We start from the raw sequence: 115343 nt of genomic DNA, 5'->3' as shown, positions 1-115343 counted from the left end.
ATTATAGTCTGAGTAATACGCGGCGATTGCTTGGTGCATATACACAAAATCATGTTGCGCTGCTAAAGGATGGTGAATCTTTAAATATTCTGCATATTGATTCGGCTGGAGTGCTTCTGAGTTGAGTGCATTGTCTGGATCGCTCAACGCAAATTCAATCGGTCTGGAATCAACATGAAAGGGTTTGAGGAAATAAGGCACATCATCTGACTGGACTTGATGACTTAGCCTTTGTTTATGCCACTGCTCGTTTTGTAAACTAGTTACAGGATGCAAATCGAGTGCATCAGGTACTGCACTTTGATACTCGGCTCCATCTTCAGATTTCATGTAGGACAGTTGTGCCATGAAAATGCGTTTGCCATGCTGAATAGCTGTGACTTGTCGTGTTGCAAAACTTTGACCATCACGTAAATATTCAATTTTATATACAAGTGGAGCTAAGGCGTCGCCCCTTGCTAAAAAGTATGCATGTAAGGAATGCAGTGGAAGCTGAGTTGAAGATGCTGCGCTCACAATACTTTGCGCTAGCAGTTGACCACCAAATATGCGTGGGCCAAATATCGGCTCACTTTGTGCAAGAAAAAGCCGCTGATCTTTTTGTTCGAGGCTGAGCAATTGAATTAAATCTTGCGTAAGTGTGGTCATATTTTGTCTATTTTTTGCTTTGTTTAAATGTAGTGAAGAAGTTGCAGCATAACAAGTTCTAAAAATTTTTTAGCGAACAGTGTACCCGCTATTTATAGAAAAGGCATATAATTCAGGTTGCCGTGTTGTCGTATTGGAATGACGGAAAAGCAATGACTCCTGCATGTAAACTCTTAAAATCAAATAAAATCGAATTTTCAATTCATGAATATGAGCATGATCCAGACGCTAAAAGTTTTGGTCTGGAAGCTGCTGAAAAATTAGGACTAAGCGTCGAAGAAGTGTTTAAAACCCTGATGGTGACAGATGAGAAGAATTATTTTGTCGCTGTGCTCCCTGTTGAATATCAGCTTAATCTAAAAAAAGTGGCGGCTGCATTTGGCTGTAAAAAGTTGAAAATGGCAGACCCGAAAGATGCTGAGCGTTTAACTGGATATTTGGTGGGTGGTATTAGTCCTGTTGGACAAAAGAAAAGACTTAAAACCGTGATCTGTGAAAGCGCAAAAACACTAAATAAAATGTATGTTAGTGGCGGAAAAAGAGGGTTAGATATAGGTGTAAATCCAAATGATTTAGCTAAAGTTTTAAGTGCGAATTTTGCAGATATTATTGATAAGTAGTCTATGTTTTATTAAACAAATTTTCATGTTTTTATTAGTGTTACTCACAATGTTACTTACAAAAAGTAAAAAGTATTGCTAAATAAATAAGCCACCTAAAAGGTGGCTTTGTAATTTGAGTCTACATTAACTATTACAGATTGAACATAGGAGTTCAACCAATAGCTTTTTCTACTATTTTTTTATGGTTTGGTATAGAGACCTTCTTTAATTCGTGCATTCAGAGTTACTGGGCTCAATATTCAACAATTTTGCAAACTCAGCACGACCAATAAGGTGTTCATTTTTTGTGAGTAACGCTCTTTTAAGATATTGCATTTCATCAAAAATTGCTTAAAGCAGATCACAGTCACGCTTTTTAATAGCACGCATCAACTTTCCTTCTGTACTTTCAAACAAAATGCTACAACCAGTTTTTCCGCACAAATGCCGCTGTGAATTTTGTTCTGAAGCAAAGTCATTAAGCAATCAGCGTTCAGCTATGAAAGCAAAAATGGAAGCTCAAACTTTGGGCGATACTGCTGAATCTAGCCCTTAAAAACCTTAATGCCGAAAAGGAATCTAGTTTAAAGCCCAAATATGTCGAAACCGAATTGGGTAAAGAAAAGCTTTGCATCCAATGTGATGAGTATTGGCCTTTGAATAATGAATTTTGGTTTACCTATCTCAACAAACCCAACAAGAAAGGTGAAAGAACTATTGGTTATGAAGCAGCATGAAAGTGTTGCTACAACTTTAGATATAGACAGGAGCATATTGAGAATATAAACAAAATTAAATCAGCATATGAGAAAGGTCTTTTAATTTGAATTCCTACTGAGTTGCTGAATACAAAAAGCTTCTACCATATTTTTGGAAGAGGTGAGAGAGAAATTACCTTATAAGTTTAGTAAGTGCTTTAAATGCTTGAAATTCACCCTAAAATCGTTATAACTAAATGTACATGAATAGGAGAAAGAAGAAGCAGAATGAGTAATATTAGTGAAGCCAATAAGGAAGTAAGAACCTTTTTGAATATTGCAGCCGTAGATATCTATCATCCGGAAACGATTCGAGATAATGATTATTATTTGGAAAGATTCAAAGAAAATGAAAAAATGCAGGATATTCTCGAGAAAGTTGGTCGAAATAAGAGATATGTAATCGGCGATGCGAAAGAAAATTCACTAACCATGGCAATTAATGCTGCAGAAAAAGTATTGCAAAGGCATGGGATTGATAATGGTGATGTTGACATTATTATTTTCGCATCCACGACATTGGAATACTTATCTCCAACTAATGCGATGTGGTTGCATTCTTCTTTAAAAATAAAGAAAGAATGTATGTGCTTTGATATTAATGCGAATTGCTTAGGTATGTTTTTAGCATTAGAGCAAGCTTCTGTTTTACTTCAATCTAAGGATTCTTATAAGCGAGCTTTAGTGGTTGGTGCAGATCAATTGAGTAAGATAGGTAGTGAAGATCAGCCAATTCCCTCAAGTATTGTTGGTGATGCCGCTGCTGCAATTATCTTGGAAAAAGTAGCAGATAGTTCTGGATCAGGAATGATAGACCGCATCTATCAAACTGATAGTAGTTTCAATGATACTATTGTTCTGCCTCCGAAGGGTTTTTCCTGTTGTGAAACTCCAAATGAGAAAATCCACTGGTCAACTTTTAGCGGAATTGAAAGCGTTGATTTTGCCGCCGATGCACTTATGGAATTACTGGATAAGCACAATCTTAAAATGGAAGATATTTCCTGCTTTTTACTTTCTCAGTTCACAAAGATCAATATTGATATTCTCCAAGAGAAAATGAATATCCCTTGGGAGAAAATTGAATATATTGGAGATCAGTATGGGTATACAGGTGCAAACAGTTTATTTCTAGCTTATGCAAGCAGGCTTAATAAGGGAATGCTCAAAAAAGGTGATCTTATTGTTTTTTGGACATTGGGAGCAGGGTATCAAACAGGCCTTATGCTCTGGAAGTTATGATTAATATATAAAAAAGTTGGTTTTTTAAAGCATCTTAAGGTGCTTTTATAAATAAAGTTACAGTTATAAGAAAAGTGTTGTCTTCAAATGACAACTCAATATGTGTTTGAAGTCCATCCTAAGAAGAAAGGAATAGTTAAGCCGCTGTAATGGCGGTTTCTTTTTGCCCGCAAAATTAGTATCTTCTTATGAAATATATTTGAGGGTGCCTGGTTTGTTAAAACTGATTGCGGAGGATTTTATTCAGATTGATAAGATTGAGAATGTCTTACCTCTTTACAAAGAATTGGTGGAGAAGACCAGAAATGAATGTGGATGTATTTCTTATGAGCTACACCAAGACATAAAAAGTTTAGGTCATTTTATCTTTGTAGAGGTATGGGCAGACCGTGCGGCATTAGATTTCCATATTGAATCTGAACACTTTCAACGACTAGTACCACAAATTGATAAACATAAAGTTGAAAATGGTCGATTTACTCATATGCAAAAAATAGATTTTTGATTTTCACAAAACAAAATTCAAACCACTCTTTGGAGTGGTTTTTTAATACCTGTATTTTATGAATTGTAAAAACCATTATTACAACTCTACGGAATATAAATTAGAAGTCTAAAGCTTTACTTTAAAACCAAGCTGTTTTAGTTCGGATTTTTACGCCCAAAGAAAATCCCCGACAGCGCTAACAGTCAGGGTTTTGTTTTTCCAGTTCACCGTGCAAGCAAAGAGGAAAAGTATCTATGCCTGAAAGTATAACCGTGATTATTAAATTTGTAGAGGCAATCATGGATAAATATGGTTTCTGGAAAGTAACATTCAAAATTATATTGATGATAATTGCATGGAAAACCGTAATCGATGCTTCTGCTGAAAACTTAGAAAAAATCTATGTGAGCGGGGAAAAGCGTGGTTTAGATATTGGTTTAAAACCGCAAGATCTTGTTAAAGTATTGTGTGCGCAATTTGCAGATGTACTCGATGCTTAATTATTTTTCAATCAATACTCACCCTTAAATAATATTCTCAAAATCTATAAAACCCATTTCGCTGTAAATGGGTTTTTATGTTTAGGCAGTCTTAAAATTTAAAAAAGCTGGATTTTTCAGCACAATTATTCATTTCAACTATGATAAATCAGAAAACTATCAGTTAGTTCTATGTCACTTTTGCACATAAATATCTACAAAAAAAATAATAACAAAAAATTAAATATTAAAAATCATTGAGATAACCATAAATTTGCATTTGCGCTGCAAAAGTTCACAAAAATGCAATTATTAATAATAATGATTATCATTAACGTGGTTTCACGTTGGCCAGCGTACTAAGCATTTATGCAAAGTAAAAGAAACATAAATAAATGACATAGCTTGGAAAAGCTTAAAATTAGAGGATATGGTCAGATGAAAGAGCTTGCTAATCGCTTGGCGATGCAGCATCTTGTCAATGCATACTCGCAAGAAACTGGTAAGGCGACCTTACTGGAAAAGTATCAACAAAATTCATCACAATTGACGTTTAGCCAAGGCTTGACGTTGTTATCCATACCATTGGATAGTATCCAATCACAATTATTTGTACCGCTGTCTTATGTCAGCGTTGTCGGCAGGCACAGGCTTGCAGATCTCCCAAAAATATTTCATAAAGGGCAAAATGAGTCCTTTAGTTGCACAGCTATCGCCAGTTTATTGTTAGAACAACTGGTGCAAGAGTCAGGGCATACGCTTGAAGCATCATCTTTACTTGAGCGCTGGATTGAAAGTCGGGAAGCATTAACGCAATTTTTAAATGTCCGCAAATTCGATTTCGATAACTTGGTTCAAGCAGATCAAAACTTTATTGAGTCGGAACAAGCCTTGCTTCTTGGGCATAGCATGCATCCTGCGCCTAAAAGTCGGGTCGGTTTTGTGCATGAAGACTGGGAAAGTTTTTCACCCGAAGCGAAAGCTAAGACTCAATTGCATTACTGGTTGGTTGCACCTGAATACATTCAAGAAGGTTCGGCATTAGATCAAGACATTTCAACACAGCTCAAAACTGAAATGCAGTGGCATTTGTCAGAGTCAGATTTGGCACTACTCAATGCATATTCACATTATAAAATATTGCCTTTACACCCTTGGCAAGCGCGCTATTTACACAGTAAAAAGTGGTATAAGAATCTAAAAACTAAACAAAAAATTATTGATTTTGGTGAACAAGCTTGGTCATTTTCACCGACGACTTCGGTGCGTACATTGGCAAGTTTTGCAGCACCTTGGATGTTAAAACCTTCACTTTCAGTCATGATCACCAACTCAATTCGGGTGAATTTAGCTAAGGAGTGTCACCGTGGTGAAATGACGCATCGGCTTTGGCATTCAAGTTTAGGTCAGCAGATTTTATCGCAATGTCCGACTTTAAGAGCGGTCAATGATCCTGCTTGGATGGCAATGCATATCGATGGTGAAATCGTGGATGAAACGATTTGTATTTTCCGTGATCAGCCCTTCACCGAGCAGCAGCAAGTAACTTGTATTGCATCCTTATGTCAGGATCATCCCGCCGAACCGAAAAACCGTTTTGATACTTTGTTTGCACAAATTGCGAAAAACACCCAGCAGGATTTGCGCGCGATTGCGCTGGATTGGTTTCAACAATTTTTAAAGGTCAGTTTAGAACCTTTGATGTATGTCTATCATCACTACGGCATGGCCTTTGAGTCACATCAGCAAAATGTGTTGCTAGAGCTTGAAGATGCGATGCCGAAACATGTTTGGCTCCGTGATAATCAAGGCTTTTACTATATCCAAGAGTTGGCAGATGAAGTCTTGAAAGCATTTCCTGAACTGGAGGAAAAAGCCCATGCTGTTGGCTCTAAAGCATTTGTAGATGAGCGTTTTAGCTATTATTTCTTCGGAAATACCTTGTTTGGCATCATCAATGCGATTGGTACTACAGGTCATGCTTCTGAGCAGGCTTTACTTTCGGTGTTACAAGCAAAGCTTTTGCAATTACATCAAACTTATCCTCAAAGCACACTGATTCAATCACTGCTTTATCAACCGACTTTGCCTTATAAGGGAAATTTACTGACACGCTTACATGAACTGGACGAATTGATTGCACCCGTTGAACAGCAATCAGTCTATGTTCAGTTGCCAAATCCTTTATGTGTAGAACATAAGGATGTGCAATATGCTTGATTTTATTGGAATTGGACTAGGTCCATTTAATTTGAGCTTGGCGAGTTTGCTCCATGAACAGCGCCATTTACAGTATCAATTTTTTGAAAAAAAACCGCAGTTTGACTGGCATGCAGGCATGCAATTGCCCAATACAGTGTTACAAGTACCATTCATGGCGGATTTGGTCTCAATGGTTGATCCAACCAGTCCATTTAGTTTTCTAAATTATTTAAAGGCGCAGCAGCGTTTATATAAATTCTATTTTTTAGAACAAGCACAGATTCCTCGTCGTGAATATAACCATTATTGCCAATGGGTTGCCGATCAACTTTCAAATATTCAGTATCAATCCACCGTTAAAGCGATTTATGCCAAAGAGCAAGGTTTTGAAGTGGTGGTGGAGCAGGATGGACGTTTAAGCCAGTATTTATGCCGAAATTTGGTACTCGGTTCAGGCAATGTACCTTATCTGCCAGCATGTTTAAGGAATATTCAACAACAGTATCCTGTGAAATGCCTGCATTCGGCAAGTTACTGTACGGCAGATTTGGAGCACTTAAGCGGAAATGTGGTGGTTTTAGGTTCAGGTCAATCTTCTGCGGAAGTGTTTATGGATCTGTTTGACCGACAATATGCACATGATGCTGTGCAACATACTCAATTTAAGTTGCACTGGCTTACGCGATCAAATGGTTTTTTCCCGATGGAATATGCGCCTTTAGGTTTGGAGCATTTTAGTCCAGATTATACGGCACATTTTTATGCTTTAAGCACAAAAGACAAAGCCGACCAATTGAAGCAACAAGCCCTGTTATATAAAGGCATCAGCGCAAAAACCATTCGTGAGATTTATCAAAAACTCTACCATCGAAGTGTTGCAAATAACGATCAGTCAACGCATTTACATGCCCAAGTGGAGTTGGTCAACGCAAGCTATAAAGATGAGCAGATTCGTTTGACCTTCGAGCATAAAGTTACTCGTGAGCAGTTCTATATGGATGCAGATCGTGTCGTGGCATCTACAGGCTATTACCGTCCTGAATGGGACTATCTGAAATATCTCAAACCATTAATTCAATGCGATAGCCAAGGTCGTTGGATGATCAGCCACGATTATCGCGTTGAGCATTCAGCGATTGGTGAAATCTTTGTCCAAAATCAGGAAATGCATACGCATGGTGTGGGTACGCCAGATTTAGGACTGGGTGCTCATCGTGCTGCAATAATTGCCAACCAATTAGTCGGGTTTCAGTTATATGAGCTCGGTGATCGGGCACAAAGTTTTCAACATTTTAATGCAATGCAAAATCCTGAAATGAGACGAGCAGATCAATCTGTTACGACTCAACAGGGACAAAAAACCATTGCGACATTTGAAAAAAAGCGTTTATCCAATTTTGAGATGAACCGACCCACTGGCGTACAAAAAACACCTGAAAAACAGCATGCCAAATTAGAAAATTTATCTTAGAGAATTCAACATGAACTTTGCAAAATTACAAATAAATCAAAAGCAGTGGCGTCGTGCAGGGCAACGTCTAATCGAAATGGCGATCGCTGAGTTTTTATATGAAGAAATTATTCAAATTGAAGTGGTTGCAGAAAATATATGGCAACTTCAGGTTGATGACAAAACCTATCAATTTGAAGCAACTCAGTTTTTATTGGGTCACTGGAAAATTACGGAAGGCAGTGTACGCGATCTAGCGGAAACAGAGGATGCGCCTGCATGGAATTTGCATGAGTTCATTCGTGCATTCTCAAATCAAGCAGACGTCAAACCTTTTACCAAGGCATATTTGATAAAGGAAATGAACAATACTTGGTTAGCTGAAGCGCATCTTTTTGATGAAATTCGTTTACCGAGTTCGGCTGTGTTATCAGCACCGCATTATCGCATTGAGGGCATGCTACGTGGACATCCTTGGCTGATTATGAGTAAAGGCCGCATGGGCTTTGGCTATGACGATTACTTAACAGCAGCGCCAGAAATATCACCAACAGTGAAAGTTTTATGGTTAGCGGTTCATCAAGATTTGGCTGAATTTAGCTCAACACAAGAATGGCAGGCGTGTGAACTCTATCGCCATGAGTTAGATGCAGTACAGCTTCAACAATTTGAGAAATGCTTGGCTGAAAAAAACTGTGCTGCAAAAGATTATTATCTGATACCTGTACATGCGTGGCAGTGGCATCAATGGATATTGCCAACCTATGCCAATGAAATTGTAGATCTGCGCATTATTGAATTAGATCTTGGTTTCGATGATTACGTACCGATGCAATCCATTCGAACACTGTGCAATACCAGTCATCCGAAGCGGCATTATGTGAAATTACCAGTGAGTATTTTTAATACTGCGGTTTATCGAGGCTTACCGTCTAAACGTAATTTGGCAGCGCCTGCGGTAACGGCATGGCTAAAACACATTCAACATAATGATGCAGATTTGAAGCAAACTCAGGTGGAATTTTTAGGTGAAGTTGCCAGTTTGACTCTTCAACAACCTTGCTTTGATCAAATTGAAGGTGCTCCATACCAGTTTAAAGAGTTATTTGGCTGCTTGTGGCGAGAAAGTGTTGATCCATGTGTAGCTGAAAATCAGTTGGCAATGTCTCAGGCGGCCTTGTTGCACCGTGATATCAATGGGCAATCAATTTTACAGGTACTCATCACTGCCTCAGGTTTAACGCCACTGCAATGGTTAAAACGCTTCGCTGAAGTATGTGTCACGCCACTAATGATTTGTTTATATAAATACGGTTTAGCATTCTCACCGCATGGTGAAAATACCATGCTGATCCATGAACATGGCATTCCACAAAAAATGGTCTTGAAGGACTTTATAGACGATGTGAATTTGGTCGATGAAGATTTTCCAGAACTGAATAACTTACCCGAAGAAGGCAAAATTTTACTGCGCCATAGTGCAGAAGAACTTAGCCATTTTATTTTTACAGGGCTATTTATGGTGCATTACCGCTATATCTGTAATGTATTTTTGCAAGATTTTCCTGAACACCAAGAATTTGAATTTTGGCAAACCATTTCTCAAGTCATTGAAGAGTTTCACCAGCAGCATCCTGAACTGGCAGAACGAATTGAAAAATTCAGTATGTTTAGACCACAGTTTGAAAAAATTTGTCTAAACCGAGTTCGTCTATTTACCACCAGTTATAACGACGAGGCTGAACGACCTGTCCCTGTCTTTTTAGACCCTATTGCAAACCCTGTGAGTCCAGTGACTTTGCAGCAATGGGCAGCGCAGTCGAATATGGCTCAAGCTAATACTGTTTCATGCAAAGAAAGCATTGCTTCTTAACACATGACTTAAGACATGGTTTGGTCACTAAAAAAGATTTTTGACCACACATATTTCGCAAAAAATATTCGTATAACAGCACACATACATAGGACTAAATAAATGACTACTTTATCGCGTCAGCTCCCTGATTTTTATGAATATCATGAGAATGAGACGCAATTCTATTTAAGACAAATGCGCTATCCAGAAGATATGGCTTTGGTGCACAAATGGATGCATGAGCCGCATGTTATTCCTCAGTGGCAGTTAAATAAGTCTGAAATTGAACTCAAAGTGTATTACGAAAAAATGCTGGCAGATGATCATCACCGTATTTTGATTGTTGGTGTGGATGGTGTCGATGTGGGCTATACCGAAATTTATGAAGGAAAGCGTGATCGTTTAGGTATGTTCTACGAGGGCGATGAAAACGACCTCGGTTGGCATTTGTTATTTGGCGAAAAATCGGTGTTTGGAAAGGGTTATCTACGTCCAACCATGCGTTTATTAAGCTTCTATATCTTTGAAAATGCCGCCTCAGCAAAAATTGTGGGTGAGCCTGATCATAGCGTCAAACCTTATGCTGCTGTGGTGGAAGACATGTGTTATGAAGCGCAGCGTTTGATTCCGATGCCTGAAAAAACCGCCATGTTGTATTACTGCTTCCGCGAAACCTTTTATCAAAAATTTGGTCATTTCCTAACAGCATCCAAAAACTATCAGCAGCAACTTAAACAGGCGGCATCATGAGTTTTTGCTGCACACATATGCACATTTTGGACATGCGCTTTGCTGCGCATGTTTCTGTGGCTGAATTTGAACAATGGCTCACACAGGTCGAACGATTTTTTCTCAAAGATCAGTATTTCGTTTTAGTGATGCAGACTGAGGAAGGGACGACATTTCCTGAAGAATACCGTCAGATTCAAGCAGTCTGGTACAAAAAATTTAAACAGCAGTTTTTTCAATATTGTTTGGGGTTGGTCCGTATCGCACAGGATGCAGAAGATTTCAAACGGTTAAATACTCCCGCGCTGCATGCAGCGTGGCGAATGCCTTATTACGTTTCATTAGAACAGTCTGATGCGCTGCAATGGGCAGTGCAGAGGTGGATATGCAACAACACACAACACAATTAACACCAGCCACCGCAGCTAATCAAATCTCGAAGCTGAGTTTGGGTGTGGTGATTATTTTATATTTGGCGCATGCATTGCCACTGTATTTTTATAACGTGGCTTTGCCTGCGATTTTGCGACATCAAGGGGTAGATTTACGCTGGATTGGCATGCTGTCATTACTTTATATCCCATGGGCATTCAAATTTTTTTGGGCGCCATGGATTGATCAGCTCTATGTCAAAAAATTAGGAAAACGTAAAACTTGGCTATTGTTCACACAAATGGCTTTGGTACTGGGTGTCTTGGTTCTGGCATTTACCCAGTTTTCATATGGTTTGGCTGTATTTGTAATCGTCGGACTGTGGATTTCAACATTTGCTGCCACGCAAGATATCGCAATTGATGGTTATACCGTTGAAAAATTTACCGATGGCAATAGTCGACTTGGCAGTATGGCGCAGAGTATTGGGGTGGCACTCGGCAGCATGCTTGGTGGCGCTGCCACTTTATGGCTGTATCAATATTGGGGCTGGCAATGGGCACTGAGTGCTTTGGCATGCATGACTTTTGTCACCATGTTCGCTGTATTTTTTATTCGCGAGGACACTCAAAGCCAAATTGCCAAAGCCAAGCCCAGTTTAAAACGCGCTTTTCAACGCGCTGAAATACGTTGGGCTTTATTACTCATCGTATGTTATCGCGTGGTGGAAGCACCTGCTATGGCCATGCTCAATCCCATGCTGATCGATCAAAAATGGTCACTCTCACAAATTGGGGTATTGATGTCGGTGATTGGCGCTGCTGTTGGTTTACTGGCAGCAGTGAGTGCCGCATTTTTATTGAAAAAAATAGCCGCGACACAGTTATTGTTTTGGGCAGGATGGCTACGTAGTGCGTTGTATGCCGTGATTGGCTTTGCGGTCATTCTGGGTTGGCTTGAACAATGGCATCTACTGCTTGGTTTGTTCGTCGTAATTATGTTGGCAATTCGCTATGTCGCAATGACTTCACTATATGCCTATTTCATGCAGACCAGTTCAAAAGAACAAGCCGGTACAGATTTCACCATTCTAGTCTGCTTTGAATTATTGGTTTATTTCATTGGCGGAGCGCTTTCAGGCTTTCTCGCAAAATCACTAGGTTATGGTCACTTCTATCTGTTACTGGCAATCGGCTCAGTAGTTAGTGTTGTGCTCAGTCGACTCATCATTTCTAAAACTCAAAATCAAACAAAATTTCAGTAACACTGAATAAGGAAAATCCATGAAACATTATATATTGCCGATGCAGTTCACTTGTTTAAGCCTCGCAATTTGTACCCAATTATATGCACAAGATGTTGATGCTAATGTACAGACAAACACAGTGGTACAACGTGAAAATAGCGAAGTGACAAAAATGGCGCCAATTGTGGTCACTGCAACACGCTCAGCCAAAAGTATTGCGGATATTGCTGGAACGGTATACAGCATTCCAAAAGAAGAAATTGAAAAACAAGCCAATGCAGGCAAAACCACAGCAGACATTGTGGGTTTACTTGTACCATCACTTACACCTTCAAGTGGTACGACCTCAAACTATGGCATGACCATGCGTGGACGAGTCGTGCAATACATGATTGATGGCGTACCGCAAACAGGCTATCGCGATGGTTCACGTCAATTGACCAGTATTAGCCCTGCGATGATTGAACGGATTGAAGTGGTATCGGGGGCGAGCAGTATTTATGGTTCAGGCGCGACGGGTGGGATTATCAATATCATCACAAAGCGTGGGGGCTCAGAACCTCTGAGTTTTGAAACCAAGTTAGGCGTGACGGCTGGTGACAATTTTAAGTCAGATGCACTGGCTTATGAAGCCACCCAAACCATGAATTTTAATCAAGGTAATTTACGTGGCACATTGGGTGCGAGCTATACAAAACGTGGTGAAATTCAAGATAGTCATGGCAATCGCATTGCGCCTGAAATTGCTCAGACCGACCGACAAGACACCGATACACTAGATGTTAATGGTCGTGTGAGTTGGAAAATTGCAGACGGTCAAAGCTTAAGCTTTGGTGCGCAATATTATAATGATGAGCAAGACAGCGATTATGGCCCAGATTATGGCCCAAATTTAAATGCACTGCGCTCTCAGCCTGTCGGTGGGAAATTGCCATTATCCCTGACGTCAGTTAAAGGCTTAGAACTGGAAAATCAACCTCAGACTGAACGCTACAGCGTCAATACACAATATGAAAATCAGAATGTTTTAGGACATCGTTTAAACGCTGAAACGTACTATCGCAATGAAAAGGCACGTTGGTTCCCATCTGCACGAGAAATGGGGCAAGACCTATTTTTAGTGTATCAGTCTGAAACAGATATTGATGTTTGGGGTGCACGTCTAGCTTTGCAAAAAGACCTGAATATCAATGGTCGCCCATTGGGATTGACCTACGGTGTGGATTATGAAAATGAAACGGATCAGCAAAATATTCAGATGTATGACAATGCTGAATTTATTGCGAGTAATGGTCTGAGTTATAAGCCATTTAACTATTATGCATTTGGCCCAGATGTTGAAACCGATAAATTAGGCATTTTTGCCCAAGCACAATATGAGCTGACGGATCGACTAGGCTTACAAGCGGGAATTCGTCATGAGCGTGTAGAAAGTGATGTAGATTCTTCTGTTCCGTACATGGAAGCCATTACACAGGATTTAATGCCGGGTTATGAAGCTAAAACCTTAAATGGCGGCACTGTAAAGCATGATGCGACGCTATTTAACTTTGGTGCGGTGTACCATCTAACCGATGCTCAACAAGTGTTTGCCAATTTTTCACAAGGCTCTAACTTACCTGATATTCAGCGCATGCTCCGTGATGTGCCTGCAAACTCTGTGATCAATAGCCAAACCATTGATCCGATTAAAGTCAATAACTATGAGCTCGGCTGGCGTGTACAAAATGCAGCAGGCTTAAATGCAGGGGTGACCGCTTTCTATAATGATTCGGATAAAAGTCTGAAATTTGGTGCGCCCAATTACACCATTGATGTGATTGATACGGATGAAAGAATTTATGGTGTGGAAGCCAATGTTAGTTATGAGCTTCAACCCCAGTGGACTTTAGGCGGGACAGTTGCATATACCACAGGCCAATTTAAAAATACCCAAGGTGATTGGCAAGAACTTGATGCCATACGTGTAGCACCATTGAAAGCAACGGCATTTTCAGAGTGGCAGTTTGATAATGATATGAGCTTGCGTGTTCAAGCACTCGCAATAGGCGGGACAGACAAAGCACAAAAGGATGCCGTGAAATATGGTTCTTCGCCAGCAGCTGCAATTAAAGGATTTGTCACCATGGATGTAATTGCCAATGCAAAAGTTGGGCCTGGTAATCTCGGATTTGGTGTATATAACGTGTGGAATACAGACTACAAATCTGTATATAGTCAATCAGTTGAAACAGTCTATGGTCCAATGTCGAGCCTACCTGCACAGGGTAGAACCTATGGCTTGAGTTATAGCGTTAAATATTAAGCTTTACTGAGCCGGACACAGTCAATTTGTAGATTGATCACTTACAAAATAGGGGTGGCTTAAGTCACCTCTATTGTTTATAACGTAGCCATAAAAAAATGGATAACAAAAATAATGGATCGAAATAATAAATTGTTTATTGCTGCCAGTTTAGCCAATGGCGCAAGTTTTTCGATGATTTTGCCCTTACTTGCCCCTTTGGTTCGTGAGTTACATTTAACCGAAATACAAGGCGGTGCAATGGTGTCTGTGGGTGCTTTACTCATGGCAATTGCTGCAATTTATATTTCCAAAAACCAAAGTAAATTTTCCATCTATCAGCTGTTAAGCATAGGTTTTGTTGGGATGGCCTTCACATGGGGAATCTTCACAGGCGTTTTAATGTATGGCTTAAGCTCCCATGTCGGCATGTTATTACTGTTTAGTTTGTTGATGTTGTCGCGTGCAGCGACCGGTATTTTTATGGCGATGCCACAAATTGCTCTGCAAAGCTATGTCATGACCACATTTAATCAGGAGCAACAGCGCTCGCAAGCCATGTCTAAGTTTGGCGCATTAAACAGTGCAGGGGTGATTATTGGGCCATTTCTTACCACGCTATTGCTTGGTTTTGGTGGCATGATGACTCCGCTTTGGGGCGCGATTATTATCTTGAGCATAATTTCGGCTGTGTTAGTCATCTATTTTGATCGAATGCCTTTAAATCAAAGCACTTCTCGAATTCAGCAAGCTCAGAGTGAAGCGCCTAGCAGTCAATTCAGTTTAAAACATTGCTATTCATGGTTAATGCTTGGCTTTAGCTTGTATTTAGCGATTGTGACCGTCAATTTAACCGCAGGTTTTTATATTCAAGATCGGTTTGAAATGAGTACAGGTCAAGGGGCAGTTCACTTCGCTGAATGTTCACTGATTGTGGGCATTGCGCTAGTAATTATGCAAACGTTGATTTCTAAATACCTCAATTGGTCTGTGTACCGTTTACTTTGGGTTGGATTAGTCAGTATGGCGGTCGCACTTTTCATTTCTGTAATGACCAGTGAACTGCGTATATTTCAATTGACTTATCTGCTGTATGGAATATCTGTGGCTTGTCTAATTCCTGCCTTTACCACGGGCGCTGCACAAACAGCACCGAGTCATTTGCAAACTAAAGTGGCGAGTTGGTGTACTGCGACTCAAGCTTTGAGTTTTGTGGTTGGACCATTAATTAGCACAGGTTTATATCAATGGCAGCGTGAATATCCGTATTATTTTTTATTAACGTTGATGTTATTACTGATGTCGTTCTTTGTTTTACAGACATTAAAAATGAGGCAGATCAATAAAACCTCGTCTTACGATGTGACCGAATAAAGTATTCAAAAGTTACACTGAGGAGAAGTCATCTCAATTATTGACGCGTTTTTGTATGAGGTTAAGCATAAGAAACAGGCGCGGAAGCATATGATCGTGCATTATTTTGCTTACGTGATGTTACTTACGGCTCTCTTGATGTTACAAAATCTTAAGCAAGAATCGTACAATTGATTAAAAAATAATCAAAATTGTTTCATTAGTTATAATTGTCCAGCCTCAGCTTATAAGTGCTTTATGATTTCGTCACGATAAAAAAACGGAATATAAATGCTTAAATTTAATAACGATTTGGTACATGGCGCAATTTTTGATATGGATGGAACAATGTTTGATACTGAGCGTTTACGGTTTCAAACATTGAAACAGGCATCTCTTGAATTAACAGGTATCGAGTTTTCTGATTCATATTTAATGAACTGCTTAGGACTGAGTGCTCAAAGTGCGCATCGTCTTGCTCAAGCTGAATATGATGAAAATATCCCTTATGCTGACATTCGCAAACGTGCCGATGAACTCGAACTTGAGAGCGTACGTCAATATGGTGTACCCATTAAAAAAGGCTTGGTGCAAGTCCTTGAGCGATTAAGAAAATCTGGGCTGCGCATGGCCGTTGCGACTTCTAGCCGTCGTGCAATTGCAGAAGAATATTTAATCAATGCAAATGTCTATAAATTCTTTGATGTATTGGTCTGTGGTGATGAAGTTGAAAATGGCAAACCGCATCCTGAAATTTTTAAAAGAGCAGCAGAGAAAATTAATTTAGAGTCAGCTGAATGCTTGATGTTTGAAGACTCGGAAAATGGTGTCTGTTCTGCGCATGACGCAGGTGGAATAACGGTACTATTTAAGGACATTAAAGCGCCCAATGAAAATATGCTGTCAAATGCCAACTATTATTTTGAATGCATGTATGATTTTTTATTGGAGCTGGATCCATTCACAGCGCATTTAGATATGCCTAATGTACAGGAACCATTTCCACAAACCATCAATCAACTCACAGTTGGCATTCATGGTTTTGGTGCGATAGGTGGAGGCTATCTTGCGCAAGTGCTTTCACATTGGGATGGTTATACACGCCCGAAAAAAATCTATGCCTCGACTCGTAATCCTTTATACCGTTCTGCGGTAAATGCGTTTGGAACGTACAGCATTCGTTATGGGCAGTTATCTTATGATGAACGTATTGAAAATATGGAAATCATTGATGCTGAAAATATTCAGCAAATGCAGGATATGTATATTGAGTCGAGTCTAATCGCCATTTGTTTGCCTGAAAAAGCCATTGCCAATGAGGCAAAAACCATTGCGCAAGGTTTATATGCACGTCATATTGCCCATGATGAAAAATCGATTGAACCCCTAACTTTATTGCTCATTTTGAACAAAGTCGGTGCAAAAGCGTTATTACTTAAGCATTTGACTCAGGCATTAAAAGAATTGGCGGGGGATGAGGTCGCTGCACAAATCATCCAGCATCACTATTTCTGTGATACGGTTGTTAACCGTATGGTGTCTAAATTAAGTGATCAAAATCTCTATCGCCAACTACGCATCAAATACAATATTTTTAAACAATTTCAATCAGATGAAGTAGATAATGTTGATCTCGTGGAAATGGAAGATGCGACCCGTTTAAATGTAGAACAAGAACGTCAAGCCACTTTGTATGTTGAGGATATGCGACGTAATTTTCAGCCGAGTCATATATTACAAAGTATGGATTTGATCTTGTTTAATGCAGAATCTGACATGCCCATCTATGTGGAAAATAACAGTCCATTGCTAGAAAAAATGCGTCAGATGATTCTGGTCGAGCATATTCAAGATATTCAAATTATAAAGAATCGTTTGTGGAATGGTGTGCATGCCATGTTGGCGTGGAAATCGGCTTTACTCAAACATCAAACCGTTGGAGTGGCATTATCCGACTTGGGCGTAGAACAATTCATGCGGAATGTACTGCAGGAAGTTCAGGCGGGTTTAACCCAAACCTACCCAGATCGCGCGAATGATTTAACCCGTCTAAGCCAAAGTTTTATTGATTCTTGTGCCCATGCTTATAAGGATCCATGTACGCGAGTGGCTCGGGATCCACTACGAAAATTGTCTTTTAATGAACGAGTATTAGGCTCAATTGCCACCAATTTAAACTATGGCTTAGATACGCGATATTTACAGCAAGGCGTGATATATGGCTTGGTGTATGCCATTGAAACCCAAGCGATAGAACTATCTAAAGTCCATATGTTTTTAGAAACACAATTTAATATGATGGCCCAATCATTGAATTCTGACTTACATCCAGTACTTCAGCAGATGCGGGAAGATATATTAAATGCTGTTGCCGAGCACTTTGCTGATAATGAGACTAGTCGTGATAAAAACGAGCGTCATTCACAAGCTAAAAGGCCTTTGCAAAAAGCGTCTAACTTTGCCTAAATTTCTAACTTCAGCTTGAAATCGTTATATCGCTCAAAATGTATTTAAAAAAAAGTATGCTGAATTTAGGTTTGGCATATTTTTATTTTTGATCATAAAAAATTTAAGATGAATGAAATTCAGTGTTTAACTGAATAATCCTAAATCAAAATCCACTGTCCACCGAATCATTTCATGTTTTAATAAAGCTTATTGAATTTGAAGCGATTTATCCGTGTTCTTAAAACCATCTACCACTGTCGTCCCGACACTTGATCAGGATTATCCTGACTGGCATCAAGGTCGTCAGCACTATGCTTTGTGGTATTTGGAAATTCTAGAGCCAGAGCTTTTAGCCTACTTAACTGCACTCCGAGAACATTTTTCAGATATTTTATATACGCCGAATACACGCCAATTTCATATCACCTTATTTATATGTGGATTTTTTGAATCGGTTAATGCACAAGGTATGGCTAAACGACAAGGGCTCAAATTAGATGATGATTACGGCATCGAACAATTAAAACAGCATCAACAACAATTAAAGCAATGCTCACACGGCAATCTTCGGTTGTGTACAGGTAAAATCAATAGTTTTCAAAGTGCGCTATTTATTGAAGTACAAGATCCAGAGCAAAAATTAAAACAAATTCGGAACGCATTAAACCTACATCATGAAGAAATTGCGGCATTGGAATATTGTCCACATATTACGATTGGGCTGTATAAAAATGCGATAAATAGTGATGATGTGTTTGCACGAATTAAAGAAATACAGCAACAGACATTTAATATCGAAACTCAACACATCACTTTTGGGACGTATCAAGCGCAAATCTTACAAGGTCCATTAAGTGCTTATTATCACCATCAGTTACAGCAAAAATCAGGAATGGCGACAACATGATTCAATTGATATTGGGTGGAGCTCGGTCTGGTAAAAGTCGTTTAGCCGAACAGAATGCTAAAGATAGCGGACGTCCTGTCGTGTATGTAGCAACGGCTCAAGCCTATGATGATGAAATGCAGGAACGCATTAAACATCACCAAGCTGACCGCCCTGAACATTGGGGGCTGGTGGAAGAACCTGAGTATTTGGCAGATCGTTTACTAAAGATCGACCAAATCAATCAAGTCATTTTGGTCGATTGCCTGACCTTGTGGATGAGCAATTTGCTGTTAAATGAAGATGCTGAATTTCAGGTACAGCAATGCCAAAAGTTATTAGGTATTTTGCCGAAATTAAAGTCTGAAATCATTTTAGTCAGTAATGAAACTGGACTCGGTGTAGTCCCTATGGGGCAACTGAGTCGTAAATTTGTCGATGAATCTGGACGCTTACACCAACAGTTGGGGCAGTTGGCTGACCAAGTGGTGTTTTGTGTGGCAGGTTTTCCAATGGTGTTAAAAGGAGTAAAGCAATGAGCTGGTGGCTTGATGCATGTAAACAACCGAGTAATGAAGCAAAACAAACTGCCGAAGCCCATCAACTCCAATTAACCAAGCCAACAGGTTCGCTGTCTGAATTAGAAAGTACCGCAGTCCTATTGGCAGCTTTGCAAAATACGGCCAAACCCAATGTTGATTTTCCGTGGATCACGATTTTTGCAGGCGATCATGGGGTGATGGAAGAAAATATTTCCGCTTACCCGCAAGCAGTTACCCGTCAAATGCTGCAAAATTTTGCTACAGGCGGTGCGTGTATCAGCGTAATTGCCAAAGAATACCAAGCTAAATTGCAAGTGATTGATTGTGGTTCTGTAGGCGAAGCTTATAACTATGCAGGTGTAGAGCGTTACTGCATTGCAGCTGGTACAGCCAACTTCGCTAAAACAGTGGCAATGACCGAAGCACAATGCGTAGAAGCTATGAACTTGGGGCGCAAAAGTGTTGAAGATGCGATAGCAGCAGGTGCTTCAATTTATGTGGCTGGGGAGATGGGTATCGGGAATACCTGTGCTGCGTCTACAGTAGCGTGCTTTTTACTGAATGAGCCTGCTGAAAAGTTAACTGGAGTCGGTACAGGCATTCGAGCAGAGCAATTGGCACATAAAAAACATGTAATCGATCAAGCTTTAGCTTTGCATCAAGATTATGTTGGAAATGATGTATTTAAAGCCTTGTGTGCTGTGGGGGGACTAGAAATTGCTGCAATGACGGGCGCTTATATACGCTGTGCACAGTTAGGTTTAGCCATGATTGTAGATGGCTTTATTAGTACCGTTTCTGCATTGCTTGCTGTGCATTTAAACCCAGAAGTACGTGAATGGATGCTGTTTGGGCATCAGTCTGCAGAATATGGCCATGTCCGTTTATTGGCTGAATTAAACGCCAATCCTTTACTCAAATTAAACCTGCGCTTGGGGGAAGGCAGTGGAGCAGGTGCTTCACTGGGATTGATCCGTTTAGCTTGTAACTTACATAACAATATGGCAACTTTTGCTCAAGCCGCTGTCATTGGTGAAAAAGTTTAAATGGAAAGTTTCCGTTTAGATATTTTGCGTCATGGCGAAACGACGTTGAGTCACACCTTACGTGGCTCAACCGATGATGCTTTGACACAAAAGGGGTGGCAGCAAATGCAGCAGACCATAGACAACGAGCTTAGTATGCATGGTGTAAGTCAGCATCCCTTATGGGATGTGATCGTGAGTTCTGATCTTCAGCGTTGTCGTGAGTTTGCCTCTGAACTTTCGCAAAAATATAATTTGCCATTACAGATTAATCCTCAATTTCAAGAAATCCATTTTGGTGATTGGGAAGCGCTATCGACTCAACATATTTATGAGCAAAGCCCTGAGTTATTGGCTAAATTTTGGGAACAACCAACGCAATTTACGCCACCAAATGCAGAGAGCATGCAGCAGTTCCAACAACGTATTGTTCTAGGTCTGGAAAATGTGATTCAGCAAGCTCAAGTAGAGCAGTGGCAAAGGGTTTTATTGGTCTCACATGGTGGCGTGGTCAAACTTTTAAAATGCTTGGCACTAGATAAATCTTTAGATGAAATTTTGACGATGAGTGCAGAATTAGGTCAGCTCAATTCATTTAATATTCAAAGTTTAAAGAACATAAGCTTGATGGAGCCTAAAAAATGACACCATTTTTAATAGCGCTCCAATTTTTGACTACATTTCCAATTCAACTCAAAGCCATGCCATCAAAACAGCAGAATGGGCAATCGCTTTTGTTCTATCCAGTCGTGGGGCTGTTGATCGGTTGCATACTGGCACTTATGGCCTTTGTGTTGCAGAGTTTGCCACTCATTTTGCTCAGTAGCATGGTCTTGGTATTGTGGGTTTGGCTAACTGGTGGTTTACATCTTGATGGTTTGGCGGATACTGCTGATGCTTGGGTTGGTGGATTTGGAGATAAAGAACGTACACTTCAAATAATGAAAGACCCAGCTTGTGGTCCGATTGGTGTGCTCAGTTTGGTGATTATCTGCCTATTAAAATGGTCAGCAATTTATGTGTTGCTACAACAGCAAAGCTATATTGCGCTAATAATGTTTCCTGTATTGGGGCGATTAGCGCCATTATTTTTATTTTTAACGACATTGTATGTACGTGAAAAAGGCTTAGGTTCTTCAATTGCCGAATATATACCCCGTACAGGAGCCATCCTAATTTTTTTATCCTGTATATGTGGATGTTTATATTTTGGCTGGGTCGGTGCGATCAGTTTGATGGTATTTTTGATGACTCTGGTTTATTTGCGCTATAAGTTTATACAGCGAATTGATGGGGTAACGGGTGACACCATTGGTGCTGCAATTGAAATTTCTGAAGTATCAAGCTTGATGGCGTTTGTGATTGCAATGCATTATTTATTAAATTAGAAAAAACTTCAATTTCTTCAAGTTTAGCTGCATGAAAATACACAGATCGAGTTTCTGTAATGATTGATTATTAAAGTGTAGATTAGGGAAGCGTATATAAACGAATAATAAGCCCAGTATTTTGTCTGAGCTTATTTATGATTTGCATTTAACCTAATAAATATACCACCAGATGAATAACAGACGGTCCTAGCAGCACCATAAATACCCCTGCAAGAACCATACTTAAACAAGCAGCGACACCTTCCTCTTTGTCACGCATGAAAGCTTTACTCGTACCAAAACCATGTGCAGCATTACCCAGTGCTGAACCTTGGGCAAAATTTGAATGAAGTTTAAGTCCTGCGAGTACTAAATCTGCTATTGCCACACCAGCAATCCCCGTAATCATGGTAAATAAAATCACCAATTCAACGGACCCACCTATATGTGAAGTCAATTCCATGGCAAAAGGCGTTGAAATAGAACGAGCCATTAAACTAAAAGTCGTTTCTTGGTCAAAGCTGAACAGTTTTGCAAGATAAAATGCACTGACGATGCCCGCCAACATACCAATGACAATCCCTAAACTAATACTCATCGCATGTTTACGAATTACTTGATGGTATTCATAAATTGGAATTGCAAATGCTACCGTTGCAGGGCCAAGCATCCAAATAATCCACTGGCTCTCTTGCATATAGGTATCATAAGAAATATGAAAGATTGACATGAATATAATAATTACAAAGGGAACAAACAGTGCGGGAGCAAGTAACATATAAGGAAACTTACGATACAACTTTTTCGCTAAAACATAACCCACCAATGTGAAGACGAAAAATAAGATCGAGATTTCATTTAAACTCAGTGCATTCATAAGGTTTTACCCACCGTATTTATGTCTGAATGCTCTGCACTTGGTGTTTTTTTATTGCTTAACTTGCGTTCTAATTTAAATCCAAAATAGACGGTCAAAGCTGTAAATACCATCACGCAAATGGTGCCTACGACCACAGCAATCACTAACTGCCATCCTGAACTTAGCAATAAATTTTTATATTTAACGATACCCACGACACAAGGAATGAAAAACAGCACCAATTCAGCGAGGATTAAATCAGAGCCTTGTTTAATCCAAGACATTTTAAATAAACCGCTGAATAATGCCGCAAGTAATAAAAGTAAACCAATTACACCACCTGAAATTGGTAAATGAAACCAAGTCTGAATCTTTGAACCTAACCACCAAATTAGGACTAGTAAGAGAATTTGCGAGAGGGTCTTTGCAAAATTTAAAAGACGTGGAGAAGTCGACTGAGTGTCCATGAATGAAGGCTTATTGGGAGATGTGTCTATTGTAAATTTAGCGCTATACTACAATTATGAATAATTAAATATTAATTATGCTGAATTGGAATAATAGTTGTGGATATTAAAAGCCTGAAGATTTTTGTGACCATTGTACAAAAGCAAAGTTTTAGCCACGCAGCAGAAGCTTTATTTGTCACACAACCAACTATCAGTAAAGTGATTCGGCAGCTTGAAGACGAAATTGGCGTACCGTTATTTCATAAAGGAGATGCTGGTCGCAAACGCGAAGCACAGCTCACCTATATGGGTGAACAAATCTATCAGCATGCTTTGGTGATATTAAATGAGCAGCAAAGAATGCTTGATACGGTGACACAAGTGCGTGCATTGAAGCAGGGCAAACTCACACTCGGGTTACCACCCTTAGCGTCGGTTTTATTTAGTAGCTTGATTGCAATGTTTCATAAAAAATATCCAAATATTGAACTCAGTTTTTTTGAAGTGGGTGCAACAGGAATTGAAAATGCAATTTTAAAAAAACAAGTCGATGTCGGCATTATTCTTGGGCATTTAAAACCTGTACTGAGCGGCATACCAGTCATGGACTCACCATTATGTTTACTTTCAAAAAAAGAGTCACAATGGCGAAACCGCAAAAAAGTCTCTTTGGTTGAGCTGAAAGAAGAATCTTTTTTACTTTATGCCGATAGCTTTACGTTGAATAACATCATTATTCAAGCGGCTAATTTTGTCGGCTTTGAACCAAATGTGGTGTGTAAAAGTAGTCAGTGGGACTTTATTGCGAAAATGGTCGATACAGATGTCGGAATTGCTATTTTACCGAAGATATATTGTGAGCAACTTGAAACTGAAAAATACAATATTAGTATTTTAGAAAATCCAAATCTGAATTGGACTTTAAATATGGCGTGGAATACTACTGTAGCGATGAGTCCAGCAACACGAGCATGGCTAGAAATAATTGAAGAAAATAAAGATCAGATTCATTTTTAAGCTTAAATGAAAGCTAGTGCTCAGTTGGTTACACATAAATGCTTTGAATTAATGAGCGTTAAAACTCCGCCATGTATAAATGTTTTTGCAAAAATACATTGAATGAATTAATTTGTGTTTACGTTAGATTTGAAAATTGGATCAAAGAGATGAAATGGGATGAAATTGGACAACAACCATGTTCAATTGCTCGCGCACTGTCAGTGCTCGGCGATCGCTGGACCATGCTCATTATCCGCAATGCTTTTATGGGGATTCGTCGCTTCGATGATTTTCAAGAAAACCTTGGTGTAACACGACATGTACTTTCTGACCGTTTAAAACGCTTGGTCGAGCAGGAGATTTTAGTAAAAGTCCCATATGTTGAACGTCAGGAGCGTTTTGAATATCGACTTACACCCAAAGGTTTAGATTTATACCCAATACTGTTGGCAATGACCCATTGGGCAGACCAATATATGGATAATGGTGAAGGTTCACCCGTGGAATATGTCCATAAACAATGTGGTCAGACCTTTACTCCACTGATGGTATGTTCATGCTGTCATGAGCCGATTAATGCGAAACAGGTCAAACCCGTATTTACTCAAGCTTATTTCAATGCAATACAGCCCGTAAAACAAGCTTGAAAGGGTTATCAATATAGTAAAAATAGCCTAAGCTATTTTGATCAATATTGAATTAAAGACAATTTGCAGGTTTTGGAATCCCTGCAAGACGGCTCAAATGTCGTGCAACCAGTCCTGTGTTAAATTTCTCTTGTAGTACAGCATTATTAATCTCAGCGCTTACTGTTTTCATTAAATATTTAATTAATGGGCGTGTTGCAGGAGAGTGACCAAACTGTTGGTAGAACTGGCGAACGGCTTGTAAGATTTCAAAGTGCCAAGGGCTGAGTTCTAGTTCCAAACTTTTCGCTAATTCTTGTGCGACAGTTTCATTCCAAATGGTGTAATCCACCAAATGTCCATCTTGGTCAAGTTCAAGATTCATCGTAGTTCCAATATTTTGATTCTGTAAAATCTATCAATAATTTCAACTGTGAAAAGCTGCCGAAAATGTATCGAAAACTCAACTTAGTTTCAGTGCCACCGTATTATTTTAAAGTGACGCAGCGATTATATTGCAAACATAGGTCGGCAAATTCAGCATAGCTAATCACCTGCATGTGATTATAGTTGGCATTCTTCGCTAAAATTTGCACATCTTGCTCAAGTACATAGCATGTACCTAATTGCTGAATTTGTTCATCGGCAATGAAGAGAACTGCTTCACCCATTAAAACAATAGCATCAGCTTCAGCGACTAAATTTCGTAATTGGTGAATACATTGTAAGGTGTTTGCATAACTTGACTGTATGAGGTAAAGGGTTGAGTTAGACATGTATATTTCCTAAATTACCAATACAGCACATGGTCAAAACTTTGAATTAAGTTTGCATTTAATTCAACAAATTTAAGCTCTTGCTCAGCATTGACCACAAAGGGATGTTTCGAATTTTTTTGTTCAATCAAGATTGGGCTTAAATCATAAAACTCAAAACTATCTACCAAATTCGATGCCAATTTAAATGCATGCTTAAATTGATCAAATTCCTGATCAGCATTTAACAAACTCAATGCAGCATCTTTAAAGAGTACTTTCACTTTACAGCCAAAGGTGGCCAAAACCATTGTGGCAGATAAGCTTTCATGTACCTGTAAACTTGCAAGATTTGCATGGGTTAATATAACGAGTACAGTTTTCACAGGGTATTCCTTTTCAATACAGCAAATTAGCGAAAATAAATAACTTAGAACTGAATCAAGCGTTCAGTTGTCTGTACGGCATCGGCTAGTTCACCTAAACCAACAAGTTCAAACTGAGTTGCTAAGTTGTGCTGTTGAATTTGATGACGCTGTGCATTTTCCTGATCGGTAATTCCGCGCGCTAAAGCTGCACTCACGCAAACAGGTAGACGAATTCCAAGTTTTTGCCATTCTTGACTTAGTCTGCGTTGATCATCTGGCACCCATTGCAGGGCATTTGCCACATTTACACCATCTTGATAGAAAAAAACCCGAAAGCTTTCATTTTTATCTTTAAGTGCTTGTGCCAAACCTAATGCATGCCAAGCATGAATTGAAGCGGGTGAGGAGGTAATTAGTAATAAGGTACTCATCGAAATTCACTAAATGAATAGGCAGCCCATGGGACTGGTTATTCTGACTTCAGAAGAAAAAGCTATTATATAATGTTTTTGTAAGTCATCTAAATAAATCAACAGTCTAACCCTTAAAATTTATTAAATATTAATTTAAAACAGTAGGTTGTGGGTTTTAAGTGTGTATATAAGCAACAATATTCTGTCTTGAGCATGATGTATGTAATTCCGATGGCTGCGCATCAAGAATATGACCAAAGTCAGTAGGAAAAATTTAATTGTGAATGCGATGATTGATTAGAAAGTAAATTAGTGACACTAAGTTTGATTATGACTTAGTGACCTTGAAAATAAAGATGATTTTAAGGTATTTATAAAGCCAAGATTTGAGATACGCGTTATATTTGCTCATTGGGAAAAGACGATTTTACCCAATATTTTTTTGCTCATTAATAGACTAATAAAATCAATAACTTATATTTTAGCTTGAAAATTTGGGTAAAATTTAAATTTTAATAGCAAATTATTGTTATTTATTTAATTTTTAGTGCTAAATTACTGTTCACTGCCGTGTAGGCAGCTTAGAAAATTAAAAAATATCCTTTTAGTTGTCATCGTACGTTCACTGCCGTGTAGGCAGCTTAGAAATTCCCCCGCATGGTAAGCCCGTATTGCCTTTTGTTCACTGCCGTGTAGGCAGCTTAGAAATGCGAGTTTCGTTAAAATTGCGAATGCATCTTGTTCACTGCCGTGTAGGCAGCTTAGAAATGACTTCTTGGCAGGTGCTACATCTTCATTATGTTCACTGCCGTGTAGGCAGCTTAGAAAATCAGATGAAAAATTCATATATTTGCCCTTCAGTTCACTGCCGTGTAGGCAGCTTAGAAATGTTGCTTCGTGCAAATGAGCAAATGGAAAAAGTTCACTGCCGTGTAGGCAGCTTAGAAAAATTACACAGCAAGCAATTGATGCTTATAATTGTTCACTGCCGTGTAGGCAGCTTAGAAAGCAGAAATGTATATTTTCTTATCAGATGAGAAGTTCACTGCCGTGTAGGCAGCTTAGAAAATTCTACCAGTAGCGTTAGGCACGGGCGGCGAGTTCACTGCCGTGTAGGCAGCTTAGAAAAGTATTAAGCTTAATGTTGGTGGAATGACCTTGTTCACTGCCGCATAGGCAGCTTAGAAATGCAAACCACGAATAGCAGCAGGTCGGCTTGAGTTCACTGCCGCATAGGCAGCTTAGAAATTCTAAAGCCAAAAAACGCATTGGTGATTTCTGTTCACTGCCGCATAGGCAGCTTAGAAAACCAGCGCCTGTGAAAAGAGCCAACTCATTTAGTTCACTGCCGTATAGGCAGCTTAGAAAAAAAGCGAGTAAGCTCAAAAAATTTATATGCGCAAATTAATTCAATATAGTCGTAAAGCCAATACAGTTCGCACCTACAACTGCAACACACGCAATATTTCAAGCTTGTAAAATAAGATCAGATAACTTCAGCGAATTTTTGAGTTGGTTTTTTACGTTGCGCTATTGTGAACAACTTCGGAGAAATACCCAAATTACACTTATAAATTTTAAGACATTGATAAATATAAGGAGTATCGAAAATGATTTTAGTGACTGGTGGTTTAGGCTTTATCGGCTCACATATCGCTTTGAGTTTAATGGCTCAGGGACAAGAAGTCATTATTGTCGATAACCTCTCTAATGCGAACTTACAAACCTTGGAACGTATAGAATATATTTCAGGTATGTACGTACCTTTTGTCAAACTTGATATTCGAAATACTCCCGCATTAAATAAAGTTTTTGAACAATATACTGTCGATGCTGTGGTCCATGCGGCTGGTTTTAAGTCATTAGAAGAGTCGGTACTAAAACCACTTGAATATTATAATGATAATGTCAGCTGTATTATGAGTTTGTTACGCGCAATGCAACGAACAGGCGTACGTACATTCATACATTTATCTAGTCTTGCTGTTTACGGACAGTCATCCGCAGAGCTATCTGAAGATACGGTATTTAACTACGCCTATCCAAATCCTTATGTTAAATCTCAGCAAATGGTTGAAGAAATCATTCGTGATACGGCACGAACAGACAATGAGTGGAAAATTGCTATTTTACGCTTAGGTAATATTGCAGGCGCATTTGAACACGGTGTACTGGGTGAATTTGTAACACCTTTACCGAAAAACATTGTGCCATTGGCAATGCAAGTAGGTGCCATGCAACGAGATTATATTGAACTGCGTAAACAGGCTAAAACCGCTGATGGAACCGTTGAACGTAGCTTTTTACATGTCTTGGACTGCTGTAAAGCGGTCTGGCTATGTTTGCAATGGCTTCCAACGCAGCAGTATGCTTGTGAAGCCTTTAATATTGCAGGCGAATTGGTTTCTATTCAAAAATTGCTCGATGTAATTGCAGAAGTTACAGAATCTGAAATTAAAACAGTCGATGCGACTTATTACCCAAATCAAGAGTTTGACCAATTGGGTGCCAATATTGATAAGGCAGAAAACACCTTTCATTGGCAACCTGAACAAAGTTTGAAGAAAATGCTTGAAGATGAGTGGCGTTTTTATCAACAAACTTTACGTGGTCAATAAGCAAATTAAGCTTAAAAGCCATTTTCATCAATGAATAAGCCATTTAAATTCAATCATAATGATTTCAAAATTTAAGCGATAAGGCTTATCAAATAATCCACTTATTATTGATAATAATTATCATTTACTTATTTGGGTTATTTAAATAAACTGTTTATGAATAATCACGGAAGTATCTGAACTTTCGTAAAAAGTTTGATAAGGAAATGAGGTTAAGTATGCAAACACGTATTGAACATGACACGATGGGCGAAGTAGAAGTACCAAGCGAAGCAATGTGGGGTGCACAGACCCAGCGTAGTTTGCAGAATTTTAAAATTGGTGGTGAACGTCTACCACGCCCAATGATCCGTGCAATGGGACTTGTTAAAAAATCTGCTGCAATTACCAATGCTGCTTTAGGTCAAATTCCACAAGAATTATCAGGCTATATTGTCAATGCCGCTGAAGAAGTAATTTCTGGTCAATGGGATGCACAATTTCCGCTCGTGGTTTGGCAAACAGGCTCAGGTACGCAAAGTAACATGAACTGTAATGAGGTGATTGCAAATATTGCCAACCAAAAATTAGGCAATCCTTTGGGTTCACAAAAACCAGTTCATCCCAATGATCATGTAAACCGTGCACAATCAACCAACGACTCATTTCCAACCGCAATTCATGTGGCTGCAAGTTTACAGATTAATGAGCTTTTGATCCCTGCAGTGACCAAATTACGTGACACCTTGGATGCAAAATCAAATGATTTTAAAGACATTGTCAAAATAGGTCGTACGCATTTACAAGACGCGACGCCATTAACCTTAGGTCAAGAGTTTAGCGGTTATGTCTCGCAACTTGATCACGGGCTAAAGCGTTTAAATCAAGCTTTAGAAGGGTTGTATGAGCTACCTTTAGGCGGAACAGCCGTAGGTACAGGATTGAATGCCCATCCTGACTATGCAGTAAAAGCTGCTGCTGAGCTTGCGACTCAAACGGGTTTACCTTTTGTCACTGCTCCAAATAAATTTGAAGCCCTTGCAGGTCGTGATGCAGCTGTGTTTGCTTCAGGTGCATTAAAAACGCTTGCTGTGAGTTTAAATAAAATTGCAAATGACGTGCGCTGGCTAGCCAGTGGTCCACGTTGTGGATTTGGTGAACTTCGAATTCCTGAAAATGAGCCTGGTTCAAGTATTATGCCAGGTAAAGTTAACCCGACTCAAAGTGAAGCAATGACTATGGTTGTTGCACAAGTATTGGGTAATGATACGACTATTAATGTCGCGGGTGCTTCGGGTAATTTTGAATTAAACGTGTTCATGCCTGTGATCGCATTTAATTTAATGCAATCTATACAACTGCTAGGCGATGCTTGTAATAGCTTTAATGACCATTGTGCTATTGGCATTGAGCCAAATCGTGAAAAAATTGATCATTTCTTACATGATTCATTAATGTTAGTGACAGCGCTCAATCCAGTCATTGGTTATGAAAATGCGGCGAAAGTTGCAAAAACGGCTTATAAAGAAGGTAAGACATTAAAACAGGTTGCTGTAGAACTCGGACTCGTTACTGCTGAGCAGTTTGATGAAGTAGTGCGCCCTGAACAAATGGTTTCGCCAAATACGAAGTAATGTTTTAGCAAGAGCATGAAATCTTAGAGGTCGGATATTTATATTCGATCTCTAACTTTTTAAGAATTAAAAAAATTAGCATCACTAAAAAATAAAATAGATTTTTTTCAAAATGATTGGCATTGAATAAACTCACATACTTGTTAAAATGCCTGACGTTTCAGTATTTTTTAATCCATTTTTTGATTTTAAACATCAAGTTTGAAATCATAATGATTAAAATTATGTTTTTCTTAAGGATTTTCTCCCCATGCTCAAAATATTTTTAACCGATGCCCAAAAGCAAGTTCAATTTAAAGACTATCCGGGTGAGCATCCTGTTAAATTTGTTTTGAACTTTAAAAAGATTTTCCCAAGTGTGATGGAATTGTTATTGCCAGTTCTACCTGAAGATGAAAACTTGGATGACATGAGTTGGGAGTCAACCACGACAGATTTTGAAAAATTCAAATTATTGCTCAGTGGTTGGGGTGTGATTGAATTACGTTTAAACGCGATTGCTCAATATAAAGATCGTGCTTATGCAGACAACTTAGTAAAAAAAGCACAGCAAAAACGTAAAGAGTTTAAAAAGTCTCAGCCTAAATTGCAGACTGTGGAACTCGATTACTTATTTATGCACGAAGTTCATGCTTTGATTGATTCTGAGTTGGTTGAATTGGGGGAAAAATTCTATCTTCCAACCTTGCGCGAGTTATGGAAAAACCAAGTATCAATGAAAGTCCTTGAAGCAAAATTCTAAATGCTTAAAAAATCCTCCACTTTAGGAGGATTTTTTATATCTACATCAGAACATCAGATTTACAAGTGCAAATGCCTCACGCATAGTAAGCGTCGTTTAGATTATTTTTGAATAAATGGTCAAAACTGGAATATAAATTGCTTCACTGTTAAATGTATTGCCTGTTGTTGGGCAGTAAAATTCATTCACATAAGGACTTTAGAAATATGTCAAATCAGTTTATTGATCTCATTAGCAAACGCCGTACTATTTACGCTATTGGTAAAAATATCAGTCAAACACCTGAATACTTAACTGATTTGATTCAACATGCAATTAAACAAAGTCCGTCATCTTTTAACTCTCAGTCTTCGCGTGCGGTAATTTTATTTAATGGTGAAAATGAAAAATTTTGGGGCTTAGTGGCTGAAAAATTAAAGTCATATGCAAAAGACGAGGAAAGTGCTGCAAAAACCACAGCAAAAATGGCAAGTTTTGCCGCAGGTGTAGGTACAGTATTATTTTTTGAAGATTTAGATGTTGTGAAAGGCCTGCAAGATCAGTTCCCATCATATGCCGAAAATTTTCCAATTTGGGCAGAACATTCAACGGCAATTGCCCAATTTGCGACATGGACAGCGCTTAATACAGAAGGTCTAGGGGCATCATTGCAGCACTACAACCCTATTGTAGATGAGCAAGTACATGCTGAATGGAACATTCCTACGAACTGGAAACTTCGTGCACAATTGGTTTTTGGTTCAGTAGAAGGTGGAGCAAAAGAAAAACCATATATGGATGATGCAGCACGCTTCAAAGTTTTTCAATAATTCATAAATTTCAAAAAAAGAACCACTTCTGTGGTTCTTTTTTTGTGTGTAAAGGGTAGGCAAAGTCTTCATCCCTGAAAACTTTGCCTTTTTTTTAGCCCATTGAGGGTAGGGCTAAAAACTGGGTGTTAGAACCAATCTTGTTGCATGTCCAGACACGTCTCATCGAAATTAACCAATAATTTGGCTTGATGTTCAATTTCAGGGAGTTCCCAACGTATAAAGTATTGAGCTGCTTGCAATTTTCCTGCCATAAAGTTTTGATCCTCTACATGATTTGATGCAGAAAATTTATTCACAGCTTTATTTGCCATATCTAACCAAAGCCAAGCGATAATTAGGCGGCCCATCATGTCTAAATACAGTGCAGAATTTGCCAGTGCTTCATCGACTTGTCCCTGCATTAAGGCTTTACCAAGTATATTTGTGGTGTTTTGCACAGTTTGTAGATGTTGTTGGAAACGTTGAGCAAGCGGTTGAATACGATCATCTCTTGAAACATCCAGAGTATTTTGGATACGCTGCATCAATAGATTTAGACCTTTACGGTTATGCTGCCAAAGTTTCCGCCCTAATAAATCTAAAGATTGGATGCCAAAAGTACCTTCGTGAATCGGGTTAAGGCGATTATCTCGGTAGCATTGCTCAAGTGGGTACTCGCGTGTATATCCTGCACCACCTAAAACTTGAATTGCCAAGTCATTGGCTTTAGGCCCATACGCTGAAGGAAAAGATTTCACTACAGGTGTAATTAGATCGAGTAAGATCGCACTGTCTTCATTGCCACCAGCTTGATGTTCATCAATTAAACGTGCAGCAAATAAACATAACGCTAGTGATCCTTCGACATAAGATTTTTGTGCCAAGAGCATACGTTTGACATCTGTATGCTGGATAATATTGACAGGTTTTGCAGCAGGGTCTTTATCCGATACGATACGGCCTTGTGGGCGGTTTTTTGCGTAATCGAGTGATTCTAAATAACCACGATAGCCAATCATTGCTGCGCCTAAGCCCACACCAACACGTGCTTCGTTCATCATTTTGAACATGTATTTTAAACCAGAGCCTGCTTCACCAATTAAATAGCCTGTGCATTGATCGTGTTCACCAAAGCTGAGTACGGTAGATGTGGTTCCGCGATAGCCCATTTTATGCAATAGACCAGCTAAGTGAACGTCATTATGTTCAGCTAAAGTGCCATCCGCATGGGTTTTAAATTTTGGCACGATAAAAAGTGAGATGCCTTTTACACCTTGAGGTGCATCTTGTATACGCGCTAAAACCAAATGCACGATATTTTCTGTGATGTCTTGATCACCACCAGAAATAAACATTTTTTGGCCCTTAATGAAGTAAGTTCCATCTGTTTGGGGAATAGCTTTAGTAGTGATATCGCCGAGGGATGAACCAACATTAGGTTCAGTCAGTGCCATCGTGCCAGAAAAACGACCATTAAACATGGGTGCCAAAAATGTATTTTTTTGCTCAGTAGAACCGAAAGCTTGAATCACATTGGCAGCGGCAGCAGTCAAAAATGAATAGGCCACGGTTGATGGGTTTGCAGACATGAAATACGCATTCGCTGCCATATTGATCAGTGTCGGTAATTGCATTCCACCTAGATCATAGTCATGTTGGGCACAGAGAAATCCTGCATTGGCAAATTGTTGCCATGCTGTTTTAACTTCGGGAATGGTTGAAACTTGCGTGCCATCAAAAGTAGGTTCCTGATGATCGGCTTTGGCATTATGTGGCGCAAAAAAGTCGGTGGCTATGCCTTCAGCTGTCTCTAAAATGCTGTTAAAAGTCTCAACATCGTGTTCGCTATAGCGTGGCATTTGATTAAGTTCATTGGCTTTGAACACATCAAAAAGCATAAAACTTAAATCTTTATTATTCATTAGCTGTGCCATTGCTCAAACCTATGTGAGTACTTTGAATAAGTCTAGATTAGCAGTTGCTTTTTGATTATTGGATTGTCAATAATGACACTAAATGAGTCAAAAATGACATTATCATCAAGGCTATAGATATGATTAAAATCGTGGTTGTGGCGTTCAATGGTGCACTAGCCTCAGCCATTACTGGAATATTTGATATTTTTGCAATGGCAGGTGCAAGTTGGAACCGCATCCAAAATAAAGATGTACAGCGTTTATTTGAAGTCCGAATTGCCACAGAAGATGGTGAGTCTATTCAATGTATTAATGGCATACGTTTACAAGCAGATTGTTCTTTTGATGAAATTGATCAGGCCGATATTTTAATCGTTCCAACCATTGGCGCACCGATCCTTGATGTATTAAGCAGTAATGCCAAACTCATTCAATTTCTAAAAAATCAGTATGAAAAGCAATGCTTAATTGCAGGGAACTGCACAGGTAATTTTTTCTTGGCAGAAGCGGGCTTGCTTGACCACAAACAAGCTACGACGCATTGGGGTTTTCAGCATATATTTCGTGAGCGATATCCGCAGGTTAAACTCAATGTAGATCAACTCATCACATATGATTTACAGATTTATTGTGCAGGTGGTGGTTTAGCTTGGTTTGATTTAGGGATGCATTTAATAGAGCGTTTTTATGGCTTTGAAATTGCCATTCAAACCGCAAAGTCTTTTGTGATTGATTATCGACGTGATAGCCAATTGTCTTATTCGTTGATGAAAATAGGTCAACCTCATCACGATGAATTGGTGCAAAAAGTACAAGATTGGCTAGAGCAGAATTTTGAAAAAGAAATTGTATTGGATGATTTAGCAGAATTATTTAATGTGACTAAGCGAACGCTCATTCGACGCTTCAATAGTGCTTTAGATGTGCCTCCCAATCAATATCTACAAGCCATTCGTATAGAGGCGGCGCGCAAACGATTGGAAGAAACTGACCATGCATTAGACTTAATTATGCAGGATGTTGGCTATAGTGATCCAAGTTCATTTCGACGTTTATTTCATAAAAAAACGGGGCTAACCCCGTTGGAATATCGCCGACGTTTTAGTCGACGATTTTAGCTATAAATGAAGGAATCACTTAAGCCAATTTCTTGGTGTATCGGCCATGTAAGAGGTAATAAAGCACGATACATGCAAAGGCAGCAAAAGCACTGTAAAGATACAATTGCGAATAACCGATATAATCCAACATCATGCCAATAAAATATGGACCGAATCCTAATCCAGCATCTAAAAATATAAAGAAGGTTGAGGTCGCAAAACCCATGCGCTCAAGTGGTGCACTTTTAACAGCAACGGTTTGGCAAACTGATTGAATATTGCCATAACCTAAACCCAATAAGCCTGCACACAATAAAAGCATCCATGAGCTGTGAGTTAAACTCAGTAAGATCAGTGCAATTCCCATGATAATAAATGCAGGATAAATCACCACATTTTCACCTTTACGATCCATGAGCGGACCAGTAAATGGACGGGATATCAAAATCGCAATAGCGTACATGAGAAAGAAGAACGAAGCTGTTTCCACCAAATCAATTTCTTTGGCATAGAAATTAATAAATGAAAGCACGCCTGAGTAGCAAATAGATGCAAACAGCATAATTAAGGAAATGGGTAATGCTTTGGGTTCTACAAATTTTGAAATCCAACTTGGTTTTTTCGCAGCGACCTCAGTCTCAATCATTTTATTCACAGTTGGAAGGTCAGGAACTTGTATGAGTAAAGCTACTAATAAACAACTGATCGAGATGACAGTGGAAACAATAAAGATCGACTGATAACCGACATGTAGCATCATCCAAATCGCTAAAAATGGCCCAATTGCTGTGCCTAAGGTACTACTCATGCTGTAATAGCCAATACCTTCACCGCGTCGTGTTGCAGGTAAGATTTGGGCAATAATAGTACCTAATACGGTTGATGCCATGCCCATCATAAAACCATGCATAAAGCGCACGACGAGCAACATGCCAACGCCAAAATGGATGAAGTAAAAACCTGAAAATATAAGGAATCCAGCTAGACCGACGATAAGCGTTGTTTTACGTCCGAAGCGTTCAAGGAAGTTGCCGACCAATAAGCGGCCAACCAAAGTCCCAACAATAAACAGACCTGAAACTAAGCCTGCTTGTGCAGTCGTTGCACCTAATTCAGCAACGGCATAACCGACAATGACCACAACCAATAAATAGAAGATTAAAACCAATTGGAAGTTAATGGCACTCACTAAAATAAAATTGCGAGTCCATAAAGGTGCTTTAGTTTGCATGCTGATCCCCTGAATGTTGGGCTTCTAGCGCACGGACAATGTTATGAAACATCTCTACCACATGTTGAATGTCATGCGGTTCAAATTGAGCGATTAAGCTATTTTCGAAACGGTCAATTTCTTGAGCACATTGCTTAAATAATGATTCACCACTTTCACTTAAGATTAACTTTTTCTGACGTTTATCTTCAGTTTCAACATGGGTCAATATTTGTAATTCAGACAATGCATGTACACGTTTCGCAATAGACGGCTTAGATACATTTAAATATTCAGCCATTTCAATAGAAGTACATCCGTTTTTTTCACGGATCACAAACATGACTTGCCATAGGGAATAGTTGAGCTGATATGGAACCAATAAGGTGTTGATTTCGTCACTCATCATACGGGCGCAGCGTAGTAAAGATGAGCGAAATCCGAGTACAGAATTCAAAATGGTTAACTAGGGTAACTAAATTAATTGCAACTTTACGCTTATTAATGACCCAGTTCAAGTCTAGTACATATTTTTTAATGCAAGGTTTAGAGCTATAAAAAACCAGTGCGAGCACTGGTTTACTTTAAAATTTTGAATAAATGAAATATTAATTTTCAATAGATGCTTCAGCAGCAGCGATTGCAGCGTCATCTTCTTCTGCAGAAGATTCAACAACTGCTAATTCGGCATCTTCGGCCAATTCAGAATCTTCCTCGGAACCAATTTGCTCTAAGTATGCGGCAAGTTGTTCATCTGTCATTTCAGGTTCGCCTTCACTCATCATCATCTGTTCTTCAGTTGGCATTTGGCTCATCTGGCTGATTATTTGTTGATAGCTAATCATTGCAGGGATCATCACCAATAGGTATAGCACGATCAAAACTAGATTGAGTGAACCAATCACTTTTTCAGTTTGTTCAGTTGGACGTTTGAGACCAAACTTATTTTCACCATCCGTACCTTTCGCTGCCATGATATATAGACCAAAAATCGCACCGATTAAAGGAATAAAGAAGATCAGACACAACCAGCCGCTCTTATCTAGATCATGTAAACGACGAATGGTGATACAAATGCTAGCAACAATCGTAGCAATGACTGAAAACACAGCAAGTACAACAGCTGAAATACCCATTGCTGAGCTAAATAAAGCGCTAAAACTACGTTCTGGCGACATATATACAGCAAGTAAACCAAGAACTACGGCTATCCCTAATACACAGGTATAGATCATGCCGATGATAAACATCCATGCTAAATACGATAGGCGTCCAAAACGACCTTTAGGAGATAGGGGATGATTGGATATTTCTGTAGTTGCTTGTATATTTTGATTTTCTGGAAACGGATTGAGCTCCGTAGAAGTCATTTCGGTCATTGTTATTCCAAAGTTTTAATATTTTGTATTATTTTTCGCCCAGTAGGGCATGGCTATTGTATTGAAAACTAAAAAAAGGTCAAACTTTAAACTAAAAAAATAGACTATTTGAGCAAATAATCTATTCGATTTTAATGAGTTATTTTTAAATTAAAACTAGTCATTACTTCGTTAATTTACGATATTCTTTCGGTCGCATTGGACGGCTGGCTTTCCACAAGCCTTTCTTTTGTTTGCGGGCCTTGTTTTGTAATGACATCATATATTGCAGATGTTTTTTGTCGCGAATATATTCCTCATACACCCACGCCGCACCACGTTTGACCATTTCTTCATTCATACTTTTGCGGTAGCGATAGATCACGCCAACACAGCGGCCATAACGGTCTACATCAGTAATTTCGACGCGAATGAATTTTTTATACACCATTGATTTAATCAGTCTAGCCGATTCTTTGCCATAGGCTTGGCTGGACTCAGGTGCATCGACATAGGCAAAACGCAGTTTGGTTTCAGAGCGGCGTAAATTCATACGGTAGCAGGTGAGGGTATCGCCATCACTAATTGCAGATACACGACAAAGATAAGACTTTCCTTTTTTAAAGGGTCTAAAAAAATTATTTAAAAAGCGTGAAATTTTAACAATGAGATAAAGTGCGACGAGGCAAAGCAGTGCGCCAAGCCCAATCAGCCAACTGGCAGGTAAATTTGAAAGCATAAGAAGGCGAGCTGTAAAAATATAGATCGAAAAACAAAATAAGATTTATATATTTTATAAGAGTGTTTGAAAAATGGCTGTTGAATAAAGCAACGATTAAGCCTGAAAGCCGTGTATTGCTTGCATTTGCATTAAAAGTGATCGACTTGATAAAAGCGATATTTTTCTTCAAAGCGATCAAAATAAATAGCCTAAGCAAATAGAGGAATCTATCCTATCTGGAAATAGCCTAAGCAAAAATTTTGGAAATTTCGCTTCGCAAAAAAACATGTCGTGAATTATCTTCCAAATCATTATGCCAATACATCCCCAAATTTATATGAGGTAATTCAACAGGCACATCAAAAATATTCAAACCTTTAGAAACTTGTAAATGCGCTAAAATATTTTTAGGAATTGTTAAAATAGCATCAGTTTGCTGATTCAAAATTTGCAAAGCTGTTGAGTAATGCTGACAACGCAAGAAAACCTGACGAGATAATTTTTTACGGTTTAAATATATATCCTCTACTAAAACCCCAGTCCGGCGAGAGGAAACACCAATATGAGGGGAAGCGAAATAGGTTTCTTGATCCATATGATGATGTTGACTACAGACCACAAACTGATCTTGAACGAGTGATTTATATGTAATCTTATCCCCAAAGTTTTGTTCTAAATCAATCACAAAATCAATTTGCTGTGCCGCTAGATCAGCCACAATTGTTTTACGGTCAAGTTTTATACTAAAAAACTGAATGTCTAAATGACTTTTCTGAAAATGCTCAACTAGTTTTGGAAAAATAAGAGGTTCAATTTCGTCATGCACCGCAATTTTTAATGTCTGTACCATTGCAGGTTCAAATTGCTGTTTTTGAACGGAAATACTTTGAATCGCGATCAGCGCATTTTTAATAACAGGATAGATTTGTTCTGCAAAAGGGGTCGGTAACATTTTTGCCCCAGCGCGAACGAATAGATCATCCTGTAAATGTTGTCTTAAACGCTGTAATGCATGGCTTGCCGCAGACTGCGTAATACACAAAATCTGCGCAGCTTTTGAAATACTTTTCTGTTCATAGACCGATATAAATAAGGGATATAGATTGATATCGATACGATGAAAAATACCCATATCGAGCACAGTACTTTTATGCATAATATTCATTTTTAAATATTGAATTAAATCATTTTGTTCATAATAGTTTTCAGGGTATGTTGTTGTAAAGCGTAAAACACAATATTGAAAAGGATCATGCCATGTTTGAGTTATCAGCACGTGCACAGGACTATGTAGAAAGAACAAAACAATTCATTAAAAACGAAATTGAACCTGTAGAAACTGAGTTTTGGCATGATGTACATGAATTAAACCAAGGCGGCGATTGGACGAAATGGCAATGGCCAGCTCAGCTTGAGGTACTGAAAGACAAAGCTAAAGCTGCAGGGCTTTGGAATATGTTTTTGCCTTGCGACAAATTAGGTCAAGGTTTGTCGGTACAGGAATATGCACATATTGCTGAACTTTCGGGTCGAAGCTTAATTGCACCAATTGTATTTAACTGTAATGCGCCAGACAGCGGCAATATGGAATTGATTTGGCGCTATGGTACAGAAGCACAAAAAGAACAATGGTTAATGCCTCTTTTGGATGGAAAAATCCGTTCTGTTTTCTGTATGACTGAGCCTGCCGTAGCATCATCAGATGCGACCAATATGCAAGCGACTGCCGTCATTGAGGGTGATGAAATTATCCTCAATGGCCGTAAATGGTGGTCGTCAGGTCTTGGTGATCCGAATGCCAAAATCATTATTTTTATGGCACATACGCCAGATGAAAGCAAAGATCGTCATCATCAGCATTCCATGGTTTTGGTGCCCATTGAAACTGCAGGCGTGAAAATTGAACGTATGCTGCCAGTTTTAGGTGATTATGATGCACCGCACGGACACGGCGAAATCAGCTTTAATAATGTCCGCGTTCCATTAGCCAACTTTATTGGTGGTGCTGGGCAAGGTTTTGAAATTGCGCAAGGGCGACTTGGCCCAGGCCGTATCCATCACTGCATGCGCTGTATAGGTGCAGCTGAAAAATCATTAGAATTGATGATCGACCGTGGTATGAGCCGTACCGCATTTGGTAAAGAAATTTTAAAACTCGGTGGTAATTTAGAACGCGTTGCCGAAGCGCGAGTTGCAATCGACCAGGCCCGTTTATTGACGCTTTATGCTGCTTATAAAATGGATACCATGGGGAATATGGCAGCTTTAACCGAAATCTCTGCCATTAAAGTGGTTGCACCGAGCGTACTTGAAAAAGTCGTTGATATGGCGATGCAAATTCATGGCGGCGCTGGCGTTTCTCGTGATACACCGCTCACTGGTTTCTTTGCTCAGGCACGTTCATTACGTTTGGCAGATGGTCCAGATGAAGTGCATAAAGGCATGATTGCGAAGCTGGAATTGGCCAAACGTGGCTACAGTTCACGCCGTAAAAAGTAAGCATTTTCTACAAAATATATAGCATGGCAACTCTGAGTTGACCGTGCTATAAACATATGAAGATAACAATTTAATTTACTTAAGCATGACTTATAGAATTTAGGCAGTCACCTTTGGTGTAACGGCTTAAAAGGCTGAGTTATAAAGATTTGCATAAAAGATTTAGGAAGAAAATGATGTCAGTAATTGATGTAGGCGGCACAGTTCGTGAGGGTGAAGAATTAGATGTCCGTGCGGTAACTAACTGGCTAATTGAAAATGGCTCAGAAATTTCTGGTCTTGTTGAAGTGACTCAATATTCAGGCGGTGCATCGAATTGGACCTATCGTTTAAAGTATGACAATGCCGATTTAATCCTACGTCGTCCACCTAAAGGCACCAAAGCCAAATCTGCACATGACATGGCGCGTGAGTATAACGTGCAAAAAGCTTTGTCAGAGTTTTATCCTGTATTACCAGAAATGGTTGCGCTTTGTCAGGATGAGTCAGTGATTGGTTGCGACTTTTACGTGATGAAACGGGTTGAAGGTATTATTCCACGTGCCAATTTACCTAAAGAATTAAATTTCAATGAAACTCAGGTGCGAGAACTTTGCATCAATGTCATTGATAAACTGATTGATCTGCACCAAGTACCTTATGAAGGAACAAGTCTTGAGAAAATTGGCAAAGGCGAAGGGTATTGCCGCCGCCAAGTTGAAGGTTGGGATGCACGCTATGAAAAAGCCAAAACCATCAATGTGCCTTCATTTAAATACGTGCGTAAGTGGTTAAAAGACAATATCCCTGAAGATAACAAAACCTGTGTCATTCATAATGACTGGCGTTTCGACAACGTTATTTTAAATCCAGAGAATCCAACTGAAGTGATAGGCGTGCTGGATTGGGAAATGGCGACACTTGGCGATCCACTGATGGATTTAGGTTCTGCTTTGGCCTATTGGGTAGAAGACAGCGACAATGCAATTTTTAAAGCAACGCGTCGTCAGCCGACCAATTTAAAAGGCATGTTTAGCCGTAAAGAAGTAGTTCAGTATTATTTAGAAAAAACGGGTATGCATACGGACAATTGGACCTTTTATGAAGTCTTCGGTATTTTCCGTTTAGCCGTGATTGCACAGCAGATTTATTATCGTTTTTATCATAAGCAAACCAATAATCCAGCCTTTAAAGATTTTTGGATCGTGATTCATGCTTTACACATCCGTGCACTCAAACTCATCGGGCTACAAAAAATTGAAGCCAATGACGTTGCTCAAAAGTACATCGAGAAAATGAAGGGAATTTTAGGAAAATGACCACGATTTATTTGATTCGTCACGGTCAAGCTTCGTTTGGTGCAGCAAGCTATGACCAGCTTTCACCTAATGGTGAACAGCAGGCGAAAGTTCTTGGGCACTATTTTAATGATATTTTGAAAGAAACGCCTTATGTGGTTGCGGGGTCTATGCAGCGGCATCAACAAACGGCTCAATTATGTTTGGATGAATCTTTTTCTGAAAGTGAGATTGTTACAGATTCTGCATGGAATGAGTTCAATCATCAGCAAGTATTTGCCCAGTATGAACCTCGTTTTAATGAGCCGCATTTGCTGAAAGAAGATGTTTCTAAAGAAGCCAATCCACGTGCTTATTTAGCCAAAATTTTTGAAGGTGCAATTGGCCGCTGGACAGGCGGAGAATATCACCACGAATATGAAGAATCTTGGCCAACATTTAAGAATCGTGTAGAAACTGCATTGCAAAAGCTCTGTGATGAGTTAGCCAAAACCAAGCCTCGCTATGCAGTAGTGTTTACCTCTGGCGGCGTGATCTCTGTTGCAGCAGGCAAAATTTTAGGTCTTAGCCCTGAAAAAACGTTTGCGCTGAATTGGGCCATTGCCAATACAAGTATGACCACATTACGTTTGGTTGGTAATGAGCCGCAGCTGCTGAGCTTAAACGAACATCATTTTATAAAAGCCGCAGATCCAAGCTTATTAACTTGGATTTGATTTAAAAAACACAAAGGATTCAATCATGGCTAAAACAATTTTAATTACTGGCGCAAGTTCAGGTATCGGTGCAGGAATGGCACGTGAATTTGCGCAAAAAGGCTATAATTTAGCGATTTGCGCACGCCGTTTAGAGCGTTTAGAAACCCTCAAGCAAGAACTTGAAGGCCAATACGGTATTAAAGTGATTGCCAAAACTTTAGACGTGACCAATTACGATCAAGTTTTTGAAGTGTTCCGTGCTTTTAAAGCAGATTTTGGCTCTATAGACCGTGTGATTGTGAATGCGGGTGTAGGTGAAGGCCGTCGCATTGGTAAAGGCAACTTTGAAATTAACCGTACCACAGTAGAAACTAATTTTATTTCTGCTTTGGCGCAGTGTGAAGCTGCGGTTGAAATTTTCCGTGCGCAAAATTCGGGTCACTTGGTGGTGATTTCATCGATGAGTGCAATGCGTGGCATGCCTAAACACCTAACTGCTTATGGCGCAAGTAAAGCAGGTGTTGCTGCACTCGCTGAAGGTATTCGTGCAGAATTGATTGATACCCCAATTAAAGTGACCACAATTTTCCCTGGTTATATTCGTACAGAAATTAATGAAGGTGCGAAAAAACTACCTTTTGAAGTCGATGAAAAAACAGGTTCGCGTTTATTAGCAGCTGAAATTGAAAAAGCACCTGTGAAAGCTTATGTACCAAAATGGCCTTGGTTACCACTTGGCTTAGCAATGAAAGTGTTACCGCTTAGAATTGTGAATAAACTAGGCTAATTTTAAGTTTTAAATTTTGTTATAAAAAAGCTCCTATAGGGGCTTTTTTCATTTGTAGAATCAATATCAACTGAGATATCTGTTCTTTTTAGCAGAATAGCATTTATAGTAGTTGTTCAATTTTCATGATTCCTTTCTAACTATCACACATAACTTCTTGCTTAACATTTATATGTTGATCTTCTATCCAAGAGTTTTTTCGTCCAATATAATTTTTTATTTTAAACTGATCGTTATCAAGTAGCGTTATTTCATAAAACTTTAAGCGCCAATTTTCAATGGGATATCTATCAATACTTAAAGGGACACATTTCTTTATGTTAACAAGTTGTTGAAATGAGCACACTATTGATTTAGATGATATTTCAGTGCAACTATTCCAAAATCCTATTTCGTTCTTTGGATAAATACGATGTAAATTAATCCAATTTAATTTTTTATCTTCTGTCAAAGCTTCATTATTTCTATATAGCGATTTTTCAGTAGAATGAGAATATTCGAAACTTGACATACAAATGCCATTTTTTAAAAAGCACTCAGGATTATCATTAAAAATAGCAATAATTCCAATAATTCCAATAATTCCAATAATTCCAATAATTCCAATAATAGCAATGATTCCGATAATTTTACTTTTTTTCATTTTGGTGCTTGCTTATACAATAGGCAATTAGGTTTATTTGCATTAATATTAATTTATTTCGCAACCCTAAAGCTAATCTGCGCCACAATGCATGAGATAAATAATACACATGCTGCTGCAAGCGCAGGATTATCGTCAATGCCGCTGAGCGAAGCACAAATTGCACCAATCACCATTTGGCAGCAACCATAAATACCCGATGCTGAACCTGCGATTTTAGGATTCACATTTAAGGCTTTGGTTAAAGACGCTGGAGAGGTGAGACCAGCGCCTACACAAAAACAAACGATAACGATAGGGATCATCACCGTATAAACATTAATAATATCGAAAAAGCTAAATAATAGAAAAATACTAGCAAAGACAAAGCTGATGCTGCTGCCAATTGTAATCATCAGATCAATAGACAATCGACCTGCTAAAAGACTGGTTGCAAATGTGCCTATCCAAACACCGACCATAATTAGCGCTAAATAAATACCCACTTCATGCAAAGTGCCGCCAAACTGCTGTATCACAATGTAGGAAGCCACACTTAAAAATGCATATATGGAGGTAGTCGCCAAGCCACCGCCTAAAGTTAAACCTAAAAACTTAGGAGAACTGATCAGCTGCTTGTAATTGCTGACCACTATTTTCACAGAAGTTTCACGCTTTAGGGCGCTGTCTTGAATAAAGATATATACCAAGACCAAATTGATCAGACCTAAAATACTGAGCGCAATAAATATACTGCGCCAGCCTGAGATGGAGGCCAACAAACCGCCTAACAGGGGGGCAAGCCCTGGGCCAAACATCACCATCATATTCATTAAAGATAAGCGCTTGGTGGTGTCTGCGCCCGTTGACGTATCTCGGACAATTGCACGACCAAGAAGCAAACCCGTACATCCACCTAATGCTTGTATAAAACGCATGCCAATCAGCATTTCAATATTGGTTGCAAATAAAGCGCCGATACTGGCTGCGGAGTATAAAAGCATCCCAAATATAAGAATCGGTCTACGGCCAAAACTATCTGCCAAAGGTCCATAAAATAATTGGCCAATGGCCAGACCTAAAATATAAATACTCAGTGTGAGCTGAACCTCATGCAGATCCGCATGAAAATCTTGACCGACCAAGGGTAAAACTGGCACAAAAATATGCATGGCCAGTGTACCGCTGAGCGTTAATACAGCCAGAAACCACAGTGGAATGTTGCCTTTTGAAGACATAATTAATCTTCCTCGCTGCTATTGGTTTTAGGCTTTACGATTGGGCTATGATCGAATTCAAGTTGTTGCTCAAATGTTTGGTCTTGAGGTAAATCCTCTAGAATGAGCACGAGGCTTTTTAGTACTTTTCTCGCAATTTGAAACTCTTCTGGATCTAACTGGGCTTTAATTTCATCTTCCAAGCTTTGTGACATTTGTTCCAAATGCTCAACAATTTCGCGACCTTTAGCCGTGATGCTGGTCGCTTTGGCACGGCGGTCATGCTCTTCAGGGATGCGCTCAATCATACCTGCGTGTTCTAAATTATTGAGGACACGAACCACAGAAGAGCTATCGAGTGACAACATAGCCGCCAAATCTTTTTGACGAATGGGTTTGTCTATACGAGATAAATAAACCAAAGGAAGCCAAGTTGCTTCAGTAAGATCATATTTTTCTAGCCGTGCATCGATAGTTTTGCGCCAAGTCCGCGCAACTAAAGAGGCCAAGCCCGCAAATCGCAATTGATCCAGTTCAGAATGTGTACTCATAATTAAATAGATTGCATGTCATCTATTTTTAAAATATGCCTCTAGAGCTGATATGTCAATTTGCATTAGTGATTTGCATAAAATTTGGAGAATCCCCATTTCAAATCTAGAAAGGGCTTGGCTGTAAATACATTTATTTTTACTGTGTAAGGTGTATGTTTTTGTTTTAATTTTGAGTATTTACTCAGATTTAATCCAATTAAATATTTGAAATTGAATGATTTGTTGAATTAATAGTCAGATGGGATATAAAAGTTAAATTATGGATTTTCTTTTTTATGTTTTGCTTTAATGTACAAGTGTTCATGAATTATAGGTTTATCTTATGTCCATTTCTTCAGAAATGACAGATCAGCAAAAAATTGCCAAAGTTAGAGCTGTCGTCACGCAGGCGGGTGAAGATTTGCGCCAGCAATTTCCCATTTTAAAGCATCAAAACTTTATAGGTGCCAGTATTTTGGTATTTGCACTTCTGGGAATGGTTATATCTGCTTGGGCTTATGCTGTAGGTATTTTACCTACGTGGGCTTGTATAGTGTTAATTGCAATATTTGCCTCACTGACTCATGAACTTGAACATGATTTAATTCATTATATGTATTTTAAAAAAACGCCGTGGGCGCATCATTTGATGTTAGCTTTGGTGTGGTTAGCACGTCCAAATACTATTAATCCGTGGGCACGTCGACGTTTACATTTGAATCATCATAAATATTCAGGCTCTGAGTATGATCTTGAAGAACGCGGAATCAGTAATGGAATGCCTTGGGGGCTACGCCGTCTCTTGGTGATCAGTGATCAACTCATGTCCGTATATATTCGGCCTATTCAAATGTTGAAAATGATTCGGCTATTTCGGAAAATGCAACCTGAGAAAGAACGTAACACTGCACTACGTGAGCAATTAACAGGCTTTTTTCCACTCAGTATTATTTACTATGGTCTATGGTATGTTTTTGTGGTTTATCACGTGGTGAATGGTATTGCTCCCATGTTAGGACAAACAATTAACTGGTCAGTGACTTTGGTAAAAGCTATACCGACAATTAACTTTTTAGCGGTCATCTGGATTATTCCTAACTTTATTCGTTCATTTTGCTTGCAATTTATTAGTTCAAATATGCACTACTATGGCGATATCGATCCACGAAATGTGATTAAACAAACTCAAGTGTTGAACCCTTGGTGGTTATACCCAATGCAATTATTTTGTTTTAATTTTGGTACAACCCATGCTATTCATCATTTTGTGGTGAAGGAACCATTTTATATACGACATTTAACGACCAAAAGTGCACATCAAGTGATGCGTGAAATAGGTGTTCGGTTTAATGATTTTGGAACGTTTAAAAGAAAAAATCGTTGGCATTAAATAATTACATGATATAAAGCCCTCAGATGAGGGCTTTATTTTGAAAATAACTATCTAATAAAAAATTAGATGAGTCGTACATCTAGATCAGTTATTTTGTGAGAAAAAATGTATCAAGGCATCTTGTAAAGTCACTTGCCAAATCGCATAGGAGTGACCACCTACATAACTTTTATAGGTCACGTCATGTCCTTTCGCTTTTAAGTCTGCGGCAACAATTGGCGAAGTTTCTAAAATGCTCAGACCATTGTTATTACGTGAACTTTCATAACTATTGGCAGATATATACCAATGCTGCTTGGGTTGTTTTTTCTGTTCACGAATGATTTTACTCATACTATTTGGTTCATCCGTAGGCTCAGCTTGCCACCAAAATGAGCCAGATAAAGGTACAGCATGACTGATTTCTTTAGGATATTTCAGTGCTAGATACGCAGAACTGAGACCGCCTAAACTTGAACCCAATAGCACCGTTTTATTTTTATTGCGTCTATTAGGCACGTACTGATCTATCCACGGCAGTAATTCTTCGCCAAAAAATGAGGTAAATTCAGCATTTGGTGTGAGTTCTTTAGGGCGTACTGCGTCATTAGGTGGAGAAACAAAGACCGCTTGAATGGGTGGGAGTTTGCCTTGCTCAACTAAAATATCCAATGCCTTCGGCACATTCAGCAAGTCTGCATATTGCTGGCCATCAAAGAAAATCGCGGTAATGTAGTCTTGTTTTGAGTTTTTTCGAGCAGATTGATAAATCTGAATGGTGCGCTGATTATTTAAAATCTGACTCTGCATTTGATAGCTTTTAACTTCAGGGTTTACCCGATCTGCATAATCCTGTGGATTGATAAAAGCAGGTGCGTTTTCTAGAGCTACATAGTTTTCATTGCGCATACCTGAAGTATCATCCAACGGTAGATAGTGCTTTGGATTGTATGGATCTAATTTTTGTACCTGTAAAATGGCACGGCGCTGAGTGCGTGATTCTTTGAGTTTAGGGTTTAAATGTGCACAATAATTAGATAAATAGCCTTCTAAATTAGGGACATCTACGGCAAAACTATAGCTGCCCATAAATTGATTATTTACAATCGCTTCTTTAAACCAAACATCAGTTTGCGGAATACGCGTTAGCCATTCATGGTCATTACTTGGTCCGCCAATCAGGCGTACATTATGCTGCGCACCACGCCATAAAAAGATAATACGGCTATTTTGCGAATCAATTTTTTCAACTAAGGGCGTACCTTTGCTTTCAACGTCTTGCCAAAACTGATGAATAAGATTGTTCGATTGGGCTGGATTTGATTTGATGTCAGCCTGTAATTGGCGCAGTCGAATACTTTCGGGCTGAACTGCTTCGCATGGTGCAGCCATTTTTAAATCTGTACTTTGATTCTTTGGCGTTTGTGATTGTATTTTTTCATTGGCAAAAATTGCTGTTGTGCTTAAAGAAGCAGTTAAAACGAATAGAGATAAACTCATTTTTTGACTAAACATGATTCTAAAGTGATTGCGTAAATTTTAGAAATGATAATCATTATTAATCTATAGTGCCAGTTTAAATGTGAAAACGACTGTTATATTTAAATCTTCTCGATCAGCCACACAGAGTGCGCTATATTCCTTAAAAATTTTCCATACATTTAAGTTTGCTCATTATGTTGCTAAAAGCTGCCACGATTGCATTAATTCCTGCATTGGTTATTCAAGGGCGCCGCGTAAAAAAGAATACGCTGCGTTTGCCTGAGCCTGAAGGTTTACGTGAAGGGCAAACTGGCACAGGGAAGCCTTTATCAATTTTGATTGTTGGAGATTCTGCCGCTGCAGGGGTCGGTGTTGATACGCAGCAAGATGCATTGCTTGGTGCAGTGATTGATGCATTGAAAATGGATTATGCAATCGATTGGAAACTGCATGCGAAATCTGGCGATGGTACAGGGCAAATTATAAAAAATATTAAGACATTACAAAATCGTCATTATGATGTGGTACTAACTTCAGTTGGGGTAAATGACGTCACAAAACTCATGCCAGCCAAGGTTTGGATGAAGAAACAGCATGATTTATACCGTCTAATTCAACAAAAATTTAGCCCTAAATTGGTCATTGCCGCAGGTGTACCACCGATGCAAATGTTTCCAGCATTACCTAATCCCTTAAGCTGGCTGTTTGGACAATATGCCAAGCAAATGAATGCTGAACTTGCGAAGTTGGTGAAGGCGCGCGCGAATATGCAATGGATTGAATACGATATGCCAAAGTATCAAGCCTTGAATTTAGAGATGGCGGCTGATGGTTTTCATCCTAGTAAAGAAATCTATCAAATTTGGGGTCAAACAGCCGCAGAGATGATTCGTCAACACAATTGATGATGTAAAAAAGGCCATTTTCAAGCAAGATACAATCATAAGTAAGATAAAATTATGAAAGAAAATGAATTAAAGCCTGCTCATAGCACTGAGAAAATAAGTGTTGATGTTGAACAAGGCAATCAAATTGAAACACATCCCTTAGCGCCATTTTTACCTAAAAATGGCAAGTTGCTGATGCTCGGCAGTTTTCCGCCACCCAAAACACGCTGGAAAATGGACTTTTATTATCCAAATTTTCAAAATGACATGTGGAAAATCTTTGGTGTTTGCTTTTTTCAGGATAAAAACCACTTTTTAAATGTGGATTCGAAGACTTTCAAAGAGCAATTGATCCGTGATTTTTTAAATGAAAAAGGGATTGGTATTTTTGATACGGCCTATCAAGTGATTCGGCTCAAAGGGAATGCCTCAGATAAACATCTTCAAATCTATCAACCTACCGATATTGCACAACTACTTACGCAAATGCCGAATTGTCACAGCATAATGACCACGGGGGATAAAGCGACGGATACCTTAATGCTGTCTATGTCTGAAAATACCGAAAAGCCGCAAATTGGGCAGAGTGTACAGGCTGAGTTTGCTGGCCGAGAATTGACTTTGTATCGGATGCCATCGTCATCGCGGGCGTATCCACTGGCATTAGAAAAAAAGGCCGAAGCGTATGCGCAATTGTTTAAAGATGTGGGTTTGATGTAGTAAGTTACAAATATCGGAAAATTGCAATTTTAGGCATATTTTTCTGTCTAATCTAAGGAGGGTTTAGTTATCTAAAATTAATTCTTTAATAGAACTTCGAGCTCTAGTGAGCTTTAGGCATCATCTCCGGATACTCAACCCAGCGAAAATCATGAACTTTAAAATCACGTACTTGATGGAAATCACCCCAAATCAAAGTACTGCCTTTGGTCCATTTTAAGGCTTGGATTCTGCGCTGTGCCTGTGTCAATTCAGCTTCATTCGCTAGTCTTAAATCACCAATTTCGACATATAAACGTACACCAGGATAGTCCCTAAATTGCCCTTGAATAAGTGATTTAAGCCAAAACAGCTTACTGCTATTAATAGCTTGTATACAGGCTTTTGGATTCTGGACTAAATTTTCTCGTAATGCCTCTGAATAGCGATCAAAAAAGAAACCAGAAAACTGATCGTCATGCAGAAATACAGTACCAATTGGTGTGATGGTTGGCTGTAATTGTTGATCTACCGTTGCAATAGAGCAATGCATCGCTGCACGTTGTGCATCTGCAACTACTTTTCGAATATTCGTCCAATCTTGTAAGTTCATGGTTTTGTCTATTTTATTGTTATCATTAATTTTAACTATAGCAGGACTTTACTTGGATGATTTGCTCTACAGCGACAATGAACGAGTCATTCATGCCACTGTAATTTAAAATGTAATAATATTTTCATTTTGCAGACACTTAGGCATATTTTTTTGCCATCACCACGCAGCTCACTACAGCAAGAGATATGGCAATCATCAAAAAGCTAATATGCTCATTCAATAAAACAGCGCAAAATACCAGTCCAATAAAAGGCTGTACCAATTGAATTTGCCCAATTTTAGCAATACCGCCTAAAGCTAAACCTTTGTACCAAAAAAAGAATCCAATGAGCATGCTGAAAAGAGAAACATAAGCCAGACCAATATAGGCAGAAGTTGGAACATGCTGAAAACTGCTTGGGAAATAGAGCCAGCAAAGTGGAAGCATCAATGGCAGCGCAATAATTAGCGCCCAGCAAATCACTTGCCATCCACCTAAAGTCTTTGAAAGCACGCCTCCTTCTGCGTAGCCCAATCCGCAAAGCAAAATAGCAATGATCATATATAGATCACCCAGCGAAATGCCGTTTAAACCTGATTGATGCAGCATAAAGAAAATCACCAAGGCGCTGCCAATACTTGCATACAGCCAAAATGCAGCATGGGGTACTTCCTTAGCACGCAACACTGCAAAAAATGCAGTTGCTAAAGGTAATAAGGCGACAAAAATGAGTGAGTGAGCCGCAGTTTCAGTTTGCAATGCCAATGCGGTAAATAAAGGAAAACCAATCACTACGCCAGCCGAAGTAATACATAAAGATTTAATCTGTTGCCCAGATGGTCGGGGCTGCTTTAAAACAATTAAGAGCAATAAAGCCAAGGCTGCGGCAATGCAAGCACGTGCACCGGTTAAAAACTCAGGGCTAAAACCTTGTACCGCTACACGGGTTGCAGGCATAGATCCTGCAAAAATCACTACGCCAATCAAGCCATTCAGCCAACCTTGCTGCGTTTTATTAAGATTAAATTGCATTTGAATTCCATCGATATGAAACTAAAGATCATTCAACAAATCTAAACCTTGAAATAGAAGAACAATAGATACAGTCCAATACAATTCAAAAGAACTGTTATGTATAAAAGTCCAATACAATTTGCATTAAAAATTGTATTTTCATAAGCTTTATAAAGTGAACACGCTGCGTCTAACAGATCATTGTGATGCCTTGAATATATAGTCAGCTAAGTATTTTTTTCAATCAACATTTTGATGACAAAAACTTTAGGGTTCATAACTTATAAGTCTTAGGAAAAATGGAAGCGACAATGACAAAAATTGAATGGGTCATGCAGCAAGTCAAAAGCCTCATTGAGCAGAAACAACTTGCTGAAGGTGGACGGGTTCCATCGGTGCGTCAATTTTCTCAGCAACTAGGCTGTTCAGTTTCCACCGTGGTTGAAGCCTATGCACGTCTTGTGAGCACAGGTATTTTGGAATCTAGAATTGGCGCGGGTTATTATGTCTGTAAAGCTTCTACGGCAGGCGCTCTATTGGCAGAGCATCCTATTAAATATAGCCGTGAAGTCGATCCGTTATGGATTTCGCGTCAATCTTTGGATGCGCATGAGGATATGCTGAAGCCCGGCTGCGGCTGGCTGCCTAAAGAATGGATGCCTGAGCAAAGCTTGCGGAAAGCCTTAAAAATGGCTGCAAAGTCCGACAGTTGTTTCTTGCTAGATTATTCGATACCGTATGGACATGCAGATTTAAGGCGCTATATTGCACGGAAACGTGAAATTTACGATGTCACACTAAACCTAAAACAAATATTAATCAGCGATTCCGCAACCCATTCTATTGATCTAATTTTTCGTCATTTATTAAAAGCGGGCGATACCGTAATTATTGACGATCCTTGTTATTTCAATTTCAGAGCTTTGATTAAGGAGCATGGCCTAAATTATATTGCCGTGCCATATGGAAAACATGGGCCAGATGTAGACGCTTTTAAACTGGCTTTGCAATTAAAACCCAAATTGTATTTGACCAATTCAGGCATTCACAACCCAACGGGTGCAGCGCTATCCATGCAAACCGCATTTGAAATCGCTAAATTGGCTGAACAAAGTGGTTTAACGATTATTGAAGATGATATTTTTGCAGATTTTGAATATTTGCATGCGCCGCGTTATTTAACTTTGCTTGGTCTAAAGCAAGTGATTCAAATCGGCAGTTTTACCAAAACGCTGTCAGCGGCAGTACGCTGTGGTTATATCATTGCGCAAGAAACACTGATTGATCAGCTCATTGATTTAAACATTGCGACCCACTTTAATACAAGCCATCTTAATGCTGAAATTATCTATCAAGCGTTGATGGATAGCAGTTATGTACGGCATATTGAATGGGTCAAAAAACAATTGCAAAAGCATATGACTGATACTGTTAAAAAGCTTGCGCTGCTTGGGATACATCCCGTCGTTATGCCTAAAGCGGGCATCTTCTTATGGTGTGAATTGCCTGCACATATAGATGCTGCCGAACTGTCCAAAATCTGTTTAGCCAAAGACGTCATTCTTGCACCGGGCAACTCATTCAGCCAAGCGAAAAATGCAGGACAGTTCATGCGTTTTAATGTGGCGCAGTGTATCGACAAAAAAGTCTTTGATATGTTGCAACAAAGTTTGAATGAGCTGCAATTGCAGGATGCTGTTTAAGGTTAAAAATATTGGTAGTCTTGACCTAAATTGATGACTGATACAAGTGGATGATTAGCCATCATATTCGACATAATCCCAAAGGTTTAATCGCGCTTTAATTTCTTTACGAATATTCGGCATTAGCGGCAATAATGTGCCATCAATCCATAAGCTGAGCGCTTGGGAAGACAATAGTTGTTGATCGACATCAATCAGCTGAGCACCTTTCACGACAACCAATGTTTCAGATACGGCGGCAGTTTCAATGCCTTTGAAAAGGACTTGCAGTTCATGTCCAGTATCTTGAATCAGCCATTCCAATTCAATTTGAATATTTTGATTAGACTTTAAAACGGCTTGACCTTCGATCATTTCACTATCGGCTAAACAGTCGTGATCTACACGTACCTTGGACAGTATCCATTCTTGGTGGCTTAAGTCTTCTAAAGTCTTAAATGGGGTTAAAATATCACTTAAATTAAACTGACGGCTTATATCAAAAAATTGCATTGAGGGGAGATCACGAGGCATAAATAAAGGGAGAGTATTGCACGAAGTATTTTAAGGCAATGCAATAGCACTGTAAAACCTTTGTACACATTGATCTTTTTTATGTATAAATGCTAGGCAGAACAGACTTGTGATGGAATCCATTATTTAACAAAAGAATCAGCCGTTAAAAACATGGCTTAAACACAGTTTAGAATGAAACACACCTATAAGAAATTTAAGGCATATAGGTCATTGATGAAATATAAGTAATTTGAAATATAAGTCATTTTAAATATAAAAAATTATGAGGAAGCAGAAGATGGCGCAAGAAATGTTTCAACACAGCGATAATGGAATTTCAGTGGAATTGCCCGATGTTCCAAGCCCGATTGATTTAAGAAATCCTGAAGATGCTTTGCAATGGGCTAATGAAGTCAATGTTAAACGCCCATGGCGTTATGAAATCTTTGATTTTTATGTAGAGCAAATTCTAAAACACTCTGCAAAGGTAACAGTGCTGGAACTGGGTTCGGGGCCGGGGTATTTGGCGAAGCATGTGTTGTCGCATTGTCCCCATATTAAATATACAGCCTTTGATTTTTCAGAGGCGATGCATGAGCTATCAAAAAGTAAGTTAATTACTTCTGAATTAGAGCGAGCAAAGTTTATTACAGGTGATTTCAAGCAAGCAGATTGGGCGAAGCAATTAAGAGCTCAAAGCATGCAGCAGACTTTTGATGTAATCGTCATTCATCAAGCGTTACATGAATTACGCCATAAACGTTATGCAACTGCATTTCATCAGGCAGTGAAAAGCTTAATGCATGAAGACAGCATCTATTTTGTTTGTGATCATATTTTTGCGCCAGATGCTCAGCAAAATAATCAGTTGTATATGTCTGTTGATGAGCACCTAACAGCATTTGAAATAGCAGAATTTAAAACAACGGAATTCATTCAAAACCTTAAAGGGTTGGCAGTATTTAAGGTTCAAATTGGATGAATCACTGTATGACAGATCATGAATAGAGGGTAAATTGAAAGACAAAATTCTAAAAAATACCAATATGTATAGATGATGTCATTACAAATACATTACATTAACCACTCAATAGGTAGATATGACACTGCATGCATCGCAAAGCGCTGAAAACGTGTGGTGTTCGGATCTGCATGCAATTCAACAGTTTTTCCATCCACCTTATGATCAAGCCAAATAATTTGGTTATTTTTATCCAGTTTTAATTCATAAGCGACTTGCGGCAAATAACGATCGAGTGAGTTTGAAATTTGATTTTGCAATTTTTCAGATTCAACCACTAAGCCGACTTCAGTATTTAAATTGGCAGAGCGCGGATCAAAATTGAATGAACCAATAAATACCATGCCATCTATATCGAAGAATTTGGCATGCAGACTAGAAGCATTTTTACCTTTTGCAGGAATCACACTGCCTGTCATGACCTCATACCACGTTCTTTTTTTGCGTTCTATATAGGGCTTAAACTCATAGAGTTTTATGCCGCTTTTGAGCAAATCTGTCCGGTATTTTTGGTAAAAGGCGTGTACAACAGCTACGTCATTGGCTGCTAGCGAGTTTGTCAAAACACGAACTTTTACCTGATTTTTGGCTAACTGAGTTAAATAGTCTGTACCACGTTGTGTCGGTACAAAATATGCTGACACTAGCTCTAAATGCTGTTTCGGTTCACCCATAAAGTGAATCATTTGATTATAAATCAGCTGTTCCTTTGTAGATTCACCACGGATTTTATTTGGACTGTCTGCGACAAAATGTGCTGCTGCCCAGTTAAATTCACGACTTTTCAAATCTTCATTTAATTGTTTTTGCACAAATTCAATTTTATTTTCGACGTTATTTTTTTGATTAGCATCCAGTTCATATTCTTCATTCAGCTGATTTAGACTTGCTTTGGAGCCATCACCTAGCAACTGCCGAACGTCATAACTGAGATTGTCATTCCAGAAATTTTGAAAAACCTCATTGGCATGGCTGACCGCAGTGCCATAAAACAGAATATCGAGATCGGTAAATTGAAAACTTTCACTGGCATCGAAGTATTCACGGCTAATGTTGCGTCCGCCAGTTACTGCAATTGCGCCATCAGCAATAATTAGCTTGTTATGCATACGGTGGTTAATATTTTTCAGCCGAAATGCATAATCAACAACTCTAAATTTTCGATATTTATAGGGATTGAATAACTTAATTTCAAAGTTGGGATGTGCCGCGAGTGCTTTGAGTGCTGGATCAAGCTGTGTGCCATTTTGATCATCAATTAACAAGCGAACTTTAACACCACGATCCGCTGCTTTGAGCAACTCATGTAGCATCATATGACCAATATAGTCGTCTTTCCAAATATAATATTGCAAATCAATATTATGCTGTGCTTTACGGATGACATGTACACGTGAGGCAATACTCAAAAAGGCATCATCTAAGGCCAAATAGCCTGTTAAACCTTGGGCGAGTTGCTCATCGACATTTTTGTCATTCAGCCAATGTTCTGTATGTGGTTTTACCGCGGATTCAGGCTTTGATGTATTCATAGGCAAACTGCACCCTGTAAGCATAAGCAACATTAAAGAAAATGAAACAGCTGGTATGGGTAAATGGATCTGCATATTTATTTTTAAGTTATCAAAACGTTATAAGTTCATATTATCACCATGTTAAAGGTTGAATCGAGTCATGGAAAGCGGTTACTGTAGATCATCTGTTAAACCTGCCAACATAGGATGTTTACTCAATGAAATCACGTGCAGCTGTCGCATTTGGGCCAGGCCAACCTTTAGAAATTGTCGAAATTGATGTTGCTCCACCCAAAGCAGGTGAAGTGCTGGTTAAAATCAGTCATACAGGTGTATGTCATACAGACTCATTTACTTTATCTGGCGATGATCCAGAAGGTGTATTCCCAGCAGTGCTTGGTCACGAAGGCGCAGGCATTGTGGTTGAAGTCGGTGAAGGCGTTACCAGTGTTAAGCCGGGCGATCATGTCATTCCTTTATATACTGCGGAATGTGGCGAATGCTTGTTCTGTAAATCTGGCAAAACCAACTTGTGCGTAGCTGTTCGTGCAACTCAAGGTAAAGGCTTGATGCCAGATGGCACCACGCGTTTTTCTTATAATGGTCAGCCGATTTATCACTACATGGGCTGTTCAACCTTCTCTGAATATACCGTGGTTGCTGAAGTGTCTTTGGCAAAAATTAATCCTGAAGCCAATCACGAACATGTGTGCTTATTGGGCTGCGGCGTAACAACGGGTCTTGGTGCCGTAAAAAATACAGCAAAAGTACAAGAAGGCGATACAGTTGCAGTCTTTGGCTTAGGCGGTATTGGTTTGGCTGTGGTGCAAGGCGCGAAAAAAGCCAAAGCGGGCCGTATCATTGCGGTGGATACCAATGCTGACAAATTCAAACTGGCAGAACAATTTGGCGCAACCGATTTTGTGAATCCAAAAGACCATGATCGTCCTGTACAGGAAGTGATTGTTGAAATGACAGGTTGGGGTGTAGACCATTCATTTGAATGTATTGGCAATACCAATGTCATGCGTTCAGCACTTGAATGTGCACATCGCGGTTGGGGCCAATCGGTGATTATTGGTGTAGCGGGTGCAGGCCAAGAAATTTCTACACGTCCGTTCCAGTTGGTGACAGGTCGTACTTGGAAAGGTACTGCTTTTGGTGGCGTAAAAGGCCGTTCTCAATTGCCAGGCATGGTCGAAGAAGCCATGACAGGTGAGATTCAGCTTGAACCATTTGTAACGCATACCATGGGCTTGGAAAAAATCAATGAAGCCTTTGATTTAATGCATGAAGGTAAATCTATTCGTTCAGTTGTACATTTTGAAGACTAAAGTCTACATCAGGCCAAAAAGTGAATATTTTTGGCCTGAACTATTTGATAATCATAAAAAATATAATAATCAAACAGCCTCCAGCCGTTTCTTAAGCGTATCACGCGGGCTTTCATAAAAGAAAAGCTTATAGTCTTTTGCAAAATGTCCTAAATGATTAAAACCATGTTCCAACGCTACTTCGGCAATATTACACGGCGCCATAAGCTGTATGGTTTGGTAAACATTTTTGAGACGGGTATGTTTTAAATACTGCATGGGTGAAAGCTGAAAATAACGTTTAAAGAGCGTATTTATTTTGGTTGCAGAGCTGCAGGAGAAATCACAAATATCCTGTAACGATATAGGCAGTTTAGAATTGTGCTGAATAAATTGTACCGCTTGCTGCAACTCTTTAGGCAACTGCTGACCTAAATGTGTATTTAATTGATCACTGTAATTATGCTTCTGAATAAACAGCAATTTTTTAATTAATAAGCTTTCCATCTCTTGATGAAAATATTGAAAATGCGCAATACCCATCTGATGAATATCACGAATAAAAAAATTCACCTGCTGCCACCACTGTGCAATTTCAGTACTCTCAATCTGCATTTGTGAGTCAAAAACGATTTCTTGCTCTATATACTGGCCTGTGAGCAGTTGCAGCGTTTGTTTCACTTTTTCTTTTGGAATAGCCAAATGCAATTTTCTGCAATCACCAGCAATATTCAGCTGCAGCTCTTCTTGAGGATTAACAACCAAAGCGACCTTTTGATTGGACACAATACTTTGTGAACCAGCAATTAACTGTTGTTCGCCAGACACAGGCAGACTCAAGCTATAGCAATGCAGTTTTTTTTCATTCACGATGGATACATCTGTACCGTATTGAATATATCCCAAAGATACGGAGTCTTTGGCTAAGCGAGCATATTCATGCTGAAAATTCAGATTCTGAGTTTTTTTAACGATCAGCTCATGGCTGCCGCAAATATGATTCATCCAATTTTGCGCATCCGACACCGCATATTGGTTTGAGACAGAAAGTTGATGCATGGCGTATTCCTTGCGCAGATCAATGTTGGCTTATTCAGCATCTAATGCCTTTTGCTGTGATTAGTCTAAATCAGGGTAGCTATAAATCAAAAATATCAAATAAGTATATGGGTATACCTTATAGGTGGACTGCATATTTGTGATATTTGGATATTTAGCTGTAAGAATTGGATAGAATGCACCAGCTTAAATTCATACCTTAAAGAAAAGCTTTAAGGAGTGAAGGAATGCAAAATACTCAAGTGATGGAACGTGATTGGAAATCATTTGTTCAGGACAATATTGATTTTCGCGAGAACGAAGGCGTATTTCGTGTCGGACGTTCAATATTTACCGAGCCAGAATTATTTGATTTGGAAATGGAATATATCTTCGAAAAATCGTGGATCTATGCCTGCCATGAAAGCGAAATTGCAAATCCCAATGATTTTATAACGGTACAGATTGGTCGTTATCCAATGATCATTACCCGTGATAAAGAAAAGCAGTTGCATGCCTTGTCCAATACTTGCTCGCACCGCGGTACAACATTAACCCGCGTGTATAAAGGCAATCAGTCGAGTTTTGTGTGTCCATTCCATGCATGGTGCTATAAAAATGACGGGAAATTACTTAAAGTCAAAGCGCCTGCAGAGTATTGCGATACTACTTTTGATAAATCGACTTTAGGCTTAAAAAAAGGCTTAGTTCAAAGCTATCGCGGCTTTGTATTTGTTAATTTAGATGTAAATTCACAGCAAAACCTAGAAGACTTTTTGGGTGATACCCGTAAATTTTTAGATATGATGATTGCCCAGTCGCCAACAGGTGAGCTGGAAGTGATTGAAGGCCGCTCTAAGTATGAGTTTGATGCCAACTGGAAACTTCAGAACGAAAATGGGCTAGATGGCTATCATGTCAGCACGGTGCACTATAACTATGTAGCTACCGTACAGCACCGCAAAACCATTGAAGATGAAAAAGGCATTAATAACAGCAAAACCTTGGATTACAGTAAATTAGGTGCGGGTGATACGCAAACGGATGATGGCTGGTTCAGTTTTAAAAATGGCCATAGCGTATTGTTCAGTGATATGCCAAATCCAGAAGTGCGCCCGGGCTATGGCAGTGTAATGCCGCGCTTACTCGAAGAATACGGTCACGAAACAGCGGAATGGATGATGCACCGCTTACGTAATCTAAATATCTATCCAAGCTTGTTCTTTATGGATCAGATCAGCTCACAACTGCGGATTATCCGCCCAGTAGCATGGAACAAAACGGAAATTATTTCTCAGTGCTTAGGGGTAAAAGGTGAGTCAGATGATGACCGTGAAAGCCGTATCCGCCAGTTTGAAGATTTCTTTAATGTTTCTGGCATGGGCACTCCAGACGATCTGGTGGAATTTAAAGAAGCGCAGCGCGGCTTTGAAGCACGTAATTCTAAATGGAATGATATTTCACGCGGCTTCCAAAGCTGGAACTACGGTGAAAGTAAAAACAGTAAAATTTTAAATATTCAGCCTCTGATTACCGGCACTGAAATTACCCAAGAAGGTTTGTATGTGAATCAACACCGTACTTGGCAATCGTTAATGCTGAAGGGTCTCGCAAATCGAAAAATCAGTGTGGTAGAGGAGTAATCACGATGTCTAATGCTGAATTGCACTATCAAATTAAACAGTTTTTATATGCCAATGCTCATAAATGTGACCAGAAAGATTGGAAAGGTTATATCGAAGATTTTTCTGAAGACATGATCTTTCATGTTCCGCAGTGGAAATCTGAACATGAATACACGACCAACCCAAAACGCGAAATGTCACTTATTTATTATGCAAACCGCGGCGGTTTAGAAGACCGAATTTTCCGAGTAGAAACAGAAAAATCATCTTCTGCATATCCTCTTCCGCGGACTTTGCATCAGCTTAGCAATATTCAAATTGTGAAGTCTGCTCAGGATGAAATTGAAGTCACAGCAGGTTGGGATACGTCGTATGTGCGCATGGAAAATGCCAACCGATTCTTTGGACATGTGAATTACAAAATCCGTAAAGAAGGTGACCAGTTTAAAATTTGCGCAAAGCAGGTCATTTTACTTAATGACAAAATTAATGCAGTTTTAGATTTTTATCATCTCTAAAACCTATCAGTTTAGCGAAAGCTAGCCCCTTAGCGTGAGATTGAGTTCCTTGCATGTCCTTCTTCGATCTCACGCTTCTCATTAAGCGCAATATAGAACAACTTTTTAAATGAAAATGAGATGTTCCAGGAGGGAACAATGCGTGAAATTAATGTGAACCAATTGATAGACAACTCAAAATTAACCGCCTTTCATTGGCGGGTCATTATTTTGAGTACACTTATTATTATTTTTGATGGTTACGACCTCGTAATTTACGGGGTTGCTTTGCCGCTGCTGATGAAAGAATGGGGAATTGATCCCGTTACGGCGGGTTTCATCGGCAGTGTAGCGCTCTTTGGTATGATGTTTGGTGCACTGATTTTCGGCACTATTGCCGATAAATTAGAACATTATGGTGTAAGCCGTAAGCGAGTAATTGCGGTATGTATTATCCTTTTCAGCTTATTTACTGTGCTCTGCGGATATGCAGAAACCCCGCAGCAATTTTCAATTTGCCGCTTTATTGCAGGGATTGGCATTGGAGGTGTAATGCCCAATGTAATTGCATTGGTAAGTGAGTATGCACCTAAAAAATATAAAAGTTTCTTCGTTACTTTAATGTTCAGTGGCTACGCAATTGGCGGTATGGCAGCGGCATTTTTAGGCTCGATTTTAGTGCCAGTCTATGGCTGGAAAATCATGTTTTTAATTGCGGGCATTCCTTTAGTGGTGCTGCTGCCTTTGATGAAAATATTGCCAGAGTCCATTGACTATTTGGTACGTCGTAAACAAATGCAGACCGTACAGAAGTTTTTAAGCAAAATGGAACCGACGTATCGCTATCAGGCAGGTGACGTTTTTGTTTTAAGCAGTGCCAACCAGCAAGCATCAAATGCACCAGTGAAAAAGATTTTTTCGGATGGACGAGCATTTAGTACATTGATGTTTTGGTGCTCAATTTTTATGACCTTAATCATGGTTTATGCCTTAGGCAATTGGCTGCCAAAATTGATGATAGAAGCGGGTTATAACTTATCTAAAAGCTTAATTTTCCTATTTTCTCTTAATGTAGGCGGTATGGTAGGGTCTATTTTAGGTGGATATCTAGCAGATCGTTATAACTTAAAATACGTATTGATGGTTATGCTCTTGATTGGCGCCGTATCGTTATCTTTGCTTTCATTCCAATTTAGCAGTGTTGTGCTGTACTTACTTATCGCTTGCGCAGGCGCTGCCTCTATTGGATCACAAATTATGCTTTTGGCTTATATGGCAAAATTTTATCCTGCCAATATTCGTACCACAGGTATTGGCTGGGGACTTGGAATGGGCCGTATAGGCGCAATTTTAGGACCAATTTTGACAGGCTGGCTTTTAGCCATGCAGCTGCCGCATGTTTATAATTTTCTAGCGCTGAGCATTCCTGCAGTATTGGGAATAATTACAGTATATTTGGTGCAGGATCGGAACATTGCAGCAGATGAAACTGCAGAAGATTCAAAAATAAAATATGAACAATTAACTGAATAATTATGCTCACTTAATCGTAAAAATACCAGTCTCAGATGACTGGTATTTTTGTTTGTTCCTGATTGGCAAATAATGCCAAATTGTCTGACAGAAAATGCAAATAAATTAAAAATGATAGATTCTGTCCTCTATTGATATAGAACAAAAAATAGCCATGCAATATCTTGGCATCACAATAATTAACACTTGTATATTATTTTTTACTATTCAAAAAACGAGGGTCTTATGCATACACGCGCAGAATATAAGCCGGAATGGATTCGTGAAGATTTTGTTGATTTTATTGCAGAAAAATTCGACTCAACCTGGGCATGGAAAAAAATTAAAGCTGAAATCAACAGTGTAAAACCATTAAGCACCGACTTTATTCAGTTGCAATTGCGCCCGAACCAAAATTTTAAATTAAAGACGTATTTACCCGGCCAAAGTGTATTGGTGACTGTGGTGATTGGTGGTGTACGCCAGCAGCGCAGTTATTCAATCGTGCAAGTTTCAGCGCAAGGAATGTTTAGCATTGCCGTGAAAAAGCAAGGTTTGGTGTCAAATGCTTTGACTGCACTGCCAGCGGGTTCGATTGTTGAAGTATCACAGCCGCAAGGTGACTTTACTTTAAAGCCATCTTCTCGCGATAGCTTATTGATTGCTTCTGGCAGTGGCATTACCGCGATTTATGCGCTTCTGCAAGATCATCAGAAGCTCTATCAGCATCCAGTTGATCTAATTTATTTTAGCCGTGATGATGCCTATGTGACTGAACTGAAAGCTTTGGCAACGCAATATCCAAATTTAAAACTGCACTTGATCAATACCACGCAGCAGAAGCAGCACTTAACAGCAGAGTTAATCAATGAATTGGTAACTGATTTTGCTGAGCGTGAATGCTATGCCTGCGGTGCATCTTCCATGATGCAAAGCGTGCAAAACTTATATCAGCAAGCAGAACGTACTGAGCAGTTGCATACTGAATATTTCCAGCTGGTCATTGATGAAACGCTTGAAAAACAGCCAGTGAAATTTATACTCGCGCAGCAAGATTTCCAAGCCAAAGGTAATTTACTCGAAAGTGCTGAACAAGCAGGTTTAAGGCCAGCGCATGGCTGCCGTATGGGTATATGCAATACCTGCTCATGCACCAAAGTCACAGGTTCGGTTAAAAACATTCTTACTGGTGAAATTGACAGCCAAAACAATTCGCAGATCAAACTGTGTATTTCACAAGCTATCAGCCCAGTCACCATTAATTTATAAACTTTTAAAGATACGTTAAAGGGGAGAAAAACAAATGAATAAACCCGTAAATTTTAATGTGAACAGTAAGTCGCAATATCTTAGCTCTGCCCAAGTAGAAGAATTTGGCGCAAAAGTTGAAGTCATCCGCCGTGAAATTATGGACAGCTTGGGCGAGCAAGATGCGAAATATATTTATAAAATTCGCAACTTTGTTCGCTATAGCGAAATCGCATCGCGCGGCATGTTGATGTTTGCTGGTTGGTTGCCGCCAGTTTGGCTTTTAGGTACGGGTCTGTTGGGTGTATCTAAAATTGTCGAAAATATGGAATTGGGTCATAACGTCATGCACGGTCAGTTTGATTGGCTGAATGATCCAAGCCTGAATGGCGCCAATTATGATTGGGACACTATGGCAACGGGCCCAGACTGGAAATATACCCATAACTATATTCACCATACCTATACCAATATTGTCGGTATGGATCATGATGTGGGCTATGGTTTGATTCGTGTCAGTGAAGCCCAAAAATGGGAACCGCGTTTCTTGTTTAATCTGCCATTGGCGGCACAGTTGATGCTGTTCTTTGAATGGTATGTCGGCGTACAAAACTTACATATTGAAGATGTTATTGCCTACAAAACCAAAACTTGGACAGAGGTGTGGAAAGACGCTGAACCAGTTCGTAAAAAAATGAAGCGCCAAGTGCTTAAAGATTATGTATTTTTTCCGCTCATTGCGGGGCCAAATGCAATTCCGGTATTTACGGGTAATGCTGTTGCCAATGTCATCCGAAGCCTATGGGCATCTGCTGTGATTTTTAACGGTCACTTTACTGAAGATGCTGAAAACTTTGAGATGGACAATACTGACAACGAAACCCGTGCAGAATGGTATCTACGTCAGATTCGTGGCTCAAGTAACTTCAGTGGCACGCAATGGCTACACATTTTGAGTGGTAATTTAAGCCATCAAATTGAACATCATTTGTTCCCAGATATGCCTGCCAACCGCTATGCAGAAGCGGCTCCTAAGATTCGCGCTTTATGTGCTGAATACGGTATTCATTATAACGAAGCCAGCTTTATGAAACAGTTTGGCAGTGTTTGGGTTAAAATTGCCAAGTGTTCATTGCCCAATGACTGGAAAGCTGAGACTAAGCACTATGCAGCGAAAGCCAAACAGCGTGTGCAATCGATGTTGGCAAGTAAATTTAACTTCTAAATGCTATTTCTGAATCTGTAGCATCTGCTAAAAAAAGATGATTGAAAATTAACAACTTGACGATAAAACCCAGCCTATGTGCTGGGTTTTATTTATCTCACATGCTAAAAAATGAAGCCAAAACTCACTTGGATGGACGAATCTTTTGCTAAAAAATCTAGATTCAATTTCCAAAGCTCCTTAGTTGTTAGGCATTAATTTTCAATACGAAAAGACTGTTCAATTCCACATTGTTGTACAAAGGCGGCATCATGCGAGACCAAAAGCACAGCACCAGTATATTGCCGAATGGCTTGTGCCAAAAGTTCACGTGATTCAATATCCAAGTGATTTTCAGGTTCATCTAACAACAGCAGCTCAATATTTTCAGGCCAACAATTTAAACCGAGCAGGGCTACTTTAAGTTTTTCTCCGCCGCTAAATTGACTCAGTGTCTGTTCTGACTTATCGCCACGTATCCGCAGCTGACCTAACTGATTTCGCCATTCTTCAGCTGAAATTGCGGTATTGAAGGTTGCTAAATTTTCTAAGACGGTTAACTGAGGATTTAAATCGCTGAAGGTTTGATCTAAATACAAGGTTTTCACGCCTAAAAAAATCTGTTCATTCAACGATTTTGTTGAGCCCGTTTCTTGCAATAGCTTTAATAGGGTCGATTTCCCAGTACCGTTATGACCTTGCAGATGAATTTTCTCTCCAGCATTTATAGCAAAACTGATTGGCTGAGCTGTGCCATGGGGCAGTTGCAGATTATTGATGCGTAAAATTTCTCCTGTTTTAACTGCTTGATGCTGAAAGTAAAACTGCTGCTGCTTCAAATGTTCTAATTGCATTTGGCTGCCACGCAGTTCAGTTTGTTTTTCCTGCATTTGCTTTTGTTGCTGCTTCTGCACACTAGATAAACTTTGACCCGCTTGTTCCTTTTTAAAATCCAACAATATGGGCGCTTGTGAGTTGCTGGCACGCAATTGTTTTCCACTGCGTTCACGTTTTTGCGCTTTCATTTGGGTTTCATGTTGTTTAACTTTAATCTGTTTTAACTCACGCTTTTGCTGATCTGTACGCCGTTCTAAGGCTTCATATTGCAGTGAATACTGCTGAACATAGTCTGCATAATTACCAGTAATATGCTGTAAGCCATGTTCATTTAAGGCATAAATATGTTGTACATGATCTAGCAAAGCACGGTCATGGCTAATAATTAAAGCACCAGCGGGGTGCGCTTTAAGGCAATCTATAAGCCAGTATCGAGATTCAGCATCCAAATGGTTGCTAGGCTCATCTAAAAGCAGATAATGGTCGGTTTTTAAGAATAAAGCACATAAAGCCAGCTTGGTTTTTTGACCCTCACTGAGCAAAGCAACAGGAAAATTTAAATCCTGTGGAAGCTTTGCCTGCGTCAATTGGGTTTGCCAGATTGCAGGTAACTGCCAATGGTGCTCAACCAAATCAAAATCTTCAAAGCTGCCAAGACCAGCGTCAATACGCTGAAAAGCCTGATGTAAATGTGCAACACCAAGCGCATCTGCGATGGTATCCGCTTCAATTCGCTGTAATTGAGACAAATAGGCATGGGGCATCTGCCAAGAAATCTTTCCCTCAAAAGGAAGTTTAGATGCTTCTTGAAAATGTAAAATCTGCATCAGTAGCGATTTTCCTAAGCCATTTCTGCCGATACAGGCTGAAATTTGTCGTGGCACTAAACTCAATTGCAATTCGCGAAACAAGGATTTACTGGAAAATTCTAAACTCAGCTGATGCACATTACAGGCAGTAACAGGAGATTGAAGTGAATTAGATTGCGGAAATAGGGGTTGGGTCATTTATGCGCCTCATACAATAGATTCATGCGCAAAATAGCGATTAAATATTCGTAGAATGATTTAAAAAAACGAATGAATTGAACTGCATGAAGCATGTAGGCGCTATTTTACACATCAAAAAATAAACATTGAAAATGATCTTGATGTTGAAACAGCACTTACTTCATTGGCAGATACTCGATAATAATCTAGAAGGGGTATGAGCTAGGAAGTGTATATAACGGTGATAAATTAATCAATCTATAAATATATTTTGCGTCAGGATCAGCTAAAATTTATTGGATGATTCCAACAGAAAAGATAAAAAAACTGTTGTCAAAGCCGACAATACAGCGTATTTTAATTTTCAGATACTTACTTTTTGATGATATCAAGATGTTAAAGCAACCATTAATCTCAAACGCTTACTATTATTTCTGGCAATTTAGATAGTTGCCTGAACGCGTTCGGGCAAAGAAAATGGTTGCCCACCAAGTTTATACCTGATCGGCAACCCTGATCAGGTTTTTTTATGTCTTGATTTTTATAAATATTTTGGAGATTTTTCATGTTAACACTACGCAATTCATATTTTAGCAACGGTTATTGGTTTTACTTTAGTCAATTTATGTCTAAAGCCTTGAAATCCCAAAGTCCCACAACGCTCAGATAAAAGATCGGACTGTATGTAGACAGTCCAAAGGAAGAAAACCAATGAATGCGCTAAATACTGCTTTACAACAAACAAAACCGAATGAAACTCACGCGACAGAAACGACCTTAAGCTTGCCGCATGAACTTAAACAGCAATTGTCATTGCCAGCACATTTGGCTGTGCAAATTTCAGAACATAGAACAACGATTCAAAATATTTTAGACGGTACTGATTCACGCTTAATGGTGATTACAGGCCCATGTTCGATTCATGATCCAGAGTCTGCACTTGAATACGCTAAAAAAATTAAACATTTACAAGAACAAGTGTCTGACCAAATTTTGCTTGTGATGCGCGCGTATATTGAAAAGCCACGTACAACTGTAGGCTGGAAAGGTTTCATGTATGACCCGAATTTAGATGGGTCTGGTGATATGCAATTAGGCCTCGAAAAATCTCGTGAACTCTACTTACAAATTATTGAAATGGGTTTACCAATTGCCTCAGAAATTCTAAGCCCAATGGCAACCGCTTATTTCGATGATTTATTGGCATGGGGTGCAATTGGCGCACGTACCAGCGAATCACAAATCCATCGTGAAATTTCAAGCCACATGCCATACAGCATTGGCTTCAAGAATGGTACAGACGGTTCAATCCAAATTGCACTGGATGCGATTCAATCTGCTTCAAATCCACATCAATTCATGGGCATGAGCCAAAGTGGTTTGCCAAGTATTCTATCTTCTAAAGGCAATCCTAAAGCGCATCTCATTTTACGTGGCTCAAATACGGGTCCTAATTATGACGTTGCTGAAATCGAAAAAATTAAAGCCAAAGTTAAAGGTGAATTACCGGCCTTAGTGATTGACTGTAGTCATGGTAATAGTCATAAAGACCCAATGAAGCAACCTGAAGTGTTACGTACGATTGTAAAGCAACGCATACAAACTCAAGTTCGTGGTGTTATGTTAGAAAGCCATTTAGTGGATGGCGCACAAAAAATCTCTTGCGAAATGAACTATGGTCAATCGGTTACAGATGGCTGTTTGGGTTGGGAAAAAACAGAAAAGCTTATTCAGCAAATTACAATTGATTTACGCGCTGAACAAATTAAACGGATTGCTTAAAATCAATAACGAATGACCTTACACCAGTAGCCTCAACCTCAAGAAAATAGGTTGGGGCTTTTTATTGTTCTTAATTTTTAAAATGGATACTGCTTAGTTTATTTAAAACGTGAATTGGCTCACATCAATTTTATTAATTATCAAATTATTCAGTATTTTAGATTTGAGACGACTTTATTTTTTATGCAAAATAGCCCTGACCTCATATAGGGCTAAACATGAAGCTCCCATATAGAGCTGTCAAAATAATTTGAAATTGGGGAAAGTTATGTACACTGCTGATCTGCTCGAAGAAGCACGCCGTTTTATGTTTCATATGTTGACCAAAGTGGTCGAATACGGTGGTTCAGATTTATTTATTACAGCAGATTTTCCTCCGAGTATTAAACATCAGGGTTTGATGAAACCCTTTGGACAACAAGCGCTAGATGCAAATAAGACCAAACTGTTTGCTTATAGTTTGATGAATGAAAAGCAACGTAAAGAATTTGAAACTGAGTTGGAATGTAACTTTGCGATTAGCGTGCCAAATGTTTCGCGGTTCCGAGTTAATGTGTTTCAACAACAACTACAAGTGGGCATGGTGATTCGTACTATTACTGCCGAAATTCCAAATTTTGAAAAACTTAGACTTCCTGAATCATTAAAACACGTGATTATGGAAAAGCGCGGTTTGGTTTTAGTTGTAGGCGGTACTGGTTCGGGTAAATCGACTTCTTTGGCGGCTTTGATTGATTATCGTAATGAACATAGTGCAGGGCATATCATCACAGTCGAAGACCCTGTGGAATATGTGCATAAACATAAAAAATCCATGATTACCCATCGTGAAGTGGGCGTCGATTGCCACTCTTGGCACAATGCGTTAAAGAATACATTGCGTCAGGCGCCAGATGTGATTTTGATTGGTGAGATCCGTGATACTGAAACCATGGAACATGCCATTGCCTTTGCAGAAACGGGGCATTTATGCCTAGGTACATTGCACTCTAACAATGCCAACCAAACTCTAGACCGAATCATTAACTTCTTCCCAGAAGAACGCCGCAATCAGCTCTTGATGGATTTATCCTCTAATATGAAAGCGATTATTTCACAGCGTCTGATTCGTACAGAAGATGGCAAAGGACGACGAGCTGCTGTTGAAATTATGTTGAATACGCCGTTAGTCTCTGACTTAATTCTAAAAGGTGATTTTCATGAGTTGAAAGCGATTATGGCTAAGTCACGTGAACTCGGCATGCAGACTTTTGACCAAGCGCTATTTGATTTATATAACGATGGTGCGATCTCTTATGAAGAAGCGCTACGTAATGCAGATTCTACCAATGAATTGCGCTTACAAATTAAACTGAAAAGTCCAAGAGCAAATGGAAGTGCTGTTGCAACCAATACACAAAGTTTGAGCATGGTTGCAGAAAAGGAACCTGAAGCTGAAGTGGCGGAAGTTGCTGAACAATAGGAACATGAAGTTCTAGATTGAATCAGGCTTACCAATGTAGGCCTGATTTTTATAAGGGCGTTAGGGAGAAATTTAATCCTTAAGCTGTTTTTTGTTGGCTTACTACGAAATGATAGTAAATGAGACTGATGCAGACCAAAACAGCACAGCAGATATACGCTGTAGAATAACCATAACCAGAAATAATTAGCCCTAAGACCATTGAACCAATCGCAATACCTAAATCATAGAAGGTGAAATAAGTCGATGTCGCATGCCCGATACGATGTTTAGGTGAGCGTTGTATAGAAATGGTTTGTAAGCAAGGTTGAGCCGAACCGAAACCTATGCCAATGAAAAAGGCAGCACACATAAAACCAATAACGCTGTCAATCTGACTTAAAACCAAAAGACCGATAGAAAATAAAATAAGGGCAGGGTAAACCACATAGCTTGGGCCTTTACGGTCATAAAGACGACCTGTAAACGGACGCAGGCTCATCATTGAAATTGCAAATACGGCAAAAAATAGACCCGCATAACTGAGTAGATGTTTAGACTCAGCAAAAGTCGAAATGAAAGACATAATGCTGGCATAGCAGAATGAAATCATCATTGCCATAACAGCAACGGGTAGTGCTTTAAACTCGATAAAGTCTTGAATAGAAAGTTTTTTTTGCGACTGTTCTGAAGATTCTTTCGCATTGTTTTGAAGCGGAATTAAAAAACAAAATATAAATCCGAGTACGACACAGCCCAGTAAAAGAGTCGAAATATGGGTAAAACTGGTATGTTGAATGAGGGTCAGTCCAATTAAAGGCCCAAGAACAATCCCTAAATTTACCGATACCAGAAAATAACCCATGCCTTCGCCCTTACGCTTTTCAGGAATAAAGGCATTCACAATTGGCACATTCACCGTGGTTAAAATACTAAACCAGATACCATGTAAAAAACGGATAATCATAAGTAGGGTGAGATTGTCTGCAAAAATATAGGTCAGGCAAAGCAGACAGAACATGCTTTCAGAAATATACAGGGCTTTTTTTGTGCCAATTTTTTCAATGATTAAAGCACTAAATGGACGTACTGCAATCGCTGAGGCCATGAATAAAGTCATAGCAAGGCCTGCTTGAGAAAGGCTGCCTCCCAAATCATTTACGATATATATCGGTAAAATCGTGGTGTGAGCAAAATAAAATATAAATAAAAATAAGTTATTGGCCAAACACAGAATAAAGGATTTATTCCATAGGGTTTCAGAATTGGGATTGGACATGTCACACCAGATCGAGCAGGGATTGCCAACGTTTTATTTACATGGTTTTTCATTGTTACGATATTGGGAGTGTATCGAGAGTAACAATTCAACGAGGGCATAAAAGTGTGTTTATTTTAGTCATAAAATGTAAAAAATAAAACAATATGAGAATATCTTTTTAATAAATTTATATTTTTACCAATAAAACAGCATAAATTATCAATAAAACTAAAGGGTGTTGCTCAATCGTAAAACTACGGCGCAAAAAAAACAGCGCGAACGCTGTTTTTTCTCAATGTGTATAATTAATTTTGAATTATAGGCCAGCTTCGTATTGTTCACTGCTTAACAGTGCGTCTACATCGGCAATGTTATCTGGCTTGATTTTATAAATCCAACCTTTGCTATAAGGTGCATCGTTGACAAAATCTGGATCATCTTCTAAGTCTGGATTCACTTCGACTACAGTACCTGAAACTGGCGCGTGAATATCAGAAGCTGTTTTTACTGATTCTACAACACCTGCTTGTTCGCCAGCAGTGATGTGTTGACCGACTTCAGGCGCTTCTACATAAACCAAGTCGCCTAAAGCATCTTGTGCGTGATCAGAAATACCTGTAACAACGAGGTCACCTTCAATGCGTACCCACTCATGTGTAGTTGCATACTTCAAATCTGAAGGATGATTCATTGATAACTCCTTAAATCAATTAAATTCATTTTTGGCATGAGTTATACATGCTTTTTGGTTAAAACAAAAGACTTATAAGTATGGATCTTTACGCCAATTGCTTGGGCTGCGACCACTCCAACGTTTAAATGCTCGACTAAAATTTGCAACGTCGCTATAACCTAGTTCATCGGCAATTTGTTCTAAGGTAAAGTCAGTTCTAGACAATAATGAAGTTGCGTGTCGATATCGAACTTCATCAACCAAGGTTGAAAATGAAGTACCTTCAGCTGCAAGTTGACGCTTCAGGGTGCGATCTGACATATGTAGGCGTTCAGCTACACTTTCAATGCTTAAATAATGCTGTTCCGAATTGGTCAAAATATCACGGACTCGCATTGCGATACGATGTCGTTCACCTAAAGCGGAAAGTTCGGCTTCACATTGGTTAATTGCAATTTGACTGGCAATCGGATCGGCATGGACCAATTTATTGCCGAGATACTGTTTGTCGAAACTTAAAAGCAAATGTGGTTGATCAAAACGGAACTGATGACGTGGATATTTTGCTATGAAACGTTCGAAGCCATCTGGCTGTGGAAAATCAAAATCAATTTCACCCGCTGAATAATCCACTCCTGTTATGGCTTTTCCCATACTAATCATGCCAAAAATTAGGGCGATAGATATTTCAGTCCGTAAAGGTTCTAAGGTGACATCCGTTTGTAGTTGAATGGTCGCTTTACTGCCAAAAGTAGAAAAAAATAATTGTAAAAATGGCATGCGAAGCTGAATGAAGCGATTGGCCAAGACTAATGCATCAGTAATGTCTTTGGCGGTCATAATGGCATAACCAATAAAACCATGAATTGAAATGCGCATCTGGTTACCGAGGTGGAAACCAAGCGTGGGTTCGCCGGTCAAACGTAAAGCATGTTCAACCAATTGATTAGCGATAGGCGTTGGAATTCTAAATTCGGGCTCTGCGAGTTGTTCGCTATTCAGTCCAAATGGGCTAAATAAAGTTTCAGCAGTATAACCCCAACGTGAGACAACATCTAAAAGGAGTAGTCCATAGACTCCCGGAATACCCTGATCCTGACGGGGATTAATTGTTTTCATAGCCTTCCGTTGCAATGCGAATTTTTTCTTTTGTTCAAAACTATATTGTCATGAAAATACGTTAGATCCCACAAAAATTGTTGGACAAACTGAATCTGCTTTTCATTTATAACGACCTACTTCAACGATGTAAAGTAGGTCAAAGTGCAATTATTCAGCTTTATAGTCTTTACTAAACACAATAATTTTAGTGGTGGACATAAACAATACATCACCATGTTGGTTCAATGCATGCGTTACATAACTGACAATAGCACGGTCATTTTTACTTTTAGATGGCGTAATAGCTGAAATTTCAACCTCTGCATGTAGTTTATCACCAGGCCGTGTTGGACGTGGCCAGCGCAGACTTGACTCAGAGCCGATTAGACCATAAGCGACAGGGAAGCATTCCGTCCATAAACGCATCGTTACTGCCGCAGTATGCCAACCGCTTGCAGCTAAACCCTTAAATACTGGATGTTCTTCGGCTTTATTTTCATCTGTATGAAATTCCTGAGGATCGTAAGCATGTGCGAATTGTTTAATTTCTTCTGTCGTCATTTCATATTCACGACTAACAAAACGATCACCGACTTTAAGGTCTTCCAAATACAGCATACTAATCTTCCTTTGATTGTTTCTTTTGTTGCTCAATTAAAAAGCCACCCGTTTGGCGCTGCCACAGATGAGCATATATTCCATTGAGTGCGACAAGCTCATCATGCGTACCTTGTTCTGCAATGCGCCCTTGATCTAACACAATTAAACGGTCCATTTGAGCAATCGTCGAGAGGCGATGTGCAATGGCAATGACCGTCTTACCTTGCATCAAGTCATCTAAACTTGACTGAATCGCAGCTTCAACCTCTGAATCTAGCGCACTGGTTGCCTCATCTAAAATCAAAATCGGCGCGTCTTTTAAAAATACTCGTGCAATGGCAATACGTTGACGTTGACCACCTGACAGCTTAACTCCACGTTCACCAACAAAGGCGTCATAACCACGTTGTCCACGTAAATCAATGAGTTGAGGAATAAATTCATCCGCTTTAGCTTTTCGAACAGCACTATACATTTCTTCATCGGTCGCATCTGGGCGACCATATTTAATGTTTTCTTCAACTGTGCGGTGCAACAGAGAGGTATCTTGAGTAACTAAGGCAATGTTTTTCCTTAAGCTATCTTGAGTAACATCTTCTATATTTTGCCCATCAATCGAAATACGACCTTGGTTGATGTCATAAAAATGTAGAAGTAGTTGAATTAATGTTGATTTACCTGCACCTGAACGCCCGACAATCCCGATTTTCTCACCCGGACGAATGGTCAAATTAAAATGATCAATCACATTTTTATCGTTATAAGCAAAACTCACATCTTCGAATTTGATTTCACCATGTTGAACTTTTAAGTCCTGTGCGTTTTCTTTATCTTGGATTTGAATCGGTCGTCCCATGGTTTTCATACCATCTTGAATCGTACCGACATTTTCAAATAAAGCGGAAGTTTGCCACATCATAAACTCAGAAATACTGCTGAGTTTTAAGATCATTGCTGTTGCGGCAGCAATCACGCCGAGTTCCGCTTGACCATCCATCCATAGCCAAATAGCGGTTCCTAGAACACCACCATACAGTACGATAATGAGTAGGTTGGTCGTGATGTTATATCGAGCACCCAAACGCATCTGTTTATAGACCGTGACCATGAATTCTTTCATAGACGCTTTGGCATAGCGACTTTCACGTCCTGCATGTGCAAATAGCTTAACGGTTTGAATATTGGTATAGGCATCTGTAACGCGGCCTGTCATCACGGCACGGGCGTTGGCTTGTTCATTAGAAATTTGGCTTAACTTAGGAATGAAATAGCTGGCAGAGGCGATAAAAAGGACCAACCATAATATTAATGGAATCACCAAAAGCGGTGAAATTGCGCCTAATATAATGGTGATTGAGATTAGGTAAATAAATACATAAGCCACCATGTCGCCAAGAATGATCCAAAATTCACGCACCGCTAGGGCAGTTTGCATGACTTTGGCAGAAAGACGACCTGCAAAATCATTATGGAAAAAATCTAAGCTCTGCTTTAACAGTAAATTATGAAATCTCCAACGTAAGCGCATTGGAAATGTACTGTATAAAATTTGATGCTTGATAATGGTTTGCAGACAAGAGAAAAAGATATTCGCAAATAAAATAAAGCTTAAAATAGTCAGGTTCGTTTGATGTTGCTGTAAAAAAGTATCTGGCTGTGATTGGCTTAGCCAATTCACTAACTCACCAATTTTCGCATACAACAAAGCCTCAAAGCTTGCCACACCTGCAGTGCATAAAACTAAGATCACTAAATACTGTTTTACGCCTGTAGCCGCTTGCCAAACAAAAGGAAAAAATTGGGTTGGGAGTGGTTTATCGAGATCCTTTTCAGGATAAGCGTCAACTAATCTTTCAAACCATTTAAGCATGCAAATAACCTGAGAATTTTACTGTTATCGATCGAATTTTTTGGATAAATCGAGTGTAAATGATTCAGGTGATTTAAACCATGCTGTTTTGTTGAGATAAGCTAAGTTGGTTGACCGCAAAAATTCATACAATTGAAATGTACAACACGATTTCGACCTTGGCGTTTTGCTTCATACAATGCTATGTCTGCATGTTTAATCAAATAATCTAGAACTGGATATTCAGGGATGATTTTGGATACACCAATCGATACAGAAAATTTAATCTCAATATTATTAATGATTAGCGTGTGCTGTTCCATTTTATGTCTAAGCCGTTCAGCAATTTTCAATGCATCAGCCTGAACAGTATAGGGGAGAAGGACAATAAATTCTTCACCACCGAATCTCGCCAATAGGTCATTAAAACGCATTTCATTTTTGGCAATTTCGGCAATTTTACGCAATACCTGATCACCAATATCATGTCCAAATTTGTCATTAATACTTTTAAAATGATCAACATCAAAAATAAATAAACTGGTACAGACTGTTTTAGGGGTTTCTCGTATTTTTTGATTCGCAGCATGGACAAATTGTCTGCGATTGCTGATTTGCGTCAGTTCATCTGTATGGGCAAGTTTGCGCAGCGTGTGATAATTCCAGTCATCTAATAATGCGCGCAAAAAGTTTTTACGAGAATTTAAAGTATTGTTCCAGCAAATATAGATACTAAAGAGCAGAATTGGCACATATACAAATAAGAAAATAATGAAATCGTTAAATGCATTTAGGCGCCAAACACCAAATAAAATAGCACAGCTAATCATTGCAGAGCTAATCAAGGACGGACGAAAATGAACTTGAATACTGAGGTTGCCTAAGACAATTAAAATAACTGCTGCATATTGGTAAGTTAGAACGTTATCACTTGTTGAATGTAACAGTATCTCAAACCATAAAACCGCGGAGAGACAGGTCGCGAGCGGCAAAATTAAATCTAAAAGTTGAATGCGTTTGATATATTTGAATAAAAAATAATTAAGACCAAATGCACCTACAATGGCAATGATTCTGATCATCCCAGATAAAACTTCGACATCGGGCAAGACATAGCGATCTGCCCAAAAATAAATGAGGAATGCCAGTTGTGCTACAAAGTTAACTTGTCGTAAATACTGTTTTTGATTGAAATACAAAAACTTATGATAGGCATCTTTAAAACGTGCAGGAATACAGGCAATTGGGTCGAGCAAAGCTGCTTCAATCCGCTCACGGTTATCTATATCACAAGCCTCAGCTTTGATGAGCGTATGCTTAACAGGTGATTGATTCATCGAATCAAACATTTTTTCTGTCTGAGTTTTAACTGACTTCTGAGAAGGTGTAAAAATGCCTTCCATGATCAAGTCCTTATTTTAGATGTGTTTTATGATCTATTTACCAAATAGTATATAATTTAATTAATTTTTGTATACAGTATGTACGATATATTTCATCAATTTAACCAGTATATTTTTTTGTGAGTCTAAAAACTGACTTTAACGCTATAGACAAGAAGTACAAAAAATAAGCATATAGAATTAATCTGAATCAAAAGTCTGAGTAGCTGTAATCGTCTTAAAATCTTCACCAGAAGGTGCTTGATAGACTTTTAAACCAAACTCAGGAATGATCGCAATTAAGTGATCAAAAATATCCGATTGAATGGCCTCATAATCTTTCCAAGCAATGGTATTGCTAAAGGCATAAATTTCAAGGGGAAGACCTTCACTGGTCGGTTGCAATTGACGGACTAAAATCGTTTGATGCTGGGCAATACCGGTGTGCTGTTTTAAATAAAATTCAACATAAGCGCGAAATGTACCTAAGTTGGTCAAACGACGTTGATTGTATTGAGATTGGTTGCTCAGTTGTTGGTTAAAGTGGGCGAGTTCTTCGTGCTTAGTATCAAGATACTGATCTAATAAAAGAAATTCTTTAAGTTTGTTCTGTTCATCTTGGGTCATGAAGTGGACCGAACTTTGATCGATATATAGTGACCGTTTAATGCGTCTAACCCCAGCTTGTGCCATGCCACGCCAATTTTTAAAAGTATCTGTTACCAATTTATTGGTCGGTATTGTGGTAAAAGTCTTATCAAAGTTTTGAACGGTAATGGTATGTAATGACATATCAATGACATCGCCATCCGCATTTAGAGAGGGCATCTCTATCCAGTCGCCTATACGCACCATGTCATATGATGAAATCTGTACTGATGCCACCAACGATAAAATAGTATTTTGAAACACCAACATCAATACTGCAGCCATAGCACCAAAGCCTGCGAGTAAGGTAAACACATCTTTTTTTAAGAATGTACCCAAAATCATCAGTCCACAGACTAAAAAGATGATCAATTTGACTAACTGTAAATAGCCTTTAATGGGTTTGTTTCTAGATTTCGGATTGCGTTGATAGATGAGATTAAAAATATTTAATAATTCAGAAATTGCGAGTGCGATCGTTAAAAAGATGAAAGCTTGACACGCCATTTGTACCAGAGTTACAAATTTAGCCGAAAGGTGTGGCACAGTCGTGATGCCATTTAAAATCACGATGGCGGGAACGATATTGGCAAAGCGTTTAATGACACTATGTTCAGCCAAAATTTGGCTATGACTAAATGCCATTTTCGATACTAGCTTGCGGATACCACGCACCACGATCTGTTTGGCAATAAAGTTAGCAAGAATGGCAAAAAGGATGAGGAGACTGAGTGAAGTCAGCATCTCAAGCCACGGATATTGATCTGACCAATCTTGAATATTTTGTATAAACTGAAATTTTTCCAAAATCATCCTTATCTTCTTTATCAATACGCTAGGTTTATTGGTTAATCTATTGTAATTATGATGATTATTTAAGCAAATTTTTCGCCAATATATTTACTGAGCCACGACATGTTTTGATCATGATGTTACTTAGCTAAGCATTGAATCGATTAGTTAAACGCTTAGTTATGGAATAATTAAACCCTTCAAAATTGGTGTGTAAAACATAAAAAAAGCCCCCAAATTGGGAGCTTTCAAACGATGTGTGAAGTCTTACCACATCAAATCATCAGGAATGACATAAGCCGCATACGGATCTTCTTCGTCCGTGGTTTGCTCATTCACTTCAGCGTTATTGACGATAATAAACCCTTCCATCTTGGTATTGATTCGATCGGCCAAGGCTTTTGGTAAAAATGCATAACTTGCATTTTCACGTGCGATCACAAGGCTACCAGAAACGAGGGCATTGTAGATTTGTTGGTTGATATAGACTTTTTTGATTTTACTATCATCAATAAATTGATAGGTCGACTCACCATCTGTATCACGAATTTTATGCTGCCCGATCATTTGCATGATTGCAGCTTTTAATTCTTTTTCATGTAAAACAGCTTTTCGACCTTGCTCTAAAGCTTGATCTTTTGCCATTTTTTGTTGCTGATCTTGCTCAATTTTCGCTTTGATTTCAGCTTCATTGCTTTCACCTGTACGTTTTTCATGTACAGCTTGTTTAGACAATTTTTTTGCCTTTTTATTATCGACCAGACCTGCTTTGAGCAGTTGAGCCTGTAATGCATTTTTAACCATAGTACGTTCCAACTATTCGTGTATATGTCGATAATTCAAGTAAATGATCCAATACACTGCACTCATGATAAGACTTAAGGCAGCAGGGATCAGGAATGCGTTTAATTTTAAATAAGGATAAAGCCCACTGGCAAGTAAACCACCAAGAATAAATCCAGTCAGGATGAGCACATGTAAAATAATGCGCTTTGGTTCGAGCCCCAATCCACGTGCTTTATAACCCAGCGCTAAACCGAGATCGGTTAATACACCAGATAAATGTGTGGTTCGAATGATGGTGCCTTTGTAGTGGCTCACCATTGCATTTTGCACACCCATTGCGACACAAGCCCAAAGTAAGGCATAGCGAGGGAAATAGGGTAAAAGAAACCAACATAGCACAATAAAAAAAGCCACCAAGCTTAAAGGCGTTCCGTAACGCCGATTTAAGCTAAAGTGACTATTTCCAAGAATCAGCCCACTATAAAATGAACCAATCACATAACACAGCACGATCAAAACCAAATAGAGAATGGTTTCGGGTTGCCATTCAATCATAGCCATTGCCAGCATGCTGACATTACCTGTCATGTGTGAAACGGATTGGTGCAATACAGTCACCAGTCCAAGTACATTAATCATGCCTGCATTTACGGCAAGAAAGAATGCTCCAAGTTGGATCCACAATGGCAAAGTCTGAAATGGCATGGCATATGTTAAAAAATATCTATTATCAAGATATTACTTTAAACCACGATCGACTGCAGCAGTAAATAATACGTCAGTCGAAGAGTTTAATGCGGTTTCAGTTGAATCTTGAAGTACGCTGATGACCATACCAATGGCAACCACTTGCATAGCGATATCGCTTGAAATACCAAACAGGCCACAAGCCACCGGAATGAGCAATAATGATCCACCAGCAACACCTGAAGCACCACATGCAGAAACCGTTGCAACTACAGATAAAATCAACATTGTTGTGAAATCAACTGAAATACCTAAAGTATTTACTGTCGCTAATGTCAAAACGGTAATCGTTACTGACGCACCCGCCATGTTAATCGCTGCACCTAGAGGAATTGCCACACTGGCAGTCGATTCTGGAACACCTAAACGTTTTGCAAGGTCAAGGTTCACGGGGATGTTTGCAGCAGAGCTACGGGTAAAGAATGCGGTGATCCCACTTTCACGTAGACATTGGAATACTAATGGATATGGATTAGAACGTGTCATAAATGCCACCATCAGTGGGTTGATGACCAATGCAACAAAGAACATCGTACCGATTAAGACAGCAAGTAAGTGTCCATAACTGATCAGTGTTTTTAAACCTGAGTCGGCAAATGTAACAGCAACCAAACCGAAGATACCAATAGGTGCAAAGTTAATCACTAAACGGATGACTTTATTCACCGCATCAGCAGCATCAGATAAGAATAATTTGGTGGTATCCGTTGCATGACGAAATGCAATACCTAAGGCTACAGCCCAAGCCAAAATACCAATGAAATTTGCTTCAGAAATTGCTGTAACAGGGTTTGCGACAAAACTTAATAATAAGTTTTTCAAGATTTCAGCAAGACTGCCTGGTGGAACAAGATTTTCTGCAGCAACATCAAGAATCAATGTACTTGGGAAAAAAATACTGACAATCACCGCACTGAGTGCCGCAAGGAACATACCCAATGCATACATGAACATAATTGGCTTAATGTATGCATTGCTGCTACCAACTCTGAAATTTGCAATGGATGACAATACAAGTACAAATACCAGTATAGGTGCTACGGATTTCAATGCCTTAATGAATAGATCACCAAGCAAACTTAAATATGGTGCAACGCCCGGAGCAACAACAGCAACCAATACGCCCAAAATGATGGCGATAATAATTCGGGTTACTAAACTCAAGCGTGTAAATGCTGAAAACATAGGAGAGCCTTGTCAGAATTACTATGACAAATTGATGAAAATTAGCCACATATTTTATACGAAAATGTGGAATGCTTAAAAAATAATTTTATTTAAAAATAAATATATGATTTTCATATATTATTTATTTGTATCGTTTCGTAATCTACGAAATTCAGAAATAAAGCCTGAATGACTTTGTATAAAGCGTGAACACATTTAGTCATGCGTTATATCTGATATTCAGACGTAGGCGTCGCTAATTCCCGAATGGCCAAATAATGCGTCATAAAAATTTGACCACTTAAATGCGTCAACAGTTTTGAATGCTGTAATTTGTCCATGACAGGACCTTTGACTTCTGAAAAATGCAGTCGAATTTTCAATTTAGAGAGTTCAGCATTGAGATCTTCCAGCATTTCCAATGCACTTAAATCGATGGAACTAACACTGGAACAATTGATAATCACATGTTCAAGTTCTGCATTTTTACTGACTTCATTGATTAAAAAACCTTTAAGTGCGTTGGCATTTAAAAAACTCAAATTTTCATCAATACGCATCGATAAAATATGCGGCGCAGTATACACATGATGACGCTGAACATTTCGAAAATGTTGAGTGCCTTCAACCAAACCAATCACTGCCATGTGCGGACGACTGATACGCCATAACATCAAAATGAAGGTTGAGATAATACCGATGATTAGACCTGTTGAGATATCAATACAGACCACACCAAAGAAGGTGACCCACATGGCAATACCGTCTGCTCTAGAATAACGCCACGTATCTAAAAATGGTTTGAAGTCTACCAATTTCCAAATTGAGACGATAATCGTTGCCGCTAAAATGACGAGCGGTAAGTCTCGGAAGAAACCTGTAAAGTACAGGCTTACAACGACAATTAATAGTGAAGACAATACGCCTGCCATTGGTGTTTTCGCCCCAGCGTCAGCGTTTACTACAGTGCGCGACAAGCTGCCAGTGACAGGGAAAGAGGAACTAATCCCCGCACTTAAATTTGCTAGACCTAAAGCAATAAGTTCCTGATTACTATTTAACTGACTTCGCTGTTGTAATGCCGTCGCTTGGGCAATCGATAATGACTCCACAAAACTGATCATCGCAATCATGGTTGCACCAGGAAGTAGGGTTTGAACCATTTTCCAGTTCCAATGCGGAAAACTGAGTGGTGGAAAACCTGAGGGAATTTCGCCAACGGTTTTAATGCCGACATCTTGTAAATTCCAATACATCACACAAACAATAGATAAAAACACTAAAATCAATGGAATGGCTTTACTAAAAAATGCTGTCGCTCCAATGCGAGATTGTACGGATTGAGATGCTAAAACTTTGGGCATGTAAATCAGAAATAGAATGGCGATGATACCGAAAGTCAAAGACGCAAAATTCGTTAAGCTCAAGTATTGCCAGAGTGAAATAACAAATTCTGGAATATTGTTGCCAGCTAAAGGGACATCAACTAAAAATTTGAATTGACCTAAAGCAATAAGAAGAGCAGAAGCGATAATGAAACTTTTAATGACAGGATGGCTAATCAGTTGGATCAAAAAGCCAAAACGTAACATACCCAGAAGTAAGGATATGATCCCTACCAGCAACGCCAATAAGGTTGCTGCTTCGATATAAACGGGTGAGCCGACTTCATAGAGGGGATTTAAAGTGGCAAAAGTCATCATTGAGATAATGGCGACTGGGCCAATGGACAGCGTTGAACTACCGCCGACCAGTGCATATACAATCATCGGTAAAATGCTGGCATATAAGCCCATGATTGGAGGTAAACCAGCAAGCATTGAATAAGCCATGCCTTGAGGCACCAACATTGCAATGACAATTAATGATGCCAATACATCAGATTTAAATTTGACGGGGGTATAAGTCTGTAACCATTGCCAAGCAGGAATATGCTGCAGCAGAGATCTTTTTAAATCTGACATATAAATTTCTAAATCACAAATTCATATATATTATGCACAAAAAGTGATAAGAAGTGTTGAAAAGCAAAGATTCAATTTGAAGATCTGGGCGTTATTTTTAGTTTCGCTCATTTAGTATAGATTTTAATTTAAATATATAATTGATTAATTTGAATATTTATTTTTTGATATCAAATAAAATGCTGCTCATTGTAGCTCTACAATTGTATTGAACAGCACTAAAATAGAATGAAATGTTGATTTAATGATGCTTAAAAGGCTGTTGGCAATACAAGTTATACAATGTATTCAGCACTTGGACTAAATTGGCATCTTTAATGGAATAATAAATTTGTTTACCGTCACGACGCGTCATGACGACATCGCTCTTACGCAACATCATCAACTGTTGTGATAAGGTGGGCTGTTTAATTTCAGTGATTTGTTCAATCTGTGACACATTTAATTCTTGCTGTGCCAGATGACATAAGATTAGTAGACGATCCGTATTTGCCAGCGACTTCAAAACGCCCACGACTAATTCGGCAGAATCACGCATAGTGGTGATTTCCAGATCGGTATTCATTGGAAATGTCCATAGGATTAACAACAATCCAAGTATACGGATATCAGGGTTTAATACATTGAATAAATAAGACAATTTCTATGGTTTTTAGTGAATTCTTATATCAAAAATAATAATATGTACAAAATTAGTTCATCAGTTAATTTTATTGCTAGATTTTAGTGCAATCTATCACAAAAATACGTAGTGATATAAGACATTAGCTTAAAAATACATGCAGAGTTTTATTTTGGTTGTATGATCTAAAGATCAATTCATTACAAATACATCAGGGAAATATTCATGACTACAGATTCAGCTTTTCCAGTACCTGGCAATTTAGGTATTGCGGTTTATAGTAATAATGCGGAAGCGATTGGCAATACACCTCTTGTTCGCATTAATCGTGCCATTCAATCTGATGCAACTGTATTAGCTAAAGTTGAAAGTCGTAACCCTGCATTTTCTGTTAAATGTCGTGTGGGTGCAGCGCTCATTGCAGATGCAGAAGAAAAAGGTTTGTTGAAACCGGGCATGCACATTGTTGAGCCAACAAGTGGTAATACCGGGATTGCACTGGCGTTTGTTGCTGCGGCAAAAGGTTATGACATTACTTTAACGATGCCATCAAGTATGAGTATAGAACGTCGTAAAGTACTCAAATCTTTTGGTGCAAACCTAGTGCTAACCGAACCTGCAAAAGGTATGAAAGGTGCAGTAGAAGAAGCACAGCGTTTGGTGGATGAGCATCCAGATACGTATTATTTACCTCAACAATTTGAAAACCCAGCCAATCCTAAAATCCATGAACTCACTACAGGTCCAGAAATTTGGGAAGCGACTGCTGGTAAAGTAGATATTTTAGTTTCAGGTGTAGGTACTGGTGGTACGATTTCAGGGATTTCAAGCTATTTTGAAAAAGTGAAAAATCAGCCAATTTACTCAGTTGCTGTTGAGCCAGCAGAATCACCAATTATTGCACAAGCGAAAAAAGGTGAGTCTTTAACGCCTGGTCCTCACAAAATTCAAGGTATTGGTGCAAACTTTATTCCAGGTAACTTAGATCTAGATCTTGTTGACGAAGTGATGGGGATTGAAAGTAGCGAAGCCATTGAATGGGCGCGTAAAACTGCGACTCATGAAGGAATTTTAGTGGGTATTTCAAGTGGTGCTGCAATGGCTGCTGCTGCAAAACTTGCGGCACGTCCTGAAAATGCCGGTAAAAATATTGTGGTGATCTTGCCAGATGGCGGTGAACGTTATCTTTCTTCAGTGCTCTTTGAAGATATTAGCGCAGACTAATTGGTTCTTTAAAAGAAAAGCCCTTTCAGCAGAATGGGCTTTTTAATTTGCGAATCATAAATCAGAATTTTAAGAGCATTTATGCTGCATCTTGGTCGATATTAGAGTCATCATTATTTTTCTTTTTTGATCTCGTTGGAATTGTTCCCATTTTTCTAGAAATGTATTTAAAAAAAAACCTGATATAACACAGACCGTGACTGCAGGGATGACCACCTGCAAGAGCCAGACGTCAATATGGTCGAGACTCCAGCTTAACAGTAAAAATAAAAATGCTATGAAATAAGCACAGTTGAAACTTAAATTTGACAGTTTGTACATTCGATAAAGATCGTATTTGGATTAGGCATCGTCAAAAATATATCTTACTCAATTCTGAGTTGATGTATAGGTTTATTATCAAAAAAACCAACTGACCGCTTGATGATTATTCAAAATTACTGATATTGAACTTTCATTAGTCAATCAATTGATTAAGGTGGTTTTGTATAAAAAGCTTGACCTTCCAATTGTGTCAATGTTTAAGCTATAGCATGTCATAGAATCTTTGAATTGAGATATCCTCATGAGTTTACAAACACCATCATCCCCATTGTATGAAGGAACACTCGCAATTGAGGGAATGACTTGTGCATCATGTGTTGCACGTGTCGAAAAAGCATTGAAAAAAGTAGAAGGCATAGATGAAGCCTCTGTAAATTTGGCGACAGAATCTGCGCATGTTAGAAGTCATACACCGATTGATTACGCACAATTGATTCAATCTGTAGAAAAAGCAGGTTTTGATGTTGCAACTGAAAGTTTTGAATTTAACATCGAAGGCATGACCTGTGCTTCTTGCGTGGCACGCGTTGAAAAAGCCATTCAAAAAATACCTGAAGTCATTTCAGCTCAAGTCAATTTGGCGACGGAAAAAGCCAGTATTCAAGCCATTTCAAGTATTGATAAAAAACAAATTATTCAGGCGATAGAAAAAGCAGGCTATTCAATTGCAGTTCAAGATATTGAACTGAATATTGAAGGGATGACCTGTGCATCATGTGTTGCCCGTGTTGAAAAAGCCTTAAATGCTGTTGAAGGTGTGACCCGTGCCAATGTGAATTTGGCGACGGAAAAAGCCTTTGTTCAAGCACCAGCTTCTAAAACTGAAGACTTAATCGCTGCGGTTAAAAAAGCAGGTTATAACGCGCAAGTGGTTCAGGCAGACCAGCAATCTTCTCATGCAAAGAAAAAGCAGCAAGAGCAGGATGTTTTAAAACGCGATTTAATCATAGCTTTGGTTTTGGCAGTCCCTGTTTTTATCTTGGAAATGGGTTCACATATGATCCCAGCCTTTCATCATTTTATTGCTCATAGCATTGGCACACAAAACAGCTGGTACATTCAATTTGTGTTAACGACCTTGGTGCTGATTTTCCCAGGAAGACGTTTTTATCAACATGGTCTACCTGCATTATTGCGTTTAGCACCAGATATGAACTCACTTGTCGCCGTGGGTACATTGGCTGCATTTGGTTTTTCATGTGTAGCAACTTTTGCGTCCCAATTGCTTCCGCAAGGAACAGTGCATGTGTATTTTGAAGCAGCAGCCGTGATCGTTGCCTTAATTTTACTCGGACGTTTTATGGAGGCAAAGGCCAAAGGTAAAACTTCCCAAGCCATCCAGTATCTTGTTGGTATGCAACCTAAAACAGCGCGTGTAGAACGTAACGGTCAAACCATTGATCTGCCAATATCCGACGTGCAAACTGGCATGATCATCGAAATTCGGCCTGGTGAACGTTGCCCTGTAGATGGTGAAGTGATTTCGGGAAATAGTTATATTGATGAAGCCATGATCAGTGGTGAGCCAATTCCTGTGGCGAAACAAATCGGGGACCAAGTTGTTGGCGGTACCATTAATCAAAATGGTCATTTAAAGATTAAAGCTACTGCTGTAGGGCAAGATTCTGTTTTAGCTCAAATTATTCACATGGTCGAACAAGCTCAAGGCTCTAAGCTTCCGATTCAAGCTTTAGTGGATAAAGTGACCCTATGGTTTGTACCTGTAGTGATGTCACTGGCTGTCATAACATTCTTGGTTTGGTATTTTGTGGGACCTGAGCCAAGTTTAACCTATGCTTTGGTTAATGCTGTAGCTGTACTGATTATTGCCTGTCCTTGTGCCATGGGTTTGGCAACACCAACTTCAATTATGGTCGGTACAGGTCGTGGTGCAGAATTGGGTGTGTTATTTCGTAAAGGTGAAGCCCTTCAACAGTTAAAAAACACTCACGTTGTGGCGGTCGATAAAACAGGCACATTGACTGAAGGCAAGCCAAAACTGACAAATTTTGAAGTTGTCGATGGATTTGATAAAGATCGCGTTTTTCAAATTTTAGCATCCGTAGAAAGTAAGTCAGAGCATCCTATTGCTTATGCAATTGTAGAGGCCGCAAAAGATTTAAATCTTGATTTGCTCGATGTTGAACATTTTGATTCGGTTACAGGTGCGGGGATTCAAGCACTAGTTAATGGTCAGCAAATTTATATTGGCGCAGATCATCTGATGCATAAATTAGGTTTAGAGACATCGATATTTTCAGAACTTGCTGAACAGATGGGTAATGAAGGTAAAACGCCACTTTATATTTCAATCGATCAGCAATTGGCAGCAATTGTAGCTGTAGCTGATCCAATCAAAGATACGACATATTCTGCGATTCAAGCGTTACATGATTTAGGACTGAAAGTTGCCATGATCACGGGCGATAACCGTCATACAGCAACAGCAATTGCAAAGCAGTTAAAGATAGACCATGTCATTGCAGAAGTAATGCCTGAACAAAAAGTCCAGTCAGTACAAGAGCTACAAAATGCGCATGGCATTGTGTGTTTTGTCGGTGATGGTATTAATGATGCACCAGCACTTGCCCAAGCAGATGTAGGTATGGCAATTGGTACAGGTACGGATGTGGCAATTGAAGCTGCCGATGTCGTGTTAATGTCAGGAAATTTACAAATGGTGCCGACAGCAATTTCCTTAAGCACTGCAACAATGAATAATATTCGCCAAAATTTATTTTGGGCCTTTGTTTATAATGCCGCATTAATCCCTGTGGCAGCAGGTGTTTTATATCCATTTTTTGGCATATTGCTTTCACCAATGTTCGCCGCAGGTGCGATGGCATTATCATCTGTCTTTGTGGTTTCAAATGCACTTCGCCTCAAAGGCTTTAAAGGTCCTGAATTTGAGGAGTCTTAATATGAATATCGGTCAAGCGGCAAAAGTATCGGGTATCTCAGCCAAAATGATTCGTTATTATGAATCTATTGGCTTGCTCAACAACGCTAAACGTACAGAAGCTGGTTATCGTATTTATAGTGAGACAGATGTTAAAACTTTGAGTTTTTTGCGTCATGCACGTGATTTGGGTTTTTCATCGGAACAAATGAAAGAATTGCTAGATCTGTGGAAAAATGATGAAAGACAAAGTGTTGAAGTGAAAGCATTGGCTTTGAAACATATTCATAGCTTGAATCAGAAAATTGCTGTTTTACAAGCGATGGTGGAGATATTGCAACAGTCAGTAGATGGCTGTGCGGGTAATGAGCAAGCAGACTGCAATATTTTGAATCAAATTGAAAAAGGTATGATGGAATGTTGCCATGTGCCCAAAACCTAAAAGCACTTGACCTTACTATTGTGGCAAGGTTTATAGTCTTGAACAGTGGATCAAGAGGAAGATAAGATGAAATTTCGTATAGACAATATGACCTGTGGTGGTTGCGCACGTAGCGTAACGGCGACCATTAAAGACTTAGATGAAAATGCCAATGTAAATATAGATGTGGCAACGAAGTTGGTTGAAGTTGAATCAAGTGCTAGTGCCGATCAAATCATTACTGCTTTAACTGAAGATGGCTTTCCACCAGTCATTGCATAAGACCGATAATTCGTAATTGATAATAAGCCGAACGGAAGTTCGGCTTTTATTTTGATGTATAAGCACTGCTTTATACGGCAGAAATTTTATCTGGCGTCATCAAGGCCTGATTCACATATAGCTTAATCAAGCGCTCACGTGAACCAATTGATTTTTGATAATGCGTCGAATTTAGTAGCAGGGAAGCACCGTAGGTCACAGTCCAGATATAAGATAAATAGTCTCGAATCGACATAGCACTATCCAATGATTTTAAATATTCACTGGTCATGTCTTTAATTTCAATAATACGTTCTTCACGGACTTGATATAATTCTTCAAATAGTTCTTTTAATTTGCGCTCATTATTGGTTAAGCGTTCTTCAATAACATGTAATAATATGGTTCGATTTGAATTCAGCATATTATAAAGCATATATTGTGAAACATAGGTTTTAATATCGTGATTATATTTTTTTGAAATTTCTAATAATCTTTTTTCATTTAATATAATAAGTTCTAAATATAACTGGTTTTTACTTTTAAAGTGTTTATAGATTGTGCCTTTGGCTATATCTAATTCACAGGCTAATTCACTGAGCGTGATGTCTTGATTATTGTCTAATAGCAGGGTTTCTGCCATGGCTAAAATTTTCTCCTTACGCAGGATAAAATTTTGTTGGCGTACTGAGCTCATGTTACCTGTTCCATATACATCTTAAGAGAGAACAAGCCTAGCTTATGCTAGAACTTGCAGTAGTTACATTCCACTATGGTCTCAAATTTGACACAAACTGGCTTAAAAATAAACATATTAGTGAATGATGTAACGAATATAAATTTCATAGCGTCAATTTAATGTCAATAAAACTGAACCCAAGAGGTCATAATTTTCAAATAAAATTCCATTTTGAAAAAATTTAATTTATTGTCTTTTCGCTTTTACAACAAAAGCAGTATTTAACATAACGGTATAAGTGGATATTTTGATTAATAATCACTGAGATTAAATGTGAATATGGTTCATATTATGTTTGGTTTATATCGAATCTTAGGTATGGATTTTATTTCTTTAATGAATTTATATATTTGTGAAAGTAAAATACTGCAAAATATTACAGGTTTATTATTATAAACTTGTAGGTAAAACACGATAACTATTACTCAAATAGCTATCTACATGATTAAACAGATTTTTAAAAATTCTCTCAAAATAATCCTTATTTTGTGTGGGAACGTGCAACTTTAAAAAAGTAGTTTGTCTGTAAAGACAAAGCCTGAAAAAAGGAAAGTACAATGCCAATATACAATGCGCCTTTAAAGGACATGGACTTCATCTTAAATGATGTATTTCAAGCAGATGAGTTCTGGCAATCAAATGAAAAACTAGCCCACATCGACATGGCAACTGCAAATGCCATTTTGGAAGAAATGGCGAAGTTTTCTAAAAACGTGATTTTAGACTTAAACCGTACAGCAGATGAAGAAGATGGCGTGCAGTTTAATCAAGGCGTTGTCACTACTCCTACAGGTTTTAAAGATGCATTCAAACAATTTGCCGAAGGCGGTTGGGTGGGTTTAGGTGCGTCCGAGGAATGGGGCGGTCAGAACATGCCAAAAATGCTGACAGTACTTGCCGATGAAATGATTTGGAGTACTAATCCATCATTCATGCTCTATCCACTTTTGACAGTGGGCGCAGGCATGGCGATCAATGACCGTGCATCGCAAGAGCAAAAAGAAACCTATTTGCCAAAATTTTACACGGGTGAATGGTCAGGTACGATGTGTTTGACTGAACCGCACTCTGGAACAGATTTAGGGATTATTAAAACCAAAGCAGAATCAAACAATGACGGCTCATTCAATATCACAGGTACAAAAATCTTTATTACCAGTGGTGAGCACGATCTGTGTGAAAATATCATTCATTTAGTTTTGGCAAAAACGCCGAATGCGCCAGCAGGTTCACGCGGCATTTCACTGTTTATTGTGCCTAAATTCCATGTGAATGCAGATGGTTCAATCGGTGAGCGCAATGCAGTGTCAGCTGGCTCAGTTGAGCACAAAATGGGCATTAAAGGTTCAGCAACGTGTGTGATGAATTTTGATGGTGCCAAAGGCTATATCGTAGGTAATGAAAACGAAGGTCTAGCGGCAATGTTCGTGATGATGAACTACGAGCGTTTATCCATGGGCATTCAAGGCATTGGTGCAGCAGAGTTTGCCTATCAAAATGCGGCACAGTATGCGACTGACCGTTTGCAAGGCCGTGCAGCGACAGGGGCACAATCTCCAGAAAAACCAGCGGATTCAATTCTAGTTCATGGTGATGTACGCCGTATGCTGCTCAATGTCCGTGCAAACAATGAAGCATCACGTGCATTTGCTGTCTATGTGGGTCAACAACTGGATATTACTAAATATTCAACAGATGAAGCGGCAGTGAAAAAAGCCAATGACCGTGTGGCGCTCCTGACTCCAATTGCGAAGGCATATTTAACCGATAAAGCACTAGATTCAACTTTAGAAGCGCAAATGTGTTTTGGTGGTCATGGTTATATTCGTGAATGGGGCATGGAGCAATGTATACGTGACTTGCGTATTTCACAAATTTACGAGGGCACCAATGGGGTACAAGCCATTGATTTAATCGGTCGTAAAACCACGAAATGTAATGGCGCATTTATTGCGGAGTACATTGCAGAAATTCGTGAATTTGCAGCGTCTATGTCTGACTCTAAAGTGAAAACTGCTACCGCTCAGGTGTGTGATGAACTAGAAAGCTTAACGCAATTTATTGTTGAACAAGCGAAAACTACACCTGATTTTGCCAACTCAGTGGCAGTGGATTACTTACATGCTGTGGGCTTGCTCAGCTTTGTTTATATGTTTGCGCGCATTAGTAAAGCTGCAGCTGTGAAACCTGAAAGCTTCTTCCAAAATAAATTAGTACTCGCAGAATATTATGTAGAAAAAGTGCTTCCTGACTTGGCAGCACGTGCACAGCGAATCAAGGCGGGTTCAGCGTTGGTCATGCAATTATCTGCAGAATACTTCACCGCTCAGTCTTAAGCAGACATCGAAATTTCAGCAAAACCCCTTATGATGGACAACGCCAAGGAAACAGCCACGTTTCCTTGGATGTTAAAAACTTAAAAGATTTAAATCAGGACGAAATAAAAAATGATTGTAATTGTAGACGGCGTACGTACACCGATGGGTGGCTTTCAGGGTTCACTATCATCGTGCACAGCTCCAGATTTAGGTGCAGCAGCTATTCAAGCTACAGTATCTCGTGCAGGCTTACAACCGGCTGATATTGATGAAGTAATCTTTGGTTGTGTATTGCCAGCGGGTTTAAAACAAGGTCCTGCGCGTCAGGCAATGCGTCAAGCAGGTTTACCTGACTCAACGGGTGCAACCACCATCAATAAAATTTGTGGTTCAGGCATGAAAGCCGTGATGCAAGCAGCTGATGCGATTAAAGCGGGCTCAGCAAATATTGTGGTTGCGGGCGGTATGGAGTCGATGTCGAATGCGCCATATTTATTAGAAAAAGCGCGTGCAGGCTACCGCATGGGACATGGTAAAACCACAGACCACATGTTCCAAGAAGGTCTAGAAGACGCTGAAACAGGCCTTTCGATGGGTATTTTGGCACAAGAAATGGCAGACAAAAAAGGCTATACCCGTGAACAGCAAGATACTTTTGCCATTAACTCATTAAATAAAGCAGTTGCAGCCATTAATGGCGGTTTCTTTAAAGATGAAATCGTGCCTGTAACGGTGAAAAGTCGTAAAGGCGATGTGGTTGTCGATCAAGATGAGCAGCCATTAAGTGCGAAGCCTGAAAAAATTCCAACACTTCGTCCTGCATTTAAAAAAGACGGTACGATTACTGCGGCCAATGCCAGCTCAATTTCAGATGGTGCATCTGCATTAGTCATTACCTCTGCTGAAACTGCAAATGAACGTGGTTTAAAGCCATTGGCAAATATTGTTGCTTATGCCACCAATTCACAACACCCTTCAGAATTTACCATCGCGCCAGTGGGTGCGATTGAGAAAGTCCTACAAAAAGCGGGATGGGATGCTCAAGACGTTGACCTTTGGGAAGTGAATGAAGCTTTTGCCATGGTGACCATGCTGGCAATCGATGGATTTAACTTAGATGAAGCAAAAGTAAACATTCATGGTGGTGCTTGCTCACTTGGTCACCCATTAGGTTCATCAGGTTCACGTATTATTGTGACGCTTTTGCATGCTTTAAAACGTACAGGCGGTAAAAAAGGTGTCGCGGCACTCTGTATTGGTGGTGGTGAAGCGACAGCAATTGCGGTTGAACTGCTGTAATTTACCTACATTTTTATTGAGATAAGCTGTTTTTTTGACAATTTGTTTTTTAGACAGGGCGACTGTTAGATAGCTCATTTCTAGATTCGTAAGTTTTTGGATAAGCAATAACAAACGCTATCTCAGTTCGCTAGGATGGCGAATAACGAGATGTTTATTTTGAGATTTTTATTATGAATGGTTTAGATCGCATTCGCTTACTCTCCCTTCGCGACAAAGTCATGTCTGCCGAAAAAGCGATTGAGTTAATTCAAGATGGTTCAGTAGTTGGTTTAAGCGGTTTTGGTGGTGCAGGTGAGGCAAAAACTGTGCCTCTAGCACTGGCAGATCATGCAGTTTCACATCCTTTACGGATTACTTTAGCCACGGGTGCAAGTTTGGGTAACCGAATTGACGGTCGCTTAAATGAAGCACATGCCATTGCACGTCGTTATCCTTATCAAGCGGATCCCGGTTTGCGTAAAGCGATTAATGCCGGTGAAGTGATGTATATCGATCAGCATTTGTCGGAAATGGCAGACAATATTCGCCATCATAATTTGCCACGCATTAATGTGGCTGTGATTGCGGCAACAGCGATCACTGAAGATGGTCAAATCATCCCAACGGGTTCATGCGGTAACTCGGCGAACTTTATTGAAATGGCGGATCATGTGATTGTTGAAATAGACAATACCATTAACCCAGTTCTTGAAGGTGTGCATGATATCTATGTACCCAAAGCGCGCCCAAACCGTGCCCCAATTCCTTTAACGCAAGCATGTGACCGCATTGGCACCATTGGCATTCATGTCAGCCTAGAAAAAATTTCTGCAATTGTGATCAATGATTTACCTGATACACAGTTCAAAATGGATGAGCCAGATGCTGAAACTTTGGCAATTGCTCAGCACCTGATTACGTTTTTTGAAGCTGAAGTTGCACAAGGGCGTTTGCCTGAAAATTTAGGGCCACTGCAATCGGGTGTTGGTTCTATTGCCAATGCCGTATTTGCAGGCTTTGAACACTCCAATTTTCATGATTTGGAAATGTACTCGGAAGTGCTTCAGGACTGTACATTCCAACTGATTGATTCAGGCAAAATGAAGTTTGCTTCAGGTTGTTCAATGACGTTGTCTGAGCCTTGTGCTCAGCATGTGATGAATAATTTTGATCAATACAAAGATAAAATTGTGCTGCGTCCGCAAGAGCTGTCGAATAATCCTGAAATTATCCGCCGACTTGGTATTATTGCCATCAATACGGCATTGGAGTTTGATATTTACGGAAATGTAAATTCAACCCATGTAACAGGCACAAAAATGATGAATGGTATTGGCGGTTCTGGTGATTTTACCCGCCATGCGCATATTGCCATTTTCGTGACCAAATCGATGGCGAAAGGCGGTGCAATTTCATCTGTTGTACCTATGGTGAGTCATACCGACCACACAGAACATGATGTAGATGTGCTGGTGACTGAACAAGGTCTGGCGGACTTGCGTGGACTTTCACCACGTGAACGTGCACGTAAAGTTATCAATATTTGCGCGCATCCTGAATATCGCGAAGCCTTGATGAGTTATTTTGAACGTGCTTGCGAGCGCGGCGGGCAAACTCCGCATTTACTTAATGAAGCATTGTCATGGCATGCCAAATTTGAAGAAGCGGGCAGTATGAAAACTGCTTAAATTAATACAGTTTAAATAATATTTTTTAATAAAAAAGCCCGATTCGTTCGGGCTTTTTACTTTATGGATGATTAAAAGCACGATTAAAGCGTAGTAATCAGTTCCGCAAAGTCAGCTACAAAATAATCTGCTTTGGTTTTGATTTGTTCTAATTCATGTTCTGAGTATTGATCGTAAATCGCTACAACTTCAATGCCTGCTTGATTTGCCGCTTCAACACCAATCAGGGAATCTTCAATAATTAAACAATCTTCAGGGTTTAAGCCAAAATGCTGCATCGCAGTTAAATACACTTCAGGATGTGGCTTGATATTTTCAACATTTTCACGCGTCAGGACGAGATGAAAATCCTGCTCAAAATTCAATTTGGGATGGATATTAAGGTTGTTGGATTGATAACGACGAATATTATTAATGCTGGTGGTTGTGGTAATCGCAACCGAAATACCTTGCAGGATGAGTGCTTTGACAAAATTTTCTGCTTGCGGTTTAAGCTCAATCACATGATCGAGGAAATGATGCGAAATTGCATAACGACGTATTTTGATTTCTTCAGCGCTTAAATCTGACATGCCATAACTTTCTTTTAGAAACTGACAATACATTAAGTAAGGATCAGGGCGATGCTTGAATTTTTGCAGTTGAGTGTCACGTTGCTGCTGCACGATAGAATGGGGAATGATTTGAGCGGTTAGTTCTTGAATTAACTGTGCATCGACTTGATTCCAAATCCCGACAGAGTCGATGAGCGTTCCATCTAAATCAAAGCAAACTAGTTTTTTCGCATTCAACATGCTTTATATCCCCATTGAATTAAGGGCATTATGCGTATTCTGAAAGCTGAATGAAAGTTATTTGCTATGTTTATAATCAGTCTAGCGTTTCATCTGCAATAAAAGTAATATTTCGATATTGGCATTTTTTATATTTCAGCCGATGATACATTTTCAATTTGAGTGTTTTTGATAAAGGATTTTGATTTTCGTGTTTGAACTGGACTGCAAACTTCTCAGCATTTTTTTTCATGTTTATAAGTACAAAAATGTGTCTCAGGCCGCTGAACATTTGCAGATGAGTCAACCGACGGTCAGTAATATCCTAAATAAAATTCGACAGCATTATAACGATCCACTCTTTTTAAGAATGGGTAATGAAATGGTACCTACTGAGTTGTCACGCCAACTTTTTCCAATGGTGAGTGAAGCTTTAAGTAAAGTGGAAGCTATTAATAATTTTTCAATTGATTTTGACCAAGCTGTTTCAGATCAGAAATTTACTTTAGCTATGACTGATGTATCGCATTTGGTTTTATTGCCTAAAATTAGCCAATATCTAAAAAAACATGCGCCACAAATTCGTTTAAATGTTCGACCCATCACCTCAGAAACCAGTTACCAAATGGCCAATGGTGAAATTGATTTAGCATTGGGTTTTTTACCGCATTTGGAAAGTGGTTTTTATCAACAAAAGCTTTTTGAACAATACTATGTGGTCATTGCAGCGAAGGATCATCCACGTTTAACAGGTGATAGCATAAGCACAGAACAATATTTAAGTGAATCGCATATCGATATTGATGCAGGAATGGGGCATTATCATATTGAAAATGAGTTACTTAATCTCGATTTGAAGCGTGATATTTTAATGCGATTGCCGAGCTATTTAGGGGTAGGCTTGGTGGTACAAGATACTGATGCTATTGCGACAGTACCTTATTATTTGAGTGAAGTTCTACTTTCACGCGGCAATTTAAAAATCTTTGAGGCTCCAATTGCTTTTCCAACCTATGGGGTTAAGCAGTATTGGCATATGTCTTGTCACCATAAACCGAGCCATCAGTGGCTACGTCATATGTTCCATGAGATATTGGTAAAGTAAATATAAATCTTTCATAGCTGTAAAAAAAACCGCCTTTCGGCGGTTCACTTACCTAGATTTGATACTTAAAAGCCATATCAAAAGTGCCACCAAAGCTGGAATTAAAATCCCCAAACTCATTGGCAAAATGCTATCACTGCCACCGACTGCAACACAGCTCGACACGATAAAAGCTAAACCAAACTGGCAAACACCTAGCAAAGCCGAACCTGTACCTGCACGTTCACGCGCAGCAGCCATTGCCAAAGCCATGCCATTGGCAGATAGCAAACTGACAAAACCAATGGTGAACCATAAAGGCACGATGTATAACCACATTGATGCGGTACTTGATGCCAAAGTCGTCACCAAAGCCATAGCTACATAAATCCAAAGACCAGCAGCTAAAATTTGTTGTGGCTTATAACGATCAAGTAATTTCTTATTCAGTTAAAAATCACCGAGTTTTAAATTTCGTATTACACGTGATCTTATTTCACTAACAACAGACTAAAACAACCTGAATAAAAGTTTTGATAAGGGGGATTTCCCGAGCAAAAGCGATAACATCAAAAAATCTGCTTTGAAAAATAAAAACATCATAAACAAAGTTATAGATGGTTTTGATTGCCACCATATTTCAGGCAAAAAAACCATTGGCACTGTAATTTTTTATATTCATGGCAGGGCATATATTAATAGAATTTTTAAGTAACAATATGCTTTTAAAAATAAAATTATCGATCAATCTGGCGTACAAGTTGTTATTCCAGATTACCCAATGACACCCGATTATATTTATAAACAGTCATTTCAAATGGTCGAGCAAGCTGATACAGAAGTATTGAAAACTACGCCTGCTGAAAACATTTTATTTATGGGGGACTCTGCTGGCGGCGGCTATACACTGGGATTGTATTTCAAGCTCAAGCAGAAGAAGAAGAAGAAGAAGAAACCTGTGCCAGGCAGTATCGTTTTGATTTCACCGTGGCGAGATGTGAGTTTGGAAAATCCTGAAATCTATAAATATCTGATGAAAGAGCCATTGATATTTTTTATCCAGACTCAGAAAAATTTTATCAACAACTACTTCTCAAATCGCCAAGATCGTCAATAGTTAATTGATGATGATTGAGTGAATCAAAATATGCTTAACCAGCTTTATTGTTGCAATTAAAAGGATATATAAAAGCAAATAAATCAAAGTTCAGGTACATTTTAGCCAGAAGTTAAGCTAAGGTTTTAGTAGTATCAGGCGGATTAAAAATTAAATACAACATTTTATGGTGAATAAAACGTAGTTTATCTAACACAACATTAGAAAGGGTAAATGGATATGCATCATCTAGTCCCATACTGCGATTAAGGGCATTCAAGTTAAAAGTAAGTGTCATCCAATTGTCTAATAATAAATCAAAGTCTTGTGCGCCAATGGGATTTTCCACCAGTTCTAGGTTATTTAAGTTGTCGATATCAGTTTTAACCATTAAACCAGCATAGTAGGCAGTTTCTAAAGTATCCATCATGTGTAAATAGTGTGCCCATGTTTCCGCCCAATCTTCCCATGGATGTGTACTTGCATAAGAGCTGACATAGTTATCTGCCCAATTAAGTGGTGCACCATCGTCATAATGGCGTTTTAGCGCGTCTTTATAATTTAGCCGCTCATCGCCAAAGTAGAGGCGAAAATCATCAATTAATTCTGGGCGTAAATGTTTAATTAAATCGAAATAATAATGTCCACTTTCATGGCGGAAATGTCCTAATAAGGTACGATAGTTTTCACCCATTTTTATGCGTGTCGTCTCGCGGTAAATCACATCCGCTTCACTGGCATTTAAGGTAATCACGCCATTGGCGTGTCCAGTCATAACTGGGTGATCGACTGTAGGCATGAGAAAATTAAAGCGTAGACCCAAACGGTCTTCATCGCTGCGTTTCGGGCGAGGCATAATATTTAGCTGCTGCATCAAATATAAAAAACGCCGTTTGGCACTTTCTAAACGTGCCCAATATACAATGTTGTCTGGATCATCCAAATTGGGGATGACATGCGTCAATTGACAAGATTCGCAGTAGATTTCATCGCTATCGGCAGGCACCACCCAATTACAAACCTGATGATGTTGATAGTTGTAACAAGGTTTATAGCGTTGACCTCTTTGCTTAGCATTTAGTGCAAGCCAAAGCGTTGCACTATGTTTTTCAAAACAGCCCATCTCTTTTTCAGAGGCGATATAGCCTAATGCAGTGTGACAGTTCATGCATTCGGTATTGGCAAAAAACACTTGTTTATGACAAACAGCGCAGCTGAAATATTTCATAGCAGTCTTGAAGATGCATTATTTTTAAACAATTATAAAGCAATAAAAAGATGTTCGTCATGGATGATCACTAAAAATTACGATAAGGCCATATTGCTTTAAGTGTATGGAAAATTTACATTTTTTAATTTAGGTCATTTACATCTATAGCTGAATTCAATTCCTGTTTCATCCATTCAACAAAATTAACAATCATTGGTGAAATATCGTGGCTAGAATGAATCAAATAGTATTTTCGTGCACCTTCAAGTTGCTGTGTAGAAGCTAAGACCAGCTCCTTTTTTTTCAGTTCAGATTCAATGAGCATTTTAGGAATAAGTGCCATCCCCATACCGTGTGTAGCTGCTACAGCAAGCATGGAAAATAGTTCATGTCGTTGACCTGCAAATGGTTTTTCATGTTGAATTTTCTGGGCTTGGAACCATTCCTGCCAAATCATGGGGCGAGTAGTTTGTTGTAGTAGGGGAAGTTGAATCAATTGTTCAGGACTTAAATGGTAGGCATATTCAGAATCAAGTTTTGCCTCAGGAAACATCTGCTGAATTAATGTTGGTGAGCACACTGGCACAATGCTTTCATTCATTAAAAAATGTGCTTGGATGCCAGGCCAATGTTTAATTTGTTGTTCAGTTCCTGCAAAAATGGCTGCATCAAAAATATTGTCATTAAACAAAAAGGGCTTAGTGCTGGTTTCTAAATGTAGAGTAATTTCGGGATGCTGTGCGTTTAATCGATGTAATTTTGGTAATAACCAGCGCGTAGCAAATGTCGGGACCACACCAATTTTTAGCGTTCCACCCAGACCTTTATGTGTCATTAAATCGGATGTGCTTTTTTCTAAACCTTGCAAAAATGGTTTGATGCTTTTGGCATATTGTTTTCCTGCTTCAGTTAGATCAACACCATGTCGCGTTCGACTAAATAAACTTACGCCCAAAAACTCTTCAAGCTGTTGTATTTGTCGAGATACAGCACTTTGCGTAATAAATAGCTCTTGAGATGCATGTGTATAACTGGCGTGCTTGGCCGCAGATTCAAAACAAATCAGGCTTTGAAGTGAGGGAATATTGCGGCGCATAGATAAATCCTTTTATCAAGTGGTATCACAAAATGGCATATAAGAAAGATTTCCATATAGCACTTTAGTCTAAAAATAGTGGGTTTTCCGTTTAACATCAGTGGCGAAAGTGCTTATGTCTCTCAGTTTTATTTTTAGATATGTATAACACGCATATCTGCATGAATATTTATCGTTTGAAAGAATTACTTTTCACACATAGCATCGATGAAAACAAAGTCAAACCTGTTAGCAGAGGACGCTATGAATCAAATGGTTAATACTAAAAAAGTGGCAAAAGTACAGTTCGATTGGAAAGATCCGTTTTTATTGGAACTGCAACTGACCGAAGAAGAGCGCATGATTCGAGACACTGCGCATGCTTACTGCCAAGAGCGTTTACAGCCGCGTGTGCTGGAACAATTCCGTCACGAACAAACTGATGCTTCAATTTTCCGTGAAATGGGTGAACTGGGTCTACTTGGTCCAACAATTCCAGAACAGTATGGTGGAGCGGGTTTGAACTATGTGAGCTATGGTTTGGTAGCACGTGAAATTGAATATGTTGACTCGGGTTATCGTTCAATGGCGAGTGTGCAAAGTTCACTTGTGATGGTGCCGATTAATGAATTTGGCTCTGAAGAACAAAAGCAAAAGTACCTGCCAAAACTGGCAACTGGCGATTACATTGGCTGTTTTGGCCTAACCGAACCAGACCATGGTTCAGACCCAGGCAGTATGATTACACGTGCGAAAAAAGTAGATGGTGGCTATCGTTTAACAGGCGCAAAGATGTGGATCACCAACAGCCCGATTGCGGATGTATTTGTCGTTTGGGCCAAAGAAGTATCACAAGAAGGCAATGTCGGTGACATTCGCGGTTTCATTTTAGAAAAAGGATGGGAAGGGCTATCAGCGCCAGCGATACACGGTAAAGTCGGGCTACGTGCTTCCATCACTGGTGAAATCGTTATGGATAATGTTTTTGTCCCAGAAGAAAATGCCTTCCCTGAAATACGAGGCTTACGCGGTCCATTTACTTGCTTGAACAGTGCTCGTTATGGCATTGCATGGGGCGCAATGGGTGCAGCTGAATTCTGTTGGCATACAGCCCATCAATACACAATGGACCGAAAACAGTTTGGTCGTCCATTGGCAGCGAATCAGTTGGTTCAGAAGAAACTGGCCGATATGCAAACTGAAATTGCACTAGGTCTACAGGCTGCACTGCGCTTTGGTCGTATGAAAGACGAAGGCATTGCTTCGGTCGAGGGGACTTCACTGATTAAACGAAATAACTGTGGCAAGGCACTGGATATCGCCCGAGTTGCGCGAGACATGTTGGGTGGTAATGGTATATCAGATGAATTTGGTGTGGCACGACATTTGGTCAATCTAGAGGTAGTGAATACCTATGAAGGCACGCATGATGTACATGCACTGATTCTTGGCCGTGCACAAACGGGCATTGCAGCATTCTAAAAAATCTAAATTTAAGAGCATTCAATATTGAATGCTCTTGGAATTTTTTAACCTAAAAAATCAAATTAATCGAAAAGGATTCATCGTGAAACACTCTTTTAAATCTGTACAAAATGCCTAAAGAAAATGAATTAGAAAAATAATAAATGCATGGCAAGTGTACAGAAATAGGATTGCCGATGACTCATTTGGGAAAATGAGGAACAAGGAATATGAATAACGAAATGCAAAATGGAGCAGGAACGCTCAAATTGCCTTCAAATGTTGGAACAATGCACCGTATTACCAGTAATACTTGGAAAATGGCATTTATTTTTGCTTTTATTTCGCTGGTTATTGATGGTGTAGACATCATGCTATTGTCATTTAGTCTGACCAGTTTAAAAGCTGAGTTTGGCTTATCGACATTTCAAGCAGGCATGTTAGGCAGCTCATCACTGGCTGGTATGGCACTGGGCGGTATTTCTGGTGGTTGGGCTTGCGACAAGTATGGTCGTGTCAAAACCATTGCTTGGTCAGTGGTCTTTTTTTCAATTATGACCTGTATTTTAGGTATTACTCAAAGTTATGAGCAATTCTTAGTATTACGCTTTATAGGTGCATTTGGTCTGGGTTCGCTTTATATGGCGTGTAATACATTAATGGCTGAATATGTACCGACCAAATACCGTACGACAGTATTAGGGACCTTACAAACGGGTCAAACTGTAGGTTATATCGTTGCAACCTTAATGGCTGGTGCGATTATTCCAGATCACGGTTGGCGTATGCTGTTCTATGTAACGATTATTCCTGCGGCATTTGCATTGATCTTTATGCGCTTTGTACCTGAGCCAAAGTCATGGCAAGAGGCGAAAATTGAACAACTTCAACGTCGTGAATTAAATCTACAGCCCATTGCCAGTACAGAACTAACGCAAAATAATACAGCTCCAGACAGTATTTTTAAACGTATTTTTGGCCACACCAATCACCGTAAAATGTTCTTATTGTGGATGAGTACCGCAGCATTTTTACAGTTTGGCTATTATGGCGTAAATAACTGGATGCCAACCTATTTAGAAACTGAACTAAGCATGAACTTTAAAGCCATGACGGGTTACATGGTTGGTGCTTATACAGCAATGATTCTAGGTAAAATTCTTGCTGGCTATGCAGCGGATAAATTTGGTCGTCGTATTACCTTTGTGTTTGGCACAGTTGCAACTGCTGCGTTCTTACCCATCATTATTTTTTATAATACACCAACCAATATTGCCTATTTACTTGTGACCTTTGGCTTCTTGTATGGCATTCCATATGGTGTAAATGCAACTTATATGGCTGAAAGTTTCTCAACCGATGTACGTGGTACAGCCATTGGTGGTGCTTACAACATGGGGCGTCTAGGTGCAGCAATTGCTCCAGCAACCATTGGCTTCATTGCCGCAGGTGGTTCATTCACCATGGCATTTATTGTAATGGGTACAGCTTACTTCATTGCTGGTGTAATTCCGGGTCTGTTTATTCGTGAGCGTCAATATGACCCACAACAAGCGACCATCTCTAACACGCAGGAAAAACTTGCAAAAATGGATACACATGCAGCAGATCATGTGAACAACGAAAGTGCTAAACCAGTAACAGTAAAATAAATGTCTGAAGCCATGAGGTTTGATTCAAGCTTCATGGCTGAATAAAAGGAGTTAGAAATGGGCGCATTACAAGGAATTCGAGTATTAGATTTAAGCCGAGTATTGGCCGGTCCGTGGTGCGGTCAAATTTTGGCAGATTTGGGTGCAGAAGTGATAAAAATCGAACGCCCACAAGTGGGTGATGATACTCGTATGTGGGGACCACCGTGGATGCTTGACCAACAAGGCAAAGCTACACGTGAGTCGGGGTATTATCAATGTGCCAACCGCAATAAGTATTCTGTGGCGATTGATATTGCAACATCTGAAGGGCAAGAACTCATTCGTGAGATTGCCAAGACGTCGGATGTAGTCATTGAAAATTATAAAGCCAGTTCTTTGGTTAAATATGGTTTGGACTATGCAACGCTCAGTGCTTTGAATCCGAATCTGGTGTATTGCTCGATTACTGGTTTTGGGCAAGACGGCCCACGTTCAGCAGAACCAGGTTACGACTTTATTATTCAAGGTATGTCTGGCCTGATGAGTATTACGGGCGAGGCGGATGATGTCGAAGGTGGCGGTGCACAAAAAGTCGGTGTAGCTGTAGTGGATATCCAAACTGGATTATATTCGACCATTGCGATACAAGCCGCTTTACTTGCCCGCCAGCATACAGGGCGCGGTCAATATATTGATATGTCCTTACTCGATGTACAAGTTGCAGCTTTGGCCAACCAAGGCATGAACTATTTGACGTCAGGTCATGCGCCTAAAAGAATGGGAAATAAACACCCTAATATCGTGCCGTATCAGACATTTAAAGCGCAAGACAAAGAGTTTATTATCGCTTGTGGCAATGATAAGCAATTTAAAGATTTGTGCATTGCCATTGGATATCCAGAATTGCTGGAGAATCCAAACTTTTTACGCAATCAAGATCGGGTTAAACACCGTGAGGAACTCATCCCACTTTTGTCCGCGTTTTTCTTAAAGGAAAATGCCAAAAAATGGGTCGATGCAATTCATGCCTATAAAGTGCCTGTTGGGATTATTAACTCAGTTGAAGACGCATTAAATGAACCGCAAATCCAGCATCGTGACATGGTAGTGAATATTCCACATCGCTTAAAACCTGATTTTAAAGTGATTGGTTCACCAATCAAACTTTCGGATACACCTGTGGAATATAAACATGCTCCGCCACAGTTGGGAGAGCACACTTCGAAAATTTTATCTCGCTTTAAAACACATCAAGAATTAGAAACATTAAAAGCTAAGGGCATCATTGACCTCTTACAAGATCCTGCAGCTTAAGGTAGCCCTTTCATTTATAAACAATATGCATTTCTTATTTGACCGAAGAACGCCAATACTTCGGTCATTTTTTTATTAAGCGGCAAGAAAATTTTTTAGCCGCTAATCGTGGCTTAGATACTAAAACGTTTAAATCTAAATTAACCAATTGCTGATCTTTGACTCCCCATTTGCCCTTAATGAAAGCTTGATTATAGGAGGGCCAATTGGTTGTACGATAAATTTTAGGGGCAGGCTTATTTATTTTGAAAGTATATTGCTGAATAAGTCGTTTATGCTAGGTTTATGCAACATAGCCTATATAAACTATTAGAAAATACGTACAGCCGTGATGAAGAAGCAAATGAAAATATAACGAAATGTTTTGACTGCGATATCAAATTCAGTTTTCTGAATGCTGATTTTTGATGGCTTTTAACCCTGCAATTGAAAATGTTTTTAAATGCGTTGCAAGTTGTTGAGCATCCATTTTAGATACGCTATGTAATGGGCTTAAAGGATTAATTTCCGCCAAAATTAACATAAAACAGGGCGCCATTACACTCAACATACAGGCCAAAATTTTAGGTTGGTTCGGACTCAGGCCTGATATTTCACTGATCATGTCTAAAATCAATAAAAATTTACGATTACCATCTTGTTTAAAAAATTGATCTAAACGACTTGATGAAGTTAATAATTCTCGTATTAAAATTTGGCTGTACCAAGTATTTCCTGTTAATAAATTGAGGGTTAATTTTTCAAAAAATAGCCCGAGTTTTTCTTCAGCGGAAATATCTAAAGCAGCAAGCGCAATGAGGTCTTTTTCATCAAAATATTGACTATGTGCTTCAGTAATAACGGCCTGATATAGACCTTCACGACCTTTAAAATGATAGTTAATAGAGGCGAGATCAACTTCAGCTGCCTGAGCGATAGCTTTATTACTCGATTTTGCAAAACCATTTTGCGCAATGAGTTTAGATGCGGCAAATAAAATTTTCTGTTTGGTAGCATCACCATCTGTGCGACGAGCTCTAGGCATAATTTAGGTTTTAGAAATGGAAATCAGCCTCAGTATATATTTATAGATTTAATTTATGTTAGTTTAAATTAAATTTAAACTAATACATTAAAATGAGACATGGTGTCGTATGAAAAAAGCTGTCATTGCAGGCATATTGCTGATCATTGTCGCTGTAATTGGTGGCACTTGGTATTATTTTAATCGAACTAAAACTGATGATGGCAGCTTAACGCTGTATGGAAATGTCGATATTCGACAAGTTTCTTTGGCTTTTGAACAGCCGGGGCGTATCCAGAAATTAACAGTTCAAGAAGGTGAGGTAGTCAAAAAAGGTGAGGTACTTGCCACTTTAAATACGGATAGTTTAAATATTCAAAAACAACAAGCAGAGGCGCAGCTCAAAGTTCAACAGCAAACCGTCATTGAACAAGATGTTGGAACACGTCCAGAACAAATCACTCAGGCTGAAGCCATACTCGCATCTGCTTTGACCCAATTAGATAAATCTGAGAAAGATTTAAAGCGCATGCAAGTTCTATTTAATAGTACGGCAGGGCAAGCCATCAGCAAGCAAGAACTGGATTATGCAAAAAGCAATCAAGCGACCGCAGCAGCAGCAGTAAAAGAAAAACAAGCGAATCTCGCATTATTAAAACATGGGGCACGTCGTGAAGACCGTGAAGCAGCCAAAGCACAAACAGAAGTTGCTCAAGCAGGATTGGATTTAATCGATTATCAAATTCAGCGTAGTGTCTTGGTTTCTCCTGTAGATGCTGTGGTACGTGCACGTTTGCAAGAAGTTGGTGATATGACCACAGCTCAGAAACCTGTGTTTACCTTGGCGTTAACCAACCCTAAATGGGTGCGTGTCTATGCCAATGAAATTCAATTGGGCCAAATCAAAATGGGCGGGATGGCTCAAATTGTTCGTGATTCACAGCCGAATAAGCCTATTGCAGGTAAAATTGGCTTTATTTCATCCGTTGCGGAATTTACACCCAAAACGGTGCAAACTGAGGATATTCGAACGAGTCTGGTTTATGAGGTACGGATTTATGTGGAAGATCCAAATGATGCTTTAAAAATGGGTCAGCCTGTGACAGTCAATATTGTTCAGGCCAAAGCAGAGTAATGGCTTATGACCAATCCGCATGTTGTCGTAGCCAAAAATTTGCGCCAAATATTTTCTGCATCCGATAAGAAAAATTCAGAAGTTGTAGCGATTCAAGACTTAAATATTGAAATTAAGTCAGGACAACTGACGGCTTTAGTTGGCCCAGATGGTGCAGGCAAAACCACATTTATGCGATTGATGGCGGGGTTATATGCACCGAGTGCGGGTTCACTTGATGTGCTGGGTATTGATGTCGCCAAATATCCACAACAGGTGCAAGATCGTATTAGCTATATGCCACAGCGCTTTGGACTTTATGAAGATTTAAGTGTCCAAGAAAATTTAGATCTGTATGCAGATTTGCATGGTGTCGCTCAAGAAATACGAAAAGAACGCTTTGCAAGATTGCTTGCTATTACAGATCTGACAAAATTCACTCAACGACCCGCAGGAAAACTTTCTGGGGGAATGAAACAAAAGTTGGGCTTGGCTTGTACATTGGTACGTTCTCCTGAATTGTTATTGTTGGATGAACCGAGCGTGGGTGTCGATCCACTGTCACGCAGAGACTTATGGCAAATTATTCAGCAATTGGTGTCTGAAGAAAACCTGAGTGTAATTATTAGCACTGCATATATGGATGAAGCAGAACGCTGCGCTGAAGTCTACGTGATGTACCAAGGTCAAGTTTTAAAACATGGCACACCGAAAAGTTTAAGTGCTGAAGCTGATGGCTTAACTTGGCAACTTCGACTCCCACTAGACTTGAAAGCTCGGGTAATCCAGTCACAACTTTTAGATTTACCTTTATATATTACCGATGCAGTTCCGAAGGGCGATACAGTACGTTTTATTAGCACTCTAGAATATCCTCAGTTACCAATCCAATATGTACCTTACAATTGTCAAATAGCAGCTCGACCCGCTGAACTTGAAGATGCCTTTATGCTGTTTTTGCATCAAGCACAGCAAAATGAACAAAAAATATTTAAATCAGAAAATAAACCCAATTTAAAACCACATGATTTAGAACACGCCAATTTAATTCAAACTCAAATTCAAGCTTTGGGTGAAATTTCTGAAAACAAAGCTGAACCTGTCATACAAGTTCAGGATTTAGTCCGTACTTTTGGTGATTTTACCGCAGTGGCTAAAACCTCATTTGAAGTTCAACGTGGTGAAATTTTTGGCTTGCTCGGCCCGAATGGTGCAGGAAAAACGACAACCTTTAGAATGCTTTGTGGGTTGTTACCTGCAAGTAGTGGCTCATTACAGGTTGCAGGTGTGAATTTGCGATATGCTCGCGCTGAGGCAAGACGTAAAATTGGTTATGTCTCTCAAAAATTTGCCCTATACAGCAACTTAAGTGTTTTAGAGAACCTGAAATTCTTTGGCGGCGCTTATGGTTTGACTAGAAAAAAAATTAAAGAACGTATCGAAGAATCTTTAATTCAATTTAATTTAAACCCCAGTGCCAAAAGTGGTGATTTACCGAATGGATTTAAACAACGTTTATCCATGGCGGCCGCACTATTGCATCAACCCGAAATCATTTTCTTAGATGAACCTACCAGTGGTATTGATCCATTGGCAAGGCGTTCATTTTGGTACACCATTGGTGAATTGGCCAATCAAGGTATGACAATCATCATTACCACGCATTTTATGGAAGAAGCGGAATATTGTGATCGTATTGCGATCCAAGATGCAGGACATTTATTAGCACTTGGTTCACCGAAAGAAGTTCGCTTGCAGGCAGGGACTGCGCAAGAACATGATATGAATAGTGCCTTTATCGCTATTGTTGAACAGGCAAGGAGAAGCACATGAATATAAATGCTTTTTTTCGACGCTTGTTCGCATTGATTCGTAAAGAAAGTCGTCAATTATTAAGGGATAAAAGTAGTTTAGCCATAGGTTTAGTATTACCGATTATTTTAATTTTGTTGTTTGGTTATGGTCTTTCTTTCGATTTAAATAACGGGCGTGTCGCTGTCGTGGTGCAACAGAGCTCGTCACAAAGCGAACAGTTAATTGCGGGATTAAATGGCACACACTATTTGTCGGTAACACCCTTTAGCAATTTCCATGAGGCAGAAGAAGCTATGGGAAGGGATGAAATTGATGCCATCGTCAACTTACCTTCTGATTTTGCAAGTCAACGTGAGAATGGAACAGCAACGATTCAAATTATTAGTAATGGGCGTTCTACCAGTATTGCAACGACGATACAAGGTTATATTTCAGGTGCATTTAATACTGCACAAATGATTCAAGCAGACCGAAGTCATCCAAGTTCCAACCTTGGTGCAATTACTGTTGAACAACGGATGTGGTTTAACGAGTCAGCAAACAGTACGTGGTTCTTAGTGCCAGGTTTAATTGTATTGATTCTTACCTTGATTGGTGCGTTTCTTACTGGCTTGTTGATTGCACGAGAGCGTGAACGAGGGACGCTTGAAGCAATTTTTGTAACGCCTGTACGCCCCCTTGAAATGGTGATTGCTAAACTCACACCTTATGTCGTCATTGGAATTGTAGATATTGTGGTATGTCTCGTCACGGCTTCTTGGGTCTTTGATGTTCCTATTCGAGGATCCTTATTTTCAGTCGTCAGTGCTTCATTTTTATATTTAATGGTGTCTTTGTTACTTGGATTGACCATTTCTGGTTTTGCCAATAGTCAATTTCAAGCCAGTCAAATGGCATTACTTGCTAGTTTTATGCCTGCAATGATGCTCTCGGGTTTTGTATTTGATACACGTAACTTACCGCTTGTGGTGCAAATCGTCAGTAATCTCTTACCTGCAACGCATTTTATGACCTTGATAAAAACGCTGTTTTTAGGAGGGGATGATTGGCGTTTATGGTTTAAAGAATGTGGGATATTAATGATCTATGTCATTTTACTGACTGTGGCATCCTGTATTTCGCTAAAAAAACGCTTGAGGTAATGCATATGGCTTCATTTTTTGCGTGGCTGAATTATCTGATGGTTTTGGTGAGAAAGGAATTTTTGACCATTTTTAGCGATCCAGCGAACCGTGCTATTTTATTTGCCCCTGCACTTATTCAAGCACTACTGTTTGGTTATGCTGCAAGTTATGACGTCAATCATGTGGATTATGCCATATTGGATCAAAGCCATAGTCAGGCATCGGCTCAATTATTACAGCATTTAGATGGTTCTGGCATTTTTAATCGAACAGTGACGATAGACAGCAATCAGCAAATCAAACAAGTGATAGATGATCGTCAGGCACTTGCAGTTATAACAATACCCAGTGATTTTGAGGACAAACTAAACCAAGGTCAAAATTCCCCAATCCAAGTTATTCTCGATGGTCGTAACTCGTCGACCGCTGGCATGGCAGGATCTTATATCAATAATGTCATCGCTCAAGTTAATTTGGAACGCACGAACACTACGCCAATCGTAAATATTGAAAGTCGTATTTGGTATAACCCAAATGCAGAATCACGGTGGGGATTAATGCCTTCATTAATTGCGGCTTTAAGTATGATACAAACTTTATTGTTATCTGCGCTTTCTGTGGCAAGGGAACGGGAGCAGGGTACTTTTGATCAGCTCTTGGTAACACCTTATCGTCCGCTAGAAATTATGATTGGTAAAGCCTTGCCTCCTATTTTTGTTGGTTTAATACAATCAACAATTATTTTACTCATTATCCTGTATTGGTTCAAAATCCCAATGAATGGATCGGTTGGATTACTGTATTTCGGATTATTGAGTTTTAATATTGCTGTAGTTGGATTGGGCTTATCAATTTCAGCAATTTCCTTAAATATGCAGCAAGCGATGCTATATACATTTTTCTTAATCATGCCAATGATGCTGCTTTCTGGATTATTAACGCCAGTTCAAAACATGCCATATGTATTGGAACTTGCGACCTATGCGAATCCTTTACGATTCAGCATTAATCTAATTCAGCGAATATATTTGGAAGGTGCGACTATAGCGCAGGTTAAGTGGGACTTTGTCCCGATGTTCATACTGGCTGTGATTACGCTTCCACTAGCAGCGTGGTTATTTAGGAATAGGTTATCTTAGAACTTAGATTCTCAAATGAAGAGCTACATTTGTAGCTCTTTTTCAACGGACATTAGTCATAAAAAATAGCAAATTCTTCAACAGGGACTCGAGGTGTTTGCAGCTGATTGACCACTTCAGACTCATCTGCATAACCTAGAGAAATCGCACAAACCAGTTCTTCATCGTCTGGAATATCCAAAACCTCTGCAACCACCTGATGAAAAGGATTCCATGCGGCTTGCGGACAACTATCAATGCCGCGGGCTTTGGCAGCAATCATGACATTCTGGATCATCATTGCAATATCCATTTTTGAACCTGTTTCTAAGATCGTATTGGCGGTAAAGAATAACCCGACAGGCGCATCAAACAGCTGATAATTGCGTAAAAGCTGCTGTTGCATTTTGTCTTGTTCACCTTTTTGAATACCCAATAGACCGTACAAGCCCCAACCATTTTCACGGCGGCGCTCAATAAATGGCGAAGTCCATTTTATCGGATAATATTTAAAGCTTTCTTGATATAAATCAGCTTTTTCTGGATCGGAAAAAATTTCGGTTTGTGCAGCACAAACCTTCTGTATTAATGCCTCACGCTTTTGTCCAGTGACCACATAAACTTTCCACGGCTGAATATTATTGCCTGAGGGCGCACGACTAGACACCGTTAAAATGTCTTTGATCGTTTGTGTTTCAATTGGAGTCGTTTTAAAAGCACGTACCGAATGTCTTGAATTAATGACTTGATCGACCAATGTATGTTGCTGCATATAAATTCCCTTTAAGATTGATATTGTGATTTTAGTTAAACACCCAATTTTTTAGTTCAGAGCATGATAGTTCGCTAGATATAAAAAATAATTTTTAATTCACGTCTGCATCTAGTTGTTTAAGATCGATCTGCTTAAGACCCACATTTAACTTATTGAGTAAATGAATTAAGCTGGCTAAATCATCCAAGGCAAAGCCAGACATAGCTTGATGATAAAAATGAAAAAAATGCTCTTGAAGGTCTAGCCAGTTTTGTTGCCCTAATGGCGTGAGCGCTACATTTTTAGCTCGTTTATCTGCATCGGAGGTAACACGCTGTACACTGCCTTCACGTTCTAAACGCTTTAAAACATTGTCTAAACTTTGTCGGCTAATCCCTAAGTATTCGGTTAAATCTGAAAATGACATACCTGCATCATTGAGTTGTGGGCGCGAAAGTGCACCCATTACAGCCCAATGGACAGGTGAAATACCGAGTTCATTTAAACATTGGCGATCAAGACTATTACCAACCTGAAATAATCGAAAAAACAGTCGATTATGAATCATATATAAAGATTGATCGTAAATTCCAAGTTTTGAATCAGACATAGTTATTAAGCACATTTTCTAATGATATTTGCAGCTAGTATATCGGCTTAGAATATTAGTACAGCTATTTTTGAGAAAAATTCGCTGACCTTTTTTCTAAAAATGCCTGTATACCTTCAGCAGCATCAGCGCTTTGACTGCATTCCACAAAAAGTTTGGCTTCCAATTCAAGTCCTTGATGGATATTTAAATCGGATGCAGATTGAACGGCTTGCATTATTTGATGAATCGCAGCTGGAAATTGCATTGCCAATGAATCTAGATATTCTTTTGCGCTTGCAATCGGATCTTGCATTTCAATGATTTGATTCACTAAGCCGATGCTATAGGCTTCTTCCGCAGAAACAATTTTGCCGCTGACAACCATTTCAAGTGCTTTCGATACACCAATTAAGCGTGGTAAACGCTGTGTTCCACCATAGCCAGGAATTAAACCGAGTTTTATTTCCGGGAGTCCAAGACCTGCCGTAGGGCTACATATTCGAAATGTACATGCCAAAGCAAGTTCAAGTCCACCTCCTAAAGCCATGCCATGAATACTGGCCAGTGTCGGAAATTTTAATTCATTTATCTGTTGGAATAAGGCCTGACCGATTTGTATTTTATGCAAATGCTCTACGGGAGTCTTATTCAGTAATTCTGTGATATCTGCACCTGCGCAAAAGGCTTTGCCTTCACCGACAAAAATGGCTGCACGCAGATTCAGTACTGAAATTTCAGAAACAATTTCTTGTAATTTTTCAATCATTTCTGAATTTAATGCATTTCGTGCTTTTGGTCGATTCAATCTGATAATCGCAATGTTATTTTCATAGTGAAGCTCAGCAGTCATGTTCCATTTCCTTGGTAAATTAGACTTATGAAAAGCATATGTTGAATCAAATATATGTCAATATATAAATACAAATAAAATTAAACACCATTAATTATTAGTATTTTATGGTTAAATATATGTAATAGTATTGACATAAAAAATATATTCATTAATCTGAATTGGATGCTTATTAAACAGGTTCGGTTTTTTGATTTCTGTTAGAAATCCCCAGAATGCAATCGGATGCGTATGGCTGACAGAATGCTTAAAACAGTAGTGAACTAAAACAACAATAACAATCAAGGAGTTGATTGATGAGTCAAGTCGATATGCAGAGTTTAGCGAGTGAAGCTAAATTCAACGGTTTTCATGCCAAAGTTTTAATGTGGTGCATGCTGATTATCATTATCGATGGATATGATATTTCTGTTGCAGGTGCAGCTTTACCTTCGATTATGGAACAAATGAATGTAAGTGCTTCAACGGCTGGTTTTATGGCAAGTTCAGCACTATTTGGAATGATGATTGGGGCTATATTTTTTGGTGGTCTCGCTGATAAAATTGGTCGCCGTTTAACCATTGCCATTTGTGTATTTTTATTCAGTGCTTTTACTGCGATAGCAGGTTTAACTGATGATCCAGTCACATTCAGCATCGTGCGTTTTATTGCAGGATTAGGCATTGGGGGAGTCATGCCGAATGTGGTTGCGCAAATGACGGAATATTCACCGAAAAAAGTACGTAATGTCATGACCTCATTGATGTTTTCGGGTTATGCCGTAGGCGGAATTTTAGCGGCAGTTTTGGGTAAACAGTTTATTATGCAATATGGCTGGCAGGTGGTGTTCTATGCTGCTGGTGTACCAGTTGTTTTGCTGCCTTTTATTTTAAAATCTATGCCTGAATCTGTGGTTTATTTGGTGAAGCATAATAAACAAGCTGAACTGCGTAAGATTGCCGAGCAAATTGCACCGCAAGCACAATTCCCTGCGGATGCGGTTTTTGTTAATGGTTCATCAAATAATAATTTAAAACCGACAGTAGGGCTGTTATTTAGTGACGGACGAGCTTTTAGTACGCTGATGTTTTGGGTGGCATTTTTTACCTGCCTGTTTATGGTTTATGCGTTAAGTACTTGGCTCACCAAATTAATGGCAATGTCAGGCTATTCATTGGGTTCAGCACTGACTTTTGTGATCGCACTGAATATTGGCGCAATTATTGGTGCAGTCGGTGGTGGCTGGTTAGCAGATCGCTTCCACATTAAATGGGTATTGGTCATTATGTATGCTATAGGCAGTGCCTTTCTATATCTAATGACTTTGCCTATGTCGACAACTATGCTGTATTTCATTATTGCGGTTGTTGGTGCTTGTTCAACAGGTGCGCAAATCGTTGCATATTCATATTGCGGTCAATTTTATCCAAGCGTCATTCGTTCAACAGGAATCGGTCTGGCATCTGGCGTAGGGCGTTTAGGTGCAATTGGCGCACCGCTATTAATTGGTTTTATTGTTTCGCTAAATTTACCAATTCAGCAAAACTTCTTTGTGATTGCCTTGGCTGGTTTAATAGGCGCTGTAGCTTTATCTCTAATTAATCATAGACGTGCAGATATGGCCCAAGCACAGAGTAAAACCAATTTTAATTTAACAACTGAGGAAGTGTAAATGAAGGCTCTTGTTGCTGTAAAACGTGTGGTTGATGCCAACGTTAAAGTTCGCGTTAAGCCGGACAACAGTGGGGTTGACCTTACTAACGTTAAGATGTCAATCAACCCATTCTGTGAAATCGCAGTGGAAGAAGCGGTTCGCTTAAAAGAAAAAGGAACTGTTTCAGAAATCGTTGTTGTTTCTATTGGTCCTAAAGAAGCGCAAGAACAAATCCGTTCTTCTATGGCGCTTGGTGCAGACCGCGGCATCCTTGTTGAAGCTGACGAAAACCAATTAGGTGTACTTGAAATTGCAAAAATCCTAAAAGGTGTTGTTGAAGCTGAACAACCTCAATTGATCCTTCTTGGTAAACAAGCGATTGATGACGACTCTAACCAAGTTGGTCAGATGCTTGGTGCGCTTCTAGGTGCAGGCCAAGGTACTTTCGCTTCAGAAGTTAAAGTTGAAGGCGACAAAGTACAAGTGACTCGTGAAATCGACGGTGGTTTACAAACTGTTGAACT

103 protein-coding genes, 1 pseudogene and 1 CRISPR repeat array (1 of these 105 running past the window's edge) are annotated in these 115343 nt (G+C 39.2%); of the genes and pseudogenes, 60 read left to right on the top strand and 44 right to left on the bottom strand.

Annotated features, from left to right (window positions below; all coding sequences use genetic code 11):
- Positions 1–648: the 5' portion of an acyl-CoA thioesterase gene (locus B9T33_RS12070; protein ID WP_086179148.1), read on the bottom strand. It extends 240 nt beyond the left edge of the window; only the first 648 of its 888 coding nucleotides appear in the window; the start codon lies at positions 646–648; its stop codon lies off the left edge, out of view.
- A gap of 152 nt (positions 649–800) precedes the next feature.
- On the opposite strand from B9T33_RS12070, the gene ybaK reads away from it, so the two are divergent.
- From ybaK to B9T33_RS11965, 18 genes and pseudogenes are all read left to right on the top strand, one after another.
- The gene (gene ybaK, locus B9T33_RS12065; RefSeq protein ID WP_086179147.1) at positions 801–1268 is read left to right on the top strand and encodes a Cys-tRNA(Pro) deacylase; all 468 of its coding nucleotides are present in this window, start codon (positions 801–803) and stop codon (positions 1266–1268) included.
- 968 nt (positions 1269–2236) lie between these two features.
- The gene (locus B9T33_RS12045) at positions 2237–3250 is read left to right on the top strand and encodes a ketoacyl-ACP synthase III (protein WP_086179146.1); all 1014 of its coding nucleotides are present in this window, start codon (positions 2237–2239) and stop codon (positions 3248–3250) included.
- Positions 3251–3464: 214 nt separating this feature from the next.
- The gene (locus B9T33_RS12040; RefSeq protein WP_086179188.1) at positions 3465–3755 is read left to right on the top strand and encodes a putative quinol monooxygenase; all 291 of its coding nucleotides are present in this window, start codon (positions 3465–3467) and stop codon (positions 3753–3755) included.
- A gap of 341 nt (positions 3756–4096) precedes the next feature.
- Positions 4097–4237, top strand: a pseudogene (locus B9T33_RS16545) (Cys-tRNA(Pro) deacylase); the annotation flags it as partial.
- 417 nt (positions 4238–4654) lie between these two features.
- Positions 4655–6436 (top strand): IucA/IucC family protein, encoded by a 1782-nt coding sequence (locus tag B9T33_RS12030; protein WP_086179145.1) that lies wholly within the window; start codon positions 4655–4657, stop codon positions 6434–6436.
- Positions 6429–7889: a lysine N(6)-hydroxylase/L-ornithine N(5)-oxygenase family protein gene (locus B9T33_RS12025; protein ID WP_086179144.1), complete on the top strand. Its 1461-nt coding sequence runs from the start codon at positions 6429–6431 to the stop codon at positions 7887–7889. Before B9T33_RS12030 ends, B9T33_RS12025 begins: the two co-directional genes overlap by 8 nt.
- Before the next feature lie 10 nt (positions 7890–7899).
- Entirely contained in the window at positions 7900–9741 is a 1842-nt protein-coding gene (locus tag B9T33_RS12020; protein ID WP_086179143.1) for an IucA/IucC family protein, read from the top strand.
- Between the two features lie 102 nt (positions 9742–9843).
- On the top strand, positions 9844–10473 hold the full coding sequence (locus B9T33_RS12015) for a GNAT family N-acetyltransferase (protein WP_086179142.1): 630 nt from the start codon (positions 9844–9846) through the stop codon (positions 10471–10473).
- The gene (locus B9T33_RS12010; protein WP_086179141.1) at positions 10470–10862 is read left to right on the top strand and encodes a hypothetical protein; all 393 of its coding nucleotides are present in this window, start codon (positions 10470–10472) and stop codon (positions 10860–10862) included. The genes B9T33_RS12015 and B9T33_RS12010 overlap by 4 nt, the downstream gene beginning before the upstream one ends.
- Positions 10838–12088, top strand: a complete 1251-nt coding sequence (locus tag B9T33_RS12005) for an MFS transporter (protein WP_228145823.1) — start codon at positions 10838–10840, stop codon at positions 12086–12088. The genes B9T33_RS12010 and B9T33_RS12005 overlap by 25 nt, the downstream gene beginning before the upstream one ends.
- 19 nt (positions 12089–12107) lie before the next feature.
- Positions 12108–14375 carry a TonB-dependent receptor gene (locus B9T33_RS12000; protein WP_086179139.1) on the top strand — a complete coding sequence of 756 codons (2268 nt, stop codon included), beginning with the start codon at positions 12108–12110 and terminating at the stop codon, positions 14373–14375.
- Between the two features lie 114 nt (positions 14376–14489).
- A complete protein-coding gene (locus B9T33_RS11995) occupies positions 14490–15728 on the top strand; it encodes an MFS transporter (protein ID WP_086179138.1) in 1239 nt (412 codons plus the stop codon).
- Between the two features lie 270 nt (positions 15729–15998).
- Positions 15999–18173: a bifunctional mannitol-1-phosphate dehydrogenase/phosphatase gene (gene mtlD, locus B9T33_RS11990; RefSeq protein ID WP_086179137.1), complete on the top strand. Its 2175-nt coding sequence runs from the start codon at positions 15999–16001 to the stop codon at positions 18171–18173.
- 214 nt (positions 18174–18387) lie between these two features.
- The gene (locus B9T33_RS11985; RefSeq protein ID WP_086179136.1) at positions 18388–19062 is read left to right on the top strand and encodes a 2'-5' RNA ligase family protein; all 675 of its coding nucleotides are present in this window, start codon (positions 18388–18390) and stop codon (positions 19060–19062) included.
- On the top strand, positions 19059–19580 hold the full coding sequence (gene cobU, locus B9T33_RS11980) for a bifunctional adenosylcobinamide kinase/adenosylcobinamide-phosphate guanylyltransferase (RefSeq protein ID WP_086179135.1): 522 nt from the start codon (positions 19059–19061) through the stop codon (positions 19578–19580). The genes B9T33_RS11985 and cobU overlap by 4 nt, the downstream gene beginning before the upstream one ends.
- Positions 19577–20629, top strand: coding sequence for a nicotinate-nucleotide--dimethylbenzimidazole phosphoribosyltransferase (gene cobT / locus B9T33_RS11975; RefSeq protein ID WP_086179134.1), 1053 nt, complete (start codon positions 19577–19579; stop codon positions 20627–20629). The genes cobU and cobT overlap by 4 nt, the downstream gene beginning before the upstream one ends.
- Positions 20630–21253: a histidine phosphatase family protein gene (locus B9T33_RS11970; RefSeq protein ID WP_086179133.1), complete on the top strand. Its 624-nt coding sequence runs from the start codon at positions 20630–20632 to the stop codon at positions 21251–21253.
- Positions 21250–21996 (top strand): adenosylcobinamide-GDP ribazoletransferase, encoded by a 747-nt coding sequence (locus tag B9T33_RS11965; RefSeq protein ID WP_086179132.1) that lies wholly within the window; start codon positions 21250–21252, stop codon positions 21994–21996. Before B9T33_RS11970 ends, B9T33_RS11965 begins: the two co-directional genes overlap by 4 nt.
- A 148-nt stretch (positions 21997–22144) precedes the next feature.
- Here B9T33_RS11965 and B9T33_RS11960 read toward each other — a convergent pair whose 3' ends face one another.
- Both B9T33_RS11960 and B9T33_RS11955 read right to left on the bottom strand, forming a co-directional pair.
- Positions 22145–22855 carry an LrgB family protein gene (locus tag B9T33_RS11960; protein ID WP_086179131.1) on the bottom strand — a complete coding sequence of 237 codons (711 nt, stop codon included), beginning with the start codon at positions 22853–22855 and terminating at the stop codon, positions 22145–22147.
- A complete protein-coding gene (locus B9T33_RS11955) occupies positions 22852–23304 on the bottom strand; it encodes a CidA/LrgA family protein (protein ID WP_086179130.1) in 453 nt (150 codons plus the stop codon). Before B9T33_RS11955 ends, B9T33_RS11960 begins: the two co-directional genes overlap by 4 nt.
- 99 nt (positions 23305–23403) lie before the next feature.
- On the opposite strand from B9T33_RS11955, the gene B9T33_RS11950 reads away from it, so the two are divergent.
- Both B9T33_RS11950 and B9T33_RS11945 read left to right on the top strand, forming a co-directional pair.
- Positions 23404–24303 (top strand): LysR family transcriptional regulator, encoded by a 900-nt coding sequence (locus tag B9T33_RS11950; RefSeq protein WP_086179129.1) that lies wholly within the window; start codon positions 23404–23406, stop codon positions 24301–24303.
- A 149-nt stretch (positions 24304–24452) separates the two neighbouring features.
- The gene (locus B9T33_RS11945) at positions 24453–24932 is read left to right on the top strand and encodes a winged helix-turn-helix transcriptional regulator (RefSeq protein WP_086179128.1); all 480 of its coding nucleotides are present in this window, start codon (positions 24453–24455) and stop codon (positions 24930–24932) included.
- 52 nt (positions 24933–24984) lie between these two features.
- On the opposite strand, the gene B9T33_RS11940 is transcribed toward B9T33_RS11945, so the two are convergent.
- The 4 genes from B9T33_RS11940 to tusD all read right to left on the bottom strand — a co-directional run bounded on the left by B9T33_RS11940 (position 24985) and on the right by tusD (position 26465).
- The gene (locus tag B9T33_RS11940; RefSeq protein ID WP_086179127.1) at positions 24985–25296 is read right to left on the bottom strand and encodes a TusE/DsrC/DsvC family sulfur relay protein; all 312 of its coding nucleotides are present in this window, start codon (positions 25294–25296) and stop codon (positions 24985–24987) included.
- Positions 25297–25399: 103 nt separating this feature from the next.
- A complete protein-coding gene (locus B9T33_RS11935) occupies positions 25400–25687 on the bottom strand; it encodes a DsrH/TusB family sulfur metabolism protein (RefSeq protein WP_086179126.1) in 288 nt (95 codons plus the stop codon).
- 14 nt (positions 25688–25701) lie between these two features.
- Complete coding sequence (locus B9T33_RS11930; protein WP_086179125.1) at positions 25702–26052, bottom strand: hypothetical protein; 351 nt, start codon at positions 26050–26052, stop codon at positions 25702–25704.
- A gap of 44 nt (positions 26053–26096) precedes the next feature.
- Positions 26097–26465: a sulfurtransferase complex subunit TusD gene (gene tusD / locus B9T33_RS11925; protein WP_086179124.1), complete on the bottom strand. Its 369-nt coding sequence runs from the start codon at positions 26463–26465 to the stop codon at positions 26097–26099.
- 542 nt (positions 26466–27007) lie between these two features.
- Positions 27008–27815: direct repeats of the CRISPR family, unit length 28 nt; unit sequence GTTCACTGCCGTGTAGGCAGCTTAGAAA.
- A 242-nt stretch (positions 27816–28057) separates the two neighbouring features.
- Between tusD and B9T33_RS11920 the strand changes: the two genes are divergently transcribed.
- From B9T33_RS11920 to B9T33_RS11905, 4 genes are all read left to right on the top strand, one after another.
- Positions 28058–29065, top strand: a complete 1008-nt coding sequence (locus B9T33_RS11920; protein ID WP_086179123.1) for an SDR family NAD(P)-dependent oxidoreductase — start codon at positions 28058–28060, stop codon at positions 29063–29065.
- Positions 29066–29283: 218 nt separating this feature from the next.
- Entirely contained in the window at positions 29284–30678 is a 1395-nt protein-coding gene (gene fumC / locus B9T33_RS11915) for a class II fumarate hydratase (protein ID WP_086179122.1), read from the top strand.
- Between the two features lie 250 nt (positions 30679–30928).
- A complete protein-coding gene (locus tag B9T33_RS11910; RefSeq protein ID WP_086179121.1) occupies positions 30929–31420 on the top strand; it encodes a hypothetical protein in 492 nt (163 codons plus the stop codon).
- 206 nt (positions 31421–31626) lie between these two features.
- Positions 31627–32229 (top strand): nitroreductase family protein, encoded by a 603-nt coding sequence (locus B9T33_RS11905; RefSeq protein ID WP_086179120.1) that lies wholly within the window; start codon positions 31627–31629, stop codon positions 32227–32229.
- Positions 32230–32357: 128 nt separating this feature from the next.
- On the opposite strand, the gene B9T33_RS11900 is transcribed toward B9T33_RS11905, so the two are convergent.
- Positions 32358–34145 carry an acyl-CoA dehydrogenase gene (locus B9T33_RS11900; protein WP_086179119.1) on the bottom strand — a complete coding sequence of 596 codons (1788 nt, stop codon included), beginning with the start codon at positions 34143–34145 and terminating at the stop codon, positions 32358–32360.
- 119 nt (positions 34146–34264) lie between these two features.
- Here B9T33_RS11900 and B9T33_RS11895 point away from each other — a divergent pair, with 119 nt between their 5' ends.
- Positions 34265–35245, top strand: coding sequence for a GlxA family transcriptional regulator (locus B9T33_RS11895; RefSeq protein WP_086179118.1), 981 nt, complete (start codon positions 34265–34267; stop codon positions 35243–35245).
- Between the two features lie 19 nt (positions 35246–35264).
- Here the strand turns inward: B9T33_RS11895 and B9T33_RS11890 are convergent, their stop codons facing one another.
- The 5 genes from B9T33_RS11890 to B9T33_RS11870 all read right to left on the bottom strand — a co-directional run bounded on the left by B9T33_RS11890 (position 35265) and on the right by B9T33_RS11870 (position 39681).
- The gene (locus B9T33_RS11890) at positions 35265–36458 is read right to left on the bottom strand and encodes an MFS transporter (RefSeq protein ID WP_086179117.1); all 1194 of its coding nucleotides are present in this window, start codon (positions 36456–36458) and stop codon (positions 35265–35267) included.
- Complete coding sequence (locus B9T33_RS11885) at positions 36448–36846, bottom strand: MarR family transcriptional regulator (RefSeq protein WP_086179116.1); 399 nt, start codon at positions 36844–36846, stop codon at positions 36448–36450. Before B9T33_RS11885 ends, B9T33_RS11890 begins: the two co-directional genes overlap by 11 nt.
- Before the next feature lie 199 nt (positions 36847–37045).
- Positions 37046–37816 carry a DUF805 domain-containing protein gene (locus tag B9T33_RS11880; RefSeq protein WP_086179115.1) on the bottom strand — a complete coding sequence of 257 codons (771 nt, stop codon included), beginning with the start codon at positions 37814–37816 and terminating at the stop codon, positions 37046–37048.
- A 163-nt stretch (positions 37817–37979) separates the two neighbouring features.
- A complete protein-coding gene (locus B9T33_RS11875) occupies positions 37980–38534 on the bottom strand; it encodes a thermonuclease family protein (RefSeq protein WP_086179114.1) in 555 nt (184 codons plus the stop codon).
- 229 nt (positions 38535–38763) lie between these two features.
- Positions 38764–39681 (bottom strand): LysR family transcriptional regulator, encoded by a 918-nt coding sequence (locus tag B9T33_RS11870; RefSeq protein ID WP_086179113.1) that lies wholly within the window; start codon positions 39679–39681, stop codon positions 38764–38766.
- Between the two features lie 92 nt (positions 39682–39773).
- On the opposite strand from B9T33_RS11870, the gene B9T33_RS11865 reads away from it, so the two are divergent.
- The 4 genes from B9T33_RS11865 to B9T33_RS11850 all read left to right on the top strand — a co-directional run bounded on the left by B9T33_RS11865 (position 39774) and on the right by B9T33_RS11850 (position 43777).
- Positions 39774–41015 (top strand): acyl-CoA dehydrogenase family protein, encoded by a 1242-nt coding sequence (locus tag B9T33_RS11865; RefSeq protein ID WP_086179112.1) that lies wholly within the window; start codon positions 39774–39776, stop codon positions 41013–41015.
- 176 nt (positions 41016–41191) lie between these two features.
- Complete coding sequence (locus B9T33_RS11860) at positions 41192–42313, top strand: phosphotransferase family protein (protein WP_086179111.1); 1122 nt, start codon at positions 41192–41194, stop codon at positions 42311–42313.
- Complete coding sequence (locus B9T33_RS11855; protein ID WP_086179110.1) at positions 42310–43008, top strand: histidine phosphatase family protein; 699 nt, start codon at positions 42310–42312, stop codon at positions 43006–43008. The genes B9T33_RS11860 and B9T33_RS11855 overlap by 4 nt, the downstream gene beginning before the upstream one ends.
- Positions 43009–43033: 25 nt before the next feature.
- Positions 43034–43777, top strand: coding sequence for an SDR family oxidoreductase (locus B9T33_RS11850; RefSeq protein WP_086179109.1), 744 nt, complete (start codon positions 43034–43036; stop codon positions 43775–43777).
- Positions 43778–43913: 136 nt separating this feature from the next.
- On the opposite strand, the gene B9T33_RS16485 is transcribed toward B9T33_RS11850, so the two are convergent.
- Genes B9T33_RS16485 through B9T33_RS11835 form a run of 3 tightly spaced genes read right to left on the bottom strand, consistent with a single transcriptional unit; the run spans position 43914 to position 46167 of the window.
- On the bottom strand, positions 43914–44420 hold the full coding sequence (locus B9T33_RS16485; protein WP_086179108.1) for a hypothetical protein: 507 nt from the start codon (positions 44418–44420) through the stop codon (positions 43914–43916).
- A 53-nt stretch (positions 44421–44473) separates the two neighbouring features.
- Positions 44474–45637: a Bcr/CflA family efflux MFS transporter gene (locus tag B9T33_RS11840; RefSeq protein ID WP_086179107.1), complete on the bottom strand. Its 1164-nt coding sequence runs from the start codon at positions 45635–45637 to the stop codon at positions 44474–44476.
- A gap of 2 nt (positions 45638–45639) precedes the next feature.
- Positions 45640–46167 (bottom strand): MarR family winged helix-turn-helix transcriptional regulator, encoded by a 528-nt coding sequence (locus tag B9T33_RS11835; protein ID WP_086179106.1) that lies wholly within the window; start codon positions 46165–46167, stop codon positions 45640–45642.
- Between the two features lie 325 nt (positions 46168–46492).
- Between B9T33_RS11835 and B9T33_RS11830 the strand changes: the two genes are divergently transcribed.
- Positions 46493–47539 (top strand): fatty acid desaturase, encoded by a 1047-nt coding sequence (locus tag B9T33_RS11830; protein ID WP_086179105.1) that lies wholly within the window; start codon positions 46493–46495, stop codon positions 47537–47539.
- Between the two features lie 87 nt (positions 47540–47626).
- Here B9T33_RS11830 and B9T33_RS11825 read toward each other — a convergent pair whose 3' ends face one another.
- The gene (locus B9T33_RS11825; RefSeq protein ID WP_228145821.1) at positions 47627–49021 is read right to left on the bottom strand and encodes an alpha/beta hydrolase-fold protein; all 1395 of its coding nucleotides are present in this window, start codon (positions 49019–49021) and stop codon (positions 47627–47629) included.
- Between the two features lie 176 nt (positions 49022–49197).
- Between B9T33_RS11825 and B9T33_RS11820 the strand changes: the two genes are divergently transcribed.
- Complete coding sequence (locus tag B9T33_RS11820) at positions 49198–49908, top strand: SGNH/GDSL hydrolase family protein (RefSeq protein ID WP_086179104.1); 711 nt, start codon at positions 49198–49200, stop codon at positions 49906–49908.
- A 177-nt stretch (positions 49909–50085) separates the two neighbouring features.
- On the top strand, positions 50086–50610 hold the full coding sequence (locus tag B9T33_RS11815) for a uracil-DNA glycosylase family protein (RefSeq protein ID WP_086179186.1): 525 nt from the start codon (positions 50086–50088) through the stop codon (positions 50608–50610).
- 103 nt (positions 50611–50713) lie between these two features.
- Here the strand turns inward: B9T33_RS11815 and B9T33_RS11810 are convergent, their stop codons facing one another.
- Positions 50714–51202 carry a pyridoxamine 5'-phosphate oxidase gene (locus B9T33_RS11810; RefSeq protein ID WP_086179103.1) on the bottom strand — a complete coding sequence of 163 codons (489 nt, stop codon included), beginning with the start codon at positions 51200–51202 and terminating at the stop codon, positions 50714–50716.
- Positions 51203–51341: 139 nt separating this feature from the next.
- The gene (locus B9T33_RS11805) at positions 51342–52217 is read right to left on the bottom strand and encodes a DMT family transporter (protein WP_086179102.1); all 876 of its coding nucleotides are present in this window, start codon (positions 52215–52217) and stop codon (positions 51342–51344) included.
- Between the two features lie 293 nt (positions 52218–52510).
- Between B9T33_RS11805 and B9T33_RS11800 the strand changes: the two genes are divergently transcribed.
- On the top strand, positions 52511–53902 hold the full coding sequence (locus tag B9T33_RS11800; RefSeq protein ID WP_086179185.1) for a PLP-dependent aminotransferase family protein: 1392 nt from the start codon (positions 52511–52513) through the stop codon (positions 53900–53902).
- Positions 53903–53956: 54 nt separating this feature from the next.
- Here the strand turns inward: B9T33_RS11800 and B9T33_RS11795 are convergent, their stop codons facing one another.
- Positions 53957–54394, bottom strand: a complete 438-nt coding sequence (locus tag B9T33_RS11795; protein ID WP_086179184.1) for a hypothetical protein — start codon at positions 54392–54394, stop codon at positions 53957–53959.
- Positions 54395–54695: 301 nt separating this feature from the next.
- Here B9T33_RS11795 and B9T33_RS11790 point away from each other — a divergent pair, with 301 nt between their 5' ends.
- Positions 54696–55379, top strand: a complete 684-nt coding sequence (locus tag B9T33_RS11790; protein ID WP_416202597.1) for a class I SAM-dependent methyltransferase — start codon at positions 54696–54698, stop codon at positions 55377–55379.
- A 92-nt stretch (positions 55380–55471) separates the two neighbouring features.
- Here B9T33_RS11790 and B9T33_RS11785 read toward each other — a convergent pair whose 3' ends face one another.
- Positions 55472–57025, bottom strand: coding sequence for a phospholipase D family protein (locus B9T33_RS11785; RefSeq protein WP_213033198.1), 1554 nt, complete (start codon positions 57023–57025; stop codon positions 55472–55474).
- Between the two features lie 125 nt (positions 57026–57150).
- On the opposite strand from B9T33_RS11785, the gene B9T33_RS11780 reads away from it, so the two are divergent.
- Positions 57151–58266: an S-(hydroxymethyl)glutathione dehydrogenase/class III alcohol dehydrogenase gene (locus B9T33_RS11780; protein WP_086179100.1), complete on the top strand. Its 1116-nt coding sequence runs from the start codon at positions 57151–57153 to the stop codon at positions 58264–58266.
- A gap of 69 nt (positions 58267–58335) precedes the next feature.
- On the opposite strand, the gene B9T33_RS11775 is transcribed toward B9T33_RS11780, so the two are convergent.
- On the bottom strand, positions 58336–59304 hold the full coding sequence (locus B9T33_RS11775) for an AraC family transcriptional regulator (RefSeq protein ID WP_086179099.1): 969 nt from the start codon (positions 59302–59304) through the stop codon (positions 58336–58338).
- A 245-nt stretch (positions 59305–59549) separates the two neighbouring features.
- On the opposite strand from B9T33_RS11775, the gene antA reads away from it, so the two are divergent.
- From antA to B9T33_RS11750, 5 genes are all read left to right on the top strand, one after another.
- The gene (gene antA, locus B9T33_RS11770; protein WP_416202599.1) at positions 59550–60926 is read left to right on the top strand and encodes an anthranilate 1,2-dioxygenase large subunit; all 1377 of its coding nucleotides are present in this window, start codon (positions 59550–59552) and stop codon (positions 60924–60926) included.
- 5 nt (positions 60927–60931) lie between these two features.
- Complete coding sequence (locus tag B9T33_RS11765) at positions 60932–61426, top strand: aromatic-ring-hydroxylating dioxygenase subunit beta (RefSeq protein ID WP_086179097.1); 495 nt, start codon at positions 60932–60934, stop codon at positions 61424–61426.
- 138 nt (positions 61427–61564) lie between these two features.
- On the top strand, positions 61565–62938 hold the full coding sequence (locus B9T33_RS11760) for an MFS transporter (protein WP_086179096.1): 1374 nt from the start codon (positions 61565–61567) through the stop codon (positions 62936–62938).
- 225 nt (positions 62939–63163) lie between these two features.
- Positions 63164–64186 carry a ferredoxin reductase gene (locus B9T33_RS11755; protein ID WP_086179095.1) on the top strand — a complete coding sequence of 341 codons (1023 nt, stop codon included), beginning with the start codon at positions 63164–63166 and terminating at the stop codon, positions 64184–64186.
- A gap of 34 nt (positions 64187–64220) precedes the next feature.
- Positions 64221–65390 carry a fatty acid desaturase family protein gene (locus tag B9T33_RS11750; RefSeq protein ID WP_086179094.1) on the top strand — a complete coding sequence of 390 codons (1170 nt, stop codon included), beginning with the start codon at positions 64221–64223 and terminating at the stop codon, positions 65388–65390.
- A gap of 194 nt (positions 65391–65584) precedes the next feature.
- Here B9T33_RS11750 and B9T33_RS11745 read toward each other — a convergent pair whose 3' ends face one another.
- Entirely contained in the window at positions 65585–67213 is a 1629-nt protein-coding gene (locus tag B9T33_RS11745) for an ATP-binding cassette domain-containing protein (RefSeq protein WP_086179093.1), read from the bottom strand.
- A gap of 693 nt (positions 67214–67906) precedes the next feature.
- Here B9T33_RS11745 and B9T33_RS11740 point away from each other — a divergent pair.
- Positions 67907–68977: a 3-deoxy-7-phosphoheptulonate synthase gene (locus tag B9T33_RS11740; protein ID WP_086179092.1), complete on the top strand. Its 1071-nt coding sequence runs from the start codon at positions 67907–67909 to the stop codon at positions 68975–68977.
- A 268-nt stretch (positions 68978–69245) separates the two neighbouring features.
- Complete coding sequence (locus B9T33_RS11735; protein WP_086179091.1) at positions 69246–70439, top strand: PilT/PilU family type 4a pilus ATPase; 1194 nt, start codon at positions 69246–69248, stop codon at positions 70437–70439.
- Between the two features lie 79 nt (positions 70440–70518).
- On the opposite strand, the gene B9T33_RS11730 is transcribed toward B9T33_RS11735, so the two are convergent.
- The 12 genes from B9T33_RS11730 to B9T33_RS11675 all read right to left on the bottom strand — a co-directional run bounded on the left by B9T33_RS11730 (position 70519) and on the right by B9T33_RS11675 (position 83953).
- Positions 70519–71697 carry an MFS transporter gene (locus B9T33_RS11730; RefSeq protein ID WP_086179090.1) on the bottom strand — a complete coding sequence of 393 codons (1179 nt, stop codon included), beginning with the start codon at positions 71695–71697 and terminating at the stop codon, positions 70519–70521.
- Positions 71698–71995: 298 nt separating this feature from the next.
- Positions 71996–72370 (bottom strand): glycine cleavage system protein GcvH, encoded by a 375-nt coding sequence (gcvH, locus tag B9T33_RS11725; RefSeq protein ID WP_086179089.1) that lies wholly within the window; start codon positions 72368–72370, stop codon positions 71996–71998.
- A 72-nt stretch (positions 72371–72442) separates the two neighbouring features.
- Positions 72443–73471, bottom strand: coding sequence for an AraC family transcriptional regulator (locus B9T33_RS11720; protein WP_086179088.1), 1029 nt, complete (start codon positions 73469–73471; stop codon positions 72443–72445).
- Positions 73472–73621: 150 nt separating this feature from the next.
- Positions 73622–74071: a MaoC family dehydratase gene (locus B9T33_RS11715; protein ID WP_086179087.1), complete on the bottom strand. Its 450-nt coding sequence runs from the start codon at positions 74069–74071 to the stop codon at positions 73622–73624.
- A gap of 1 nt (position 74072) precedes the next feature.
- Complete coding sequence (locus B9T33_RS11710) at positions 74073–75923, bottom strand: ABC transporter ATP-binding protein (protein WP_086179086.1); 1851 nt, start codon at positions 75921–75923, stop codon at positions 74073–74075.
- A 101-nt stretch (positions 75924–76024) separates the two neighbouring features.
- Entirely contained in the window at positions 76025–77305 is a 1281-nt protein-coding gene (locus B9T33_RS11705; RefSeq protein ID WP_228145820.1) for a GGDEF domain-containing protein, read from the bottom strand.
- 180 nt (positions 77306–77485) lie between these two features.
- The gene (locus B9T33_RS11700; protein WP_086179181.1) at positions 77486–78739 is read right to left on the bottom strand and encodes a mechanosensitive ion channel family protein; all 1254 of its coding nucleotides are present in this window, start codon (positions 78737–78739) and stop codon (positions 77486–77488) included.
- Between the two features lie 252 nt (positions 78740–78991).
- Complete coding sequence (locus tag B9T33_RS11695) at positions 78992–79528, bottom strand: DUF2058 domain-containing protein (RefSeq protein WP_086179085.1); 537 nt, start codon at positions 79526–79528, stop codon at positions 78992–78994.
- Between the two features lie 12 nt (positions 79529–79540).
- The gene (locus B9T33_RS11690) at positions 79541–80215 is read right to left on the bottom strand and encodes a YoaK family protein (protein ID WP_086179084.1); all 675 of its coding nucleotides are present in this window, start codon (positions 80213–80215) and stop codon (positions 79541–79543) included.
- A 33-nt stretch (positions 80216–80248) separates the two neighbouring features.
- The gene (gene sstT, locus B9T33_RS11685) at positions 80249–81442 is read right to left on the bottom strand and encodes a serine/threonine transporter SstT (RefSeq protein WP_086179083.1); all 1194 of its coding nucleotides are present in this window, start codon (positions 81440–81442) and stop codon (positions 80249–80251) included.
- 209 nt (positions 81443–81651) lie between these two features.
- Positions 81652–83388 carry a SulP family inorganic anion transporter gene (locus B9T33_RS11680; protein ID WP_086179082.1) on the bottom strand — a complete coding sequence of 579 codons (1737 nt, stop codon included), beginning with the start codon at positions 83386–83388 and terminating at the stop codon, positions 81652–81654.
- A 241-nt stretch (positions 83389–83629) separates the two neighbouring features.
- Entirely contained in the window at positions 83630–83953 is a 324-nt protein-coding gene (locus B9T33_RS11675) for an ArsR/SmtB family transcription factor (RefSeq protein ID WP_086179081.1), read from the bottom strand.
- A 282-nt stretch (positions 83954–84235) separates the two neighbouring features.
- Here B9T33_RS11675 and cysK point away from each other — a divergent pair, with 282 nt between their 5' ends.
- From cysK to B9T33_RS11655, 4 genes are all read left to right on the top strand, one after another.
- On the top strand, positions 84236–85234 hold the full coding sequence (gene cysK, locus B9T33_RS11670; RefSeq protein WP_086179080.1) for a cysteine synthase A: 999 nt from the start codon (positions 84236–84238) through the stop codon (positions 85232–85234).
- Positions 85235–85799: 565 nt separating this feature from the next.
- Positions 85800–88478, top strand: coding sequence for a heavy metal translocating P-type ATPase (locus B9T33_RS11665; protein WP_086179079.1), 2679 nt, complete (start codon positions 85800–85802; stop codon positions 88476–88478).
- 1 nt (position 88479) lies between these two features.
- Entirely contained in the window at positions 88480–88899 is a 420-nt protein-coding gene (gene cueR / locus B9T33_RS11660) for a Cu(I)-responsive transcriptional regulator (protein WP_086179078.1), read from the top strand.
- Between the two features lie 66 nt (positions 88900–88965).
- Positions 88966–89160: a heavy-metal-associated domain-containing protein gene (locus B9T33_RS11655; protein WP_086179077.1), complete on the top strand. Its 195-nt coding sequence runs from the start codon at positions 88966–88968 to the stop codon at positions 89158–89160.
- Between the two features lie 70 nt (positions 89161–89230).
- Here the strand turns inward: B9T33_RS11655 and B9T33_RS11650 are convergent, their stop codons facing one another.
- Positions 89231–89836, bottom strand: coding sequence for a TetR/AcrR family transcriptional regulator (locus B9T33_RS11650; RefSeq protein ID WP_086179076.1), 606 nt, complete (start codon positions 89834–89836; stop codon positions 89231–89233).
- Between the two features lie 599 nt (positions 89837–90435).
- Between B9T33_RS11650 and B9T33_RS11645 the strand changes: the two genes are divergently transcribed.
- The 3 genes from B9T33_RS11645 (at position 90436) to B9T33_RS11635 (ending at position 95165) form a co-directional block, all read left to right on the top strand.
- Positions 90436–92214, top strand: a complete 1779-nt coding sequence (locus tag B9T33_RS11645) for an acyl-CoA dehydrogenase C-terminal domain-containing protein (protein ID WP_086179075.1) — start codon at positions 90436–90438, stop codon at positions 92212–92214.
- Between the two features lie 111 nt (positions 92215–92325).
- Positions 92326–93495 carry a thiolase family protein gene (locus tag B9T33_RS11640; protein WP_086179074.1) on the top strand — a complete coding sequence of 390 codons (1170 nt, stop codon included), beginning with the start codon at positions 92326–92328 and terminating at the stop codon, positions 93493–93495.
- A gap of 173 nt (positions 93496–93668) precedes the next feature.
- Positions 93669–95165 (top strand): succinate CoA transferase, encoded by a 1497-nt coding sequence (locus tag B9T33_RS11635; RefSeq protein ID WP_171263629.1) that lies wholly within the window; start codon positions 93669–93671, stop codon positions 95163–95165.
- A gap of 83 nt (positions 95166–95248) precedes the next feature.
- On the opposite strand, the gene B9T33_RS11630 is transcribed toward B9T33_RS11635, so the two are convergent.
- Positions 95249–95959: an HAD family hydrolase gene (locus tag B9T33_RS11630; RefSeq protein ID WP_086179072.1), complete on the bottom strand. Its 711-nt coding sequence runs from the start codon at positions 95957–95959 to the stop codon at positions 95249–95251.
- A gap of 190 nt (positions 95960–96149) precedes the next feature.
- Between B9T33_RS11630 and B9T33_RS11625 the strand changes: the two genes are divergently transcribed.
- Complete coding sequence (locus B9T33_RS11625; RefSeq protein ID WP_086179071.1) at positions 96150–97043, top strand: LysR substrate-binding domain-containing protein; 894 nt, start codon at positions 96150–96152, stop codon at positions 97041–97043.
- A 48-nt stretch (positions 97044–97091) separates the two neighbouring features.
- Here the strand turns inward: B9T33_RS11625 and B9T33_RS11620 are convergent, their stop codons facing one another.
- Positions 97092–97400 carry a hypothetical protein gene (locus B9T33_RS11620; RefSeq protein ID WP_086179070.1) on the bottom strand — a complete coding sequence of 103 codons (309 nt, stop codon included), beginning with the start codon at positions 97398–97400 and terminating at the stop codon, positions 97092–97094.
- Positions 97401–97758: 358 nt separating this feature from the next.
- Between B9T33_RS11620 and B9T33_RS11615 the strand changes: the two genes are divergently transcribed.
- Complete coding sequence (locus B9T33_RS11615) at positions 97759–98139, top strand: alpha/beta hydrolase (RefSeq protein ID WP_086179069.1); 381 nt, start codon at positions 97759–97761, stop codon at positions 98137–98139.
- A gap of 112 nt (positions 98140–98251) precedes the next feature.
- Here the strand turns inward: B9T33_RS11615 and B9T33_RS11610 are convergent, their stop codons facing one another.
- Together B9T33_RS11610 and B9T33_RS11605 are read right to left on the bottom strand one after the other, a co-directional pair.
- Positions 98252–99346, bottom strand: a complete 1095-nt coding sequence (locus B9T33_RS11610; RefSeq protein WP_086179068.1) for a zinc-binding metallopeptidase family protein — start codon at positions 99344–99346, stop codon at positions 98252–98254.
- A gap of 124 nt (positions 99347–99470) precedes the next feature.
- On the bottom strand, positions 99471–100424 hold the full coding sequence (locus tag B9T33_RS11605) for a LysR substrate-binding domain-containing protein (protein WP_086179067.1): 954 nt from the start codon (positions 100422–100424) through the stop codon (positions 99471–99473).
- Between the two features lie 243 nt (positions 100425–100667).
- On the opposite strand from B9T33_RS11605, the gene B9T33_RS11600 reads away from it, so the two are divergent.
- The 3 genes from B9T33_RS11600 (at position 100668) to B9T33_RS11590 (ending at position 104815) form a co-directional block, all read left to right on the top strand.
- Complete coding sequence (locus tag B9T33_RS11600; RefSeq protein ID WP_086179066.1) at positions 100668–101885, top strand: acyl-CoA dehydrogenase; 1218 nt, start codon at positions 100668–100670, stop codon at positions 101883–101885.
- 212 nt (positions 101886–102097) lie between these two features.
- Positions 102098–103519, top strand: a complete 1422-nt coding sequence (locus B9T33_RS11595; RefSeq protein ID WP_086179065.1) for an MFS transporter — start codon at positions 102098–102100, stop codon at positions 103517–103519.
- Between the two features lie 57 nt (positions 103520–103576).
- A complete protein-coding gene (locus B9T33_RS11590; protein WP_086179064.1) occupies positions 103577–104815 on the top strand; it encodes a CaiB/BaiF CoA transferase family protein in 1239 nt (412 codons plus the stop codon).
- A 382-nt stretch (positions 104816–105197) separates the two neighbouring features.
- On the opposite strand, the gene B9T33_RS11585 is transcribed toward B9T33_RS11590, so the two are convergent.
- Complete coding sequence (locus tag B9T33_RS11585; RefSeq protein ID WP_086179063.1) at positions 105198–105839, bottom strand: TetR/AcrR family transcriptional regulator; 642 nt, start codon at positions 105837–105839, stop codon at positions 105198–105200.
- Between the two features lie 109 nt (positions 105840–105948).
- Between B9T33_RS11585 and B9T33_RS11580 the strand changes: the two genes are divergently transcribed.
- The 4 genes from B9T33_RS11580 to B9T33_RS11565 are packed head-to-tail and all read left to right on the top strand — an operon-like array spanning position 105949 to position 111010.
- Entirely contained in the window at positions 105949–106953 is a 1005-nt protein-coding gene (locus B9T33_RS11580) for an HlyD family efflux transporter periplasmic adaptor subunit (protein WP_086179062.1), read from the top strand.
- Between the two features lie 6 nt (positions 106954–106959).
- Complete coding sequence (locus B9T33_RS11575; RefSeq protein ID WP_086179061.1) at positions 106960–108765, top strand: ATP-binding cassette domain-containing protein; 1806 nt, start codon at positions 106960–106962, stop codon at positions 108763–108765.
- Positions 108762–109889 (top strand): ABC transporter permease, encoded by a 1128-nt coding sequence (locus B9T33_RS11570; protein WP_086179060.1) that lies wholly within the window; start codon positions 108762–108764, stop codon positions 109887–109889. The genes B9T33_RS11575 and B9T33_RS11570 overlap by 4 nt, the downstream gene beginning before the upstream one ends.
- Before the next feature lie 5 nt (positions 109890–109894).
- Positions 109895–111010, top strand: coding sequence for an ABC transporter permease (locus tag B9T33_RS11565; RefSeq protein ID WP_086179180.1), 1116 nt, complete (start codon positions 109895–109897; stop codon positions 111008–111010).
- 52 nt (positions 111011–111062) lie between these two features.
- On the opposite strand, the gene B9T33_RS11560 is transcribed toward B9T33_RS11565, so the two are convergent.
- From B9T33_RS11560 to B9T33_RS11550, 3 genes are all read right to left on the bottom strand, one after another.
- Positions 111063–111767 carry a nitroreductase gene (locus B9T33_RS11560; protein WP_416202598.1) on the bottom strand — a complete coding sequence of 235 codons (705 nt, stop codon included), beginning with the start codon at positions 111765–111767 and terminating at the stop codon, positions 111063–111065.
- Between the two features lie 88 nt (positions 111768–111855).
- Positions 111856–112353 (bottom strand): MarR family winged helix-turn-helix transcriptional regulator, encoded by a 498-nt coding sequence (locus tag B9T33_RS11555; RefSeq protein WP_086179058.1) that lies wholly within the window; start codon positions 112351–112353, stop codon positions 111856–111858.
- Between the two features lie 64 nt (positions 112354–112417).
- Entirely contained in the window at positions 112418–113185 is a 768-nt protein-coding gene (locus B9T33_RS11550) for an enoyl-CoA hydratase/isomerase family protein (RefSeq protein ID WP_086179057.1), read from the bottom strand.
- A gap of 296 nt (positions 113186–113481) precedes the next feature.
- Between B9T33_RS11550 and B9T33_RS11545 the strand changes: the two genes are divergently transcribed.
- A complete protein-coding gene (locus tag B9T33_RS11545; RefSeq protein ID WP_086179056.1) occupies positions 113482–114837 on the top strand; it encodes an MFS transporter in 1356 nt (451 codons plus the stop codon).
- A partial coding sequence (locus tag B9T33_RS11540) for an electron transfer flavoprotein subunit beta/FixA family protein (RefSeq protein WP_086179055.1) occupies positions 114838–115343 on the top strand: 506 nt, incomplete at its 3' end. It lies immediately after the preceding gene.

It is taken from the genome of Acinetobacter sp. ANC 5054 (assembly GCF_002135295.1).
In the GTDB taxonomy this organism is placed as follows: Bacteria; Pseudomonadota; Gammaproteobacteria; order Pseudomonadales; family Moraxellaceae; genus Acinetobacter.
This window is presented reverse-complemented; position numbering and strand designations above follow the sequence as displayed.

What these genes read in the sequence shown, in the direction of transcription:
- ybaK (WP_086179147.1), top strand. Translation starts at nt 801, where the DNA reads ATGACTCCTGCATGTAAACTCTTAAAATCAAATAAAATCGAATTTTCA.
- B9T33_RS12045 (WP_086179146.1), top strand. Translation starts at nt 2,237, where the DNA reads ATGAGTAATATTAGTGAAGCCAATAAGGAAGTAAGAACCTTTTTGAAT.
- B9T33_RS12030 (WP_086179145.1), top strand. Translation starts at nt 4,655, where the DNA reads ATGAAAGAGCTTGCTAATCGCTTGGCGATGCAGCATCTTGTCAATGCA.
- B9T33_RS12025 (WP_086179144.1), top strand. Translation starts at nt 6,429, where the DNA reads ATGCTTGATTTTATTGGAATTGGACTAGGTCCATTTAATTTGAGCTTG.
- B9T33_RS12020 (WP_086179143.1), top strand. Translation starts at nt 7,900, where the DNA reads ATGAACTTTGCAAAATTACAAATAAATCAAAAGCAGTGGCGTCGTGCA.
- B9T33_RS12015 (WP_086179142.1), top strand. Translation starts at nt 9,844, where the DNA reads ATGACTACTTTATCGCGTCAGCTCCCTGATTTTTATGAATATCATGAG.
- B9T33_RS12010 (WP_086179141.1), top strand. Translation starts at nt 10,470, where the DNA reads ATGAGTTTTTGCTGCACACATATGCACATTTTGGACATGCGCTTTGCT.
- B9T33_RS12005 (WP_228145823.1), top strand. Translation starts at nt 10,838, where the DNA reads ATGCAACAACACACAACACAATTAACACCAGCCACCGCAGCTAATCAA.
- B9T33_RS12000 (WP_086179139.1), top strand. Translation starts at nt 12,108, where the DNA reads ATGAAACATTATATATTGCCGATGCAGTTCACTTGTTTAAGCCTCGCA.
- B9T33_RS11995 (WP_086179138.1), top strand. Translation starts at nt 14,490, where the DNA reads ATGGATCGAAATAATAAATTGTTTATTGCTGCCAGTTTAGCCAATGGC.
- mtlD (WP_086179137.1), top strand. Translation starts at nt 15,999, where the DNA reads ATGCTTAAATTTAATAACGATTTGGTACATGGCGCAATTTTTGATATG.
- cobU (WP_086179135.1), top strand. Translation starts at nt 19,059, where the DNA reads ATGATTCAATTGATATTGGGTGGAGCTCGGTCTGGTAAAAGTCGTTTA.
- cobT (WP_086179134.1), top strand. Translation starts at nt 19,577, where the DNA reads ATGAGCTGGTGGCTTGATGCATGTAAACAACCGAGTAATGAAGCAAAA.
- B9T33_RS11970 (WP_086179133.1), top strand. Translation starts at nt 20,630, where the DNA reads ATGGAAAGTTTCCGTTTAGATATTTTGCGTCATGGCGAAACGACGTTG.
- B9T33_RS11965 (WP_086179132.1), top strand. Translation starts at nt 21,250, where the DNA reads ATGACACCATTTTTAATAGCGCTCCAATTTTTGACTACATTTCCAATT.
- B9T33_RS11960 (WP_086179131.1), bottom strand. Translation starts at nt 22,855, where the DNA reads ATGAATGCACTGAGTTTAAATGAAATCTCGATCTTATTTTTCGTCTTC.
- B9T33_RS11955 (WP_086179130.1), bottom strand. Translation starts at nt 23,304, where the DNA reads ATGGACACTCAGTCGACTTCTCCACGTCTTTTAAATTTTGCAAAGACC.
- B9T33_RS11945 (WP_086179128.1), top strand. Translation starts at nt 24,453, where the DNA reads ATGAAATGGGATGAAATTGGACAACAACCATGTTCAATTGCTCGCGCA.
- B9T33_RS11940 (WP_086179127.1), bottom strand. Translation starts at nt 25,296, where the DNA reads ATGAATCTTGAACTTGACCAAGATGGACATTTGGTGGATTACACCATT.
- B9T33_RS11935 (WP_086179126.1), bottom strand. Translation starts at nt 25,687, where the DNA reads ATGTCTAACTCAACCCTTTACCTCATACAGTCAAGTTATGCAAACACC.
- tusD (WP_086179124.1), bottom strand. Translation starts at nt 26,465, where the DNA reads ATGAGTACCTTATTACTAATTACCTCCTCACCCGCTTCAATTCATGCT.
- B9T33_RS11920 (WP_086179123.1), top strand. Translation starts at nt 28,058, where the DNA reads ATGATTTTAGTGACTGGTGGTTTAGGCTTTATCGGCTCACATATCGCT.
- fumC (WP_086179122.1), top strand. Translation starts at nt 29,284, where the DNA reads ATGCAAACACGTATTGAACATGACACGATGGGCGAAGTAGAAGTACCA.
- B9T33_RS11910 (WP_086179121.1), top strand. Translation starts at nt 30,929, where the DNA reads ATGCTCAAAATATTTTTAACCGATGCCCAAAAGCAAGTTCAATTTAAA.
- B9T33_RS11905 (WP_086179120.1), top strand. Translation starts at nt 31,627, where the DNA reads ATGTCAAATCAGTTTATTGATCTCATTAGCAAACGCCGTACTATTTAC.
- B9T33_RS11900 (WP_086179119.1), bottom strand. Translation starts at nt 34,145, where the DNA reads ATGGCACAGCTAATGAATAATAAAGATTTAAGTTTTATGCTTTTTGAT.
- B9T33_RS11895 (WP_086179118.1), top strand. Translation starts at nt 34,265, where the DNA reads ATGATTAAAATCGTGGTTGTGGCGTTCAATGGTGCACTAGCCTCAGCC.
- B9T33_RS11890 (WP_086179117.1), bottom strand. Translation starts at nt 36,458, where the DNA reads ATGCAAACTAAAGCACCTTTATGGACTCGCAATTTTATTTTAGTGAGT.
- B9T33_RS11885 (WP_086179116.1), bottom strand. Translation starts at nt 36,846, where the DNA reads ATGATGAGTGACGAAATCAACACCTTATTGGTTCCATATCAGCTCAAC.
- B9T33_RS11880 (WP_086179115.1), bottom strand. Translation starts at nt 37,816, where the DNA reads ATGACCGAAATGACTTCTACGGAGCTCAATCCGTTTCCAGAAAATCAA.
- B9T33_RS11875 (WP_086179114.1), bottom strand. Translation starts at nt 38,534, where the DNA reads ATGCTTTCAAATTTACCTGCCAGTTGGCTGATTGGGCTTGGCGCACTG.
- B9T33_RS11870 (WP_086179113.1), bottom strand. Translation starts at nt 39,681, where the DNA reads ATGAATATTATGCATAAAAGTACTGTGCTCGATATGGGTATTTTTCAT.
- B9T33_RS11865 (WP_086179112.1), top strand. Translation starts at nt 39,774, where the DNA reads ATGTTTGAGTTATCAGCACGTGCACAGGACTATGTAGAAAGAACAAAA.
- B9T33_RS11860 (WP_086179111.1), top strand. Translation starts at nt 41,192, where the DNA reads ATGTCAGTAATTGATGTAGGCGGCACAGTTCGTGAGGGTGAAGAATTA.
- B9T33_RS11855 (WP_086179110.1), top strand. Translation starts at nt 42,310, where the DNA reads ATGACCACGATTTATTTGATTCGTCACGGTCAAGCTTCGTTTGGTGCA.
- B9T33_RS11850 (WP_086179109.1), top strand. Translation starts at nt 43,034, where the DNA reads ATGGCTAAAACAATTTTAATTACTGGCGCAAGTTCAGGTATCGGTGCA.
- B9T33_RS16485 (WP_086179108.1), bottom strand. Translation starts at nt 44,420, where the DNA reads ATGAAAAAAAGTAAAATTATCGGAATCATTGCTATTATTGGAATTATT.
- B9T33_RS11840 (WP_086179107.1), bottom strand. Translation starts at nt 45,637, where the DNA reads ATGTCTTCAAAAGGCAACATTCCACTGTGGTTTCTGGCTGTATTAACG.
- B9T33_RS11835 (WP_086179106.1), bottom strand. Translation starts at nt 46,167, where the DNA reads ATGAGTACACATTCTGAACTGGATCAATTGCGATTTGCGGGCTTGGCC.
- B9T33_RS11830 (WP_086179105.1), top strand. Translation starts at nt 46,493, where the DNA reads ATGTCCATTTCTTCAGAAATGACAGATCAGCAAAAAATTGCCAAAGTT.
- B9T33_RS11825 (WP_228145821.1), bottom strand. Translation starts at nt 49,021, where the DNA reads ATGAGTTTATCTCTATTCGTTTTAACTGCTTCTTTAAGCACAACAGCA.
- B9T33_RS11820 (WP_086179104.1), top strand. Translation starts at nt 49,198, where the DNA reads ATGTTGCTAAAAGCTGCCACGATTGCATTAATTCCTGCATTGGTTATT.
- B9T33_RS11815 (WP_086179186.1), top strand. Translation starts at nt 50,086, where the DNA reads ATGCTCGGCAGTTTTCCGCCACCCAAAACACGCTGGAAAATGGACTTT.
- B9T33_RS11810 (WP_086179103.1), bottom strand. Translation starts at nt 51,202, where the DNA reads ATGAACTTACAAGATTGGACGAATATTCGAAAAGTAGTTGCAGATGCA.
- B9T33_RS11805 (WP_086179102.1), bottom strand. Translation starts at nt 52,217, where the DNA reads ATGCAATTTAATCTTAATAAAACGCAGCAAGGTTGGCTGAATGGCTTG.
- B9T33_RS11800 (WP_086179185.1), top strand. Translation starts at nt 52,511, where the DNA reads ATGACAAAAATTGAATGGGTCATGCAGCAAGTCAAAAGCCTCATTGAG.
- B9T33_RS11795 (WP_086179184.1), bottom strand. Translation starts at nt 54,394, where the DNA reads ATGCAATTTTTTGATATAAGCCGTCAGTTTAATTTAAGTGATATTTTA.
- B9T33_RS11790 (WP_416202597.1), top strand. Translation starts at nt 54,696, where the DNA reads ATGGCGCAAGAAATGTTTCAACACAGCGATAATGGAATTTCAGTGGAA.
- B9T33_RS11785 (WP_213033198.1), bottom strand. Translation starts at nt 57,025, where the DNA reads ATGCAGATCCATTTACCCATACCAGCTGTTTCATTTTCTTTAATGTTG.
- B9T33_RS11780 (WP_086179100.1), top strand. Translation starts at nt 57,151, where the DNA reads ATGAAATCACGTGCAGCTGTCGCATTTGGGCCAGGCCAACCTTTAGAA.
- B9T33_RS11775 (WP_086179099.1), bottom strand. Translation starts at nt 59,304, where the DNA reads ATGCATCAACTTTCTGTCTCAAACCAATATGCGGTGTCGGATGCGCAA.
- antA (WP_416202599.1), top strand. Translation starts at nt 59,550, where the DNA reads ATGGAACGTGATTGGAAATCATTTGTTCAGGACAATATTGATTTTCGC.
- B9T33_RS11765 (WP_086179097.1), top strand. Translation starts at nt 60,932, where the DNA reads ATGTCTAATGCTGAATTGCACTATCAAATTAAACAGTTTTTATATGCC.
- B9T33_RS11760 (WP_086179096.1), top strand. Translation starts at nt 61,565, where the DNA reads ATGCGTGAAATTAATGTGAACCAATTGATAGACAACTCAAAATTAACC.
- B9T33_RS11755 (WP_086179095.1), top strand. Translation starts at nt 63,164, where the DNA reads ATGCATACACGCGCAGAATATAAGCCGGAATGGATTCGTGAAGATTTT.
- B9T33_RS11750 (WP_086179094.1), top strand. Translation starts at nt 64,221, where the DNA reads ATGAATAAACCCGTAAATTTTAATGTGAACAGTAAGTCGCAATATCTT.
- B9T33_RS11745 (WP_086179093.1), bottom strand. Translation starts at nt 67,213, where the DNA reads ATGACCCAACCCCTATTTCCGCAATCTAATTCACTTCAATCTCCTGTT.
- B9T33_RS11740 (WP_086179092.1), top strand. Translation starts at nt 67,907, where the DNA reads ATGAATGCGCTAAATACTGCTTTACAACAAACAAAACCGAATGAAACT.
- B9T33_RS11735 (WP_086179091.1), top strand. Translation starts at nt 69,246, where the DNA reads ATGTACACTGCTGATCTGCTCGAAGAAGCACGCCGTTTTATGTTTCAT.
- B9T33_RS11730 (WP_086179090.1), bottom strand. Translation starts at nt 71,697, where the DNA reads ATGTCCAATCCCAATTCTGAAACCCTATGGAATAAATCCTTTATTCTG.
- gcvH (WP_086179089.1), bottom strand. Translation starts at nt 72,370, where the DNA reads ATGAATCATCCTTCAGATTTGAAGTATGCAACTACACATGAGTGGGTA.
- B9T33_RS11720 (WP_086179088.1), bottom strand. Translation starts at nt 73,471, where the DNA reads ATGAAAACAATTAATCCCCGTCAGGATCAGGGTATTCCGGGAGTCTAT.
- B9T33_RS11715 (WP_086179087.1), bottom strand. Translation starts at nt 74,071, where the DNA reads ATGCTGTATTTGGAAGACCTTAAAGTCGGTGATCGTTTTGTTAGTCGT.
- B9T33_RS11710 (WP_086179086.1), bottom strand. Translation starts at nt 75,923, where the DNA reads ATGCTTAAATGGTTTGAAAGATTAGTTGACGCTTATCCTGAAAAGGAT.
- B9T33_RS11705 (WP_228145820.1), bottom strand. Translation starts at nt 77,305, where the DNA reads ATGGAAGGCATTTTTACACCTTCTCAGAAGTCAGTTAAAACTCAGACA.
- B9T33_RS11695 (WP_086179085.1), bottom strand. Translation starts at nt 79,528, where the DNA reads ATGGTTAAAAATGCATTACAGGCTCAACTGCTCAAAGCAGGTCTGGTC.
- B9T33_RS11690 (WP_086179084.1), bottom strand. Translation starts at nt 80,215, where the DNA reads ATGCCATTTCAGACTTTGCCATTGTGGATCCAACTTGGAGCATTCTTT.
- sstT (WP_086179083.1), bottom strand. Translation starts at nt 81,442, where the DNA reads ATGTTTTCAGCATTTACACGCTTGAGTTTAGTAACCCGAATTATTATC.
- B9T33_RS11680 (WP_086179082.1), bottom strand. Translation starts at nt 83,388, where the DNA reads ATGTCAGATTTAAAAAGATCTCTGCTGCAGCATATTCCTGCTTGGCAA.
- B9T33_RS11675 (WP_086179081.1), bottom strand. Translation starts at nt 83,953, where the DNA reads ATGAATACCGATCTGGAAATCACCACTATGCGTGATTCTGCCGAATTA.
- cysK (WP_086179080.1), top strand. Translation starts at nt 84,236, where the DNA reads ATGACTACAGATTCAGCTTTTCCAGTACCTGGCAATTTAGGTATTGCG.
- B9T33_RS11665 (WP_086179079.1), top strand. Translation starts at nt 85,800, where the DNA reads ATGAGTTTACAAACACCATCATCCCCATTGTATGAAGGAACACTCGCA.
- cueR (WP_086179078.1), top strand. Translation starts at nt 88,480, where the DNA reads ATGAATATCGGTCAAGCGGCAAAAGTATCGGGTATCTCAGCCAAAATG.
- B9T33_RS11655 (WP_086179077.1), top strand. Translation starts at nt 88,966, where the DNA reads ATGAAATTTCGTATAGACAATATGACCTGTGGTGGTTGCGCACGTAGC.
- B9T33_RS11650 (WP_086179076.1), bottom strand. Translation starts at nt 89,836, where the DNA reads ATGAGCTCAGTACGCCAACAAAATTTTATCCTGCGTAAGGAGAAAATT.
- B9T33_RS11645 (WP_086179075.1), top strand. Translation starts at nt 90,436, where the DNA reads ATGCCAATATACAATGCGCCTTTAAAGGACATGGACTTCATCTTAAAT.
- B9T33_RS11640 (WP_086179074.1), top strand. Translation starts at nt 92,326, where the DNA reads ATGATTGTAATTGTAGACGGCGTACGTACACCGATGGGTGGCTTTCAG.
- B9T33_RS11635 (WP_171263629.1), top strand. Translation starts at nt 93,669, where the DNA reads ATGAATGGTTTAGATCGCATTCGCTTACTCTCCCTTCGCGACAAAGTC.
- B9T33_RS11630 (WP_086179072.1), bottom strand. Translation starts at nt 95,959, where the DNA reads ATGTTGAATGCGAAAAAACTAGTTTGCTTTGATTTAGATGGAACGCTC.
- B9T33_RS11620 (WP_086179070.1), bottom strand. Translation starts at nt 97,400, where the DNA reads ATGGCTTTGGTGACGACTTTGGCATCAAGTACCGCATCAATGTGGTTA.
- B9T33_RS11610 (WP_086179068.1), bottom strand. Translation starts at nt 99,346, where the DNA reads ATGAAATATTTCAGCTGCGCTGTTTGTCATAAACAAGTGTTTTTTGCC.
- B9T33_RS11605 (WP_086179067.1), bottom strand. Translation starts at nt 100,424, where the DNA reads ATGCGCCGCAATATTCCCTCACTTCAAAGCCTGATTTGTTTTGAATCT.
- B9T33_RS11600 (WP_086179066.1), top strand. Translation starts at nt 100,668, where the DNA reads ATGAATCAAATGGTTAATACTAAAAAAGTGGCAAAAGTACAGTTCGAT.
- B9T33_RS11595 (WP_086179065.1), top strand. Translation starts at nt 102,098, where the DNA reads ATGAATAACGAAATGCAAAATGGAGCAGGAACGCTCAAATTGCCTTCA.
- B9T33_RS11590 (WP_086179064.1), top strand. Translation starts at nt 103,577, where the DNA reads ATGGGCGCATTACAAGGAATTCGAGTATTAGATTTAAGCCGAGTATTG.
- B9T33_RS11585 (WP_086179063.1), bottom strand. Translation starts at nt 105,839, where the DNA reads ATGCCTAGAGCTCGTCGCACAGATGGTGATGCTACCAAACAGAAAATT.
- B9T33_RS11580 (WP_086179062.1), top strand. Translation starts at nt 105,949, where the DNA reads ATGAAAAAAGCTGTCATTGCAGGCATATTGCTGATCATTGTCGCTGTA.
- B9T33_RS11575 (WP_086179061.1), top strand. Translation starts at nt 106,960, where the DNA reads ATGACCAATCCGCATGTTGTCGTAGCCAAAAATTTGCGCCAAATATTT.
- B9T33_RS11570 (WP_086179060.1), top strand. Translation starts at nt 108,762, where the DNA reads ATGAATATAAATGCTTTTTTTCGACGCTTGTTCGCATTGATTCGTAAA.
- B9T33_RS11565 (WP_086179180.1), top strand. Translation starts at nt 109,895, where the DNA reads ATGGCTTCATTTTTTGCGTGGCTGAATTATCTGATGGTTTTGGTGAGA.
- B9T33_RS11555 (WP_086179058.1), bottom strand. Translation starts at nt 112,353, where the DNA reads ATGTCTGATTCAAAACTTGGAATTTACGATCAATCTTTATATATGATT.
- B9T33_RS11550 (WP_086179057.1), bottom strand. Translation starts at nt 113,185, where the DNA reads ATGACTGCTGAGCTTCACTATGAAAATAACATTGCGATTATCAGATTG.
- B9T33_RS11545 (WP_086179056.1), top strand. Translation starts at nt 113,482, where the DNA reads ATGAGTCAAGTCGATATGCAGAGTTTAGCGAGTGAAGCTAAATTCAAC.